Source organism: Candidatus Galacturonatibacter soehngenii, assembly GCF_008830185.1.
In the GTDB taxonomy this organism is placed as follows: domain Bacteria; phylum Bacillota; class Clostridia; order Lachnospirales; family Lachnospiraceae; genus Lachnotalea; species Lachnotalea soehngenii.
Genome location: NZ_WAGX01000008.1, coordinates 230,686 through 346,028, shown reverse-complemented (window position 1 = coordinate 346,028; position 115,343 = coordinate 230,686). Strand labels below are relative to the sequence as shown.

The following is a 115,343-nucleotide window of genomic DNA, read 5'->3' as shown; positions in this document are numbered from 1 at the left end:
TAAAGCTTTCTGGATCTAAAATACCATCTTTATACATTTTATTGAAAAACTTTAACAATTCTTTGAAATTATCACTTGTGTCCACAAATTCATACTGCTTTTTATCCCAGTTAAATTTAGTTCCATCTTGAAGTCCCCAGTCACTACCATTTGCCTGACGTCCTGCTTTTACTCCATATTCTATTCCTGCTAAGTTAAGAGTACAAGCACCTTGGTATTGGTCAGAGAATACATATGGCGCACCTGTGTACTCTTTTACTTGCTTTAATGCATCATAAAATCCTTCCCAAGTCCAATCCTTTTCTAACGCTTGTATGTCTACACCAGCAGCGTCAAATATATCCTTACGTATCATGATAGAGTAGCCAGCTCCTTGTTCTTCCCACATACCTGGAAGCACATAATATTTACCGTCTTCTCTTAACTTTTGTGTTAAGTCACCTTCCATGTTCCAATCTTCTACGCATTTTTGATAATTTGGCATATATTGTACCCAATCACTGATTGGAACAATCTGTCCACTTGATACGTAAGCTCTTTCATCATATGTCTTAGGAATGATGTAAGGTGCTGATCCTGAATTAACAAGTGCTGATTTTTTATCTTCATAATCCGTTCTTGCCACTAGAGTCAAATCAAACGTAACATTACTTTTTTCTTCAATTGCCTTCCATAAAAGCCAATCTTCTTTATAAGGATAATTTTCGTGATCACTAAATAACATCGAATATTTTACAGGCTCTTGTGAGTAAAATGTTTTGTCTACTCCATAGGTGTAATCCTCACCTCCTGTTGTTGATGATGCTTCTTCTTTCTTAGTATCTGTGTTTTGCACTCCTGTAGTCGGTTCTGAGGATGCCCCACATCCAACCAATCCAGTCAACATTGACGCCGTCAATAATGCTGCTGCCATTTTCTTCATCATATTATTTTCTCCCTTTCTTACTATTATTTATCAAAAGCTTATGCTTTTAATCACATTAACCTTTTACTGCTCCCATCGTCATTCCCTTTACAAAATACTTTTGTACAAATGGATACACACATATAATTGGCAATGAAGTCAATACCATAGAAGCGGATTTAATGGTGGTAGTAATCTGACTTTCTTCTGCCCCTGATCCAAGTTCTACATTATTCGCACCTTCCACTAACTGTCTTACCCATAGAGCAACTGGCCATTTACTCTTTGTGTCCAAATAAATAAAGGGTCCAAACCATTCATTCCAAAGTCCTACAAGATAAAACAGACACATGGTTGCTATAATTGGTTTTGATAAAGGAACTACAATCTTAGTAAAAATAGAATATGTTCCCATTCCATCAATTGCTGCCGCCTCTTCCAACTCTTCAGGCAAGCCTGCAAAGAAGGACTTCATTAATAATAAGTTAAACGTACTGATTGCCCCTGGTAATAAAATTGCCCATACTGTATCTCTTAAATGTAACCACTGTGCTACTAATATGTAATTGGGAATCATACCTCCCGAAAAATACATGGTAAAAATACAAAATGGAATAAAAAATTTATTCAATCGCAATCGATTCTTTGATAGCGGATACGCTAAAATCGCAGTCGCAGCTACTGAAATGATGGTTCCAAAAATTCCATATAAAATTGTATTGGCATAAAACTGATAGAATTCAATCTTCTTTAATACATATTTATAGGTTGCAGTAGTAAATTCAATCGGATAAAAACTAACTTTTCCCGCCGCAACTGCTCTATCAGAGCTAAAGGATTGTGCAATTAAATAGATAAATGGATAAAGGGTTACAAATACAACTAACGCCATTACGATAAAATTAATTACTAAAAATACTTTTCTACTTTTTGAAACTTTTACTTTCATCTTCCTAACCCCCTTCTACCACAAGCTGCTTTCTGTGAATTTTTTCGATAACGTGTTTGCAGTTGTAACTAAAATCAAACCAATAATTCCTTCGAATAATCCAACAGCTGTAGCATAAGAGAAATTACCTCCTGCAATACCCATTCGATATACATAAGTACCAATGATATCTGCTTTTTCTTGTGTTAACGGATTATATAAAAGCAAAACTTTTTGCATATTGGTGGAAGTCATGATTCCGCCAATATCAAGAATCAATAAAGTCATAATAGTAGGCATTATTCCTGGTATTGTAATATGCAGTGCTTGTTTCAACTTTCCTGCCCCATCTATTGCAGCAGCTTCGTATAGTTCCATATTTATGCTTGTCATTGCAGTTAAATACAGTATGGTTCCCCATCCTAATGCTTGCCACACACCTGATGTAATGTAAATAGTTGAAAACCAGTTTGGCAATGATATAAATGCAATTTTTTCTCCACCTAATAAAGAAATAAAACTATTAATTGGTCCAGTTAGTCCAACAATTTCTTTAATCATACCGCAAACAACAACAAGCGATATAAAATGTGGTAGGTAACTTACAGTTTGCACAAATTTTTTTGCTTTTAGATTTTTCATCTCATTTAATAGTAAAGCAAAAATTAAAGTTGCAGGAAATCTGATTGCAATATAAGAAATACTTAATCGCAGCGTATTGGCAAATGCTTTCCAAAACGATTCATCCTTTAGAAATTGATTAAAATAACGAAATCCTACCCAAGTTGTACCAAATATGTTGGAACCACCTTTATACTTTCGAAACGCAATTATGTTTCCAGCCATTGGTATGTATTTAAAAATAATGTAATACGCAATTGGTATGATGAGAAACGTATATAACTTCCATTCCTTTTTAATATGTTTTAGTAATGAGTGTGATTTTTTGATACTATGTTGCGTTTGTGTCAGTTCTATTTTGTCTTTTCCCATTTAAACACCTCTTCTACTTTCATATTACTATCGCGATATGACTCAACGCTTTCGTCAAGTTGTATAATTTTGTTTTCTTATAATTTGTATTATAGTGCACTACGTCTTTAGATTCCCCTCAATCCCTAGCATTTTATAATCATATATTATCATTTCTTATAATAATTAATTAATTATTATCATTTTGTATTTACATTTTACATATTTGGATTTATACTTTATCCATAATATTCCTTTAAAATATACTAAAGTTGCATAAAAAATTCTTTTATTATTTTTTTTTGTGCATTTTGTATATCTTGTCCACATTTATTATTTTTTTGTAATTGATTATATTTGATTACATTGATATTATTTGATATTTAACTAAAATGTAAATTAGGAGATGTAACAATGATTGAAGTCTTAAATGGCATTCGAGAAACTATAATATATGATGAAAACATGTCAATTCGTTTTTACTATAATAACTCTTTTGAGGATTATCCTATCCATTGGCAGCCTGCGATTGAAATTATTATGCCAATTGAAAATATTTATACAGTTAAAATCGAGGAGAACACTATTATTCTTAATCCAGGCGATATCTTATTTATATCACCTGGTGTATTGCATCAGTTGTTTGCTCCTGAAACAGGAGAACGATATATCCTTTTGATAGAGCCACCTCTTTTTTCAAATATAAAAGGATTAGAAGCTTTGGCTTCTATGTTCTATCCTTATGCCCTTTACACTGATGATTCCAGAAAAAATAAAGAACGGATGAATCAGCTAATGGACAATATCTATACCGAATACTCTGGTAATTCAGATTTAAAATATGCTTCACTTTATGCATCCATCTTGGAGTTACTTGTAATTGCAGGGCGCAACAAAACAAATCTTCCGATTGATATTGTAAATATTAAAAACACCAGATCCCATAAATACGTAAGTAAATTTCTTGATATCTGTAACTATATCGATGAGCATTGTACAGAAAATATCGGAATTAAGGAATTGGCTGCTCTGAGCGGATTTAGTGAATCGCACTTTATTCGCTTGTTTAAGCAATTTACAAACTATTCCTACTATGATTACTTAAACCGTTCTCGCATTACCCATGCAAAAAAATTACTTACTACTATGCCAAACTCCTCCATTGTCGACATCTCACTCCAGTCAGGCTTTGGTAGCTTGGCAACTTTTAATCGACTATTTAAATCGATTAACAAATGTACTCCAACGCAATATCGTAATTTACAACGTGAACAATGAATCTAGCATCACATAAATGTCAACTATTATGAGATAGTAAAAGAAAGGAGAATTATGAGCACAAAACACCCCTTTAATACCAATTGGAAATTCTCAAAGCAAAATCTTGGACGCACTTTATCCGAGATGGACAAAGATGATATTCAATGGCAATCCGTAGATATTCCTCACGATTGGCTTATTTACCAAGATGACTTATATGAGAATTCAGAAGGTTGGTATCAAAAATTTTTTACCTATCACCCACAAAAAGATAGCAATTTATCTCTTTGCTTTGACGGTGTCTATATGAACAGCACGTTGTTTATCAACCAAAAAGAAGTTGGTACTTGGCAATATGGCTATACTTCTTTTGAGTATGAAATTACAGATTTTTTAATTCCTGGCGAAAATAAAATTATGCTAAGAGTTAAGCATGAAAGTCCAAATAGTCGCTGGTATTCTGGTGCAGGAATCTATCGAAATGTATGGCTTAAGCACTATCCTAATCACCACTTCCTTTCAAACGGAATCTATATCTCAACTAGAAAGACAAAAAATGGGTTTCAATTTATTGTAACCCATGAACTTAGTGAGCCTACCTTTGGTAACGTACTTCACACATTAATAGACCAGTCTGGAACTGTGCTTATGACCCATCTTGTCTCGAATCAATGGATTGACATACCCTCTCCCATTCTTTGGACATTAGAAAACCCATATCTTTATACATTACAATCGGAACTTATAAGTAAAGATTGCTTGATAGATAGCATTCAAAATCGCTTCGGGGTACGAACATTGCTCTTTGATTGTAAGAACGGCTTTTTCCTGAATGGTAAACACATAAAACTAAATGGAGTGTGTCAGCATCACGATCTTGGCGCTCTTGGCAGCGCATTTAATCTTAGTGCAGCTAAACGACAACTTAACTTATTAAAGGAAATGGGCGTAAATGCCATTCGATTTTCTCATAATATGCCTGCCCAAGAATTATTGGACCTTACGGATGAAATGGGTATCTTGGTCATCAATGAAGCTTTTGATATGTGGGAACGTGCAAAGACACCCTATGATTATGCACGCTTTTTTAAATCAGAAAGCGCAAAGGATGTAAAAAGCTGGATTCGAAGGGATCGAAATCACCCCTCTGTTATTATGTGGTCCATTGGAAATGAAATCTATGATACACATGTGGACTTACATGGCGCAGAACTAACCAGATATTTAATAGAAGAGACGCAAAAGCATGACCCACGAAAAAATGCTCATATAACTATGGGTTCGAATTATATGCCTTGGGAAAATGCAAGAAAATGTGCTGATATCATCAAGTTAATCGGATATAATTATGCTGAAAAACTTTATCACAACGATCATAACGAGCATCCGGACTGGATGATATATGGAAGCGAAACCTCCTCCCTTGTTCAAAGCCGTGGTATCTATCACTTTCCATTGAAAGAACCTATTTTATCCGATGATGACAAGCAATGTTCCGCATTGGGAAATAGTGCGACTAGTTGGGGTGCTAAAAGCATGGAGGCATGTATTATAGCAGAACGTGATACGCCTTTTTCTATGGGCCAATTCATATGGACTGGATTTGATTACATTGGGGAACCGACTCCATATCATACTAGAAATTCATACTTTGGGCAAATTGATACGGCTGGTTTTCCAAAGGATTCCTTTTATTTTTATCAATCCGCATGGACTCATTACAAAGAAAATCCAATGATACACATTGCTCCTTATTGGGATTTTAATGAGAATCAACTCATCGATGTAAGAGTTATGTCCAATGCCCCCAAAGTCGAATTATTCCTTAACGGAATCTCAAAAGGAGTGCAATGCTTAGAGCACCAAACGGGAAGCAAACTAATTGCCGATTATCAAATTCCCTATCAAAAGGGACACCTTTATGCCATTGCCTATGATGAAGAAAATGAGATGATAGCTAGAGATGACAAGTACTCCTTTCAAGATGCGACCTCTCTTTTGCTTACACCTGATAAGATTGAAACGACTGCAAACGGTGAGGATTTGATTTTTATAACCATACAAGCAAAAGATTTGGATGATAGATTCGTAGAAAATGCAAATAATCGTGTCTTTGTAAAGGTAGAAGGAGAAGGTAGGCTCGTTGGGCTTGACAATGGAGACAGCACCGACACCGATTCCTATAAAGGAACATCTAGACGCTTGTTTAACGGAAAACTCTTAGCGATTGTTGCACCCACACTTACATCTGGTAAAATTATGGTGAACGTAACCTCACCATGTTTAATGGCTGCCCAGTTAGAATTAACCTCAGTTTTAAGTCCCTCTACTCCTGTTGTATCCTCTCTTCTTTCTTGCAAGGAAAGCAAAGTGACAAGCGAAGTTCCAGTAAGAAAAATAGAGATATTGGCAAAACAAGGGCAACAGTTTACCAAGGAGCAAACCTCTTTACAAGTAGAAGCAAAGCTATATCCTAATTATGCAACCTTCAAAGACATCACCTGGCAAATAACCAATGATGCTGGAGTTCCAATCAAGCTTGCCTCTTTTGAAAAAATAAACAGTTCAGGTACACAGCTTTTATTAACTGCTCATGGAGATGGTGATTTTCGTCTTCGTGCAAGCTGTAAAAACGATAAAAAACATGCAGACATTATTTCTTCTTTGGAGTTTCACATTGATGGAATCGGATCTCTGACGCAAAATCCATATGAATTTATTTCTGGTTCTTTATTTGATTCTTTTGAAGGAGAAGTGAGTAACGGAAATGAACGTGGCGTTGCAACAGCTAGAGAACAAAAAACGATACTTACATATGAAAACCTAGATTTTGGTGATTATGGCTCTGATTGCCTGACCATTCCAATATTTGAACTGGAAAGTGCAAGTACAATCATCAATTTTTATGAAGGGCATACGTTAGAGCAAAAAGGAAGGTTTCTTGGTTCTTTTTGTTATCACAAACAATCGATATGGAATGTTTATCAAGAGGAGACATTCCATCTAAACAAACGTTTAACTGGGGTAACATCACTTTCTATCGAGGTAGAACATAAGATTCATATCAAAGGCTTTTCTTTCACCAAAATAGAAAAAGCATTTGAGAAATTATATGCTACAGAGGCCAATTACATCTATGGTGATACCTTTATTCGAAAAGAAACCTGCGTAGAGGGTATTGGCAATAATGTTTCTTTCGAATTTCAAAACATGGACTTTAAAGAGTGTGGGGTTCATTCCCTTACAATCTGTGGACATAGTCCCATTGATAAAAATACCATTCACATTCGCTTTCATGGCAAAGACGGTGATGCTTATGATATTGCAGAGTTTGCTTATACAAAAGACTATGAAGAACAAAGTTTTAACGTATCACCAATCTACGGCGTGCAAACAGTGACGTTTGTCTTTTTACCTGGAAGTAATTTTGATTTTAAATGGTTTCAATTCCACTAAAGGAAAGCTGACTTTCTTTTAGGGATTTTATTTTTCTTTGTGTAATCTTATCCTCTGGGTTTACTTCTTGGCATAGGATAGGTGAGTTGGGATTGTAGTTTTTATAATTAGTGACAGCCTTTTGAAAGCTATCATTTGCGTAACAATATTTACACCCGTTGATACAAGTGTGATAGCTTCCAATCTCAATGCTTTCCATGCATCCGCATTCTTTTCTTTGATTTTTATCTTTTTGTCCCTTTAACTTACCATTTAGTACCTGCTCAAGCCACTGTTTATCAATGCAACTACCATGCTCTATTCCATATGAAGTTAAATCTATTTCTTCGGCACAGGTTTCTATTCTCATATGATTGGCTCTTGCAACTGCGGCAAAATGACTTGCTAAACATTCTATATCTTGTTGCGTTATTTCATGCACTTGAATCTCTTGCATATTCCTTTTCATCTTCACGTACCAATCTAAAAAGCTTATGATTACCTTATTGGTATATCCTCTTAGACTTTGTGCGATTTGCTCAAATGCTTTCATATGATAGGAAACGCTATATTGATTTGTCACTATAATAGGATCATACCTCCAAATCATTCTTTCTTTTCCTATCTGCGTAGCTAGTTGTTGAAAGAGAGGTATTATGATTTCTTTTTTATTTGGAAGATTTGGCTCTAAATCCTTGCCATATCCTGTTAGGGTAAATTGAAAACAATATGTATAATCCTTTATTTCATCCAGTCGACTTAGCATAGGGGCTGGGTTCTTAGACCAAAAGATAATACAGTCTATCAACTTTGGTGTAAGAAGTATTTCACTTACCTGCTTAGGATTCATTGGATTCTTTACATACACTATCCCTTCTTTCATGCGATTGAAAAACCATTCGGAATAAAAACATGGAATATCTGTTCTTCTACTTACACTTAAAATCATTGTTCTCCCCCTCTACTCAAACTTTTTTTTGTATTACATAACCCAATATAGCAAAAATATTATTATTATATCCAATATAGGCCACCATTTTTTTTTCGTCTATCAACATTTCTTCCACTTCAAGCATATCTTCTGTAAGTAGTGATTCTTTTGTAAAATACACAGATATATCATATCCATCAATTCTTATATTATTTTGTTCCACTAAACTATCGAAAAAAGCTTGTTCAATTTGTTCTAAATTTATAACTTGATCCGGCAAATAGGAGAAAATATCTGTCACTTTATATGTATTCATAAGCACACTCCTTATTAAAATTACGAAAATAAGAGAAGAATGTTCTATCACTCTTAACACTCTTCTCTTATTATATACTATCTTTCTACAATCTGGGAAGAATTAGCAAAATATCCATATTCTCCTGTAATACTAGTCTACTTATTTAGTTTGTTGTATTTTGACAGAATCCGACTGTTGTTATAATTGAATCATTTAGTGCTATTTGCTAGGTGATTACGGTTCCTGCCGTGGTACAGCAGAAAAAAACCTGCACAGATTTGCACAGGTTTTCTACTTGATTAGATTAGATTATTTTATTGTAATAAAGTAATATAAATCGCTGTTATAATTGCAGTTGTAATAACTCCGCATATATTTGCTCCAAGCGCATAATCTAAAATGAAGGAGGCTTGATTTACCTTTTGTACTTCCTTTTGTGCCACCTTTGCTGTAGAAGGAACACAAGATACGCCTGCAATACCAACAACAGGATTAAAGTTTTTACCTCGAATGACATAGATTACATATCCACCTATTATTCCTCCAATTCCTGATAATGCCAATGCGAGCATCCCAAGAACTAAAAGTTTTAATACAACTGGATTTAATAACGTACTGGCATCACATAATACTCCAAGCATAAGTCCAAGAAAAAATGTTGCAAAATACAAGAAACCATCTTCAATGAGTCTGATATACTTACTGATTCCCGATTCTCTAATTGCTATTCCAATAAAAAAGCTTAGAAATAACGGAGCTGCAACAGGAAATAATAAACAAAGAATTGCATTAGCAATTACCGCAAAAATTAACTTTTCACTCGATGTAATGTTATGCTTTGGCTTTTTATCAATGATTACGATTCCTCTTAATTCCTTTGGAATAAATAGTTTAATCAGATAAGGATAACCGCCATATGTTAGGCTTAGATATAAATATGCCACAATAGAAATTGGGACAAAGTATTCTGGTGCAAGCTTTAATGAGGCAAACAATACCATTGGTCCATCCGCACCGCCGATGATAGATACCGCTGCTGCTGCTCCATCGGAAAGTCCCATTAATTTAGCAATTGGATACGTTACTATCGTCCCAAGCTCTGCAAACAAAGCAATTGTCATGCTGATAAATGGATGCGCCAAAACATACCCTATGTCACATAATATACCAATTCCCATAAAAACCAGACATGCAATCAAACCATTGCTAAAGGTTAGCGTATAGATTGGCTGTAAAAAATTAATTTGCATATATTTCATCAAATCATCTGTGCTCGTTAGTAATGGATTAATAATCAAATTGCCAATTTGATTATCTTCCATGAATAAAACTCCCGTGTTTATCGCAGACATTCCAAATCCCATTGGAATCATAATAAGAGGTTCTAATGTACCTTTTCTGCCTAAATAGACTAACAAAAAACCCAGAAAAATCAAAACAAAACGAAATATTACAATTTCTGGTTCTTGCACAAACATTGTACTAATACCTTGAAACAAGTCTAAAACTTTCATACAAATCCCCTAACTTTTTATAAGCGTTTGTAGTATAATAAACCTAGATGTTGCCATGTTGCCTTAATCTAGTGCTACTTATTGATTCTTTCCTTCTTGATTTTTTGTAAAGACACGAATGCATGATAACAATACTCTTATTAAAAATGCAATTCCATAAGACACAACAATACCAATTCCCATTACTTCAAATGGTACACTTAAACTAGCTAACATACAAATCCTCCTTTATTATATCGTGTTGTAGTATTCTTCTTAACTTCATACTAACAATTTACTCCACGATTATCAAATACATAATATGTATGCTTATCATTTACAGAAGTTATGCTTTAAAAATAACAAGAATGGAGTTTTTTATTATGGACTTACATTACTTAGAAATATTTAATACGGTTGCCAAATATGAAAGCTATAAGAAGGCGTCTGAAATATTACACATCAGTCAGCCTGCTCTTTCTGTGCAAATCAAAAGGTTAGAAGCTCAGATTGGTCTTAAGCTTTTTGATAAGATAGGAAATAAAATTTATTTAAGTGAGAATGGGATGTTACTAAGAGAGTATACAAACAAGATATTTAATATCGTGGAGGAATTAGAAGAAGCTATCTTGGATGCTCAAACCTATATAGGTGGAACCCTTAACATCGGTGGAAGTAATACGCCTGGTTCTTATATTCTTCCCGAATTGATTGGTGAATTCCAGAAACTATATCCGAGCACAAAATTTAATCTTCACATTGGTAATACTTCTGAAATCTCACAACTAATTAATAATGGAACTTTAGATATTGCTATCAATGGTGGAAATTGCAGCTATCACGAACAAATCTTTGTCGAGAAGTTATATTCTGACTATTTAGTTATCGTTGCATCACCACAAAACCCGTATTGTGAAATGAATCAGCTTACCAGCAAAGAATTAAAAGATTTAAGATTTGTTGTTCACAATACTGATTCGCAACTATATACTTATTATAATAGCCTTGTAGAGAATTTAAATATACCTGAAAATATTAATATGTATCTAGGAAATGTCGATGCTATCAAAAAAGCAGTAAGCGTTAACCTTGGTGTATCACTACTTCCTTACGTAGCAGTTAAGCATGAATTGCAATTTGGTGTTCTTAAAAAACTTGATTTTACTGTTTCTAATATCGATTATCCTTACAGCCTAATTTATAATAAGAACAAGGCTCTTTCCGCTACGGTTAAAAGTTTCATTGAGTTTGTACGAAAAAATATATCTAACTACACTTGTGAAAGCGAGCATGTAATAAGGGAGGAAACTTAACGTTTTCTCCCTTATTGTTGGCTCTTACTGAAAACTATAATCGTAATGATCGTCTAATAATTTTTGATTATCGTCTAATTGAGAGGAACCATCTTTGTGATATTTCTTTAGTAACTTCATTGCAACAAATAATAGAATTTGAGCAACAATTGCTATTGTTAATAAGATAAACGAATTATCAATAAATGTGCTTCTCCCAAGCCCCGAACTAATTGCCTCTCTAAATCCGTAAATCGAATGTGTCATTGGCAAATATGGATGAATAAAGCGGAAGAATTTGCCTGTAAGTGGCATTGGAAATGTTCCGCCAGAACCTGCAAGTTGTAAAATTAATAATACCATTGCGATAAATCTTCCTGGGTTATCAAATGCCATTGCAAGGAACATAATAAGGAACATATAAGCATACGCAGATACCAATGATACAATAAAATACTCTACCATATGATTCGCTTTCAGTCCAAGAGCAAGCATAATGCTTCCTTCGACGAATGCCATTGCAGTGGCTGCAACAAGTCCAACTGATATTTTACTCATCCACCATTCAAAGGCTGATTTGTTCTTTACTGCAATCTTTCTTATTGGGTAAATAAAGTTAAATACCAAGCATCCTACATACAAAGCCAATGATAATACATAAGGTGCAAGTGCATGACCATAGTTAGGCACTTCACTGTATTTTTCTTGTGAAATATCATTTGGTTGTGCTATCATTTCGGCTGTTTTATCAGAGGTATGCACATCGTTTACTTTTTCTGACCCTTCACTTAGAGCCGAAGATAATTCTCCACTTCCGTCTTTTAATGTATTTAACCCATTTAGTAAAGTACTGCTTCCATCTGCTAATTTTTCTGAACCGTCGTTTAACTGTTTGGATGCATCTTCAAGCTTTAACTGACCACTCATTAATGCTGCATTATTTCCTACTAATTCAGAACTTCCAGCTTTCATTGTTGCGGTACCGCTTACTAATCGCTCTACCCCATCTTTTAAAGTCGGTACATTCTCATTTAACGTACCAAGCCCTTTGCTTAATTGTGAAGCTCCATTATTTAATTGACCCGAATTATCATTTAATTTTTGAACTCCCTCATTTACTTTTTCTACTCCAGCAATATAGGAATTCATACCTTCACTTAATTTTGCTGAACCAGTACTTAAACCACTTTGCAGACTATTTATTCCACCTTCAAGTTGCGACATACCTGGTATCAATTGTCCATCTAATGCAGTCTTGACACTTGTAAGTCCCTCCGAAAGTTGTGTAATAGCTTGCTTTGCACCTGGTAGGGCAGTTGCTGAACCTGTTGCAAGCTGTTGAATTGTAGCTGATAACGTATTTGCAGAGTTTCCTGCCTCTGTTAATGTGCTAGAAAGAGTAGACATTGCGGTATTTAAAGCTCCCACATATCCTTTAATTGTACCAGTCGCTTGCAAAATCTCTGTGTTATTTGAAGCAGATATACTATCAAGAGCATCTAGTATCTCTTGCTGTTCATCAGCTGAAATACTATCCCACTGTGATGTTGCTTTTACTGCATCCTGTATCTGTGTACTAGCTGATACCTTCGCTTCAATTGCTTCTGCTTGTTGTTCAATTTGCGAAATTGCTCCAGCAACCTGCGATAAATCGGCTGCGGAGGAGCCTCCAGCATTTAAAGCGTCGTTTAGGTCTTGTAACCCTTGATTAATGCTAGTTAATCCCTGATTTAGAGCATCTAACTGTGCCTTACTTCCATCTATCTGCGTTCCAAGCTGGTCAGACATTTGTGTCAAACCTGCCAAGATTTGTTCTGCGCCACTTTTTAACTGCTCTGTTCCATCGCTTAGGCTTGTGACAAGAGTATTTACTCCAGTTTTTAATGTCGCTCCATTACTTGCTAATGTATCTGTTCCATCTGCTATTTTAGAAACGCCATTTGTATAATCCTTGATTCCTTGTGATAGTTTGGTAGAACCAGAATCAAGCTGATCAACACCATCTGCTAATTCAGGTACTTTTTCACCTAAAGTATCCACACCTGTTTTTAGTTCACCTAGGCCATTATCTAATTTAACCGCTCCTGCCAAGTACTTATCAAGTGCCAAACTGAATGTGTTTTCCCCATCGCTAAATGTGATTGTACTTTCTGCCAATGTCTTTAAACCATCATTTAAAGTCTTACCACCATCTGCTAATTCATTCGCACCATCATCTAGTTGTGATGCACCATCTGCCGCTTTTGCAAAACCATCACCTATCTCAGACAATTGTTCAAAAATAGCTTTTGCATAAACCTCAGTCACCTTCTTAGAAACTTCGCTTTTTAATTGCTTCATTGCAGTTTCTCCAATTACTTCACCAAGATAATTGAGTGCTCCATTTGTTTCATATTCAATATTCATTTTCTGTGGATTATCATCCATAACGGTAGCCGCATTTTCAGAAAAATTTTCTGGAATTGTTACAATCATGTAGTAGTCCTGATTTTCTAATCCTTTTTGTGCTTCGCTCGACGAGACAAACTGCCAGTTTAAATTCTTATCTTCTTTGAGTTGGTCAACAAGTTCTTGACCTACACTTAGTGTTTTGCCATTGTATTTTACTTCTTTATCTTCATTTACTACTGCTACTGGTAATTCCCCAGTCTTTCCATATGGATCCCAAACAGATTTTAGGAAGAAAGAAGCATACAAAATGGGGATAAAAGAAATAACAATAAAAGAAATTAATAATATCTTGTTCTTAAAAATTGCTTGCCATTCTTTTTTAATCATTTCCATGAATCGAATTCATCACCTTTCTAATTAACAAATCTCTTTTTTCGGCTGAATGATTCCAGTTGTATAGAGAAACCTTTTCGTCTCCTACAGCTTCCTTAATCAGCTGATGAACCGTTTTTTTCTTTAGCGAATCTCTCCATAATTGATCGGCTTGTGCAAATGCATTCTTGAGTATTGCAGTACCATGGTCTGTAATGAAAGGAAATTCTTTGAATACCTCACTGATAAGTTCTGTATCGGAAAACGTTTCTATTGGTCCTTCTAAGGCTTCTACTACTTGGAGTAAATTAATGTTTTCGGCACTGGTTGCCAATGTGAATCCACCGTTATTGCCTGAAACAGAATTAACTAATTTGGATACGACTAGTTTACGTATTATTTTTCGTAAATATGTTGGGGAGCATTTTAATCGTTTGTTAATCTCCAAAGAAGTCAGTGGAATATTTGGGTCTTGTGTCGCCAATAAAACAATAATACATGCCGCCTGTTCAAATCCCTTTGTAAGCTTCAACGTTTTTCACCTCCTACCTATCAATATAAATACGGTTTTGTAGATATCTTGTATCCATTATAGATATCTGATATCCATGATTGAATTATACTACTTTCATTTTTCGTTGCAAGTAAATTTTTTTGCTATTTGCGAACTAATATTCATCACATTGCACAATTATATTATTCATTTCTAATCAAACCTAAATTCAATCTGTTTGTATTGCTTATCTTCATATGCTCTCATATAGGAAAAAATAGTATTAACATCTGAAACGATGTGATTTTCTTTACAGAATTTATAAAATATATTCATTAATTGATTATTATTTTGACTTACGATTTCATAAGAATTGCCGTAGACGTCCATATAGCGTTTTTTTAATCCAGGAAAATACTTATCTAGCATCTGATAAAAATACTCTCGATTTCCTTCTCTTAACGTTACCCCCATATTAAAACAGATAATTCCATATACCTTTGCTTCTTTGCAATATTCCAAAATCCCTAATAAGTTTTCTTTTGTGTCATTAATAAATGGCAAAATAGGAGATAACCATACAACGGTTTGTATTCCACAATCTCGCAAAACGTTTAAAGCTTTGAATCGTTCTTTTGTTGTAGATACTCTTGGCTCAAGCACTTTACAAAGCTCCTCATCAAAGGTAGTTAGCGTCATCTCAACGATACATTTTGACTTCTCATTAATGCTTTTAAGCACATCAATATCTCTTAGGATATTTGCCGATTTGGTATGTATGGCAACACCAAACTCGTATGCATTTATAATTTCAAGGCATCTTCTCGTATGTTGTAGCCTATTCTCCAATGGTATATATGGATCTGTCATAGCACCTGTAGCAATCATGCATTTGTTACGTTTTCTTTTTAACGCTTCTTCCAATAATATAGTTGCATTGCTTTTCACTTCAATGTCTTCAAAGTCATGCTTCATCTGATAACAAAGACTTCTGGAGTCACAATAAATACAGCCATGAGTGCATCCTCTATATATATTCATTCCATTGCTTGTTGACAAAATTCCTTTTGCTAACACTTCATGCATGTTTCTACCCCTTATTTCATTTCATTAATAGATGCAAATCTCGCAGTCCATTGTCTCCTCTTTGTAATAAAATTCATTTAAATCCTCTGAGTCAAATATCTGTAGTAACTCCATAAAATCCTCTGCAAGATGAAGCTGTGATAAGTCCTTCCTATTTACCCATTGCATTTCACCTTCTTCTGAGGACGTTAGCACACCTGAAAATTGATTTGCTTTAAATAAAACAATCACAAAACGTTCTTCTTCTTTGGTTTGAAACTGTTTGATTCCGCAAATTCTAGGATGATATATGGTAAGACCAGTTTCCTCATAAACTTCTCTTATTACTGCCTTTACAAAGGATTCTTTTTTCTCCACATGGCCACCTGGGAATGTGAGCCCTTGCCAATCCCCTTTCACACGATCTTGCAACAATATCTGATCATCTTCATAAACCATACAAAGTACCGTTAAAATTACTTTTTCACTTCTAGACATACCTGTTCTCCTTAATATAACCTCTTTGGTTACAGACCTTTGCTACTCACATCATTTATGCTTTCTTAGTATCACACATCGCTAGCAAAAGATTAGTAAGTTCCTTCATATTCTCAACAATATAATCAGCCCCAGCATGTTCTAGTTCTTCTTGGTCACCAAATCCATATAATACACCTATGCATGGTAAATCGTTTTCCTTTGCACCTATGACATCTTGTGAACGGTCTCCTATCATAATTGCTTGCTCTTTTGGTATGTTAGCTGTATTCATCGCATATCGAATGACATCTCCTTTTCGATGCATTTTTAAATCAAAACTAGCGCCTGCAATGAATTCAAAATAAGCATCTGCTTTAAAATGTTCTAAAAGCTTTCTTGCACTTTCTTCTGGTTTTGATGTTGCTAACACAAGTTTTCCACCTGCTTTTGTTACTTGTTGTAACAAATCAATGATACCTTCATAAAGTTCACTTTCATATAAGCCGTAAGGAGCATAATATTCTCTGTATATTGTCACTGCTTCATCGGCTTGTTCTGCTGAAAATCCAAAGAACTTCTGAAATGATTCATTAAGTGGCGGACCAATAAAATCGGTTAATGTATTAAGGTCTTCTACTTCAATTCCATAATGTTTTAAAGCATAGGCAACACCCTTTGTAATACCAATTCCAGTATTTGCTACCGTACCATCAAAATCTAATAAAAAGTATTTGTAGTTCTTTCCTTCGTAATTCATGTAAACTTACCTCTTTTTCCTTCTGTCTTTCTCCTACAGTATAGCATAAGTGTTGTCCTATTCCAATCTATCAAACTACCTATTATGAACACATCTTTGTCCTTTTAATTAGATATAATCATCTACATCAAATTCCTTGTCTTTAAAGTAATATTTACGGTCATCTTCTGTGATTTCTCGAATGACTTTGCAAGGATTTCCTGCTGCTATCATGTTATCTGGTATATTCTTTGTCACCACACTACCTGAGCCAATTACAACATTGTTTCCTATCGTAATACCTGGATTGATTACAACATTTCCTCCTACCCAAACATTATCTCCAATGGTTACAGGAATCCCATATTCATAGCCAGAATTTCTGGAGTCTGGATGGATTGGATGGCCTGCTGTATAGATGGAAACATTCGGTGCAAACATTACATTATTACCAATTGTAACCTTTCCTACATCTAAAATAATACAGTTATAATTCGAAAAAAACCAGTCTCCTACCTCAATGTTGTATCCATAATCACAATAAAAGGGTGCTTCTAGATAAACATTTGGACCTGCCTTTCCTAATATACTTCGAATTAACTTATCTCGTTTTTCATTGTCACTTGGATGCATGAATTATACTCTAATAGTTTTATTTTATTGCTTGTTCTTTCCTCACTTAGTCCATCTAACCATGCTTTATATGGTAATCCAGCTAACATTCTTTCTTTTTGATTCATTGTAATCTCCATTCCGCCGCCAAGCGGCGGCACAAATAGTAATGAAAGTATTCACAAACCTTTACTTCCGTGAAATAATAACTTCAAGAAGCTACACTACAAAGCACGGGAGGAGGAGTTGTAAATTCTTTCTCGTTTTAGACAGCATTGTAATCAGTGTAAGTTCTGCCTGTTCAAGCACAAATAAGTGGCTCTATAAGACCGTACACTAAGAATTGTTTTAACGCCTAGGTTAAATTGTGTGGCAGAACAGTCAATGGCTTCTTTACTTAATTTCGAAAGGAGCATGACTATGAAAGTTATCTACCAAACCTGTTGTGGTGTCGATGTACATAAATCTTTTCTCGTTGCCACAATCATTAAAACAACTTCTGGTGTTGAACCTACCTATCAGAAGAAACGTTTTTCTACTTTTAACAATTCTATTCTTGAATTCAAACAGTGGCTGATTGAAAATGAATGCCGCGACATTTGTATGGAATCTACCGGCAAGTACTGGGTTCCTGTCTTTAATCTTCTTGAAGAAGATATCAATGTCACGATTGCCAACCCCAAATGGGTAAAAGCGGTAAAAGGTAATAAGGATGATACGAAAGACTCCAAATGGATTGGAAATCTGTTTCGGCTTGGACTTGTTCCCGGCAGTTACATTCCTTGTAAACCGATACGTATTCTAAGAGAATACACACGCTATCGTTACAAAATGGTTTGTTGCCGTTCCGGTGAAAAGAATCGGTATCAGAATGCGCTCACTGTATGCAATGTCGCATTAGACTCTGTTGTATCTGATATCTTTGGGAAGTCATCCACATCCATTATAGATTACCTACTTGAACAGTCTGGCAATTCAATCAACCACGAAGAAATCGCATCTAAACTCCTTAAAAAGCTCAAGGAGAAAGAACCTGCTGTTATTGAATCCATTGAAGGATATCAGATGACTGATACCCAAAAATATCGTATGCGCCTCGTCCGCGCACATATGGATTATATCACAGCTGAAATCCAAGATATAGATTCTCAGATAGAATTTTTGATTTCTTCCCATGCTGATTTTGAAAATGCTATCCAGTTTCTCTGTACCATTCCGGGTGTTAAACGTGATAGTGCAATTACTATCATCTCCGAAATAGGTATTGATATGTCTCAGTTTTCAAGTAACAAGCGTCTTTGCAGTTGGGCTGGATTAACTCCAGGTAATAACGAATCTGCTGGTAAGAAGAAATCTGTTAGGATTACACGTGCTGGAGTATACCTCAAACCTGCATTGGTGCAATGTGCCCATGCAGCCGTAAAATCCGACAAATCCCCTTACTATAAAAAGAAATATGAATCTCTTTTAAAACGCCGTGGCAAAAAAAGAGCCATTATTGCAATTGCTCGAATGATCCTCACCGCCATTTATCAAATGCTGTCTAATGGTGAAGTATGGAATCCAAGCGATATTTATAAAATTGATATGCCGGTTACCTTAGTTGAAAAACAAAAGGAAAAGGCCATCAAGCAAGCCAAGAAACTTTTATTACGTGAAGGGGTTATTACTGAATCACAATTACTTTCTTGAGCTTTTTAAAAATAAATAGTCCCTATTTTTAAGCTAACACCTGATAGCTTGTTTAAGTGCGCCATTTTCTGGCTGCCCTCTACTTTCTTTCACACTATTCTCCTCACTCTTTCATCACTTTAAATAAAACCTTTTTTCTTGGCATATTCCATTAGCTTTGGTTGAATCAATGGATAGGTCCAATTATTAGGTAATGTATCCATAATATATATTTTTTCAATTTCGCTATGCAATTCCTTTTCAAATCCCTCTATGGAAGCAAAATATAACATTCCAAAGGATTCCTCTTTCAATCTATCATCTTCAAAAGAGCTTGTGACAGAATAAATGCCGATTGGAGTTATCTCATATTGAATGGCTCCTGTCTCTTCATATAATTCCCGCTTAGCAGTCGTAAGAATATCTTCTCCTTCTTCTCTTCGCCCACCTGGTACTTCCAATGTTTTTCTATCTTTGTGTTTGCAAAATACCCAACCGTCTCGTGTTTTTGCTATAATAACAGCAAATTTTAATTTACTATCCTCTACATAATCATAAAATTTTACTTGAGTCATAATTACCTCTTTTTTCATATCGTTTTGCCTACAAGTAATACATGCTATATTTCTTATGATAATCTTCTTCGCCTACATTGTCAAACGTAACCTACTATTAGAACTCCACACAAAAATAGCACTAGACTGTGGGAATCCTCATGCTAGTGCTAAATCTATTATTTATTTCTTAACCACGACTCTTTTTGAGATATCTTCTTTTTCCTTTTCATCTGGCTCTGCTGCAATTCCACCAAATGGCATCTGTGCTACCAGTTTCCAACTTGAAGGTAAATCAAACAATTTTGTTACTGCTTCGTCAATCACTGGATTGTAATGTTGCAAGGAAGCTCCGATTTCTACCTCTCTTAGTGCGGTCCAAACATTTGACTGTAGCATTCCATTGGATTGATTTGCCCAAACAGGGAAGTTTGATGCATAAAGTGCATATTGTTCTTGCAATCCTGTTACTACTGCTTCATCGGTAAAATATAAAACCGTTCCATATCCCTTCTTAAAGCTATCAAATTTCTCACGCTCCACTTCACCACCAAATGCATCATAAGCAGCATCCCATAACTGCTCTTGCTTTTCTCCTAAAGCAATCACAACTCTTGCACTCTTCATATTGAAAGCATCTGGTGTAGCTTCGGTTACTTTTTGAATTAGTTCTATCACTTCGCTTTCGGATACAGGTAACTGACGGTTAATATTGTAATACGTTCTTCTCTTTTCTAAATTGTTAATGAATGTCATAATTTCTTCCTCCTTATTTTTGCATTTTACTTTTCATTTCAATTACTAAAATATGAGATTTCTCACAGGCTTTTATTTGAATATCCTCTTCTATTGCTTCTAGCCCATCTTTTGGATTCATAGCTTCCTGATTTATGATTGACTTTCCTTCTATTTGAACCAGATAAGCTTGTCGCCTAGCATCAACTTGAAACGAAATCTCTTTATCTTTCTCTAGCTCAACTACATAAATATTCGCATCCTGGTGTATCTGAATGGGCGCATCGCCTTTTGATCCCTTTACTATCTGGAGCCATTTGTTCTTTCTATCTTCCCAAGCAAACTTATAGTCTCCATAATTAGGTGTATAACCTGTCTTGTCAGGCATAATCCAAATCTGTAAAAATCTTAGTGTCTGATTCCCTTGATTATACTCACTATGGTATACACCTGTGCCTGCACTCATATACTGCACTTCACCGCGTTTTAATGTGTTTTTATTCTTCATGGAATCTTGGTGGGTTAATTCCCCCTCTACCACATAAGATATAATCTCCATATTCTGATGTGGATGGGTTCCAAATCCTTCTCCTACTTCCACTAAGTCATCATTGATTACTCGAAGTACACCAAAACTTAAATTCTTAGGGTTATAATACTCTGCAAAGGAAAAATGAAATATGCTATTTAACCATCCTTTGTTACTTTTCCCCATTCTTTTATGATCGATTCTTTTAATCATGTATTTCACATCCTTTTATTCTATCGACTTTTTGTCCAATGAATCCTTCAACTGAAAAAGTGCTTGAATCAATCCCTCTTTGTCCTCTGCTGCAATATCACTTAATATTTCTTTTAAAAATATTTCGTGTTCTTGATAGATTTTTGCTATGAATTCTTGCCCGATATCAGTCAATCGAACAAACCATATACGAGCATCTTCTTTACATTTGTATCGCTTTACATATCCTTTCTCTTGTAGTTTATCTACGATATAGGTCATGGAACCGCTTGTTACAAGAACCTTCTTACGAAGCTGTTGTACTGGTAATTCGCCTTTGTGTAATAACGCCTCCAGCACGCCAAATTCACTCACTGTTAGTCCAAAACCTCTAATATTCTTTTCAATTAAAGTAAATAAAGCATTATGACTTCTTGATAAAGCAATTACTAATTTTCCTGAATCATCTCCCATCGTAATGCCTCCTTTTGTATTTATCTTGATATCAAGATAATATCACTTAGTTATTCTTTTGTCAATATAATTTTATAAAATTTAATTTTACTTAATACAAAAAGCTTTTGTAACACGAACATCATTCCTGTTACAAAAGCTTTTTACCTAACCAATGTATTCACAAGCCGCAAGTGCTGCAATTGCCCCATCTGACGCTGCAGTAGCAAGCTGACGAATTGCCTTTGTTCTTGTATCACCAGCAACAAATACACCTAACTCGTTTGTCTTACAATCTTCTTCTCCCACAATATATCCTTTTTCATCTAGATTTACAACATCGGCAAAGTCTTTATTTTCAGGCATTTGTCCGATTGCAATAAATAGACCACTGATTTCAATTTCTCTCGTTTCCTTCGTATCTTTGTTTTCTACTATAATGGATTCTAGCTTATCGGTTCCATTTAATTTGGTGATTACAGAGCTTAAAACAAATTCTACATTATCTTTTCTTTTTAATGTCTCTAGTAATTTTTCTTCTCCTCGAAATGAGTCCCTTCTATGAATCACATAGACTTTACTGCAATACGACGTTAAAAAGATAGCATCTTCCAAGGCTGTGTTGCCTCCACCGTTAACCGCAACCACTTTTCCACGGTAAAAACCTCCATCACAAGTTGCGCAATAGGATATGCCTCTTCCGATTAATTCCTGTTCTTTTTCTAGTCCAAGAGGACGGTTCTTTGCACCTGTTGCAAGTATAACTGCCTTTGCAACATACTCATTACTATCAGTCTTTACCAACTTATTCTCTTCTTGTGTCTCAATAGAGAGTGCTTTTTCATACTTTACATCTGCACCAAGGTCTCTTGCTTGCTCATAAAGATTCGTTGCAAATTCATAGCCTGAAATATGCTTAATGCCAGGATAATTTTCAATTTCAGGGGTATTGATAATCTGTCCTCCATATACAGCGGCCTCCAAAACAAGAACCTTTTTACCTGCTCGCACTCCATAAATCGCCGCTGATAACCCTGCTGTACCAGCTCCAATAATAATAATATCGTACATTGACTCACCTCTATAATCTTTCCATTATTTAAATAGTTCTATAATTTCTGCTTTTGATTTTACGCCAACTGATGTAGCACTTACTTTTCCATCTTTAAAGACCAATAATGTTGGGATAGACATAATATTATATTTTTGTCCTAGTTCGCTTTGTTCATCTACGTTTACTTTTCCCACTTTTACATCCTCTAATTCTTCTGCCAGTTCTTCTATAACAGGTGAGAGCATTTTACATGGTCCACACCAAGATGCCCAAAAATCAATTAGTACTGGTTTATCTGCCTTTAATACCTCTTCTTCAAAATTTGCCTTTGTTATTTCTAATGCTTTCATGTTCTTTACCTCCATTATATGTATTAATTTTTTATCTATACGTTTACAGTAACGCTGCAATTTTTTCTTCTATTTTCTCTGGTTCCACCGTTGGTGCAAACCGCTCAATTACATTACCATTTTTGTCTACAAGAAACTTTGTAAAATTCCATTTGATTTGTTTTCCTAATATAGATTTGCTATTTTCTTTTAAATATTGAAACAGTGGATCTGCATTTTTTCCATTTACATCAATTTTAGAAAACAGGGGAAATGTAGTATTGTATTTTAAAGTACAAAATTCATGGATTTCTTCATTGCTTCCAGGTGCTTGCTTTCCAAATTGATTGCAAGGAAAATCAAGGACTTCAAATCCTTTATCTTTGTATTTGTCATAAAGCTTTTGTAATCCTTCATACTGAGGAGTGAAACCACATCCTGTCGCCGTATTTACAATTAAAAGTACCTTTCCTTTATAAGCCTCCATTGAAACAAGTTCTTCCTTGGCATTTTTTACTTTTAGATCATAAAATCCCATTATTAATTCTCCTTCTCGTTTTATTGGTTTTTCTTTATTTAATTGTATGCAATTTAATTATAGTATATTTATATACTATTTTCCTCTAATTGTCAATACTTTTTAAAGAACTATCATATAAAAAATCCTGCAACTTTAATATTTGCAGGATTTCCTCTGTTTTATTCAACATTTTATATTCTTTTCTAGGATTATTTCTTTTAATTATTCTATAATATAAGCACTCACAATTTCACCGTAATAAGCGATGTGATAATCTTTATTTGCACCATGGAAAGAACTATCAACATCTTGTGGGTAAAACTTTTCTCTGTTTTCTTTGGTTAAAGCATTCGCATCTTGCTTTTGTTTGTATACCACCTTACATTCAAGCGTTAATGGTAACTCCTTGATTGCAGGTACGGATATAGCATTGGCAGGCTCTAAGGTTACATTTAATTCTTGTATTTTATCGGTCGTGTGCCCTGATTTTGTTCCGCACACTCCTAGTATTTTTTTATCAAATGAACCATATGGTATATTAATCGTAAATTCGCCGTTTTGATCTAATTGACTGCGTGTAAATCGATTTTCTCTAACAAATACTGTAAAAATAGGCTTCGACCATTCGATTCCAAGCGTTCCCCAAGAAACGGTCATAGAATTCACTTTTTCTTTTGTTTTTGTTGTGAGTAGTACACCTGAACTTACAGCTTGCATGATCTCTTTTGCATACTCAAATACATCTATTTCTCTTTTCATTCTTCAATCCTCCTTTTTATTACTTATCATATACTATTACCATTTATTTCAAAAGTACGTACTTTTTAGTTCAATACTTTCCAAAAAGAAAGCATCAATTATTCTACGGAATATAATAAGATAAAATATCTTTTTTTCCTATCAATACATGTTCTTTGTCTACTGCGATTGGGCGTTTCACAAGCATTCCATCCGTTGCCAAAAGTCGAATTTGTTCCTCTTCACTCATATTGATTAGTTTATCCTTTAATTGCATGGATTTGTATTGTTGCCCAGAGGTATTAAAAAATCTCTTGAGCGGTAATTTACTTTGTTCCCACCATTTTTTTATTTCCTCGTAAGTCGGATTTTCTTCTTTCACGTTCCTTTCCTGATACTCAATTTTATTTTCATCCAATGTCCTTTTGGTCGCTTGACAAGTGGAGCATTTTGGATAACATAACAAAAACATTTTATTCCTCCTATCTTGTTTCTATGCAAAAATCAAATTATTTAGTTCTCTCTTGCAATCGATTCCTATTCATAACAATATAATGTTAATTAAGTTCCTTTAATAAGATTTCCTTCAGTTGTCTTAGTTCCTCTTGTGTTGGTTTATTCTGATCATCATACATCATCTTCGACGGTACCCACCATACTGGTCCTACTCCATTCCTTCCATATTCTCCTATATCCCCCTTCACTCTTGGGAATAAGTGCCAATGAAGATGCGTATCTTTATTTCCCAACAACTCATAATTCATTTTTTCTGCATGAAATGCTTTTGCTACAGCTTTCGCTACCAAGGCCATTTCTTCTAGATATTTCATCATGAAATCTTTTTCTAAATCATATAATTCTATCTCATGCTGCTTACACAAAAATAACGTATATCCTCGAAACATTTGGTAGTCACCAATTACAACATACCCTGTCTCTAGTTCCTTTACAAAATATGGGTTCTGATTGTCCTTAATAAGTTTTATTCTGTCACATACGATACACATTCTTTTCCCCTCGTTCTTTCTTTTTACTATTTTTGTTTTCTCAATTTATGTATCAATACTTGTTTACAGCCATTGAATAAAAGCTGTTTTGTCATTTTGATTGAATCCTGCTGTTTCATAAAAACGTAACGTAGACTCGTCTTTGGCTCCAGTGAGTAACATAATTTTATAGCAATTTTTTGTTATCGCAACTTCTTTTGCATACTCTAAGCATGCTGTGGCAAGCCCTTTCTTTCTATAGTTTATATCTGTAACTACATTTTCAATGAGTGCGTAAGGTCGTTGCTGGTGCGTTAGGTTTGGTATTATGACCAAAACACAGGTTGAGACTATTTTTTCATCTTCGATTGCAACAACAATATGATAATTCTTATCCTCTATCATCTGCTTCCAAAGTTTATTCAAATTCTTTGATGGCTTTGGTTTCTCATTGTCATGCAACTGCATATACAATTCTAACAAACCATCTAAGTCTCGTTCTTGCATTTCTCGAATCATTTTTAATCTCCCCCCAAAAAAAATTTAAGTTTATTTTTTCCTTATTATATCATGTTGAAGCAAATAGTACTGCTAACTAAATAGGACAGCTTTCGATTTTAAGCTGTCCTGACATTCTATTTTCTTTTAATCGGAATCAATAAATCTAGCTGAGTAAACTCACTCATGTCACCATGATACAACGAATACGCATTGATATGTTCCTCCATACATCCTCCCATACCATGAGGCTCACGCCATTCCATTTCATATTCCTTAGAAGCTTTTATTTGCTCTGAAAATGACATCCACTCATGAAAATCTCCCATCTTAATACAATGAGCTGCGTAGAGACCTCCTGGGAATTCTTTCTTAATCAGAGGTGACTCCACAATTAGATCCTGTGGGATGGTTACATAAAATTCATATCCATATTGTTCCATATCCTTTGTTGGTGATGGATTATTAAATCCATATATGCGAAAATCTGGTTTCAAAACTGTTAAATTACTTTCTTTGATAAATGTTGCCAATGCTTTTTCTGCATTTTCCTCTGGATTTTCCCCCATATAATGACTGCATGCTACCGTCGCTGGCGGAAGGTATAGAATTCTAATGTCCCCTTTACTTTCTAACTTTTCGTTTGCGTTATTTAGTACATTCATTTTGTACTCCTCCTTTAAATTTGATTTAGGAAGAAGGAGTGCATTGGTAACTTCTAACAAGTCTTGATTCTTAATTAGCTCTAAATAAATTTCATTCTCCACGCTTTTACGTAGGCTAACCGTTAACACATTAAGAATATCACGAATCATTGTGCATGCCTCAATCTCATCGTTTAATTCTACTATCTTCTCCTGTAGAATTCGCAACGTGTCCTGCTGCTTTTTATCGTCAAGAATGACTCCAATCTGCTTTAAGGGAATATGCAACTTTCGAAATATAATGATATACTGCAATCGTCTAATTGCTGTCTCATCATAGATTCTATATGCATAATCGTCTTTACTGATACTTTTGATTAGACCAATTTTTTCGTAATATCTTAACATACGCGTCGATATCTGAAATGCCTTTGATACTTCTGAAATTGTCATGGATTCCATTCACTCATCTCCTTCCAACACGATTGTAAAGGACGACACTGTGTTCAAGTCAATAGCTTTGTTGTAAAAGATTTACGTCAATGCTTTAAGTTACATTTCCAATAATGATTCATAGGTAACATCAATAAGCTGCTTTACTTTATCACTACAATCTTCTGATAACCGATGTAGTGCCATGACATAAATAGCCTTTTGTAACTCCAAAGGATCAAACATTTTTAATTTCTTCACAAGTGTCAAATATTTTTTAGAAGCTCTATTTGCATGTTGATACAAAATCACATAGGTTCTTGCAAAATCAAAAATGGGATTTCCTAACTTTGCATTAATCCAGTCTATAATAACATATTCGTTTTCTGCATACATAAGGTTTAAGTAATGATAATCTAGATGACAAAGAACTTCTTTCTCCTCTATTTCCATTACACATTGGATGGCTAACTCCTTATTAGCCTGTCCCACATCAATTTGATTGATTTTTTCTAGTAAATAGGGTTTAAGCCTTGGCAATTCCACTCCCACGTTTTCATGAATCATTAATTGAATCGACAATAAATCTTCCAGACCATTTTTATATTTTTCTTTCATAACTCGGTCTGCAATTGTGATACCATTGATGTAATCCATCTTGATGCTTTGGGGTATATCGGATGTATAATATTTGACGGTTGGCAGTTTTAGTTGATTTATGACATTTTGAATTTTTATTTCATATGTAATCCAGTCCTTGGGATAATCATTGTCAAAACACTTATATGCAAAACCATTCCAATAATAAACCTTAGCCATCTTCCCCTGACCAACTAGTACTCTTTCTTGTTCAAAAGCTTGTTTCATAATACCCTCTTTTCATAATTATGTATCTTCCTTTTTATTCCATTATACTATTTCACTGTTGCTTTTAAAATATATATTTATTGCAATCTATCAATCAAAAAAGATGCTACTTTATCACCTTGGTGATTTTGTAACATCCTTCTTGTAAAATGCTTAGCCAATGTATTTATTCTTTTTCTATTCCTTATGATTCTAAGGCATTCAAATGGCTAAAATAGTATTGGTACGCTCTACCTATGAAATTTGAGGCTCCTTTCCCATACAGTCGATCATTTGCTTCGACTAAACTTGGTTCACTTAAAAAACCTTCGATAACCAACCCCCAGTAATTTTCACCTATATTCATTCCTTGCATAATGTCTTCCCCCATTTTCACTAGTTCATGAACGATGTTTTGTATGTTTGGTGATTCCACTGAAACAGTAAGATCTTCTACCAATTTCTCTGTCAATTCTTTGCTTTTTTCTAGGTATGCAACACCTTTTTCTTTGGCATGCTCAATTTGTTCTACCGTTTCAGAGAAATGTGCTAGATTGTCTTTCATGGCCTCTGTATATTTTCCAATACTTCCATATTGCTTAATTGCCATTTTAGCAATAGCGGATTCTTTATCCTTAATAATACTAACAAATTCTTCAAAGGCATCTACGCTTCCCCAATTTTTAATCACTTCTTCTTCATTCATATTTTTAAAGTTTTCTAATGCTTCAATATAATCACTCATATCAAATTCTTTAAAGCTCATACAATTTTCTCCTTTTTCCAACTTTTCTAACAGATGAATCAATCCATTGATATGATCGCATTTTGCCTTTAACAATTCTTTTTGTTTCTTAAACGCATTGATTTTATCAAAATTAGGATCTTCCATTATTTTTTTAATGTCACATAACTTAAAATCCAACTCTTTAAAAAACAAAATTTGTTGTAGTACTTTTAGTGCCTCATCATCATATAATCGATAGCCTGATTCACTGGTTTTTGTAGGTTTAAATACACCAATTTCATCGTAATATTGCAGGGTTCGAACACTTATCCCAGTTAACTGTGCTACCTGCTTTACTGTTTTCATGACAATTTACCCCCTTTGTTGAAAGAAAGTTTGTAATGTTGCCGGCTCATTTATAAACTTATCTTTCTTTCATCATACACTATCACGGGGCGTGATGGTCAATAAAAAGTTTTAAAAATTAATAGAGAATCAAATTGTATTTTATTGCTGCTTTTTAAATATATATTTATCACAGTTAGTTTTTTCACAGAAGAGGAGCCGCGCACTAATTCCTTAGTGCGACAGCCCCTTAAGTATATTTTATTAAATTTAGTACAGTAAGGCTATCTGTATTAAAGGTTATTTCTTATATCCACACTTAGGACATGTGCCACTTTCGCCTATCTCAACACCGCATAATGGGCAACGTTCCTTTGTTCCCTGTGTCTCAAATTCTTGTGTCGCTGCATTTACACCACTAGTAAATGTAAGCTTGGCAATGTTAAGTTTGTCCTTTAGAAGACTATAAACAATCTTAATCATGCCTTCAACTGTCATTGTCTCTTTTGTAACGACTAGTCGACAATCTGGATAGGCAGTTGCAAGTTCTGTCTTAAAAGCTTCACCTTTCATTTTATTTTGAGGCGCTCCATCCTTAATCCCCTGCTTTTCATAAACCTCTAAGATAGCTGGAAGTAAAGGATCATCCTCTCTCAAAACTAGAGCATGGTCAAAGTTCTGCAAAATACTCCAAGCTACTTTCTGGATTTCATTGCAAGGATAAACCATATTTACCCCTGGGTTCACCGTGTCTTCAACCTCAATTGTCAAAATACCTGTATGGCCATGTAAATACTGTGCCTCTCCCTGAAACCCATAGAATCTGTGTGCATACTGAAGATCAAATGTAGCAATACTTCTCATATTGTTTTCCTCCTTAACATTATATATTGCGTTAATCCTCTCCATGTTCCAACTTCACCATCATTTTAACACAAAATTCTACAATTCTCAATCAAATTATACTTATAATGCATAATAATCAGTAATCATGTGCTTGTTTTGACTATTATTATACATTAGTCGCTTTCCTTTCGGTATTAAGCTTTCTTTTTGAATCAATTCTGGCAAGAATATAGTCTAAAGCCAATTGCAAATTTCCAACTTGACAGTGATGAAATGCTTTTTCTTCGAAGAACTTGTAGCCTTCATTTCACTCCTCCATTTCCCTTTTCAATCTAGTGATAAATTCACTCATTTCAATGCTTCCCATATCTCCTATATCTCTTTTTCTGACTGACAATACCCTATTTTCTATTTCTTTTTGTCCAACAACAATCATATATGGAACTTGATCTAATTGTGCTTCACGGATCTTATAGCCTATTTTCTCGGTTCTAGAATCCATTTCACAACGAATTCCCAATTCTTCTAGTACATTTATTACCTCTTTGCCATATGAAATAAAGCGGTCGGAAATCGGTAAAATTTTCACTTGAACTGGAGCTAGCCACAGAGGAAACTTTCCTACGTAATGCTCTATTAAAATTCCAATAAATCTTTCTATCGATCCAAAAACTGTTCTATGAATCATAATAGGTCTATGACTTTCACCATCAGCGCCTATATACTCTGCTTTGAACCTAAATGGTAATTGAAAATCCAATTGAATGGTTCCGCACTGCCATGTTCTTCCCATTGAATCCTCTAAATGAAAATCAATTTTTGGACCATAGAATGCTCCATCACCCTCATTTATTACATACTTTTTCTCTGTTACTTCCAATGCTGTTTTTAGACTCTCCGTTGCTAATTCCCAATCTTCATCACTGCCAATACTATTTTCTGGTCTAGTAGATAATTCCATAGAATATTTAAATCCAAATTTTGTATACACCTCATCAATCAAACTAATTACCCCCACTGTTTCTTCAGTGACTTGCTCCTGTGTCATAAAAATATGTGCGTCATCCTGCGTAAAACATCGTACTCTCATTAATCCATGTAGCGTACCTGATTTTTCATTTCGATGAACTAAACCTAGTTCCCCTACTCTTAATGGTAACTCACGGTATGAATGTGGCTTTTGCTTATATACAAGCATCCCCCCTGGGCAGTTCATGGGCTTAATAGCATAATCCATATCATCAATAACTGTAGTATACATGTTTTCGCGATAGTGGTCCCAATGTCCGGATGTTTGCCACAAATCTCGATTGAGTATAATCGGAGTAGATATTTCATGATATCCTTCACGTTCGTGAATCCCTCGCCAATAATTTATCAATAAGTTCTTTAGTATCATTCCCTTTGGAAGAAAAAACGGGAATCCAGGACCTTCCTCAAATAGTGTAAATAGACCCAAATCCTTCCCCAGTCTTCTATGATCTCTTCTTTTTATTTCTTCCTGCAACTCAAGATATTCTTCTAGTAGATTACTTTTAGGAAATGCGACACCATAGATTCTTGTGAGCATTTTGTTTTGTTCATTCCCCCTCCAATAAGCACCTGCTATTGTCGTTAATTTAAATGACTTTATCAGGTTTGTATTAGTAATATGAGGTCCTGCACACAAATCAACATATTCACCTTGCTCATAGAAACTGATTTTTTCTCCAATTGGTAAATCATTTATTAATATGATTTTATACGGTTCATTTTTCTCTGACATCAGTGATATTGCTTCATCCCTGCACAATTCAAATCTTCGCAATACCAAGTTCTCCTTTACCACTTTCTTCATTTCATCTTCTATTTTTTTCAGATGTTCATTCGAAAAAATAAAGTCAAATTCAAAATCATAATAAAATCCATCTCTAATTGCTGGTCCAATTGCACATTTTGCTGTAGGATAAATACGCTTAACCGCCTGTGCTAGAACATGTGAAGCTGTGTGCCAAAATGCCTCTTTCCCCAACGTATCTTCAAATTTAAACTCTTTTACCGTTCCATCTTTCATACTAACTTTCACTCTTATGTTCTCCTTTCAAAATATGCCTTTACGACATTTAATAAATTTCAACATAAGAAAAGCACCCAAAAATCAATGGCATATTACCATTAATTTAAGGGTGCATAAATTCTAATGCACGGTTCCACCTTAACTTTTCACTTCAGATTCTAACAAATCCTATACTTTAACGCAGTCATACGGTAACACTTACTTAATTCAGCATTACAGCTCTGGAATGGTTTTCATTTATTTTCCCTCATGAAAAACTTTCACCAAATGTTTTTCTCTCTGCATGGTTCCAATAAATTACTTTTTCCGTCTTTGCTTTTCTTATGTTATTACAGTTGATTATATCAAATTGAAATGATTTGTCAAATAAAATGTATAGCAAAATATGGGCTTTTTTGCTCAATAATTTGTTCTTAATACTTACTAATTTTATATATTTTACTATTTCTAAGTTCATAAGAATTTTTTTCTATTTCTCGGCTTGTAGTACCATAAGGCACTAACATTTAAGCGGATATTTCTTATATTAAAAAAGTCAGTTCATAGCACTTTCCAATTCTTTAATACAGTCATCTAGTTTTTTTCTCAGCTCCGACATCCACTCTGGCTCGTCATCAAACGTCTCTGCCACACATCGAATCAATCTTGCATAGCTAAAAAGATTGGTAAATCTGCGTATGAGTGGACGAGAATTTTGGCTTTCCTCTGAATAATCATACTCGCTTTTATAACCGTCAATGAACGCTTCCTCTGCACATTTAAGAATTGTGCCATCAAGTTCGTCCCTAAGTGAGAAAAGAACTTGTTCTACATCAAGTGCAAACCAGTGATACATGCCATCATCAAAATCAATTACCGAACATGACTTTGTTTTCTCATCATAAAATACATTATCCATTTCAAAATCATAATGAACGAGACCATAATTATCTGCTTGTTGCAAAAGATTTGCAAGCTGTCTTTTTACCTCTTTCAATTCATGTAAAACGTAAGAGGGAGCATTGTATTCTATTATTACTTCCTCGATCCATTCCAAAACTTCGTTGTGTGTCCATTTTTTAGTACTTGGTTTATAATTTGTTGACAAGGCATGCAATTTCCCCAAAGCCTTTCCATAGGCATACATAATCTCGTGTGACATATCTGTAGTGTTAATCTGATTTCCTGCTACTCTATAAAAAGCACACGCGTAATATTTTCCCCACTTTGTATCTATTATAATTACATTTTCTCCACAACGAGTTCGTATTGGCCTTAAAACAGGATAACTGTGTTGTCCAAGGTATTCAATAAACTCCATTTCACCTAGAATATTTTTCTTTAACTTTTCATCCGTTGGGGAAAGGCGAAGAAAACAGATTTGCCCATTATAGCGAAATGGATATATTGCATTCGATGAAATACGATAATAGGATAACATTTCGTCTAAGGTATCCGCATCATGGTTCCAATTTTTTAAGGCTTCCTTTGCTAATTCAAAGTTTTCAAACAAATATTTTAATTTTAGCATGATGTTTTTCCTTCCCCTCTTTTACTGTTCTTTGATACTACTGCTTTATTCTTCCCCCATTTATTCTCTTCTTTTAATTGGCAATATAACTTCCAGCGCTCTTCTGAAATATCCATATTTTCAATCGCCTTTTTTACAGCGCAACCAGGTTCTGTTACATGTGTACAATTTCTGAATTTACATTTCTTGATAACTTGTGTTATATCTGAAAATGTATCATCTATTCCTTCGCTTGCATCCCATAAACCCAATTCGCGAATTCCTGGCGTGTCAATGATTGAAGCACCTGAAGGAAGCGTGATTAACTGTCTGTGTGTTGTCGTATGACGGCCCTTTGCATCATTTTCACGTATCTCACTGACTTTCATTTTATCTTCTCCTACAATTGCGTTGACAAGAGTAGATTTCCCCACTCCCGATGAACCTAGAAGTACAATTGTAATACCATATTTCAAATACGGCTCAAGTTGATCCATGCCCATTCCCGTTATTGCACTAATCGCACAGACTTCAAGACTTTCTGTTATGCTTTTGACTTGGTTAATATAACATTGTACATCATCACACAAATCTGCTTTTGTTAAAACAACTACTGGCTTTGCTCCACTTTTTAATGTTATACTTACGTATCTTGTGATTCGGTTTAGATTAAAGTTCTTATTTAGTGAATCGACGATAAAAACATAGTCAAAATTTGCTGCTAGTACTTGCTCCTTGATTGATTTTACGTATTTTGCTTCATGACCTGAAAAATCTGTTCTAGAAAACTCACTTTTTCTGTCCAAAACTCTTTCTATCATAGAAGCGCCACTTTCATTGAGACTTATTAATACCTTATCACCTACAACTGGGAATACTCTATTTTCCTTATAGAACACTCCTCTTAATTTTGCTTGAATCTCTTGCTGTTCACATAATAATACAAATGACTCTCTTTGAACTCCACTTACAATCGCTTTTATAAGTGATTTATTTTCTTTCATTTTCAAAATTTTCCTCCAATTTTGGGTACAAAAAAACTTGCCCATTGGCAAGCCTGTTTATACAGTATTTACAAAGGGTTTCCTAGTATACAAAAGCATTTCCTTTTGCATACTTCATTATTAAATTATTGATTCATCACCATTTTTACTTTTCTCATAATTTAATCAACTCCTTTCGTAAATAAAGCAAATTGAAGTTTTCTCTACTTATTCAGTATAACTATAAGAGTCTATGTTTGTCAAGTGATTATAGTTTTAATTCTATCCAGGCAAGAATATAATCTAAAGCCAATTGCACATTTCCAACTTGACAATGATGCGATGCATTTTCTTCTTTTGTAAAGATTCGTCCACTAACTGATTTCGCGTTTGATAAAGCCTTCTTTTGCTTTTCATAAAAAACAGTATAGATATCCTCCTCACCCGCAAGAATCAACACATCTTGCCAAATCAATGGTGAAAGTGCAATGGTGTTGTATTGCATAATACATTTGTAATAATCATAAAGTGTTGTAATATTGCCAAAAACATGACGGCCTTGTTGAAACAACCAAAGTGAAAACTGATTTGCTTTCATTAACTCCTCTATGCTTTTCCACTTCGGACTATCTGGAACTTCCATCAAATTGTTAATCAGATTCTTAAATTCCTCTGGGACTTTATCTAAAACAGCTCCATAGAAATCATAAATTAAATCATATAACACAACCCTTTTAATGCGTTTCTCATAAGCAGCTGCTCTCGCTGCCAGATAGCCTCCTAAAGAAATACCAATTAAAGTTACTTCTTCTAACTGAAAATAATCCAATATTGTTTTCGTACAGATTTCCCATTCTGGTTTCATTTTCATCTCGCATCTATTTAAAACCTCACCTTGACCAAACCCTTCAAACATGTAAACATTATATCCATTGGAATATATGTATTGCATAAGTGGAATGAATTCCTGAATAAAGGAATCATATCCTCCATGTATAACGATATTATCTTTGCTCTCATTGGCATGGCACATATATAGAACTGGAAAATAACCTGCTTCAAAAGGAACATGGCAATAAGCCAGCCCTGCATTTTGATACGCAGCTTGGTATTCGTTCATACATTGCTCATAAATCTTAGACTTTCGCAATTGCTTATCAACATCACCTTCCTCATCCAACATGAAAAACATGGCTGCGCGCAGGCAGGTAGCCGAGGCGACCAAATCCCCATTATTATGAAATGACTGAGCTCTACTAAGAAATGCCTTGGACCAGCTTTCAAAATCTGTTAACTCCTTGCCTATTTCTTCCACTACGTCATAATCCAAACAACCAAATGAATAAAATCTGTTCAGTTGAAAATTAAAAGCTGTATCCTTATGAAAATTGTGAAACCCTACTTGAAAATTCATTATATTACCTCCCACTTATCATTACCACAAAACGTCTATGTATGCATTTTAGTAATGATGATTGTAATCGACTATTTGCTCTAGGAATTCATACGAAAACACATCTATTTTTTGTTAGCCTCATTTTGCACCTCTCGCATATTTGTATCTAACACTTTTGAAAGAAGTGCGTTAATATGCCTGATTTTTTCTTGCATAGAGTCTACTTCTCTGTCGTGTATAATAGCACTCATGCCAAAAAGTATAAATTGACTTAGTAAATGAATGCTTGGTACTGGTGCAGCTATACTTTTCTTTTCTATCCCATCAAGAATTAATTGCTCAAACAAAGGAACTATTTTTAGCAATGTTCTTGCATGCAGTATTGTCATAATTTCTGGATTTCCTTTATCAGTACACATCTGGCTGTATTCAGAAATGGAATCTGGTAAATAAATAAATATTTGATTCATCTTTTCTTCGAAACTCAAATCGACAGTGTTAACAATTTCAGTGAATCTCACAATGTATTTCTCGTTATAATTTTCTAAAGCCGCTTCGTATATCTCGTTCTTGGATTTGAAGTAGTGATAAAACATACCAATCTCCCCACCTGCTTCTTTTAAAATGGAACGGATGGATGTTTTTTCATATCCGTTTTCTAAAAATTGTTTCAACGCGATTTCTATTAGTTCCTGCTTTCTTACATCGGGTGCCTTTACTATTCGTGCCATAATGTCCTCCTTTTATTATAACAAAACAATGTTCTGTAATTATTATAGTTACAGAACATTGTTTTGTCAACAGGGATATCATATTTGTCTCTTAACATCTACTGTATTGGTGCTATATCATTCTCCTCTTCGTATGCATCCTCTATCTTTACCGAATTCTCCAGCTTCTCCTGAATGAACTTTACACGAATGACTGCCTGTTTCCAATTAATAGACACCTGACTGTGCTTACCTTTTTCCTTGGCCACCTCAGCTATGATATATAATAATTCCTCTGTGACAGCTTTTGTAAGATAACCACCTCTCCAATGAAAGGTTAGAATCTTTCCTTTTTTGACTGCTTGCTGGCAGCGCTTTGCTACATCTTCTTTTTTTGTAAAAGAAAGCTTCTTTTCTTTGTAGTAAAAATGATCACTCTCGTTGCATGCAGGAACTTTGTATATTACAGGCTCATGGTCTTTGAAAATATTTTTATCATCCAAATTAAAATAATCGTATCTTACTTCTTTTTTTCCTAATGTATTATCAAAAGTAGCATCCAAATGATACCATGAGCCGTTGATTTTAATCACATTCCAAGCATGGCGATATTTGATATTCTTATCTGGGTTATTATCAGAAATAGCGACAATACAGGGAATAGACAACTGGTCGCAAAGAACCTTCACAGACTTTGCAATCCCTTCGCATACACCGACTCCCTGCCCTAATGGGCCTATAATTTCATGTGAATATTGTTTCTTTAGCTTATCATAAGTCACATTTTCGCAGATAAAGTCATGAATATATAACTCTTTTTCCCAATCACTTTTATCCTTTATCACGCGAGTAAGCTTCTCTACCCTAGCTTTCATCGCCAACTGATGGTCTTTGATTTTATTCTTTTCAAACAAATATACTGGCTTTATCTTTACCAACGTGGAATTATCATAGAAAGAATAACGAAATGTCGAAGCATAAAATATCTCTGGACAATCCAATCTTAACTTGTAAAAAATGTCACTTAGCTCTGTCCCATCAATTCTTGGAACGTCGAAACTTTGCGTGAGTGATTCAAGACCGCTTTTGATGACATGATAAATTCTTTGCTGTTGTTTGTTCATTTGACTATAATAATATGGTTCCATTTTCCGCTTCTCCAAACTAGTATTATCTATCTGACCGTCTAATAATAGGTCAGATACAATTATGATTTTAGCATAATTCAAATGGAAAATATATAAAAAACCTCCCAAGACATATGTCTTGAGAGGCACTAAATTGCAATACGTTGTCTTGATTATTATCTCTTTGAAAAGAGAATGTGGGGCTGAAAGTGCCTTAAAGACTTGGTTTTTATGTGGTCGTGTTACTTGTGGGTGTATTACTCAGGACTTCTGATGGCTCTCTATATCCTATGTCTGCTTTAATAAATATTTAACAATGCTCGCATACTTTTTCAAAAGAATAAAATAAGAATTTCCATGTTCTCTAAAGTATTGGATAACTAATATAACAAAATATGAAATAAGCTGAATTGGCAAACTAATAATATATAGCAACGCTAACAAAATTATCGATATTAAAATTAGTTTAATAACCATTATGACGACATCTGTATTGTCATTGAATTCCACCATGCCAGAAATTGTATTCTGGATATAATTCGTATCAATGTGTAAATCTTGTATTTTAAATCCCGTAACTGTAAATGCAAAACCAAAAATAGTTATTAAAAATGTCATTGGTAAAAAAGATAGTTTTAAAAAATCCAGATTATTCTTTAATATTTTTTTATAATATTCTGAATCACTTCCACATTTTCTACCCATTCCAATAAAATAACAAGCAAGATAAATAAAAGAGGATATTACATACTGGATACTTATTCCATACTTATATGGTACTAATCCACATAGAATAGAAATGGCTGAATAAGAAAAACAATATGTACATAAAGGAGTTTCATATCTAAGATAAATTTCCTTTGGTTGTAACATGCTAAACACTTTACTAACAATTTTAATATTCTTGGCTCTAGGTATTTTTCTTAAAACCAACGTTCCGAATTTCATCCCGAGGTTCCCAACAATAGAATCGTATAAATACCCAGTAAAATATATAATTGATATCAACAAAATAATCAGTAGTCCTACTGCAAATGCTAATAGAATCCCCGATCCAATTAACAGTAAAATTAATTTACCTAATCCAACAAATGCTTCTGTCATATGTCCCCCATGTATACTTCTATTACATCTAATAAACTTCCTTTGCATCTTTCGGAAGCTGTCTCACATGTTCTAAGAAACTTCGTGCATTTTTACCCTCTAGTTCATTATATTGGTATTCTAATTTATCACCTACATAAAGTGCCACCTGCTCAAACAAATCACACATAGTCATTACAGCTTCCCATGCTTCCGATATTCTGCCTGTAAAATAGGTAGATAAATAGATTTCCCACTCTTGTTTATTAATCCATCGGTGCATATACTTTCCCGATTTTCCAATGCTGACCGAAAAGTTCGTAAGTGTTCCAACTTTCCAAGATAACATTTTTTCCAATTGCTTTCGCACATGATAATTCACCATATCCTGCACATAGAGCATCTCTTCTCTCCACAATCCCTTTGCAACATTATTCAAGCACCACCAAAACTCATTACAAACGCATAAATATTGCTCTTTGGTCGGTTTTTTTACCCAATAATCTTTATCCGTAGACTCATACACATCCGGAAGAATTGCATTTTTATCGAGAAGAATTTTACAAAGTTTATCATCTCCTATATGTTCCCTCACATGCTTTACGGTCTCAACATGCAAGTCAAGTCGATTCCCATCTGCAAACTGAATCAGCCATCCATAAAAATTCTCTTTATCACTTGGATAATCTGGTGACTCATCTGGATATTGCATATATAATATCTCACCAAATTGCTGAATCCACTCTTTATCTTTGATAAACTCAGCTGTTTCACTGACCACAAAAACGATATCATAGTCTTGAAAGATATCTTTAGGAACATTTTCATTTGTTCTGGATCCATTCATATATACTGCCAAAATCCGTTTGTCTTTCTCTGCAGTTTCTAAAATCAATTGATACATTTCCTGTTCTGACCTCAATATTACACCTCCACAACAGCATCCATCGCTAGTTGTAATGCTACTGCAAAAGTATCATTACCCCAATTTCTGATGTCATGCTCATTAATATTTGCCAAAGAATCTGCAGTAAAAAGTAACTGTCCAAAAGTTACACCTCTTTTACGTGCGCATGCTGCTAAAGATGCACATTCCATTTCTACAACTGAATACCCTTCTTCTTTTCGATACAAAACCATTTCTTTGGTTTCTCGGTAAAATCCATCCGTTGTCCATGTTTTACATTTTGCATAATAAAATCCTGCTCTATTCAACACCGTTTCAATTGCCTGAATAGGCTTTTCATCAAGCTCAATCTCTCTAGAAGGTGGCAAATAGTGATAGGATGTTCCTTCATGTCGAAGCGCTACAGTTGGAACAAAAAATTCCCCCTCTGCCCCTTCTACTAATGCGCCGCAACACCCCGTGGCAATAATTTGTTTCACCCCACCTGCTATCAATTGATCCATAATCTGAACTGAACTTGCACCTCCAAGCGGTGCTTGTACAAATACAATTTCCATTCCACTATGTACTGTTTTGTATACATAAAAGATTTTTGTAACTGATTCAAATTTGCCTACAACTTCGCACTCGTGAGTTTTTACAAAGTCTTCTATTTCTGATTCCATGAAAAGCATAACTGCTTTTTCACAAAATTTATAATCCCAATGATGCCCTGGCATGATAACCGCTTGGCTATCTGTATCATATTCGAGTATTGGTATTTCATTCTTTATCAGCGCCATCTAATCTCTCCCTTCATTTTATCCATTGAAAACAAGTCAGATTTCTTATTGATTCATTCTCATTTCAACAATGAGTTTACCCACATTACTCCCAAGGCTACTTTCCAATTCCTCAATATCTTCGCAAAATTTCTTTTCATTTTCAATTGCATTATCAATATTGTTTACAAGAGTTTCCGCATCATAACGAGTCTTTTTATAGTTCGGAATCATTTTTCTTAATTCATCCTCTGCATAATTACGTTTAGCCGTTACTTTTGGATTAATCAACATTTTGCTTTCATCAATTGTAAGCACCTCATCAAAATGTAGCATAAGCCAAAATTCAAAGCATGGATTTGTAACATAAAAACCGAAATTCTTTTCTTCACATTTATTCATGACATATGCATATTGATTATTTCCAGGTGCAGAGATAAAGCTTTTTCTATCTCTATCAACAATCAAGCATATTTTATCAATATCTTCTGCATAAGTAATCCCACCATTTTTTATCACTTCAGATATATCAGAAATTATATTTTCTGTCTTCAGTTCATCATTAAGTAAAGATATGATCTTTATACATTCTTTTTCTACATCTTCAACGGTTTCATTCAATAACTTACATAATTTATTTCTACATATAAATATCAATAAATCCCATATTGTTTTAAATGACTTATCAGTACCAAAGACTTTTTCCTCATTAAAATAATCCATAATTCTATTCAGCATTGTCTCATATGAAATCAATCCTGTTTTGCTTTCTTCAATGTCTTTAATTATTCGATCCAGTATTTTTTTAGGATTACTCCATCCTTCCTCACTATGACTTCGAACTATAGGAATTAGTTCAATTAATGGATTAATTCCTATTTTTATCCTTGCATTATTTACTGCATTGAAATATATCTGCTCCGTATCCGAACCTTCGTAAATCAAGAAATATTTTTTAACGGTTCTATCCGATTCTGATATTTTTGTTCGTTCTGCAAATGTCCTGCTTTCTCTCATGCACTAGTCCTCCTTAATTGGAAATACTGTGCTGAAAACTGGCACTCCACCATAACGACCTTCTAAGTATGCTTTATCAATCTTTTTATCAAATCTCTCATTGTACTCTTCTAAGGAATATATATCTGATTCTCCCGATTTCTTTTTGTTAACAAACCATATTTCGTCACGTCTTAGCAAATCAAAATCCATTAATCTTGATTCGTGAGTAGTAACTATAAGTTGAATATTACTCTTTGCTGCTTTTTGTAGAAATGTTTCAATAAATTTATACGTTAAACTTGGATGTAAACATCGATCTAATTCATCCACAACATATGTTTTATTTTCTCCCGATAGCAAAATTTCTAATAAATCTAATACTCTTACTGTTCCATCAGATTCCTCTGCAAGATTAAATAAAACATTTCTTTCTCCATGAGAAAATTGTATTGTTTTACAAGTTACTTCCTCACTCTTATCAACATTCAGAATAAAGAAATCTTTATCGCTTCTCATAATGATACCTATTCCTTTTAGGTTATCATTACTTTTCATTTCTATTGTTCTTTTTTCCAAATTAGACAATAGATCATTTCGTATTTGTTTTGGTAATTGACTTGCTATTTTTTCAATTGGTACATCTACCATTTCAAAATTAGTTATTCCAGTACCAAAGGCAGAAATAATTCTACATATCTCTTCTACATTTTCTGTATTTGCCATGTAAGAATAATCAGATATAGGCCTATCTGGATAATTAATATCTAACCCGTCTTTTATCCAAGAATAGATTTCTTTTAATATGGATGCTCTTTTATATTCTTGATAAAGATTTCTTTTATTTTGATTCATAATAGACAAAAGCAATACAGAGCTATCATCTTTGATATCCTCTGCATAAACTCTCATTTTATTTACTAACCCTTTTGTATTTAGAGGACCTCCCAGCTCAAAAGTTCCGTTCTTTATGTCACGACTAAATAATAATTTTTCTTTATTATCTGGTGTAAGTTCTAATAACCACTCAGAAAGAAACTTACTTTCATTCAATACCACTTCAAATCCATAAGAATAATAGCTATTCCCTAACTTAATTTCAAACTCGAAATAACTATCTTTAAACTTGTTTTCTGGATCTACTTTGCAATATTTATCTGTATGTCCTTCTGGTAGACCGTTAATAACCGTCTTTTTCATAAAGTCCATTGCTTTAACCAAGTTTGATTTTCCTGCTGCATTAGCTCCATATACTGCTGCAAACTTCAATAATTTTATATTGTCATCATCGTAAATATGTTCTTTTTTACTCCGTACTTTTCCTGCTAACATTGAAAACTCTTCGGATTTTCCATTATCTCTAGTTGAAAATGATAGAAAATTTTTAACATTAAATCTAATAAGCATTTTAAGCACCTCCTAATTCTATATAATTTATTATATGTGATTTCTTCACTTTTATCAATCACTATTTTTATTATTTTTAGTATTTATATGTATTTTTGACGCTATTTTCGTTTTCAATCATTTTTACTTAGAAATGGCCAAAAAAAATTGCCACACATATCTCAAGCGACATATTCAGAAATAACCATACATAAAAAGGCAGATCATGAAAAACCTTTGTACATTTTATTTTGCTTCTCGAAATATGGCTGCACTTTTTACAGCCATTGGCTTCAATTAGTACAGCCAATAAAGTATTTTGGCTATAGAAAGTGTAGCCAACAGCTCTAATCCTCGAATATTTCATTCCATCAACAATTCTTCTGACTACAACTGATACAGCCATTTTACCGATTTGGCTATAAAAAGTACTGCCAACTCGTGGCATTGGCTACAGAAAGTGTAGCCATATGAAATATTTTAGGGGTTTCAGGGGATTTTAACCCCTGACAAGATGCAATAGGACGGCGACGTCTCTATTGCGTATCTTGCCGTGGACTGGCTCAACTTTTTACAACAATTCTTTGATCCACACTAGAAGAATTATAGGGTGATATTCATCACCCTGCTGCTGTGTTCGGCTCGTATCTGAAGTATCCAGTTTCTTCCCAAACCTTTTTGTCTGGACAAAAGTAACTGTATTCAGATGAGTCTTTCATCTTGATTGCATATCCAAATTTTAAGATTCCTCTTTGTAATCCAACTCGGATATACTGAGCTTCTTTTCCAGTGGCTCTTGCAATCTCACTGATTGGAACATTCCTACCAGTAAATGGTGGTAGTTCTACTTCATATTTTACTTCTCCCATTCAATTCCTCCTTCCCTTTCTGAGACCTCTATCAAATTCCATTTTTAGATTTATATTTTCGCTATCTCTAGCTTTTAATTTCTTATTGACGTATCACATTCTATGAATTATTATAAACATATGTTCGATGTAATTTTAGAACCAATATTTCCACTTAGGAGGTGTTATATAATGGATATAGATAATATTGGAACTATTTTAAAGGATAGAATTAAAGAAATGGGAATGACACAGGAGGAATTCGCTTTAAAAACAGGAATTGGACTTTCAAGCTTGAAAAAGTACATGTCTGGTAAGGTCTTTTATTCCATTGATACGTTGGAACTAATGGCAGAAGCCCTCGATTGCTCCTACGACTTTCTTCTTGGTAAAAGTAAAACTCCCAAACCAGAATTGCATGAAGCAAAGGAAATAACACGACTACACGATAATGCAATCGCTATTCTGCAACGCTATGCAAATCAATATGATACCAACGCTAATTCTAAAAAATATTTGGATACCTTAAGTACCCTAATAGAAATGAATTTCTTAATGGAGCGTATTCAAAATTATTTGTTCATTGATTCGAATGAGAAATTGATATATGAGAACGATGAGCCATTGCCACTACCAGGCATTCATATTGGCACTTCCTACTTATCTGTTCCAGATATTGAAGATGCTTATTTACTAGGAATCGTTCGAGCATTAGCAGATGCAAAACAACAGATAAAAAAAAGGGAAATCACTTACTTCCGAGACTACACGTTATCTTGATGAATAGAGTTTCTAACTCTTTCATAATAAATATTTTTCAGAAAGGAATGAATGGTATGAGATTACCAAATGGCTATGGAGGTGTTGTAAAACTCTCTGGAAAGCGACGAAAGCCATATGCAGCAAGGGTAACTGCTGGATGGCATTTAAATGAAAAAACAGGAAAGGTGGTGCAAGAATATCAGATTCTAGGATATGGAACAACAAAGACAGAAGCATTACAAATATTAGCAAAGTATAATGATAACCCAATTGATTTATCCGTAATGAAGTTGACCTTTGCAGATATTTACGAAAGATGGTCGGAAGAAAAATATCCAACTGTTTCTGCATCTAACGTTAATGGATATAAAGCTGCTTTTGCTTTATGTGATGCTATTGCTGAGAAACCATTTAAAGATGTGAAATTAGACGATTTACAAAGAGTCGTTGATACCTGCGGCAAGAATTATCCAACACTTCGCAAATTAAAGGTATTATTTAATCAGATTTATGAATATGCATTAAAGCATGAGTTGACGGTAAAAGACTATTCAGAATTTGTAGATATTTTAAAGTATAAAGACAGAAATCCGAACAAATATGACAGAGATCGCTTTACTCCTGATGAAGTTCAAAGGGTCTGGACGATGAAGGATGACAAGTATTATCAGATTGTGCTTATGTTACTTTATAACGGGGTACGTATTTCAGAATTATTGGATTTAAAGAAAGAAAATGTCCATCTTGAAGAACAGTATTTCGACGTTATTGACAGTAAAACAGAAAATGGAATCCGTAAAGTTCCTATTGCCGACAAGGTATTACCATTTTATAAGAACTGGTACAACGATTATACCGATTCCAAATACTTGCTTCATACGGATGATGGTAAGAAGTTCTCTTATCGCAATTACTATGACAGTTACTTCAAGCCCTTAATGACTAACTTGGGAATTGAAAAGACTCCACATTGTTGCAGGCACACCTGCATCTCTATGTTAGCAGATGCTCGCATTGACCAGACTACCATTAAAAAGATCGTTGGTCATTCAGGAGCCATGACGCTGACAGAAAAAGTATATACCCATATGGATGTGAACGAATTGATCAAAGCAATTAACATGATTTAAGAAGCCTTTGTCACTTATGCGTTACTTATTTTTCCAAAGAGGTAATTATCAAATGTTTATTTATAGCAAAAAGAAAGGATGTCTCTCAGACAGATAAATCCATCTGAAAAACATCCTATAAAATTTCTAATATTTGTGTCTTTTAAGTTGCTTTCTTGTTACTTGTTTGTCGCTTATGTGTTACTTATCCAGCGAAATCAAGCACATTTCAGAGCAACCCACAACTCTTGAAACCCAGTAACTATGCGATTGTACCAATCGCATTGCCATTCTTCCAAGTTTCCAAAAGTCCCACATATTATCTCTTTGAGAACTGTGGTGCACGTCTCGCAGCTTTAAGACCGTATTTCTTTCTTTCTTTCATTCTTGGATCTCTTGTTAAGTATCCTGCTTTCTTAAGCACTGGACGGAATTCTCCATCTACATGTAATAACGCTCTAGCGATACCATGTCTTACAGCACCAGCCTGACCTGTATATCCACCTCCGTGAACATTTACAAGTACATCATATTTGTCTACTGTTTCAGTAGCTACTAATGGCTGACGAACGATAACTTTTAAAGTTTCAAGTCCGAAATATTCGTTGATATCTCTTTTATTTATAGTAATCTTACCAGTTCCTGGTACTAAATATACTCTAGCAATACTTTTCTTTCTTCTTCCTGTTCCATATAACTTAGCCAATTTTGTTTCCTCCTTTCAACCTACAATTAAAATGTTAATACTTCTGGTTTTTGAGCTTCATGTCCATGCTCAGCACCTGCGTAAACGTGAAGTTTCTTGTACATTGTTCTTCCTAAAGGTCCTTTTGGAAGCATTCCCTTAACAGCAAGCTCAACTACTCTTTCAGGTTTCTTTGCTAACATTTCTTTTAAAGTAGTTTCTTTCATTCCACCAACATAATCGGAATGGTGATAGTAGATCTTTTGATCTAATTTCTTTCCACTAACTTTAATCTTCTCTGCATTAATTACGATTACATAATCACCTGTATCAACATGAGGAGTAAAAACTGGTTTGTTCTTTCCTCTTAAAACTTTCGCTATTTCTGATGATAAACGTCCTAACGTACAACCTTCAGCATCAACTACATACCATTTTCTTTCAATCGTCTCTGGACTTGCCATAAAACTTTTCATCGGTAAACCTCCTTAAATATTAAACAATATTGGTTTCAAAAAATGTTTTTGTCCATAAACATTTTTATTATATTTATATATATAAAAAAGTCTTCCGGGGCATTGGTAGACATTTTTACGCTATGTCACATTTAGTTATTTTACTATAGCAAATATAGTATGTCAACGTTTTTTTCACAAATTATTCTTTTTTCCTAAGTCAAATTCCTTTATAAAACCCACATATTTCATCATCATACTTTACTTCTTGAAAATAATCCTTCGCTGTGATGTTAATATCATTTTGTTTTCCTATTTCACTCACAGCCGCACTTGCTATTATAAGTATGCTTAATGAAAAACATAATTCAATAACCTTTCGTTCCCCAAAACCTCTTTTTGCGTTTTCTCCTCTTCTAATCGAAAAAAATAGATTTGAGCTACCAAAAATAAGAATATAAATCAAAAAACTGATATTACGAGACCATCCTTTTGATACAATCAATTGAATGTATGTACTAGTCGATAGGCAAAGTAGGATTACAAAAGCTACTGAAATCAAACTAAAAAATACTCTATTTATCCATTTGGCAACTTGCGACTGTCCAAAGAATAAAGGTGTTTGACTTAATTTCAAAATTACGCGTTCACTTTTCCACTTCCAAACAATCGTATCTATAATATCCGTACCTAGTAACAGGCAAGTGAATAATCCCACTGCCATTAGACCTAGCATAATAGAAGAATCCATCAAAAGAAAGAATCCACCTTCCATCTTTGCCATTCCATATATCGCTCCTATAATCAAAGCTATGATTGCACTATGAAGATAAAGTGCCTTATCTCTTAAGCTCTTTACTTGATGATAACGATAACTATCTAAATCCATTTCCTCTAACTGTAAATCCTCTGTCATATAGATTTGGTAATTTTGTCCTTCACAAACAAAGTTCCATCCCAACTGTTCTCTATACTTTTGTTCTTCCCACCTTTGAAAATGATTTACCCCTAATATAACCCGATATCTTACATTACATTCTTTGCATTTCTTAAAAAACATTTGATGATTATTCGTCTCAAGCAATTGGTATCCTTTGTTTGCCATTTTAGTTAAGTAAGCTTCTATCTCATCTGTGTGATAAACATTAAAAAAATGAAATACCCTCTTATCAAAATCCCTCTTCATGTATTTTCTCCCCTTTTTATATATTTTTTCTTAGACGTATTCAATACTCACCAATGTAAGTCCCTTCGCTGGCGCCGTAGGTCCTGCTAAACTTCGATCACACCCTTTTATCATAGCAGGTAAGATATCTGGATCTAGCCTTTTCATTCCAATTTCCATTAATGTTCCTGCTATGATTCTTACCATATTATAGAGAAATCCATTTCCAATAACCCGAATTACTATCATATCTCCAACTTCCTCTACCGTAAGTGAATAAATCTCTCGAACGGTACTTTCTACTTGTAACTTTGCTGTGGCAAAGCTTCTAAAGTCATGCTCCCCAACTAAATATGATGCAGCTTCTTGCATTCGCTTAATATCCAATGGATAATGTTCAAAGTGCGCGATGTTTCGAAGGGTAGGAATGGGAAAGGTTCTGTTTACGATTTTATATTCATAAGTTTTTCTCGTGTTGCAAAAACGAGGATGGAAATCAGGTGCCACCTCGCAAGATCCTTGAATTCTAATATCTTCTGGAAGGATACGATTTAGTGCAAACGCGATCTTTTCCCCTGGAATTCGTGTATTGGTATCAAATACTGCTACATTGCCCATAGCATGGACTCCCGAATCCGTTCTGCTTGCTCCAATTACCTTTATGGGTTCATTTAAAAGCTCAAAAAGCTTCTTATTTAATACTTCTTCTATTGTTATTGCATTTGGCTGAATCTGAAACCCACAATAGTTAGTTCCTTCATAAGCCACAATCATTTTTACACGTTTCATTTTTACCTCTATAACACATTGAATTTCTAAATGTTATGCGATTTATTTTAAAGCACAATCTCCATTGCTATAATTGCAGCAAAATAAAGGACAAAGATTGCATACGCACGATAATCGTTTACCTGATATAAAAGCGGTTTCATCTTCGTTCTGCCTTCTCCTCCGCTATAGCATCTTGCTTCCATTGCCATTGCTAAGTCATTGGCTCTTCGAAATGCTGATATAAAAAGAGGTACGAGAAGTGGTACAAGGCTTTTCGCTTTTTTAACTAAGTTTCCGCTTTCAAAGTCTGCTCCTCTTGCAATTTGCGCCTTCATTATTTTATCGGTTTCCTCTAATAAAATAGGTATAAATCGAAGTGCAATCGACATCATCATAGCAATCTCATGTACGGGAACCTTAATCTTTTTTAATGGTCCAAGCAGACTTTCTAGTCCATCCGTCAATTGATTTGGTGTTGTTGTTAGCGTCATCATGGAAGAACCAATAATTAAATAAATCAAGCGTATTGCCATGAACAAAGAGATTCTAAGTCCCTCTTTCGTTATGGTAAAAATCCAGAATTCTACCAAAGGTGTGCCCTTTGTTAAAAATAAATTAAACAATACGGTAATCATTAATAACATAATGATTGCTTTTAGCCCTTTTATGATAAAACGAAACGGAACCTGAGAAGCCTTAATCACTCCTACTAAAAATAAGGTCACGACGATATATCCTAAAAAGTTATTAAATAAAAATAAGGATATGATATAAGCCAAGGTCCCCACCAACTTGGTTCTAGGATCAAGCTTGTGTATCACAGAATCCTTTGGATAGTATTGTCCTATTGTTATGTCTCTTATCATTTCTTCACCTGTTATTCATTAAGTATAGAAGCTTTCTTCTCATTCTATCGATTTTTAAATACACGAAGTATTTCCTCTTTTGCTTCTTCAATTGTTGTTACATTTACATTTACTGGAATATTCTTTTCCCTTAGACGATTCATAATATAAGTCACCTGTGGTGCAGCAAGTCCCATTTCTTCTAGTTCTAAATAATGCCCAAAGACTTCCTTTGGTGTATCATCATATTTGACTTCTCCCTGATTCATTACAATCAGTCTATCTACGTACTTTGCTACATCTTCCATGCTATGGGATACTAATATAACGGTCATATTTGTCGTTTCATGAAGGGTTTTAATCTGTTCTAAGATCTCATCTCTTCCCTTTGGGTCAAGCCCTGCAGTTGGTTCATCCAATATTAAGATATCGGGTTTCATAGCAAGCACTCCTGCAATTGCTACTCGTCTTTTTTGTCCACCCGATAGCTCAAATGGGGATTGATAAAACAAATCCTCTTCAAATCCTACCATTTTTAGAGCTTCATAAGCACGAAGTTGCGCTTCCTTTTCTGACAAGCCTAAGTTTCTTGGTCCAAAGCAAACATCTTCAAATACATTTACTTCAAACAGTTGATGTTCTGGATACTGAAAGACTAGTCCTACTTTACTTCTTAGTTTCTTCTTATTAAAGTCAGAATCACTGATATCTTCTCCATTATAATATATACTGCCAGATGTAGGCTTTATCAATCCATTAAAATGCTGAATCAATGTTGATTTGCCAGATCCCGTATGTCCAATGATTCCAATAAACTGTCCATCTTCAATGACCAAGTTAATATCCTTTAAGGCATGAAGCTCATACGCAGTTTCACTTCCATATATATAATTTACTTTATCTAATATAATTGACATATCTCATTCACCAACTCATCTATTGTTAGAATCCCATCTGATAAAGAAACCCCAGATTCTTTTAATTCTTCTGCAAGTAGGGTTACCTGTGGTACATCCAGACGGTATTGTTTTAGTTCATCAACTCTTGAAAATATTTCCTTTGGTGTGCCTTCCATAACAACACTTCCCTGATCCATGACATAGACTTTATCTGCGCCTATTACCTCTTCCATGTAGTGCGTTATCAAGATCACTGTGACTCCTTCTTCCTTATTGAGTCTTGTAATGGTATCAATGACTTCTTTTCTACCATTTGGATCAAGCATTGCAGTCGGTTCATCTAATACAATGCATTTTGGTTGCATGGCTACAATTCCTGCAATCGCCACACGTTGTTTTTGTCCGCCCGATAGCTTGTTGGGAGAATGCTTTCGAAAGGATAGCATATTAACAGCTTTTAACCCTTTTTCTACTCTTTCCCAAATCTGTGGCGTTGGAATTCCAATATTTTCAGGCCCAAATCCAACATCCTCTTCCACTACCGTTCCAATAATCTGGTTGTCTGGATTTTGAAACACCATTCCTGCTGTTTTTCGTATCTCCCATAGCTGATCGATGTCTTTTGTATCCTTACCATCAATCCAGATATCGCCTTCTGTTGGTTGCAAGATTGCATTCATATGCTTTGCAAGAGTGGATTTGCCAGAACCATTATGACCTAGTATTGCCACAAAATCTCCTTGTTTAATCTCTATATTTACTTCATTGACAGCGCGATTGATTGCTTCTACATTGCCTTCTTCATCACGTCTGATATATTCAAATACTAAATTCTTTGATTTAATAATTCCCATTTTACTACCTCAATGCTAAATCAGCTTGTTTGAGCCAATTGTCTAGTTACGATAAGTTTAATTGTAATCTAATTCATTGTCAACTGCAATACTTTTTATGATAACAATCCTTTTGTCCTGCTAAAAAAACTTAATTATCATATACTTTAGATTGTACCCATAATACTAAAATTACTTCGAAGTAGGATTAAATTTCGTTCGTTCCTGCATAATCTGAAAAGGTTGTAAATGGTGCAATAAATCCTAACTTGTTGGATACAAAATCCTTACCTACTGAACTAGAGAATAGCCAATTTAAAAAGTCAATAGATGCTTGTTGTTTCTCAGTAGATACCTGACTGTTGATTGCAAAATAATTTTCAGTTCCAACGCAAAGTCCCTGATTTTCTTCGCCTGTTACGCCTGTATAGATTGGTAAATATTTAATATTTTCAGCCTTTACAACATTACCGTCTACGCCATTGATCTGTGACCAAGCCCAGTTACCATTTTGAACCATAGCACATTTACCTAATGCAAATTCTGCCATAGAATCATCAACTGTCTTTCCTCCTAATAATGTAGGTGCTACAGTTGAATTGTTGGTATATAAGTCAAAAATATTCTTATAGTTATCTGCATACTTAAATTCAATTTCATCTGCCGCAAGACCTGCTAAAATAGTATTATCAAAGCTCTTGTTATCAGCAAATTCATAATATAATGGTAAATTAGCAAGATGCGTCTGCCATCTCCATTGATTTCCTTCTGCTAAAGAAGTGTTTGCAAATACTCCATCAATACCTAAATCAGCTGCATGTTTTTGCATATCTTCAACTACTGATTTAAGGGTATCAAAACTCTTAATCTCAGTCGTCGATGAAATACTTACCGCTTTATCAGCTAAAGCAAAATACTTTTGCATAATCTCATCATTGTATATGATTCCATAGCCTTCTACTGCGTAAGGAACACCATATACTCCTTCACCCTCGGTTACGGCTAAGCTTTTATCAGATAAACTTTTATATAAATCTGTATCACTTATATCAAGACAATAATCCTTCCAAGACTGATAGCCTACAGGGCCATTAATTTGGAAAATAGTTGGTGCATCCGTCTTAGCTATTTCAGACTTTAATGTTGTTTCATAAGTTCCACTCGCTGCCGTTACCACCTTTACTTTAACTCCAGTCTCTGCCTCGTATCTGGTTGCGATTTCATCATATATGTCTGCAATCTCTGGTTTGAAGTTTAGGAAATAAATTTCTCCTGATCCTGATGTATCGGAAGTATCCTTCGCTTCTTCAGTCCCTGATTCTGCGGTGTTCGTATCCCCTTTATTGCTGGATTCTTCTACTTTACCTTCACCACAACCAGTTAATAGAGTTGCAATCATCGCTGCTGACATGGCAAGTGCTGCCAACTTTTTGAACTTTTTCATATTCTTTTACCCTCTCTCTCTGATATTGATTGTTGCGTATTACTATGTAGAATTCTATTACAATCACTGTTTTTACATTTTTCGATAACGGTATCGGTAGCGTTATCGGTAACGTTTTCAGTAATCTTACATTTATACTAACATACCCTAACCTATATTGCAATATACTTTTGAATATTTTGTATGTTATCTCTATATTGAACTTGTCATTTTTGGTAAATAGTTCTAAAAAAGCTTTTGCAAATGACATCGTCTGTCCTGCAAAAGCTTTTTTCTATTCTAGCTTATTCCTTTATAATATCAAATAAGCCTTTTACCGTTGGATAAATCTGTTTGAATTTGTTATATTTTTCTTCATATTTTTGTACCAATTCATTCGTTGGTTCAATTGTATCTACAACTTTTACTATTTTTTCTGCTGCTTCTTCTACGCTAGTATACTCTTTGTTTGCTACAGCTGCAAGCATTGCACTTCCAAGCGCAGGACCTTCTTCACTTTCAATTACATCAACCTTTAGATTTAATACATTGGCAATGATTTTCTTCCACAAAGGACTCTTTGCACCACCACCGCATATCTTCGTTCTCTCTATCTTAATTCCTAAGGATTTGGCCACTTCTAAAGAGTCACGTATTGCAAACGCAACGCCTTCTAATACAGCTTGCGTCATATCTGCTCTTGTTGTGTCCATCGTCATTCCGATAAAAGTACCTCTGGCATCTGGATTATTATGTGGAGAGCGCTCTCCCATTAAGTAAGGAAGAAAATAAACCTGACTTCCTCCAAGCTTTGTAATCTGTGCTTGCTCATTCTGATAATCCTTTGTACCAATGATACCATCCATCCACCACTTATTACAAGAAGCTGCACTTAGCATACAACCCATTAAGTGATAAGAACCATCAGCATGTGCAAACGCATGTAACGCATTGTTTTCATCCACTCCAAATTCTTTGCTAGAGATAAAAATGGTACCAGAAGTTCCAAGGGAGATATTGCATCTTCCATCCCCTACTGTTCCTGTTCCAACTGCTGCTGCTGCATTATCACCTGCACCTGCTACAACCTTACACTGTGTACTTAATCCAAGTTCATTTGCTACCTCTGGCTTTAAGGTTCCAACCACATCATAGCTTTCATACAATTTTGGCATCTGTTCTTGTGTCACACCACAAATAGCAAGCATTTCTTTTGACCAGCATTTATTCTTTACATCCATTAAAAGCATGCCTGACGCATCGGAGTAATCAGTGCAATGGACGCCTGAAAGCTTATATGCAATGTAATCTTTTGGAAGCATAATCTTGTTAATCTTTTCAAAAAGCTCAGGCTCGTTTGCCTTTACCCATAATAACTTTGGTGCAGTAAATCCTGCAAACGCAATATTTGCTGTATATGCAGATAGCTTATCCTTGCCAATTACCTCATTTAGATAATTAGTCTCTTTACCTGTTCTTCCGTCATTCCAAAGAATTGCAGGACGAATGACTTGATCGTCTTGATCTAAAATAACAAGCCCATGCATCTGACCGCCAAAACTAATTCCAGCCACCTTATTTTTATCAAAATCCTTTGTTAACTCTTTGATTCCTTCTGTTACACCTTCCCACCAGTCTTCTGGCTTTTGTTCTGACCAGCCTGGCTTAGGAAAGTAAAGCGGATATTCCTTTGACACAACATTTTTAATCGTTCCATCTGCTTCCATTAAGATCAGCTTTACGGCTGATGTTCCTAAATCGACTCCAATATATAGCATATGTTCCTCCTATTTGAATGGATTTTCTGTTTTATAAAGCATTGATTTTGGTTGATTAAAACCAATTTCCGAAACTTCAACACCTACATATTTAAATACTTCGTACAACGCCTTTCCAAAGTGTCCAAAAGCAACCGCTCCATGATGTGGATAATTTCCTTCTACTAGTACATGACGATAAAATCTTCCCATTTCTGGAATCGCAAACACACCAATTCCTCCAAAAGAACGAGTCGCTACTGGTAACACCTCTCCATGAGCAATGTAGCCACGAAGCTTTGCATCTGCTGTACTTTGTAAACGAAAGAATGTAATATCTCCTGGAACAATATCGCCTTCTAATGTTCCTTGGGTTACTTCTTCTGGTAGATTTCTAGCCATAATTAACTGATATTTCATGGAGCAAAAAGATAGCTTGCCAGCCGCTGTATTACCACAATGAAATCCCATAAAGGTATCATTTAAGGTATAGTCATATTTATCTTTAATCTCTGACTCAAACATATCCTTTGGTACGGTATTGTTAATATCTAGTAATGTAACGGTATCTTTTGATACCACTGTTCCAATGAATTCACTTAATGCACCATAGATATCAACTTCACAAGAAACTGGTATTCCCATAGCGGTAAGACGACTATTCACATAGCAAGGTACAAAACCAAACTGTGTTTGGAAAGCTGGCCAGCATTTTCCTGCTATCGCTACATACTCTCTAGAGCCTTTGTGTGCTTCTACCCAATCCAACAAGGTAAGCTCATATTGTGCAAGCTTTGGTAAAATCTCAGGCTTCATGTTGCCTTTTCCAAGCTCTTCTTCCATGCTCTTTATGACTGCTGGAATTCTTTCATCCCCAGCATGTTTGTTAAATGCTTCAAATAAATCAAGTTCTGAGTTTTCTTCTATCTCAACACCAAGGTTATATAACTGTTTGATTGGTGCGTTACAGGCAAGAAAATCTTGTGGACGAGGACCAAAGCTTATAATCTTTAAATTGTTTAGACCAATGATTGCTCTTGCAATTGGTGCAAATTCTTCAATCATGTTAGCAATATCCTTGGCATCTCCCACTGGATATTCTGGTATGTAGGCTTTGATATTACGAAGCTTTAAGTTATAGCTAGCATTTAGCATACCGCAATAAGCATCGCCACGTCCTTGTATCAAGTTGTCGCCTGTTTCCTCTGCTGCGGCAACATACATTACTGGTCCATCAAAATATTTTGCCAAAAGAGTTTCTGGTGTCTCTGGTCCAAAGTTGCCAAGATAAACAACAAGAGCATTACATCCTGCCTCATTTACATCTGCAAGTGCTTTTTTCATGTCTACTTCGCTTTCTACTACGACTGGACATTCATATATGGTACCTTTTTTACTATATTCTGCTACTACTGCCTTTCGTCTTCCCTCTGACAATGACATTGGAAAACAATCACGACTTACTGCTACAATCCCCAATTTTAATTCTGGCATATTTTTCATTTTTCTTCTCCTTTACCGTTAAAAAGCGTGACTGAATCACACAAAACCTTTTTATCAGTCGCTCTTTTAAAGTGATTCGTGGCACTTTTACTTAATTAGTTTACTCACTAAACTAATTATGATATAATTATAATCGGAAAGAATATTAAGGTCAATATATTCTTTTTTTTATCGTAAAATAAAGTTATAAATTAGGATATTTTTCGTTTATAATAGAAACTAATTTAACAAAAGGAGAAACTAAATTATGTTGACTGGAAGTAAAGAACTGATTCGCGATATCAATACCTCGTTAGTAACAGACTTAATTATAGAAAAAGGGCCTATTTCGCGTGCTGCTATTGCAAAAGAGCTAGGTCTTACAAAAGCTACCATATCAGCTATTGTACAAAATCTCTTAGACCGTAAATTAGTAGAAGAAATCGGAACCGCTCACGCTCCCTCTGGTAGAAAGCCTGTGCTCCTTAACTTTTGCTACGATTGTGCCTATGCTATTTCTGTCGATGTATCGGCGTCCCATATCAGCGTATTGTCAGCTAATCTTGCTGGAGGCAATTGTAATCTGGTACAATACCCTACTTTAAATAGCAAAGAACATATTATAGAAGAACTTATTGCCTGTATTGACAAGCAAATGAAACAAATCAAAGCCTCTTCATATGGAGTCATTGGTATTACATTAGGAATTCATGGCATCACCAATCACAATCAAGTTCTCTTTACCCCTTATTCTCCCTATACAGGAATTGATTTTGCATCTGCATTGCAAACTTATTTTAATATACCTGTGCTTGTAGAAAATGAGGCTAATCTTTCTGTCTTGGGTGAATATACCTTTCACTATCCAATCAAGAACATGATAGGAATCAGCGTTCACACGGGAATTGGTCTTGGAATTATAATTGATGGACAATTATATCATGGCTTAAATGGATATGCTGGAGAATTTGGTCACTCTATTATTGAACTCGATGGCCGAATGTGTCCATGTGGCAATCATGGGTGTTTTGAACAATATGCATCAGAACGTGCTATTTTGTCAGAACTTGCTAAAATAAAGAATTTGAGTCAAGTTTCAATCGACGACTTTGTTAAACTTTACACAATAAAGGATAAGGATACAATTCACATCATGGATCTATTTGTTAAATATATGTCTATAGGAATTCGAAACATTATCAATACCCTAAACCCTGAGTTAATTGTAATCAACAGCTCATTTACAATGAACTTTCCTTATATTATTGATTTGATTCAATCCTCTCTTACAAGCACCATTCATAAATCATGTCCGATTGTACCTTCAAAGCTTCAAGATATGTCCATTTTACTTGGTGGAATCTGTATGAGTCGAAATAACTTTCTGTGCTAGCTATTCTATTAATAATATGTTACTTTCCGACATATTTTTTTCGTATATGGATATTTTTTTGTATAATTTTTTTCAGGCAATATTATTGACACTTTTTTAACAATATTGTATAATGAGATTGTTAAAAAGTTATCAATTATATTTTTTATAAATTAAACTTGTAATGAGTAATGGAGGATATCAGTTATGGCAAAAAAAGACCAGGTAGCTAACGAAACAGTTTCAACATTAGTAGATAGTGTTGACAAATTAATAGCAAAAATGACTCAAATGAAAGAGGCACAAGAAATATTTGCTACTTACACACAAGAACAAGTTGATAAAATCTTCTTCGCTGCTTCAGTAGCTGCAAACATGCAAAGAATTCCTTTGGCAAAAATGGCTGTAGAAGAAACTGGCATGGGTATTGTAGAAGATAAAGTAATCAAAAACCACTATGCTGCTGAATATATTTATAACGCATATAAAGACACAAAGACATGCGGTGTGATTGAAGAAGATCTTGCGTTTGGAATTAAAAAAGTTGCAGAACCAATTGGTTTAATTGCCGCTGTTATTCCGACCACAAACCCAACTTCTACTGCAATTTTCAAAACATTATTAGCTTTAAAGACTAGAAATGCAATTATCATTTCTCCACATCCACGTGCAAAGAACTGTACGATTGAAGCTGCAAGAGTTGTATTAGAAGCTGCTGTAAAAGCAGGTGCTCCAGAAGGTATCATTGGATGGATTGATGTGCCATCACTTGAATTAACAAACGAAGTTATGAAAAATGCAGATATCATCTTAGCAACTGGTGGTCCAGGAATGGTAAAAGCTGCTTATTCATCTGGCAAACCAGCTCTTGGTGTTGGTGCTGGTAATACTCCTGTTATCATTGATGAGACAGCTGATATAAAACTTGCTGTTAGCTCTATCATCCATTCTAAAACCTTTGATAATGGTATGATTTGTGCTTCAGAACAATCTGTAACCGTACTTGAGAGTATTTATAAAGAAGTTAAGAAAGAATTTGAAGTGAGAGGCTGTTATTTCTTAAAGCCTGATGAAATAGAAAAAGTAAGAAAGACCATTATCATTAATGGTGCATTAAATGCAAAAATCGTAGGTCAAAGCGCTCATACAATTGCAAAACTTGCAGGTGTAGACGTACCAGTTACTACAAAAATTATTATCGGTGAAGTAGAATCCGTTGACATTGAAGAAGAATTTGCACACGAAAAATTATCACCAGTTTTAGCTATGTACAAAGCAAAAACTTATGATGAAGCAATTAAAAAAGCAGAACAACTTGTAGCTGATGGTGGCTATGGTCATACCGCATCTTTATACATTCATCCATCACAGAAAGAAAAAATGGCAATCCATGCTGCTGCAATGAAAACTTGTCGTATCTTAGTAAATACTCCTGCTGCTCACGGTGGTATTGGTGATTTATATAACTTTGCATTGGCTCCTTCTTTAACTCTTGGTTGTGGTTCATGGGGCGGAAACTCTGTTTCTGAAAATGTTGGTGTAAAACACTTAATCAATATCAAAACAGTTGCAGAGAGGAGAGAAAATATGCTTTGGTTTAGAGCACCGCAAAAGGTATACTTTAAGAAAGGTTGTATGCCAGTTGCATTAGATGAACTTGGAACAGTAATGGGTAAAAAGAGAGCTTTCATCGTAACAGATGAATTCCTTTTCAAAAACGGTTATACAAAAGCAATTACAGATAAATTAGATTCAATGGGCATTACACATACTTGCTTTTATGAAGTAGCTCCAGATCCAACTCTTGCTTGTGCAAAAGAAGGTGCAAACGCTATGACTTCCTTCCAGCCTGACGTAATCATCGCTTTAGGTGGTGGTTCTGCAATGGATGCTGCCAAAATCATGTGGGTTCTTTATGAACACCCAGAAGCAGACTTCATGAAAATGGCTATGACTTTCATGGATATTCGTAAGAGAGTATATACCTTCCCTAAGATGGGAGAAAAAGCTTATTTTGTAGCAATTCCTACTTCTTCTGGAACTGGTTCTGAAGTAACACCATTTGCTGTTATTACAGATGAAAAAACAGGTGTAAAATATCCACTTGCTGATTACGAATTAATGCCTAATATGGCAATCATTGATACCGATAACGTAATGAGTCAGCCAAAAGGATTAACTAGCGCTTCTGGTATCGACGTTATGACACATGCAATTGAAGCTTACGTATCAATCTTGGCTTCCGATTATACAGATGGCCTAGCATTAAAAGCAATTAAGAATGTATTCCAGTACCTTCCATCTGCTTACGAAAATGGCGCAAATGATCCAATCGCAAGAGAAAAGATGGCGGATGCAGCTTGTATGGCTGGTATGGCTTTTGCAAATGCATTCCTTGGAATTAACCATTCACTTGCACATAAATTAGGTGCTTTCCACCACTTACCACATGGTGTTGCAAACGCATTGGTTCTTACTGAAGTAATTCGTTACAATGCAGTTGATACTCCTACTAAGATGGGTACTTTCTCACAGTATCAGTATCCACATGCTAAGGAAAGATATTGTGAAATCGCTCGCTTCGTTGGTATCGTAGGAAAGAACGATGATGAAACCTTAGAAAAATTTATTCAAGCATTAGAAGATTTAAAGGAAAAAATCGGCATCAAAAAGACAATCAAGGATTACGGAATTGATGAGAAAGACTTCTTAGCTACCTTAGATGAAATGGTAGAACAAGCATTCAATGATCAGTGTACTGGTGCTAATCCTAGATATCCATTAATGGGCGAATTAAAAGACATTTATTTAAAAACTTATTACGGTAAATAATAAGATAAAGGGAAATCTGCAAAATGTAGATTTCCCTTTTTTCTTAATTCATTTTGATTTGTGTTATTATGCGATTATATACCACTTTGTAGCTATCAATTTTATTCCCACTTAAAAAATTTAACTGCAACAACGCTACATACTATCCCAATTAAGCTTATTAAAATAACACTAAAAAAGACACTCTCTATTGGTAAATCTAATACTGCTGCCTTTAACAACTTAATTCCTTGTGTCAAAGGCATCACATTTGCAAATTTTTGAAGCGAAGCAGGCATTACTTCATAAGGAAGAGTTGCACCTGAAAAGATTAACATCGGAAAATACAATAAGCTTGCAACCGCTCCTGCTATCTTCACATTTGGTGCAATTCCTCCTACCAAAAGGCCGATGCTAAACATAGAAAGCATTACCATAAAGTAAGCTCCTAGAAAAACAACCCACGAACCATGAAATTGAAAGTCAAACAAGATTGCTGCTGTCAAATAGACAAGAATCAGTGACACAATCGAATAAAGTGTATAAATTACAACCTGCACCGCTAAAATAAGACTTGGGCGAACTGGTGTCACTTGAAAACGTTTTAGTATCTTTTTACTACGATAATCCGATACAACTAGAGGTAGCCCCATAACTCCTCCCGCACAAATTGCTATAGTCGCTACTGCTCCAAAGGATTGCTCTAAAAAGCTATAATTGGCTCCCTCAAAGGCTGGGTGATTGCCAAAGACGGCTCCTAGAATCACTACCACAATAATAGGCATGCAAATAGCAAAAATAAACATGTCTAAGCCACGAAGGGATAATTTTAATTCTGAAATAAACAATGCTTTAAACGCTTTCATATTCTTCCTCCTCTTTTGTATACCAAAGGTAGGCATCTTCTAATTGATTAAAGGGACTAGATGAAATTGCTTCTTTCACCGATCCATAAAATATTGTTTTGCCTTTTTTTAGAATCATAATTTTGTCACAAAGCGCTTCCACTTCATCCATATAATGAGAAGTTAAAAAGATGGTAAGCCCCTGCTCTTTCAGTTTTAAAAGTATTTTCCATACCTCTCTTCTAGCCCTTGGGTCCAATCCAGTCGTAAGCTCATCTAAGAATACAACTTCTGGATTCGGTATCAATGAAAGTACAATAAAAAGACGCTGTCTTTGACCTCCTGAAAGTTCACTCACCAGACTCTTTTGCTTTTCCATAAGCCCAAACTGTTTTAATAACTCCAGATAGTCTAGTGGGTTTTTATAAAGGGAGTTACTAACTTTGCATAGTTCATCCACACTAATTCGTTCTTGATAATTGCCTTCTTGGAATTGTACACCAACTCTTTCGAAAAGTTTTTTTCGCTCTTTTTGCGGATTCATCCCAAGGACTGCTACAAAGCCGCTATCTTGTTTTTTCGTGCCTAATATACATTCTATTGTAGTACTTTTGCCCGCTCCATTTGCTCCAAGCAAACCAAATACTTCACCTCTAGATATTTGAAAACTGACTTCATCAAGCACCCTTACATTTGCATAAGATTTGCACAATTTATTTACTTCAATTGTTTTTTCCATATCAAATGGCCCTCCTTTTATTAAAAAGAATAACATCTAGATGAAGTCTGGTGTTATAGTGTAGGGTTTAAAGATGGTCGAAGAATATAACTTTGTGTATTTTACATCATATCTTATGATAAACTTGTATTTTTTTGTTTAATATATACAATTCAATTCGGTTGTAGTATAATAAATTCAAAAGTAACAAAACAATATGAAACAGCAAGACTGTAACCAATTTTATTAAAGGAGGACTTAATTATGGCGCTTGAACAAGTAATCGCTACAAGAAAGAACAAAACAGTTTACCAATCTGGTGATACCGTAGTCAAGATATTCGATGAGAATTTTCCAAAATCAGATGTTTTAAATGAAGCACTAAACCAGTCCAGAATTGAAGAAACAGGTTTAAACATACCAAAAGTACTTGAAGTTTCAAAAATTGATGGCAAATGGGCCATTACCATGGAATATATCAAAGGTAAGACTCTAGCAGATGCCATGAAAGAAAATCCAGACAAGGAAGATAAGTATTTGGAGCAATTTGTTGATTTGCAACTTGAAATTCATTCAAAAAAATCTCCTCTTTTAAATAAACAAAAAGATAAATTTTCACGAAAAATTCAGGCACTCAACTTAATTGATGCCTCTACAAAATATGAGTTACTATCAAGACTTGATGGTATGCCAAAGCATACTAAGGTATGTCATGGTGATTTTAATCCAAGCAATATCATATTATCAGATGAAAAAGCCTATGTGATTGACTGGTCGCATGCAACACAAGGAAATGCCAGCGCAGATGCAGCTAGAAGCTATCTTTTATTTTCTCTTCAAAATGAAGAATTAGCGAAAAAGTATCTAACACTATTTTGCAAAAAAAGTAACACTGCCCTTCAATACGTACAGCAGTGGCTACCAATCGTAGCCGCAACACAACTTGGAAAAGGAAATCCTGAGGAGAAAGAACTCTTAGAAAAGTGGTTAAACGTAGTGGAATATCAGGGATAGTAGCAAAAGATTTTTCCTATAAAAAAGCCGTTGATTTATCATAAATCAGCGGCTTTTAACATTCAAGATTACATTTCTATCCCGTAAAAATATATTTTCCATTCTGTTGATTCTTTTTGCAATTCAATTGTTAGATATTGATAAGAATCTGCTTGAGAATCCTGTTTGAACTCAATCCATACCACACAACTATCACCAATATTTTTATTTTGTATGTCAGTAAGTCCTTTTATGGTAATATCGGATACTGCCTCTGTATCTCCTTGATATACTTCCATTTCTTCACCAAACGCTTCCGATAAATAGGTAGGTAATACCTCTGCATTTTTCCCAAAATAGGCACTCGAAAATCCTTTTACAATTTCTTCAATTTCCTGGGCATCGTTTAAAGTATCATCTTTAGAAGTACTGCTATCGTTATTATTTATCTTATTTTCGGCTTGTGTATCTTGTTCGTTAATAATGTTAGACTCAGACTCTTGCTCTGCATTTTGTATGTCATTGTTATTTACAGATGAGGTAGATGACTCCTTAGTAGTACATGAGACCAAAGTTCCAAGTAATAATGTCAATAAAAGAATTCCAAGGCACATTACTCCACCATTCTTTTTCTCTCTACGATTTAATATTTGAATAAAACGTTTTTTCATAATAACTGTCCCTTCATTAAATTGTGTTGAAATGGCACTTCCTCTATTTAGTTGCTTTTGTAAAGTAGACATAAGAACTTCTGTATACAATTTTTTAGACGCCATGTCTGCTTCCTTAACCACTTCTTCGTCGCAAAACAATTCTAAATCAAGAAATGCTTCTTTTTTTAGCAAATAGACAGCAGGATTATACCAGTGCAACGCTTGAACTAGAACCATAATTAGTTTATAGAATATGTCATTTCTTTTCAAATGAATCAACTCGTGCTTTAAGATAAAGTAACTTTCTTTCTCAGAATAAGATCTCTTTGGTAAAACCATTACAGGATGAAATAAACCAATTATCATTGGACTTGAAATGTTACAATTACTCATCACTTTAAAGTTTTTATTTACTTTTAATTGAGCTGCAATTAAATCTACTTGCTCCAAATATTTTTTATTTACTACAAGAGTACATTCTTTTAACAAAGTAATTTTGTAATACCAATATCCAATAACATGAATTAATATAATAATTATAACCCCTGCAAACCAAATATAGGATACCATCTCAAGCAAATTAAATTGCTCTTTTTGAACTGGTAAAGAAAGGGTAAAAGAAATTCCATCCTTAAACAAGGAGTTACTTGTAGTGTTTGGTATACTAATATCAGGTATATTAAAACGATACTGCCATGTAAAAGCGTTTAGATTAAATGGTATCATCAGACGAGTTGCTAATATCAACCATATCAAATATTTCCATTTCATTGTATATTTCTTGTTAATACGCGAAGAAAACAAGAACACACTTAGGATTATAAATCCTGTTGAAATAGAAACCTCTAATAGAGAAAGAAATACATCTGTTATCATTGCTTCTCCTCCAACTCATCTAGAAATCTTCTTAGCTCTTTAACATCTGCTTCTTTGATTACCTTATTACTATAAAGTGTGGTGATTAGATTTTGTATGGAATTATCATAAATTCTTTCTAAAAAATTCTTACTTTCATGGGCTTTATAATCATTTTCAGATATCATAGCAAAATACTTGTTAGCGCCATCACTTCGATCACACATTACAAAACCCTTATCTGATAACCGAGATAAAGAAGTCATAACAGTAGACAACTGCCATTTACGTCTTTCCTTTAATTTTTCTAATACATAGCTTGATGTAACCGATCTCTTTGCATCCCATATCACTTGCATGATTTCAAATTCAGCTTCTCCTAGACTTTTCATCATTTTCTCCCTTCATTATACAGCCGTATAATTAATAAAGTCATTATACGATGGTATAATGACTTTTGTCAAGAATTATTCTACTGTTTTACTTTTATTACAATCAGATGAGCTGCTTTGCTTATTCTTTCTTATGATCTATTAATTCTAACTTTGTCTCCAGCCAACTATTTCCCTTTCTTATTTGATACTTCATTGCAGGTATGATTGTTTTTGCATATAAAAGATTCGTATTTGGATCGGCTATGATGATTTCTCCCATTCCCTCTTTCATCTCTTCATTCATTTTACATCTTCCAATCATCTTACAACCTCCAATAAAAGAGTAAGCCCTTACTACATTTTTATCCTTTTGTTGAACCAAGTCGTTCATAGGCTCTGCTGGAATCGAAAATCCACAATCATATGCAATACAATCGACTTCACTATTTATTACATGTTGTCTGATGTGGCCGTTGGCTGTTGGTATTAGAGTGGTTTCTACTTGAATCCCTTGATATGGTGACCAAGTTGCAATTACCTTATCTTCTTCTACCACAAAGGTCTCACTGATTCTTCTTACGTATACATACCCATTGATTACAAAGGCAAGCATACTATCGGGTGCCGCTTCATGTAATTCAAAAGAGGACTTTGCAATGCTAAAACCAAATCTTGTATCATAGGCAAACTTCCCATACTTTGCTTGCGTTTGTCCATGACCATTTGGACTGTACTTTCCAGGGGTAAAAGCAGTGGTATGTCCTTTGTAATCACGTATCAACATATCTGCATATTTTAGTAAAACCTGCTCATTTCGTTTTGGTAGGGCGGCTTCTTTTGCGCTCCAAAAAGGATGTTCCTCTGGTAACATTAGCATCGCAAAGGTCTTTAAGCTCCAATAAGGAGAACCTGGTCCGTTGTAGCGCTCACCCATTATTAAGTTTGGATAACCATAACCTATCGTCAGGATATGATCTCTGTCAAAGATTGGTTTTGACATCCAATACTTTAGATGTCTTACAATCAGTCCTTTTAATACTTCAATTGGAAATGGATACACATCCGCAATCATACAAGCACACCAAAAGCTTACCTGAGAAAAACGGTATGTGAGAGAACGCCCAAACGGAAGAGCCGCCCCTTCTTCATCAAACCAATAAAGAAAGCTTTTGCCAAAGATTTCTGCTCTTTCTTTATAAAGCTTTGCACGTGTGGCATCTTCCTTTTCCATCACTTTGGCATAGAAAAGGCAATAAAAGTGTATTGCAAATGACACATAATAATCCTTTTGTCCAGAGTCACCATCTTGATACCAACCATCTCCAAGATAAAAATCTTCTACGCCTGTTAAATAATATTCTAATTTTTCCTTATCATAAGGCATTCCTAATTTTTTTAATGCAACATTTACTAAGACAGCAAACAAAATCCAATTGCAAATCGGCAACTGGTTTTCATTGATTCCATAAAGCCACTTCGCCAAATTGTTTTTTTCTTCTTCACTTAGTGGGTCCCATAATTTTTCAGGGGTAAGAATCAATCCATACGATATTGCAGCCATTTCTACAAACTTTTGGTCAAACTTACGAAAGCCACCCCAGTATTCTTTGTGATTTGGGTCGGTTCCATTTGCTAATCCCAATCGATAAATCTCTTCAAATTCCTTATCAATGCCACCCCCTGCCCATAGAGGTACCAAGCCCCACAGTGGCCTTGAAAAAGCTTCCATTTTAATCGCTTTTTGATCATAGCTAGTAGCAGTATTTCCTAAATCAAGTTCCGTTTTTCCTTCACTATAATACGGCTTTAATGGGTTTACAATGCTTAAAAGTAAGTCTTGAAAATCCTTTTTGCTATCTAACCTCATAACTTCCTCCAACCTGGTTCTTTTTACCAATACAAATCCCAATCTTTATGCAAACGAGTCAATGCTTCCATGTAAAAATAATCTCCCCAAGAGTTACACTCATCAACTCCATAATGATTACAGGTATTATAAGGAGAATGATTTGAATACGTACTATGAAGAACCAATCCATTCGATTCCTCCATTGATTTTACCGCATAATTATCTTTTAAAGATTTCATCATTTTTTTTGCCAAATCGATATAATAACTTGCTTCTTCTTGCTCCAAATACTTCGCCATCTCAAGCATGCCACAGATAACGATGGAGGTAGAAGAAGAATCTCTCGGTTCACTCGAACCATCCGTAAACTCCAAGTCCCAATAAGGAACCATATCCTTTGGCAGATGTTCCAAATAATATCTTGTTACATTTTTAAAAATCGTAATGTATTCTTTTCTGCCAGTATATTTATAGGCAAGCGCGCTTCCATACACTCCCCATGCCTGACCTCTCGCCCAAGCAGACCCATCACGATAGCCTTGGCAAGTAGCACCACGTAGCGGCTTTCCTGTCTGCATATCAAAGAAGAACGTATGCCATGTGGAAAAATCCTCACGAATGACATTGGCAATTGCTGTATGAATGTGCTTTTCTGCAATCTCTTTGTATTTTGTCTCTCCTGTTTCTTCCGATGCCCAATATAGCAAGGGAAGGTTTAATAAGCAATCAATAATAAGTCTATAATTATCTGGTTCATTCATTGCTCCCCATGCCTGAATAAATTCACCTACTGGGTGGAATCTCGTAATCAGTTGGTCGGCGGCTTTGATTGCTGCCTCTTTTCCTTTCTCACTTCCAATTAGCTTATAGCCAGCAACACAAGAAGGAGAATACAAGAATCCCATATCATGATGATCCACTTCTATCTTTTCATCAATGCGGTGTAAAAAGCTTTCAATTTGAATCTTTCCTGCTTCCTTTAACCTTTCATCCTCACTAAATTCATAAGCAAGCCATATTTCACCTGTCCAAAATCCTGTTGTCCAGTAGTTATTTTCAATCGGTTTGTAAAAACCATTCTCACTGTAAGCATTTTGAAATTGATAGGTAAAGTCTTTTAGATTATGTAGGATTTGCTTTGTACAAAAAGCAAGTGCTTCTACCACTTCTTGATCTGTAATTTTTAAGTTTTGTTCAAACATATCAACACCCTCCTATCTCATATTATCCCTTGATACCAGTTGATGCAATACCTTCTACAAAGTATTTTTGTAGTGATAAGAATACAATTAACACAGGAATTAAAATAACTACCGATGCTGCCATAATAAGGCCATATTCCGCTGAATACTGCGTAATAAACATACGAAGCCCTATTTGAATGGTTTTTAATTCATCTCTTGTTAAATAAAGCATTGGTCCTAAAAAGTCATTCCATGTTCCTACAAATGTAAATATCGTTAAAGTAGACAAAGCTGGCTTTGACAAAGGAAGCATTAATTTACCATAGATTTGATATTCATTCATTCCATCAATTCTTGCTGCTTCACATAGTTCATCTGGTATACTTTGATAAAACTGTCTCATTAAAAATACTCCAAATGCAGAAAATGCTTGTAAACAAATAATTGCTAAATGTGTATTATTCAAATTGAAGGAACGCATCATCATAAACTGAGGTACCATATATGCTTGCCAAGGAACTGCAATGGTTCCAATGTATCCTAAGAATAATGCATTTTTTCCTTTAAAATCTAACTTTGCAAAAGCATATGCCGCAAAGCTACTTGTTAATAGCTGCAATATCGTTACAATTATGGTTAATTTGGCTGTATTCTTAATAAACGTAAACAGCGGTATTTTAGTCCATATCTTGATATAGTTACTCCACTGTGGCTGATCTGGTATCCATTGAATTGGAAATGTAAATACATCTTTGTTAAATTTAATGGAAGCAGATAGCATCCATGCAAATGGCAATAGCATAATGAGTGCTATGATGATAAGTACGCTATATAATAAAATCTGTTTGATTGTGTTTCTTTTTTGACTTCCCACGGCTTCTTTCCTCCTATCCAATTTAATAATTTACAAATTTCTTTTCGCCCTTAAATTGAACGATGGTAACTATCAATACTAATAAGAAAAGAACCATTGAAATTGCGCTTGCATAACCTAAATCCCAATTTTTAAAGGCTACATTGTAAATATGGTAGACTAAAACTAATGTGGAAGTACCAGGTCCTCCTTGCGTAATCATGTACATCTGATCATACACTTTAAAGCTATTAATAGTTAACATAATAATAACAAAGAAGGTCGTTGGTGAAAGCATAGGCCAAGTAATGTTTTTAAATTTTTGCCACGCATTGGCACCATCTAAACCTGCTGCTTCATATAGCTCTCCTGAAATCCCTTGAAGACCTGCTAGATAAATCACCATATAATAGCCCATATTCTTCCACACACTAAATAAAATTACCGTAATCATTGCCCAGTGTTTATCAGCTGCCCAGCCTGGTAAATGATCGGCTGATACTCCTAACTTGTATAAAAGCATGTTAATTGGTCCATTTGCTGGATTAAAGATCATATTCCATACTGCTGCAACCGCAACCAAAGAGGCTACATAAGGAAAGAAGCTGACGGTTCGGAAGAAATTTCTTCCTTTCACCTTCTGGTTTAATACCACCGCCAAGGCAAGTGCACTTACTAATGTAAGCGGAACGGTACCTATTACATATGTAATTGTATTCCATAAGGCTATTTTAAAACGACTATCTGCAAATAGCTCTTTAAAGTTAGAAAGCCCGACAAAAACCATCGGATTATTTCCATCCCATTCTAAAAACCCCAATATTAAAGCAAAAATAACTGGTCCAAGAGTAAATACTGCAAAACCTAAAAAGTTTGGAAGGATAAAGGAGTAGGCAACTAGATTTTTTTTCATTTGCCGAGACATCATTTTTCCACTGTTTTTCTTTTCATTCATATTCGTGTGAAGCCAATATTGGCTTATCCTCCTTTTTTTGATATATATAAAAGCAATATCGCTTGTTTTCTAATTCATGTGCTACTACAAACAAGATAACTTTTTAGTATATACTTGTTTTTCATTTCTATTTCTTAAAATTTGGACGGACAATTTGTCCGTCCAAACAATGTTTCAGTGACATATCACTTCAGTTATAAATTTTACTCAATTGAGTATAAATACTTATTTACCAAGAACAGCACTTACCTGTTCATTCATTTCTTTAATACCATCTTCAATCGTAATGTTTCCTGTCATAATATTATCGTGTGCATCATTTAATATTGTTTCAATCTCAGAACTCTTTTCATGTACTGGCATTTCTAAGTATGTGTTTGCAGTATGAAGCGCAACCTTTGAAGTATCATCTGCTGGATATCCTTCAATTGAAGATATCGTATTAATTACTTGATCTGTCATGATTGCTGGGAATGTACCTGTATTAGCAATAATTGCAGCACCTTCTTCTCCAGTAACAAATTTAACAAAATCAAGTGCCGCTTCTTTATTTTCAGATGCTTTGCTTACTGCTAAAGAAGTAATGGTTGCTAACGTAGAACCTGGTTCCACACCATCAGCATGAGGATACTTTACAATGCCCCACTCCGTTGCCTGTGATTCCCCTGACTCGATTGCTTTAATTAAAGTTGGAATAAACCATGTTCCCATGTTCATCATAGCCACTTGATTTTGATAAAATGCTGCGGAATAATGTAAGCTTGCTGTTTTTAAAGCTGCATAATCCTGACAGATTCCATCTTTTTGTTCGTTTAATACCATTTCATAGTATGGTTTTAAGAAATCATAAGCTCCATCTACAATTGTATTCTTACCATCTAGGATACCAAATAACTGTACTGCACTTCTCCATGTATGATAATGAGCACCATATACTTTTTCTGTTCCAGCTTTATCATTGGATACTTTTCTTGCTAATTCATCGTATTGTGCAAATGTCATATCATTGGTTGGATAATCAACACCTGCTGCATCAAACAATGCTTTATTGTAATAAACAACCCAGAAATCACTTCTAAATGGCAATGCATAAAGATTATTATCAATTGTTATCTGATCGGTAATACCGCTATAAGCCTTTGTATCAATACCATTTTGCGTAATAAAGTCATTTAATGGCTCAAGTTGATTCTTATTTACCAAAGTAGCGTAACCTGGGATGTCTTTGATTGTAGCCACGTCTATGGTGCTATCACCACCTGTTAGCTGTGTTGCTAATACTGTCATATAATCCGTTGATCCAAGATCAAGGGTTTTAATCTTTACATTTGGATTAGCCGTTTCATATGCATCAATGAGTGGCTGATAATAAGTTGTCTGCTCTAGATCCCATAATGCCCAAGTAAGTGTAACTTCTTCGTCCGTTGAAGTACTTGCTTGATCCGTAGTTTCACTTGATTCATTGGTTGTACTTTCTTTTGTATCTGTTGTTGCTGTACTTTCTTTGGATGACCCACATCCTGCCAAAGATGCAACTACCATAGTAGTAGCAAGTACCAAAGCATAAAACTTCTTATTTCTCATATTCTTCCTCCTTGTTTTAAAACATTTTGTAGTATTTATCTACTGTACTATGAGTATACCGAAGATACTTTCATAAATACATGTAATCTTCTAATAATTTATTCACTATTCCATTGTATTTCAAGTATAAGTTTATCTGTTTTCATGCAAACCTATAAAATATTACTATTTTACGTAATATTTTACGTTCCTACCTTGTTCGTGCAATTTTATAGTATAATCTAGATATAGGCTTAGGCTCAAACTTGTAAGATTATAGATGGAAGGACTTGATTTTAATAATGATAAAAAAATATATAACATCAATAAAAGCAAGAATTATTACGCTAACCCTTCTCTATGCGCTAGTAATTTCCATTGTAATAGTCTCGATCTTTTTTTATATTTTTCAAACCTTTTTACAAAAAAATCTTATTCGTTCAACAGAATTCAATCTTCAGTTGGTTTCTGATACCATATCAAATGACATGAATCAACTAATTTATTTTACAAGATGGTGTTGTTCGAATAATATCATCAATTCCTATCTGACCTTTGAGGAAGAAGATGATAAATTGATATCTCTTAACGCTTTTAAGCGATTAAATGAAGAATATAATAATAATAAATCCAAAAAGTTCATTGAAAGAGTTGTAATTGCAAAAAACAATGGTAAGTTCTTACAGCTTGTCTCTACCGTTGCAAGTAGTAAAATGAATGCTTCTGATCTTGTAGAAGAAAGTAGCTTTTTTGATACTCTTATTGAATATGACGGATTTAAGTGGATTGGCATTGTTGATAACCCTTTTCAACCGTATACAAAAGGAAATGCAAAAATTATTCCTATCATACGACCCATTTTGGATAGTCATGGTACTGAGGTAGTTGGCTTTGTTTACATTGGTATATCAGCTGATATCATAACCAGTTATTTCGCTGAATATAATTTGCCCAGCGATAGTTCCTTGTATTTAACGATTTGGGATAAGGTCTATGAAATCCAAAAGGATACCATTACTTTAGTTGATTCCTTTGTTAAAAAAAATGCACTTGAAAATGTAGCGAACAATCGTGACACTCTAGTGTATTTGGCAGACACTCCTACCTCGCAAAATCGTATTATGGTTTCTTGTCCTGCCTCGTTAAAAGGTTGGTACTTATCTTCGAGTCTATCCAAAAAAGAATTGTTCCAACAAAGACAATACTATCATTTTTTTATTTATTTAATTTTATTGCTACTTGTTGGACTTGGAATTGGATTAATTATGTTTTTTAATAAGACGGTAAATAGTCCTATTACAAAAATAAGAAAAAAACTTGGCGATATCGCAGCTGGTGATTTTTCCTATGATGCCTCCATTGAATGGGAACATGAACTTGGCGAAATCGGTAGGGGCATCAATCATCTTTCCAGAGAGATTACACTTTTAATGGACAAAAGAATTGAGGATGAAAAACAACAAAAAGATTTAGAATATCAAATATTACTAAGTCAAATTAATCCACATTTTCTCTACAATACATTAAACTCCATCAAATGGATGGCAACCATACAACAAGCCGAAGGCATTGCAGAAATGATCACTTCACTTGCACGTTTGATGAAAAATATATCAAAGAGTACAACACAACTTATTACAATAGATGAAGAATTAACTTTACTAAAAGACTATTTTATCATACAACAGTATCGTTATGGTGGAGCTGTATCTATAGAATATAGAATTGATGAATCGGTTTATGATTGTAAAATTCTTCGCTTCACACTACAGCCTTTGGTAGAAAATGCATTGTTTCATGGTATTGAGCCAAAGGGAGGAACTGGTAAAATTATAATTACAATCACGACCAATCACTTGAGTGAAATTTCGGTTGAAATTATGGACAATGGGATTGGTATGACAAAAGAGCAAATAGCAAAAAGCCTTTTTTCAAAAGAAAATCATGACACTTCTGATTTCTTTAAAAAAATTGGCATCAGTAATGTGAATCGCCGTCTAAAATATGAATTTGGAGAACAGTATGGAATTACAATAACAAGTACACTAGGGGAGTATACGAAGATGCATATTACACTTCCTTACGTTGTTTAAAGGAGTATAACGATATGATTAATTTATTAATTGTAGATGATGAACCACTCGTTCAAATTGGAATAAAATCCATGCTTAACTGGCAGGAATTAGGAATTAATATCTGCGCTACGGCTTCTAATGGACAAGAAGCCCTTCTTGCAATAGAAGAATTTGCTCCTGAGATTGTTCTAACGGATATTAAGATGCCTGTTATGAATGGATTGGAGCTAATTGCTAAATGCAAAGAAAAACATAGTGAACTTCCTTTGTTCATTATATTAACCAGTTATGAGGAATTTGCCTTGATTAAAGAGGCTATGAAATACCAAGTACTTGATTACTTAATTAAGCTTGAGCTTGATGCCTCCACCTTGCTTGATGTCATACAAAAGGCACTCGATAAGTTGCGTCACCTACAAAGGTTATCCGATATGGAAGAATCAAATGTAGAATTGCCTAGCTTTAAGGTACTACGTGATAAATTCTTCATGCGATTACTCCATAACCTGTTTGAAAGCCGTCAGGAATTTGATTTGCTTGTAAATGATTTGCATATTGATTTTGATGCACCCTATTATGCCGTTGGATACTGCTGCATTCATGGTTTTGATACTGATACTATGTCTTCCAATCAACAGGCAAGTCTATATGACAGTACCATCCAAATGATGAAAGAGATTGCAGATAAACATATGGAATGTTTTCTTCTTTCGTTAGACTTAAAACACTTTTGCTTTATATTTTTACTCGATCATAATGATAATAAGGCTCTTGATACCATATATGAGACACTTCATAATTCTTCTGAAATGGTTTATAAGTATTTTAATGTTTCCGTCCTATCAAGCGTTGGAAGAATATATGACTCTGCCTTTATGATTGCCGATTCTTATCAAGATGCCAGACAGATTGCTTCTTTTTCAACCCAAAAGCAACCGATTAATTTCTTTGACCAACTACAAAATAATGCCCCTGTTAAGAATGCATTTAATATATCGTTGTTTAAGAAGGATATCATTACTGCCTTCGAAGAAATGGACACAGAGATTTTATATGATATTTTCACACAATTATGTAGCTTGTTTGAATCTTATCCAACTGCATACTTACAAGCAATTGATGCTGCTTGCAATATATTATATCTTGCAATTTCTTTGTTACCGCAAGGAGAAGTTATGATATCAGAAATTTTTGAAGATGCACCTGATGGGTATCGCTCTATTTACCGACAAACCAATATTTCACAAGTCATAGATTGGCTTTTAGTTCTTCGAGATGGACTTTGTCAAAAAATGAAAGAACGAAAATCCTCTTATAAAAATCATATAATTATAAATGTTCAAAAGTATATCAATTCTCATATTGAGGAGAAATTAACCTTAAATGACATTGCTTTTGTATTTGGTATTAGTCCAAATTATTTGAGTGCCTTGTTTAAGAAGAATTCAGAAATTGGTTTTACCGATTACGTTAATACAGCCAAAATTAAGCGTGCAAAGGAATTGTTAAAAGATTCAAATCTTAAGGTTTATGAAGTTGCTGACCAATTAAGCTTTGAAAGCGCATTTTATTTTAGTAAGGTATTTAAAAAGATTGAGGGCGTTTCCCCAAGAGAATATATTCAGCAAATATAAAAAGGAGACATATCATGTTTTATGAACTTGCATTAACCTATCAAGATACTCTACTTACCTATCAACCCTTTTCTTTAAAAAAAGGAGAATTAGACTGTACGAATCTATCTTCTGCTTTACAAAGAGAAATCATTTCTCTTGGGGAAAAACACCTTACCTTTGCCTTTCATGGTTTATCTGCCACTTCATTTATGGCCTTTACACGAACAGGAAATCGTGTTGACTATGAAGAACTTTACTTTAACAAAAGAAGAGCCTTAAATGCGCTTGTAATGGCTGAATGCATTGAAAAAAGCGGACGTTTTATGGATTCTATTATAAATGGAATTTTCTCTCTGTGTGAGGAAAGTGCCTGGCAGCTTCCTGCCCATAACAGTTACATACGAGATACCCCTCAACTTATCTTACCAGATTCTGATTTTCCAGTTCTTGATTTATTTGCTTGTGAAACAGGAGCCTTACTTGCCACCATAAGTTATCTTCTTGGGAAAAAACTAAATCAAATCAGTGCTACCATAACCAAACGAATCGAGAGTGAGTTACAAAAAAGAATACTAACACCATATCTTACTACGCATTTTTGGTGGATGGGTAACGGTGATGAGCCTATGTGTAACTGGACAATTTGGTGTACACAAAATATATTGATTACTGCTTTTTTATCCCCTCTATCCTCTCAGAATAAACAAAAGATTTTCCTAAAGGCTTGTCAAAGCATTGACTTTTTTTTAAAGGACTATGGGGAGGATGGTTGCTGTGACGAAGGCGCTCAATATTATAGGCATGCCGGTTTATGTCTTTTTAATGCAATGGAGGTATTAAACTCGGTAACAAACAATCACTTTTATACGTTATATTCTTGTGACAAAATCAAAAACATGGCTCTCTACATTCTGAATGTTCATGTGGATGATGAATACTATATTAATTTTGCAGATTGTTCCCCAATTGCGGGACGTGCTGGGGCTAGAGAATTTTTGTTTGGAAAGCGAATTTTAGACAGACAACTTATGAAGTTTGCAGCACAGGATTTTAAATCTGATCCAAATCCGCTTTTACCTATGGAAATCAATCTTTTTTACCGCATACAATCTGCATTAACACAGGACGAAATGCGTTCTTATGATACGAGTGGTGAGATTATACACAAAGATATTTATTATGAAAGTGTTGGACTTTTCAAAGCGCACGATAATACTACATGTCTTGCAGTAAAGTCTGGGGATAACAATGACAGTCATAACCATAATGATACGGGAAGTTTTACGATTTACAAGAATAAAAGGCCACTTTTTATTGATGTAGGAGTAGAAAGTTATAGCAAAAAAACATTTTCAGCGAAGCGATATGAGATATGGACGATGCAGTCTTCCTATCACAATCTTCCCGAAATTGACTCTACTATGCAAAAAGATGGGAAGCAGTATAAAGCAATTCACGTCAACACAAAGATTGAAAAGGAAATCGCTTTAATTTCTATGGATATTAGCCCTGCTTATCCGCTTAATAACGTAGAATACTATAACCGAAGCGTATCTCTTATTCGGAATAAATATATCCTTATTGAAGACTCTTGGGCTGGCTGTAAACATGTCGTTAGTAATTTGATGACTTATGAAAAACCAAGCATTACTTCGAATGAATTATTTTTTGTCGGGGATTTGGCGAGTGTTCATGTATCAGGTGCCAAAGAAATTACTGTGGAGGAAATTCCAATTACAGACAAAAGATTGCAAGGTACATGGAAGCATGAAATCTATCGTATTCAAATAACAGCAAAGCATGATTATCTAACCCTACAAATCAATTAAAAAACAGTGACAATCGAAGTCTGTTTCGTTTGTCACTGCTTTATTTATTAATAAACTTCTGTATCAAATAATTTATACTCTTACACTTCAAATGTAGATATTAATTTATCTAATTCGCTTGAAATATTTTGTAGTTGCTTTGTCGATTCAGCAATGCTTGCTAATCCTTCATTTTGACATTCCATAGAAGCTGCTATTTCTTCCGTAGAAGCATTGGATTGCTGTGCTACAGAGGAGATGTCCCTCATTACATGAACAGCCTCTTCTTTTCCATTATGCAATTCTTTGATATCCAAAACCATGGTATCTAGTTGCCCCGAAATGTCTTGAATTGCATTCTCAATGTTACCAAAGGATTCTTCCGCTTCCTTAGAGGCCAACGTCGTTTTATTCACTGTTTCTAAGATCTTCTGACATAGCAAGTATTGGCCGTATTATTTTCGTAGTTGGAATAATGGCTAATAAGATGGCAACTACCATAATGATGATTCCTATTATACCCATTTCTAAAATAGCATATTGTATTTCTTGATTCATGCTAATTAGCGAAATTCCAATATTTAAGGAGCAAGCTTCTTGATTGTATTCATAATTTGTTGAAATGTTATATACCTTGGTACCATCAGGCATGGTAAGGAAATCACCTGAAGTCTCTTTCGTTTGAACAAGATCTATGACTTCACTGCCAAGTGTTGCAGAGGATACTGCATCTACTTGTTCGTCTGTCCCCTTTAGTATTTCTTCATCTGTAAGAAATACTTTGGAGGTTGCATCTGAAAGAGAAATATCACTTATATTTCCATTACTCATTTGCTTAATTTCCTTAAATATTTGCTGTATATCTTTCAACTGTGTAACATTATTTTGAATTAACTCTCTTTTGATTGTTGTTACCAACGTCTGGCCGTCATTTTTCATCTGTACACTTACAGCTTTTTGAATTACAAAGAATGCCAATGCAATATAGGCCAAACTACAAGCTAATACTACCAAAATAATAATTACTCTTTTTTTTTCTTAAGTGTAAATCTCATAGTATTTCCCCCATTTTTTTCTTTATCATACAACATATATCTTCAAAAATAAACAAAAAAGTGAATTTCTATGAAATTTCTACAATCTATGAATGAAATAAGCCGAAAGGAAATACTTTCGGCTTACGTTTCATTGTTGCCAGCTATTCAAGGCTGGCGTTATAAATTTTAGTTACTTATTGGTCAACTTTTAAAATGTTCACTTTTACCCATTTCATTGCCTGAATGGCAAACAAATTCGCGATTGACAGTCCATAAATTGTAAATAGCATTTGTGTTGTCAATGGTGCTACTTCAAATACACCACTTAAACTTGGTATTAATAACACGGCATTTAATAATATAAATCCAATAAAAAACGCTCCAAATAACTCTTTGTTGTTGATGATTTCCTTTTTAAATAAAATTGCCTTTTTGGATTTACTATTAAAACCATGTACCAATCTTGACAGACACAAGGTAGCAAATGCCATTGTTCTAGCTGTTTCGGTCGTACCATTTTTTAATCCAACATAATATGCTGCCATTGTCATGATAGAAATAATAAGTCCTTCAGATAAAATGCCAAGTAAGAAATCTTTTGTTAAAATCGATTCATTTTTTGGTCTAGGTTTTTCTTTCATTACATCCACAGAATGAGGATCTAGTCCTAATGCAATGGCAGGTAAGCTATCTGTTAGCAAGTTAATGAACAGTAAATGAACTGGTGCAAATGGTACTGCTAAGCCTGCTAAGGAAGCGTATATTACAGCTATAATGGCAGCGGTATTACCTGATAGAAGAAATTTGATTGATTTCTTTATATTGGAATATACATTTCTACCATTCTCAACCGCTTTTACGATTGTAGCAAAATTATCATCGGTTAATACCATACTAGCCGCATCTTTTGCAACTTCTGTGCCTGTAATACCCATTGCTACGCCAATATCTGCCTGCTTTAATGCGGGAGCATCATTTACACCATCACCTGTCATAGCAACGATATTTCCTTTCTCTTGCCAAGCCTTTACAATTCTAATTTTATGCTCTGGTGATACTCTGGCATATACCGATACATCATCGACAAAATTAATTAACTCTTGATCTGATAGCTTATCAATTTCTGCACCTTCTACGGCTCTATCACCATCGTTTAATATTCCAATCTGTTTTGCAATTGCTGACGCTGTAATCTTATGATCTCCTGTTATCATAATTGGACGTATTCCTGCCATTTTACATTCTTCCACTGCAGCCTTTGATTCTTCTCTAGGCGGATCCATCATGGATACAAGTCCAAGGAAAATTAAATTTTCTTCCTCCACCTTACAAGCCTTTGATTCCTCAACTTCCTGGTAAGCAAAGGCGAGAACTCTTAGCCCCTCAGAAGAATAGGTATGATTCATTTCTAAGATATTTTCCTTATCCTCACTAGTGATTTCTCGGATTCCATCCTTCATTTCAATGCTTATTGCTTTTTCTAAAATAACATCAACGGCACCTTTTGTTATGCTTATGGTTTTTCCATCAATCTGATGAACCGTCGTCATAAGCTTTCGGTCTGAGTCAAAAGGAATCTCACATATTCTAGGATATTTTTCTCTTACCTGTGTTACTGATCCAAAGTCATTTTCTCCTTGGCTATTTCCTCTTTCCATTAAGTCTACCAAAGCAATTTCCGTAGGATCACCAATTTTTACCCCGTCTACGTTACTTGCATCATTACAAAGAACACTATATACAAGAAGTTTTCTTTCTAGTTCTAAATCAAACAATACATTCTTAACATCCTTGTTTGTTTCGTTAACAAAAATATCAATGACTGTCATTTTGTTTTGTGTCAAAGTACCTGTTTTATCAGAACATACCACTGATACACTTCCAAGTCCTTCAACTGCCTGTAATTGTCTTATAATTGCGTGCTCTTTTGCCATTTTTTGTGTACCAAATGCAAGTACAATGGTAACAATAGAACTTAGCGCTTCTGGTATTGCTGCTACCGCAAGTGCTACTGCAAACATAAATGCATGAATAACAGAATCCCCCTTGATGACACTCATCACAAATAGCAAAGCACATACAATTAAAATTACAATCGATAGCTTTTTACCAAACTGATCTAAGTTAATCTGTAATGGTGTTTTACGATCTGCCGTATTCTTTAGGAGGGTTGCAATCTTTCCAACCTCCGTATCCATTCCAATATCTGTTACAACAAATTTTGCTCTACCATAGGTGACAAAACTCCCAGAATACACCATATTTATTCGGTCTCCAAGTGGAACCTCTTTTGTAATTGTAATGTCTTGTTTATCAACGGCAAGACTTTCTCCTGTTAATGCACTTTCATTTACTTTTAGGCTCGCATTCTCTATGATTCTACCATCTGCACATATATAATCCCCTGCTTCTAATAAAACCACGTCTCCAACTACTACCTCTCTGGATGGTAGAATAACCGTATCGCCGTTTCTTAATACTTTAGCATTTGGTGCGGATAACTGTTTTAAACTGTTTAAAGACTTTTCCGCTTTCTGATGTTGAACCGTTCCAAGTATTGCGTTAATTGTAATTACAATCCCTATTACCAAAGCACTTTCTACGTCCCCCAAAAATGCTGAAATAACAGATGCGGCAATTAGAATAAGGACTAAAAAATCAGCAAACTGCTCTAAAAAAATTTGTATAACAGATTTTTTCTCCTTTTCTACCAACTCATTGTAACCTTTTTGCTTTTGTAAGGTTTCAGCCTCTTTGGAGGTTAATCCTTGTTCTCCCCTTCCCAGTTCCTTTAATACCTCTTCTTTGTCCTTCAAGTAAAACTCACTCATGGGTGACCTCCTTATTTTTCCTTGCAACAAAAAGTAGCAATACTTTTGTTGCACGTTGTTACGTTACAACAAAAGTCTTGCTACTTAGTTACGATACGGATTACTCTAGGTAATCGTACTGACGACATCGCACATACCACGTTAGGATACTAGCTACTCCCTTTTGTGTGAATATGATATCAAAGTAAATTATTTATGTCAAGGGCATTATGCATGTCTTTATGAAAAAGTTCAGCCATGCAAGCTTAAATGGCTATGCATGGCTGAATTGTTATTTATATTATTTATATTATTTAGGTTGTTTTCCGATGTAAGCTAGAATACCACCATCTACGTAAAGAATGTGTCCATTTACAAAGTTAGATGCATCAGAAGCTAAGAATACTGCTGGACCAGCTAAATCTTCTGCTTCTCCCCAACGATTTGCAGGCGTTTTTGCTAAGATAAACTGATCAAATGGATGTTTAGAACCGTCTGCTTGTACTTCTCTTAATGGTGCTGTCTGAGGTGTTGCAATATATCCAGGTCCGATACCATTACATTGGATATTAAATTCACCATATTCGGAACAAATATTCTTTGTAAGCATTTTAAGTCCACCTTTTGCTGCAGCATAAGCAGAAACTGTCTCACGTCCTAATTCACTCATCATAGAGCAAATGTTTATAATTTTACCGTGTCCTTTTTTAATCATAGATGGAATTACTGCTTTTGATACGATAAATGGAGCATTTAAGTCTACATCAATTACTTGTCTAAAATCTGCTGCTGACATTTCAACCATTGGAATACGTTTGATAATTCCAGCATTGTTTACTAAAATGTCTATTACACCAACTTCTTTTTCAATCTGTGCGACCATTGCATTTACTTGTTCTTCGTTTGTTACGTCACATACATATCCATGAGCTGTAATTCCAGCTTCTTTATATGCAGCAATACCTTTGTCTACTAATTCTTGTTTTATATCGTTAAATACAACTGTTGCGCCTGCTTTTGCATACGAACTTGCAATTGAAAAACCAATTCCGTATGAAGCACCTGTTACAAGTGCAATTTTACCTTCTAATGAAAAGTTATTTAATATTGACATTTTTAATCCTCCTATAATCATTTGAATCTGTAGTTACAATTGTCAAAGAAAAAACAATGTGTTTTTCTTACTTTTTTTATTGAAAGCACAATGTGCGTTTTCAATTATTATGGTACATAAAGCGTAAGCTTTTTAACTATCTAATATCCTTCATCGCTACGGCATCCATATCATCAAAGTCTTGGTTTTCTCCAACCATTCCCCAAATGAATGTATATGCTCTTGTTGCTGATGCAGAGTGTATTGACCAACTTGGAGAAATAACCGCTTCTTCATTTCTCATTACAATGTGTCTTGTTTCTGTTGGCTCACCCATGTAATGGAATATGACTGCATCTTCTGGTAATTCAAAATACAAATATACTTCCATTCTTCTATCATGTGTATGGCATGGCATAGTATTCCAAACACTTCCTGGTTTTAAAGATGTCATTCCCATAACTAACTGACAACTTTCAACCTGTCCAGGTAGGATGTATTTTGTGATTACTCTGTGGTTTGCTTCTTCCATACTTCCTAATTCAACCTTAACGCAATCCTCTGGTTTAATAAGTACAGTTGGATAGGTTTTGTGTGCTGGAGCACTGTTAAAGTAGAATTTAGCAGGATTTGCTTCATCCACACTTGCAAAAGTAATGTCTTTTGCTCCCATACCAATATACATTCCATCCTTATATTCAAGCTCATAAGTAGTTCCATCTACCATGATTGTACCTTTACCACCTATGTTAATAACACCAAGCTCTCTTCTTTGTAAGAAGTATTCTGCCCTAATTTCATCCCCTGCTGTTAACACCAATGGTTTTACTGGTACAGCAGCTCCTGTGATAATACGGTCGATATGGCTGTACACTGTCTTTATCTCTCCAGCCACAAATAAATTTTGAATTAAAAACTCTTCTCTTAATCGATCTGTGGTGTAGTGTTTTACATCTTTAGGTGATGATGCTGTTCTAAGTTCCATTTCTCTACTTCCTTTCTTTTAATATATTTTTCATATAAACAGTATAACATACAAAATTAGCAAATTCTTTGCACTTATTGGCCAAAAACTTGAAAATCTTGAACTAATGTAATATAATTAGCTTAGGTTTAACCTTAGCACAAAATAATCGTTATGGAAAGGGGTGTTATTATGATAGAATTTACGTCTTGTAGAAAATCCATTGCAGAGTGCTTGCAAACAAAACGTTTTGCCATTGCACATTTATATAATGAAGAAAAACCTATGGCGATGCATATTCATGATTGTTATGAGATTTATTATTCCGTAACAGGCGGGAAGAGATTTCTTATCGATAACAAATATTATGATATTAAACCTGGTGATATATTTGTTATCAATCAATACGAGAGTCACTATTTAGATCAAATTGATTCTATGGTGCATGAGCGAATTATAATCTCTATCTATCCAGATTATATTAAGCACTTATCCACACCAGAGACGAATTTAGACTACTGTTTTACACACCGTACTTGTGATTTTTCTCATCGAGTTGAATTAACCAAAGAACAACAGCAACGATTCATTTATTATATTCACAAAATGTCTAGTGTATCTGGTTTTGGAAGTGATGTATTAGAACAAACTACCTTTAGCGAGTTGCTTGTTATGATTAACAGCCAGTTTCGGGCGCAATGTGATTTGGAGGGGTTTAACGACAATTATCAATACAATAGTCAAGTTGCGGAGATTCTTGAATATATCAATAAGAACATTAACAACGAGATTACAATAAAATCTCTTGCAGATAATTTTTATTTGAGTGAATCTTATATTTGCAGGATTTTCAAGGCGGAGACAGGAACTACTATTAATAAATATTTGACCGCGAGAAGAATTAGTATTGCAAAGTCTCTTCTAGATGTTGGCTTAAGCGTGACGGAAGTATGTGAAAAAAGTGGCTTTCATGATTATAGTAATTTTCTCAAAGCTTTTACAAAGGCTGTTGGAATTTCACCAAAGAAATACTCACAGTATAGTTCAAGCTAAAAAACCACAGTATGAATCATACTGTGGTTTTTCTAAAAGCTTTCGCTTAATTTATTAGATAATCTCTAACAATACTTCCATAGCAGCATCACCTTTACGTTGTCCAATCTTAACGATTCTGGTGTATCCACCTTGTGAGGTACGAGCTGCACATTTAGGAGCTACTTCATCAAATAACTTAGCTACTAAATCAACTTCTTTTGCGTTCTTTCTCTTTCCGTCTACTACTTCTGTTACGCTATAAAGAACTTTAAGCATTTGTCTTCTTGCATGTAAACGAGAAGGCTTATCTTTTTTAATCATTTTTTCAACTTCATCATAAACAGTTACTTTCTTTCCGTCTACAACTTCTTTTACTCTTTTGCCTTCGGCATCTTTACGAGCAACTTTAGCTTTCACAGTTACTTCTTCAAAGTTATCTTTTTCCTTAATTGCTAATGCGATTAAGCTCTCAGCTACTTTGCGAATTTCTTTTGCTTTTGCTTCAGTTGTAACGATTTTACCATTGTTTAAAAGGTTAGTAACCTGATTTCTGATTAATGCTTTTCTCTGACTTGAAGTTCTTCCAAGCTTTCTATATTTTGCCATTTTAATTTTACCTCCATTTGTGGAACATTTAATTATGCTTCATCGGTCTTACTAACTAAATGCTATAAATCCATAAATTGTATCATCTGTGACCAAAGTCACTTCAACTTATTCGTCGCTTGGATTTAACTGTAATCCAAGTTCTTTCAGTTTTGCAAGAACTTCTTCTAGTGACTTACGTCCTAAATTACGAACTTTCATCATATCTTCTGAAGTTCTGTTGGTTAATTCTTCAACCGTATTTATTCCAGCTCTCTTTAAGCAGTTATAAGAACGAACGGAAAGTTCCAATTCGTCAATATTCATCTCAAGTACTTTTTCTTTTTCATTATCTTCTTTTTCTATCATTACTTCTGCTGTTTTTGCATTTTCTGATAAGTCAATGAAAAGGTTTAAGTGCTCGCTTAATACTTTTGCAGCTAAACTTACCGCTTCATCTGGAACTAACGTTCCATTCGTAAATACATCTAATGTAAGCTTATCGTAATCTGTTATCTGACCTACACGTGTGTTTTGGACAGTCAAATTCACGCGCTCAACAGGAGTATAAATGGAATCAATGGCAATCACGCCAATTGGTAAATCATCATTTTTATTCTTGTCAGCACTAACATAGCCTCTACCCTTATTAATAGTAAGTTCCATAAATAATTTGCTGTCTGCTCCACCGTTTAAGGTTGCAATTACTAAATCTGGATTAAGAATCTCGATGTCTGAATCAGCCTGAATATCTGCAGCTGTCACTACTCCCTCGCCTTCAAACTCAATGTAAGCGACTTTTGATTCGTTAGTGTCACTGTTATTTCTAATAGCCAAGCTCTTAATGTTCATGATAATCTCTGTAACATCTTCCTTAACGCCAGGAATTGAGCTAAATTCGTGTAAAACGCCTTCAATCTTAACCTGAGTTACAGCCGCTCCTGGTAATGAAGAAAGCATAATTCTTCTTAAAGAATTACCAAGAGTAGTACCATAGCCTCTCTCAAGTGGTTCTACAACAAATCTTCCATATTTTTTGTCTTCTGAGATTTCAGCAATCTCAATTTTTGGTTTTTCAAAATCGAACACTACAAAGCCCCTCCTTTTTGGGTTATATAGTATTGAGGGTGAAAAATACTTAAGAAAAAGCCTTCCTGCATGGAGTGCTTATTGAAAATAGGAAAACACATAATTTCCCCTATTATTCAATAAAATCATTAACCTTAAAGCGCTTTGCACTTTAAGGCTAAGATGTATTTTAACCCTTGTAAATATACAAGCTGAATCTGTAAAAGATCCACTTGCCATGAATGTAAAACAAGATATTATTTTGAATATAATTCGACAATAAGCATCTCATTTACAGGTACATCTATTACTTCTCTATTTGGAAGTTCTTTGATAGTACCTTTTAAGTTTTCTTGATCTACATCAATCCACTCAGGAACTAATCTTGATCCAGTCACTTCTAAGATATCTTTATATCTTTGAGAGCCTTTTGACTTTTCTCTAATTTCAATTGTATCTCCTGCTTTTACTAAATAAGAAGGAATGTTCACTCTTTTGCCATTTACTAATACATGCTTATGGCCAACAATCTGTCTAGCTTCTTTTCTAGTTCTAGCTAATCCCATTCTAAATACTACGTTATCTAATCTGCTTTCAAGTAAAACCATAAGGTTTTCACCTGTCATACCACGCATTTTATCAGCTTTTTCGTAGTAGTTACGGAAAGGTTTCTCAAGTACACCATAAATAAATTTAGCTTTTTGTTTTTCTCTAAGTTGAAGACCGTATTCACTCATCTTCTTGTTAGCTCTTCTAAGTTCTCTATTTGATTTTTTATCTATTCCCAAATAAATTGGCTCTAAGCCAAGTGATCTACATCTTTTAAGAACAGGAACTCTATTTACTGCCATTTCATTACACCTCCTATTAGACTCTTCTGCGTTTTGGTGGACGACATCCGTTATGTGGAACTGGAGTTACATCCTTAATACTGGTAACTTCAAGACCGCAAGCTTGAAGTGCACGAATAGCAGCTTCTCTTCCTGATCCTGGTCCTTTAACCATTACATCAACTGTCTTAAGTCCGTGTACTAATGCTGCCTTTGTAGCTGTTTCAGCTGCCATCTGAGCTGCATATGGAGTAGATTTCCTTGAACCTCTAAATCCTAGACCACCAGCACTTGCCCATGATAAAGCATTTCCTTCAGCATCTGTTAAAGTAACAATTGTATTGTTAAAAGATGACTGAATATGTGCCTGTCCGCGTTCAACGTTTTTCTTTACACGCTTTTTTGTCACTTTTTTGGTAACTTTTTTAGCCATTTAAACTAACCTACTTTCTCTTTTCTCTATAATTTATTTTGTTGAAAGGTAGTTATGCAATTTCTATGTTCCATTTGCTTTGCTTCACTTCACTAAGAAATCCATAACAAGTTCGTACTAAACTGATGCTACGCTTGCAGCTTGCATTCGTTAAGTGCTCACTTTTTTATTTTTTCTTGTTTGCAACAGTTCTCTTAGGACCTTTTCTTGTTCTTGCATTGGTCTTAGTCTTTTGACCACGAACTGGAAGTCCTTTTCTATGACGGATTCCTCTGTAACATCCAATTTCTTGTAATCTCTTAATATTTAAAGCAATTTCTCTTCTTAAATCACCTTCTACTGTCTGACTTTCGTCGATAACAGCAGCGATTCTTTTTACTTCTTCATCTGTTAAATCTCTTACGCGAGTGTCTGGATTAACCTTTGCCTCTGCTAAGATTCTGTTAGAACTTACTCTACCAATTCCATAAATGTAAGTTAAACCGATTTCAACACGTTTTTCTCTTGGTAAATCTACACCAGATATACGAGCCATGTGAATATTCCTCCATTTTCTTCTGAGTAATAAGCGTTTCGTAGCCCACTGTTTACAGTGTCTGAAATGTGTACGTTCGTTTTTATTACTGTATTAATATTGTCCCTAATTGAGATACTATATAGTATCCAACTACGATTAGATGGATCGTAGTCTTTCCGATATAAATATATCGGTATTAAAAGCAATAACCGTGAGTAATCTCACATTTTAATTGCACATTTGGAACGCATTGCATTCCAAAAATTACAGGCAGGCATGTATGTCTGTAATCTATGATATCAGCATGAACAACACACCCAGGTGGTTCACACTGCAGCCGCACTAAAAAAATAAGTTACTCGAAGTAAGTATTACTTCTAGTTACGCAAAATCACATTTTGTAATTTAGCATAAACAAAACAAAATAGGTTTTTATTAACCTTGTCTTTGTTTGTGTTTAGGATTTTCGCAAATTACTCTAATGCTACCTTTTCTTTTAATGATTTTGCATTTTTCGCAAATAGGTTTTACTGATGATCTAACCTTCATGGTAAAATCCTCCTTTCCACAGCGCAGCCCATCGTACCCCCTTAAAGGCGCACTTACACACGGGCATTTTAAAAAAAGTTCGCTTTGTATTATAACACTATATTTTATAAATAGCAAGTGTTTTCTATTTATCTCTCCAAATAATTCTACCCTTAGATAAATCATATGGTGAGAGTTCTATGGTAACTTTATCTCCTGGTAAAATACGAATAAAATTCATTCTTAATTTACCGCTTATATGAGCTAAAACCTTATGGCCATTTTCAAGTTCTACTTGAAACATTGCATTCGGTAGCTTTTCTATAACAGTTCCTTCAATTTCGATTACATCTGACTTTGACATTAATCTTATTCTCCTTCCATGGCAATTCTTATTGCGCTTACACGCATATCTACTTGATTATTCCTCATTTTTATTTTTCAAACAATAAAGCTTAATCACTCGTTTTACTTCTTCATTTTGAATCTTGCTATTTTCTTTTAGCTTTTTTTGCAAGCTTTCGTCGATATGTTTTATGATTTGTATGTGTTTTACATTTTTCTTTTTGGGCTTTTCAAATGAATGGTTCTCTCCGTTTACCAAATATACATAATCACGATTGACCCTAGCTATTACATATAAATCACCTTTATCGTGTCCAGCTTTTGAAAGAGCTAACATACCAACTTCAAATCGTTCCATACCTTTACTCCTGTATCTGCACTAGACTTTATAGGCTCACTCTTCATACATGGTTAACAACTCAGGTTCACCCTTTGTAATAAGTACCGTATTTTCATAATGAGCTGATAAGGATCCGTCTTCTGACACAACAGTCCAGTCATCATCTAGCCATTCAACATCGTAACGACCTATATTTATCATAGGTTCTATGGCAAGTGTCATTCCTGCTTGGAGCTTTAAGCCTCTTCTTCTCTGCTTGAAATTTGGTATCTGAGGATCCTCGTGTAAATTAGAACCGATGCCATGACCTACAAGGTCTCTGACTACACCGTAGCCAAAGCTTTCAGCATATCTTCCAATCGCTTCTGAAATTTCAAATAGATGGTTTCCTTCTTTTGCATATTTAATTCCTTCAAAAAAGCTCTGCCTAGTTACTTCAATTAATTTCTTTGCCTGAGTACTTATTTCACCAACACCATGTGTTCTTGCGGCATCGGAATGATACCCTTTATAAATTACTCCTGCATCTAGGCTTACGATATCGCCTTCCATAAGAAAACGTTCCTTAGAAGGTATTCCGTGAACCACCTCATCATTAATTGACACACATATTGACGCTGGATATCCGTTATAATTTAAGAAAGAAGGAATACAGTTATAACTTCTTATAATTTCTTCTCCCAGATTATCAATATCCTTTGTTGATATGCCTGGCTTAATTGCTTTTTCTAATTCCTTATGAACAATAGCAAGAATTTTACCTGCTTCTCTCATAAGCTCAATTTCTCTATCAGACTTTATTGTTACAGCCATAAATTTATGCTCCTAAAATTTTTACTATAGCGTCAAATACATCCGCCATATCTTTCGTACCATCTACATCAACTAGTATTTTTTTAGCAGTATAATAATTAATCAACGGTTGTGTTTGCTCATGATAAACACTAAGCCTCTTATTCACTGTTTCTGGCTTATCGTCATCTCTTAGTATTAGCTCATGGCCACATCGATCACATATTCCTTCCTCTTTCGTCGGTATATGTACAATATGATATGTGGCTCCACATGATAAACATGCTCTACGCCCCGACATTCTATTAATAATATTATCGTCTGGAACATCCACATTTATAGCATAATCAATTTTTTCACCAAGTTCTGCTAATGCAGCATCTAAACTTTCAGCCTGAGGAATTGTTCTTGGAAAACCATCCAATACATATCCATCTGCACAGTCTGGATTCTTAAATCTGTCAATTACTAAATTTACTGTTAATTCATCCGGAACTAAAAGCCCCTGATCCATGTACGTTTTTGCCTTTTTACCTAACTCTGTTTCATTTTTAATGTTTGCTCGAAAAATATCTCCCGTTGAGATGTGTGGTATATGATATTTATCTGCTATCTTTTTGGCTTGTGTACCTTTGCCTGCCCCCGGAGCACCAAGCATAATTATTTTCACTGACATTTCCTCCAATCACTTAAATTATTACCATTAAATGGATAATTTATACTATAGAAAATTGCTTAAATGGATATGTTCTAATATATTGATAATATAATTATATTATTACTTTATATATATTACAATAGTGCACTACAGTATAAACTGCAGAACACTATTTAAGTTATCCAGAAAGATTATTTCTAGAAATTAGTCATTTAAAAACCCTTTATAATTGCGCACAATCATTTTAGATTCTATTTGTTTCAAGGTTTCTAGGATAACACCAACCATAATGATAAGTGATGTCCCACCAAATGAAACTGAAGCTCCGAATACACCTGAAAAGAAAATCGGTATAACGGCAACGATAATAAGTCCTACCGCTCCAATAAATATGACATAATTTAAAATCTTATTTAAGTAATCAGTGGTCGGCTTACCAGGACGAATACCTGGGATAAAACCACCCTGCTTTTTCATATTATTTGCTACTTCCATCGGATTAAATGTAATCGATGTATAAAAATATGCAAAAAATATTACTAAAACGATATATACTAACAGTCCGATACTATAAACTGGTTGCTTTGGATTGCACCAATTTGAAGTAGTCAATCCTTTTAAAATCTCAGCGCCAACTCCAGTACCTTGACTTTTTCCAATTAATGAAGCAATTACTACTGGAAACTGCATCAATGAAGACGCAAAAATAATTGGAATAACACCAGCCGTATTCACCTTTAAAGGAATATGGGTAGATTGTCCACCAACCATTTTTCTTCCTTGCATTTTCTTTGCATATTGAACAGGAATCTTTCTTTGTCCACCCTGTAAGAAAATAACAAAAACTACAGTAGCTAATATAATAGCGACAATGATTAACATTGCCAAAGCACCTTTCGCAACACTCTTAGAAGCCACGAATTGTTCATATAAAGAAATGAAATCAGTAGGAATACGTGAAATGATATTGATTAAAAGTACTATGGAAATACCATTTCCTACACCCTTTTCAGTGATTCTCTCACCTACCCACATAAGGAAAGCAGATCCAGCTGTCAAAGTTACGATAACCATAACAACATTGATAAAATCAAATGTTTCTAACAAACCTTGTCTACCAAATCCAATTGCCATTGCAGCTGATTCCAGTAATGCCAATCCGACAGTTACAAAACGAGTGATTTTTTGTATTTTCTTTCTTCCGTCTTCTCCATCTTTTTGCATTTCCTCTAACTTTGGAATTGCAATTGTCAATAACTGCACAATAATAGAGGACGTAATGTAAGGTGTAATATTTAATGCAAATACTGACATTTGCAAAAATGATCCTCCGGTAACGGCATCAAAGAAATTGAATGCGTCACCGGATTGACTTGCAAACCAGTTTGCAAAATAAGTCCTGTCTACTCCAGGAATAGGAAGCTGTGAACCTATTCTTACTACAACTAACATTAAAAACGTATATATAATTCTATTTCTTATATCTTTAATTTTAAATGCGTTTTGGAGTGTTGCAAGCATTATTAGATCACCTCAGTTTTTCCACCAAGAGCTTCAATTTTTTCTACAGCACTTGCACTAAATGCATTAGCCTGAACAGTAAGCTTCTTAGTTAATTCTCCGTTTCCAAGAATCTTAACACCATCTCTAGGATTCTTAACGATTCCTTGTTCAAGTAAAGTTTCAACTGAAACTACTGTATCATTGTCGAATACTTCAAGAGCACTAATGTTGATACCAATAATTTCTTTGGTATTGCGGTTAGTAAATCCTCTTTTAGGAATTCTTCTGTATAAAGGCATCTGGCCACCTTCAAAACCTGGTCTTGTACCGCCTGAACGAGCCTTTTGTCCTTTATGACCCTTACCAGCGGTCTTTCCATTTCCTGAACCGTGTCCACGACCTCTTCTGAAATTATCATTATGTTTTGAACCATCTGCTGGTTTTAAATTTGATAAATCCATCCTGACACCTCCTTCTCTAATAATTATATCTCTTCAACTTTAACTAAATGTCTAACGCGTTGTATCATACCTCTTGTTGCACCATTGTCTGGTAACTCAACAGTCTTGTTAAGTTTTTTAAGACCCAATGCTTCAACAGTAGCTCTCTGCTTAGGAATTGCACCGATTGTAGACTTTACTAAAGTTATTTTTAATTTATCAGCCATTTTAAATACCCTCCTTAGCCTAGAATCTCTTCAACAGTTTTTCCGCGAAGTTTAGCTACCTCTTCTGGAGTTTTTAATTTGCTTAATCCTTCAATTGTAGCAAGAACAACGTTTTGCTTATTATTGGATCCTAATGATTTTGTACGGATATTTTTGATTCCTGCTAATTCAAGAACGCTACGCGCTGGACCACCAGCGATAACACCTGTACCTTCTGGTGCTCTCTTTAATAGTACCTCAGCACTACCAAATTTTCCGATAAAATCATGTGAAATACTGTTGTTATCATCTAAAGTTACGTTGATCAACTTTTTCGCTGCATCTTCTTTTCCTTTACGAATCGCTTCAGGAATTTCTGTTGCTTTTCCAAGTCCAGCACCAACGTGTCCTTTACCGTCACCAACTACTACTAATGCTGTAAAACGAAAGTTACGTCCACCTTTTACAACTTTAGTAACACGTTTGATTGATACTACTTTTTCTTCTAATTCTAATTGACTAGCATCAATGATTGTACGTTTCATGTGTTCTCCTCCTTCTTAGAATTTTAGTCCAGCTTCTCTAGCTGCTTCTGCTAATGCTTTAACTTTTCCGTGGTATATGAAGCCGCCTCTATCAAAGACAACAGTTGTAATACCTTTATCTAATGCCTTTTTTGCAATAACCGTACCTAAGTATGCTGCTGCATCAACGTTATTAGTCTTCTCTAATTCAGCCTTTACATCTTTTTGAACTGTAGATGCTGAAACAAGAGTATTGCCAACTGTATCGTCAATAATTTGAGCATACATATGATTATTACTTCTAAACACAGCTAAACGTGGTCTTTCGGTGGTTCCACTGAAACGATTACGCAATCTTCTATGCTTTTTCTCACGGATTTCCGTTTTTGATTTTTTGTTAACCATTTTTTCACACTCCTTAATTATTTCTTACCAGTCTTACCAACTTTACGTCTAATAACTTCATCAGCATATTTAATACCTTTTCCTTTGTAAGGCTCAGGTCTTCTCTTATCTCTGATTTCAGCTGCGTATTGGCCAACTTTTTCTTTGTCGATACCTTTAATTGTAATCTTATTTCCTTCAACAACTGACTCTAATCCTTCTGGATCTTCCATCTCTACTGGATGTGAATATCCTAAAGATAAAGTTAATTTTTTACCTGCTTTCGCAACTTTATAACCAACACCATTGATTTCAAGAACTTTTGCGTAACCATCTGTTACACCGATAACCATATTAGAGATAAGTGTTCTTGTTAAACCATGTAAGGATTTCATTTTCTTTAAATCACTTGGTCTGGTAACAATTACTTCACTACCTTCTAATTTGATATCCATTTCTACTGGTAATACTCTTTCAAGTGTTCCCTTTGGACCTTTTACAGTCACTTTATTATTTTCTGCAATATCAACAGTAACGCCTGCTGGTACCGCGATTGGCATTCTTCCTATACGTGACATGCCCGTACCTCCTGTATTCTGAATTGAATTAATGGGTTTTAATTGTTTAATATTATTGTCAATGCTTAATGTATACCGCTCTAGATTGAGAGGAGTACAATTTTGCTTAGATGTGAACTCCATGTTGTGAAAATAATTCACAGTTGGGTTCTCTTGACTGTGGCTGTATTCACAGTTCCGCTCGGCTAATGCTCTGGCTTCGCTTTTAGCTCGCCACAGCCTAAGTCTCGGGAACGGCTTTCGCACTAACCTCGCTCTACGTCTAAAGACTTGAGCTCGCTAAGTGCTCAATGCCTACCAAACAAACGCTAATACTTCTCCACCAACGTTTAACTGTCTTGCTGCTTTATCTGTTACAACACCTTGGTTTGTAGAGATAATTGCAATTCCAAGACCGCCAAGAACTTTTGGAAGTTCTTCCTTATTTGCGTATACACGAAGACCTGGTTTTGAGATTCTTTTAAGTCCTGTGATAATTTTTTCGTTTTTATCTTTACCGTATTTTAATGTAACACGGATTGTTTTAAAGTTTCCATCTTCAACGATTTCAAACTTTTTGATATATCCTTCATTAAAAAGAATTTCAGCAATAGCTAATTTCATTTTTGAAGCAGGAATATCTACTGTATCATGTTTAGCAGTATTTGCATTACGGATTCTCGTAAGCATATCTGCGATTGGATCACTCATAGTCATTTTAAGGTTGCCTCCTTCCGTTTTTTACCAGCTTGCTTTTTTAACGCCTGGTATTTGTCCTTTATATGCTAATTCACGGAAGCAAATTCTGCAGATTCCGTATTTTCTTAAATATGCATGTGGACGACCACATATTCTACAACGGCTATATTCTCTAGTTGAGAATTTTTGCTTACGTTGCTGTTTCACCTTCATTGAAGTCTTAGCCATGAAGTTTCCCTCCTATCTATTTTGTAAACGGCATATTGAATAATGTCAATAATTCACGAGCTTCTTCATCTGTGTTAGCTGTAGTAACGAAAATTACGTCCATACCTCTAACTTTGTCAACTTTGTCATATTCAATTTCAGGGAAAATTAGCTGTTCTTTAATTCCTAGTGAGTAGTTACCTCTGCCATCAAATGCGTTTGGATTAACACCTCTAAAGTCACGTACACGAGGTAGTGCTAAATTCACAAGACGATCAAGGAATTCATACATTTTCTCGCCTCTTAATGTTACCTTACATCCGATAGGCATACCTTCTCTGATTTTGAAGTTAGCCACTGACTTCTTTGCTCTTGTAAGAACTACCTTCTGTCCAGTAATAATTTCTAGATCTTTTACTGCTGCGTCTAAAAGCTTTGCGTTATCTTTTGCTTCGCCAACACCCATGTTAATAACAATTTTTTCAATCTTAGGTACCTGCATTACATTCTTATAACCAAACTTTTTAGTCATAGCTTCTACTATTTCATTTTTATATTCTTCTTTAAGTCTACTCAACGTTTGCAACCTCCTCTCTTACTATTAGTCGATAGCTTCGCCAGTTGATTTTGCTACACGAACTTTTTTATCGCCTTCCACTTTAAAACCGATTCTTGTAGCCTTTCCTTTATGAACGTACATCACATTAGAAAGATCAATAGGAGCTTCTTTTTCAATAATTCCGCCAGCCTGATTTGCAGCGCTTGGTTTTGAATGTTTTGTAACTTTGTTGATTCCTTCAACAATCGCTTTGTTGTTTTTTAAATCAACAGAAAGTACTTTACCTTCTTTATCTTTATCTTTACCAGTGATTACTTTAACCGTATCACCTTTTTTGATTTTCATAGTTGACATCTTGGCACCTCCTTATAATACTTCAGGAGCTAATGAAACAATTTTCATAAATTGTTTTTCTCTTAACTCTCTTGCTACTGGTCCAAAAATACGGGTTCCTCTTGGGTTTTTGTCATCTTTAATAATTACAGCAGCATTTTCATCGAATTTTATATAAGAACCGTCCTTACGACGAGCGCCTTTTACTGAACGTACAACTACAGCTTTCACAACGTCACCTTTTTTTACAACACCTCCTGGTGTTGCATCTTTAACGCTGGCAACGATGACATCGCCGATAGCAGCATATCTTCTAGTAGAACCACCTAACACTCTAATACAAAGCAATTCTTTTGCACCTGTATTATCAGCGACTCTAAGTCTACTCTCTTGTTGTATCATCTAGGTTACCTCCTTCAAAATATATTGCAAAAATTATTTTGCTTTTTCAACGATCTCTACAAGTCTCCATCTCTTATCTTTTGACAATGGTCTTGTCTCCATAACTTTAACTGTATCACCAATGTTGCATGCATTTTCTTCGTCATGAGCTTTTAATTTATATGTTCTTTTAATAATCTTCTTATATAAAGGATGCTTAACATGATCTTCAACAGCTACAACAATTGTTTTATCCATTTTATCGCTAACAACTTTTCCGATGCGCGTTTTTCTTAAATTTCTTTCCACAACAATAATCTCCTTTCGTTAAGATTCATCAATCAGTGATTTATTTAGACATTTCAGTAATAATAGTCTGAATTCTTGCAATATTCTTTCTAACTTCTTTGATTCTGCTTGTATTATCTAACTGATTGGTTGCGTTCTGGAATCTTAAATTGAAAAGTTCCTTTTTAGCAGCTACTAATTCATCATTTAATTCTGCAGCTGATTTTGCTTTTAAATCTTCTACATACTTATTAATTTTCACTGTTATCACCGCCTTCTAAGTCTGCGCGAGAAACTACTTTACATCTACATGGTAACTTGTGAACTGCAAGACGTAATGCTTCTCTAGCAACTTCTTCTGCTACACCTGAGATTTCAAACATTACACGACCTGGCTTAACAACTGCTACCCAGTATTCTAATGAGCCCTTACCAGAACCCATACGTGTTTCAGCTGGTTTTGTAGTTACTGGTTTATCTGGGAAAATCTTAATCCAAACTTTACCACCACGTTTGATATAACGAGTCATAGCAATACGCGCTGCTTCAATCTGATTAGATCTAATCCAACATGGTTCTAAAGCGACAATACCGTATTCACCATTGGTAATCATATTACCTCTTAATGCTTTACCTTTCATGCTTCCACGAAATTGTTTACGACGCTTTACTCTTTTTGGCATTAACATTATTTATCGCTCCCTTCCTTATTTCCTTTAGTTGGAAGTACTTCGCCTTTGTAGATCCATACTTTTACGCCTAATTTACCGTAAGTTGTATCTGCTTCTGCGAAACCATATTCAATATCTGCTCTTAATGTCTGCAAAGGAATTGTTCCTTCACTGTAGAACTCTGTACGAGCCATATCAGCACCGCCAAGACGTCCTGAAACAGCTGTTTTAATACCTTTTACTCCTGCTTTCATGGTTCTTGTCATAGAAGATTTCATTGCTCTTCTAAAAGAAACACGGTTTTCCAACTGTAATGCGATATTTTCAGCTACTAACTGAGCATCTTTGTCTGGTCTTTTTACTTCTTTGATATCTACTACTAATTTCTTAGAAGTGAATTTTTGAACTTCTGCTTTAATCTTATCAATTTCAACTCCGCCTTTACCAATTACAACACCTGGTTTAGCAGTGAAAATGATAACTTTTACTCTGTCTGATGCTCTTTCGATTTCAATCTTAGAAACACCAGAGCTGTATAATTTATTCTTAAGGTATTTTCTGATCTTGTAGTCTTCTACTAAGTAATCTGCAAAATCAGCTTCAGCATACCATTTTGAGTCCCAATCCTTAATAACACCGACTCTTAAGCCATGAGGATTAACTTTCTGTCCCATTCTTTCCCTCCTTATCTTTCATTAAGCACGATTGTGATATGGCTAATTCTCTTCTCGATTCTATAAGCTCTACCCTGTGCTCTTGGTCTAATTCTCTTCATTGTAGGTCCTTTTTCTGCGTAACATTCTTCAATAAAAAGGTTATCTACATTCATTCCGTTGTTATTTTCAGCATTTGCAATTGCTGATTTTAATAATTTTTCTATAATACTTGAAGCATATCTTGGGTTATAAGCTAAAATACCAAGAGCTGTCTTCACATCTTTGCCTCTAATGGCATCTAAAACGAAACATGCTTTTTGAACAGACACTCTAGCATATGATAACTTTGCTTTTGGTCTCGTTTCTTTATTATTCGCATTTCTTTCTCTTTTAATTTGGGATCTATGTCCTTTTGCCATGATGAAACCTCCTTTCAAACTACATTTATTTAACGAACACCTGAACGTTTTTCGTCTTTTCCATGTCCTCTGTAAGTTCTGGTTGCAACAAACTCTCCAAGCTTGTGTCCAACCATATCCTCTGTAACATATACAGGAACATGTTTTCTTCCGTCATGAACTGCAATTGTATGTCCAACCATCTGTGGGAAAATAGTAGAACGACGTGACCAAGTTTTAATAACTGATTTGTCGCCTTTTTCGTTCATAGAGTCTACTTTCTTAAGTAAACTTGCATCTGCAAATGGTCCTTTTTTAAGTGAGCGAGCCATAGGTTCTAACCTCCTTACGATTTCTACTTTTGGTTACTATTTTGTATTTAAAGTTTTACCGTCTCTTCTTCTTACGATTAACTTATTAGATGCTTTCTTTTTCTTTCTTGTCTTTAAGCCAAGAGCTGGTTTACCCCAAGGAGTAACTGGGCCTGGACGACCAATACCAGTTTTACCTTCACCACCACCATGTGGATGGTCATTAGGGTTCATTACAGAACCACGAACAGTAGGTCTAATACCCATGTGACGCTTACGTCCTGCTTTACCGATGTTGATAAGACTATGATCACCGTTTCCAATAACACCGATAGTAGCTTTACAAATGATTGGTACCATTCTCATTTCACCTGATGGTAATCTAAGAGTGGCATATTTTCCTTCTTTTGCCATTAACTGAGCGCTTGTTCCAGCGGAACGAACTAACTGTCCACCTTTACCTGGATACATTTCGATGTTATGAATCTGTGTACCTACAGGAATTTCTGATAACGGTAAACAGTTACCCACTCTAATTTCTGCTCCAGTTCCACTTACAACTTTCATTCCATCTGTTAATCCTTCTGGTGCTAAGATGTAAGCTTTTTCACCATCTGCATAGTGGATTAATGCGATATTAGCTGTTCTGTTTGGATCGTATTCGATACCTGCAACAGTTCCGATAATACCATCTTTTCTTCTTCTAAAATCTATAATTCTATATTTTCTTTTTACACCGCCGCCACGATGTCTTACTGTTATTTTACCCTGACTATTACGACCTGCTGTTTTGCTTTTTGAAGCAAGTAATGATTTCTCTGGAGTTGTTTTTGTGATTTCAGAGAAGTCTGAACCTGTCATATGTCTTCTGGAAGGTGTATATGGGTTGTATTTTCTAATACCCATTTTAGTCACTCCTTTCAATTTCCGATTATTTGTTGTCACGCTTTACTTGCGTATAGTTTCATATTTGATTTTCTTATAATCCTTCAAAAATCTCTATTTCTTTACTTTCTGCTGTTAATTGAACAATTGCTTTTTTCGTTTTAGCAGTCTTTCCAGATGTTCTTCCTCTTCTTTTGGTTTTTCCATCTTGGTTCATTGTGTTTACGCTCTTAACTTTTGTTCCTGCAAACATTTTTTCAACAGCTTCTTTGATCTGAGTCTTATTCGCTTCTGGATGAACTAAAAAAGTATATTTTTTAGCTTCCATTCCTTGCATACTCTTTTCTGTGATTACTGGTTTGAGGATTACATCATAATATTGAATATTTGCCATTATGCATACACCTCCTCGATAGTAGCAACAGCAGCCTTCGTTACGATAACTGTGTTATATTTTAAAATATCATACACATTGATTGTGTTTGTTAAAGCTGTTTGTACTGTAGGAATATTCTTAGCGGAAAGAACAACATTCTTGTCATTTTCATTAAGAACAACCAAAGCTTTAGATACTTTTAAGTTATCTAATACAGCTTGGAATTTCTTTGTTTTGATTTCATCAAATTTGATTTCATCAACAACGATTAATTTATTTTCATTTACCTTTGAAGATAAAGCAGATTGAAGAGCAATTCTCTTTTCTTTCTTATTCATCTTAAATGAGTAATCTCTTGGAGTTGGTGCAAATACAACACCACCGCCAGTCCATTGTGGAGATCTTGTAGAACCCTGTCTTGCATGTCCAGTTCCCTTCTGTCTCCATGGCTTTCTTCCGCCACCAGAAACTTCTGAACGAGTTTTCGCTTTTTGAGTTCCTTGACGTTTATTTGCAAGTTGGTGAACAACTGCCATGTGTAATAAGTGTTCATTTACTTCTACACCAAACACAGCATCATTTAGTTCGATTGTTCCAACTTCTTTGCCTTCCATATTGTATACAGATACATTTGCCATCTGTGTTTTCCTCCTTTCTCACCAAGCACTAGTTTGCTTTTACGGTCTCTTTAATTGTTACTAAAGATTTTTTAGGTCCAGGTACAGCACCTTTCACTAAAAGTAAATTGTTTTCTGCATCAACTCTTACAATTTCAAGGTTCTGGATTGTAATCTTTTTCGCACCCATATGTCCTGGCATTTTCTTACCTTTGAACACTTTACTTGGGTTAGAAGCAGCACCATTGGAACCTGCATGACGATGGAATTTAGAACCATGAGCCATAGGTCCTCTAGACTGTCCATGTCTCTTAATTGCGCCTTGGAATCCTTTTCCTTTTGCAATTGCACTAGCATCAACTTTATCTCCAGCTGCGAAAATGTCTGCTTTGATTTCATCTGCAACTTTAAATTCTGCTGCGTTTTCAAGTTTGAATTCTCTTACGAATCTCTTACCTGTTACGCCAGCTTTGTCAAAGTGACCTTTTTCTGCCTTATTTACACCATGTCTGTTTCTAATTTCTTTTTTACCAGCTTTGTCAACAACTTTAACTTTTTCTTTCTTGTCAGCAAAACCAACCTGCACTGCATTATATCCATCGTTTTCAACAGTCTTAATCTGTGTTACAACACATGGTCCAGCTTGTAATACAGTTACAGGAATTAACACACCATCTTCATTAAAGATTTGAGTCATTCCTACTTTAGTAGCTAAAATAGCTTTCTTCATTTTCTTACCTCCTGTTTTCTCTACAGCGGATTGCCTTTTTGGCAATCATCCTAGAACAGTTATATAAGTGGAACTTTCGTTACTTCTATATTAACCCTTCAGGATACTTCGTGTTATTTTTGTTTCATTTTGATATCGATATAAACACCAGCTGGCATTTCTAATCTTGATAATGCATCAACTGTTTTCTGAGTTGGTGTTACAATATCGATAAGTCTCTTATGAGTTCTTTGTTCGAACTGTTCTCTAGAATCTTTGTATTTGTGAACCGCTCTAAGAATAGTTACTACTTCCTTCTTAGTAGGTAATGGTACAGGTCCACTCACCTGAGATCCGTTCTTCTTTACAGTTTCGATGATCTTTTTAGCTGACTGATCGATTAACTGATGATCGTAAGCTTTCAATGTGATTCTCATTACTTGACTTGCCATAAAAAAAGTCGCCTCCTTTTCGCACTTTATTAATTCGAAGTACGACAAGCGGTGACTGTACACTCTCCCGTGTGTATCACATGATACCAGCACGTTGTTTCCACTATTTCATGGACATTTTAGATTATACAGTGACTTGTCGCCAGTTTCTTAACTTGACATTCGCTCCACGGAAAACCTACCATATGGTAGCAACCTCACGCTTCTACGCTATCAATGTCACAACATTAGATAGTATACATGAATCTTTTACTATTTGCAAGGATTTTTTTAATTTTTTTATATTTTATATTATGTTTAGCCATTCCCTTAAAATTTATCTAGAAATGGCTAAACTCTAACTGTTATTCTGGCTCAATAAATCGTGTGTCAACTTTATAGGTGTTCCCTACCACTTTAAACAAATCAACTAGTAGCTTACCTCGTTTGGTCAACTGATAGCCATTTTCATCCTCTTTAATGTTTCCCGATTCCAACTGTTCCCAAAACCTTCGATCAAGCATCTCATATTTTTCAATAAACACCTCTTGAAACACTTCATTTAACTCTGTTTCACTGTAACTACGATCTTCTTGTTCCAAATACGAAAGTACAAACACCGATAAGGAACGATCCAAAGAAACCACAACAGTAGAAAGCCATACCATATTAATACTCATAAATAACACAAATGAAATTATAACATCTTTGTAATCAAACGGCGCACATCTCCAAAAATGTTTGCATAACAATTCGGCTATGAGAAGTATTGTTCCAGTAATAATTAATATTAATATAGTTTTATAAAAATATACTCCAATAAAATCAAATATTCCTATCTGAATCATTGCAATGTATAGCAGCCATCCCAATATAAATGCAATTAACTGAAATAGAATAAAATTTATTATTTTTTTCATTTGCAACCTACTTTCTATTTATATGCAACTATAAAATTATCAAATTCTTTTACCTGGTACTCCAGCCTTTTAAAGTAATCGACCTGGCTGCTTTCCCAAATATATACTTTATCTTCTGATAACTTAGGAAGGATTTCTTTTTCTTGGAATTCAAATCTACCAAACGATGCCACCTCCAACCAAATCGAAGGATAGTTTGTATAAACAACGGTATCTAAATATTCTGGTGTAGGAATTTGGGATGCAAGCATTACCTGTGAATGATACGCCTTGTCCGTAACGCATATTGTACCTCGTGTAATATCCATAGCAAATTCAACCGCTTCCATGAGACCTGCATTAAATTCTTTTGAAATTAATTCATTGTAACTTGTAAAGTAAGAATATTCAAAAAAGCCAAAGCCAACTAAGTATATGACAAGAACCAAATAAATGGTGTATTTTCCAATTACTTTACACAGTTTATAAATACCAATACCCGCAAAGGCAATTGTAGGGATATGAAGTAGGTTAAGCTTATTAATATCGCATTTATCAACAACCAAGGCCGCAAAACTTCCTATTAAAAATTGAAATATCACATAGATAAATGGGTTATAACTTTTATTCTTTAAGTTTATCAAACAATTCCAAAGTGAATAGAACAACCCTACAAATACAAAAACAAGTCCAAATTTATAATGAATACCATATTCTGGGACGCTGTTCCAAATGTTTCCGTCATCTTGCAAAAATAATACTCTATAATAGGAATAAAGTTTTCCCATAAACCCACCAGAACCAACTTCACCACTGCGAAAATACGCAATCTTAGGAATGGAAATAAAAGATGTCTTTATCTCTCCTACTATATCATAATTGACAAGTAAAAAAAGCATTAGGGGTAGTGCAAATAATAATATGATAATAGCCGCCCCTATACTTATATAGGAAAACTTTATTTTTTTATGAACATACGCATACCCTATCTGAAAAAGTAAGATAAAAGGCAACAACGTCCATAAGAAAGCATAACAATAAAGTGACAATCCATAAAAGACAGCGGATAAAAGTAAATAGTTTTCTCGTTCAAGTCCAAGTACAAAAAAATACATAGCAAGCAATAAGAATGCGGGTGTGGTTGCAGAATCTAGCCCCCACCTTACCATAACAATGTGCCATGGACTGATTGCAAATAAAAAAAGTGTGATGAAGGCAATCTTATCATTTGTTACTTTCTTCATTAGAAGATATAAAACTACGAGCGATATGATACCTAAAAGTGACTGTGCCAATCGCACCGACCACATATTTAATCCAAAAAGCTTAATAAAAGGAATACTTAACCAGCTATATAGTGCACTCATTCCACTTCCCCAGCTCGTATTGTAAACTGGAAAACGATACCCAAAACAATCGACTCCATAATTAGCTAAAGAAAATGCATCGTAAGCACTAAATGCTTCATCCTGAGACACACCCCCTGGATAGGATGATAAAAAGAGTAATCTAGCCAGACTTCCTATTAAAATAAGTACAAATACTACTATATATTGTTGTTTCTTTACTATTTTTTTTATTTTTTCCATAAGTGTTCTCCTTTTACCGCACTTATAATTTACACAAGAACATTACCTATGTCAAGCAAAAAGAGAAGGGGTGATTCCTTCTCTTTTTCGAATGAGATGTAAAAATTGCACAAATTATTTATCTGGCTTCCCAACGCCCAGATGCACCGCAAGGAAGAACCAGACCCGTCTGCGTAACTGGTAATCCCACTTCTGAAGCTTCTACGCTACCATGAAATCTTTTTAATTCAACCGAAAGCATATAGCTGAGTACAGCTGGAGCAAGCCCAGTTGTATAAGAATTAATCAAAAAGAACAGTGGTTTATCAGAGAGAAGCTGTGAACATAACTTAATAAGAGGATGTATCGCCTCTTCAATCTTCCATATTTCGCCTTTAGGTCCTCTTCCATAGGATGGTGGATCCATAATTATAGCATCGTAACGATTCCCTCTTCTTATTTCACGTTCAACAAATTTCACACAATCATCTACAATCCAGCGAATCGGTGCATCCTCCAATCCTGAAGACGCTGCATTTTCTTTCGCCCATCCTACCATACCCTTTGAAGCATCTACATGAGTCACTTGTGCGCCTGCTTTTGCCGCGGCAAGCGTTGCCCCTCCTGTATAAGCAAATAAATTCAACACTTTAATTGGTCTTTTTGCTTCTTTTATTTTATTACCAAACCAGTCCCAATTGGTTGCTTGTTCAGGAAATAGACCTGTATGTTTAAAGCTAAACGGCTTTAGATTGAAAGTTAATCCTTTGTATCCAATCGTCCATTGTTGTGGTAAATCAAAAAATTCCCACTCACCGCCACCTTTCACACTTCTGTGATAGTGCCCGTTCATTTTCTTCCATCCTTTATTGTTCTTTGGAGTATCCCAAATCACTTGTGGATCTGGACGCACTAAAATATACTTTCCCCATCGTTCTAATTTTTCACCGCTAGCGGTATCTATCACTTCATAATCTTTCCATCCATCTGCTATCCACATAGTAGTTACCTTTCTATCTAACTGTTTTTCTTTTTCCCTCATCCATGCATACTAAACTTACTTTACTTCCTGTTAAGTCAAAGCGTCATATACAGCAAATACAAATACAAAGCACCTAAACAAGCAAAAACTTGCATAGACTGCTTTGTATTCTACTGCACGGTGATACGATAACCATACTTTAATGTAATTTTTCTTCAATAATCTCAATCGCTTTTTGAAGTTGATTATCTTCGTCATGAGTAATGATTGCTTGCATTTTTAATGCTTCATCTAATTCAATCAAGACATCTGGTTCAATACCTATCTTATGAATATTATACCCATTTGGCGTATAATATTTCGAAATGGTCAATTTCATCGCAGTACCATCACCAAGTTCAATTAAGCGTTGTACAATTCCTTTTCCAAAAGTCTTTGTTCCAACTAATGTACCAATGCCATAATCTTTGACCGCGCCAGCAAATATCTCCGAAGCACTTGCGCTATTTCCGTTAATCAATACCGCTAACGGTTTCGTAAACTGGTGCTCTTCATCGGATTTATACTCTTCTTTGTTTCCATACTTATCTTCTGTATACACAATCATACCTTCTGGTAGAATCTGATCGAGTATATTATTAACAACATCCAAATTGCCACCTGGGTTATTTCTTAAATCAACAATAAGTCCCGCAATTCCTTGATTTTTCAAATCTTCTAACGCATTGATGAACTGTGGCTGCGTCACCGTATCAAATTCACTGATATTAATATAGCCTATATTATTTTTCAGCACCTCATAGCTAATTGTGGGAATTTCAATCTGCTGCCTTTCCACTGTTAGTTCAATGTTATCACGTTCTCCTTCACGAATGATGGTTAAATTGACAGTGGTTCCTTCTTCTCCTTTAATCATGGCAACTACACTGGAAAGCTCCATACCTGTTACTTCTGTGTCATCTACCATATAAAGAATATCTCCCGGTAATATGCCTGCCTTTAATCCAGGGCTATTTTCAAATGGCTTTACCAAGGTAATAATACCTGTATTTGCATCTTGTGAAACCGTTACACCAATACCACAATATACACCGTTTGTACTTTCCATCAAGCTTTGAAACTCATCCTTGGTGTAGTATACAGAATAAGGGTCTCCTAATCCATCAACCAATCCTTTATACATTCCTTCTACCAAATCTGTTTCATGTACTTCTTCTAGATAATACTTGTCAATGATTTGTTTTATAACGCTAATCTTACTATCAACAGCCTTACTTCCCACTTCTTTCGTGTCAGCATCATTTGATGTATTGCTTACCAGACTAGCCCTACTTAGGTTAACATCTAAATCAGTATATTTATATATGAATACTACGATTGCTAACACGCATGTAGCGGTAAATAATCCGCCTAAAAAACCTTTTATAAATTTTTTATTATCTTCCACGATGACCTTCCTTTGCCTGATTATTATTAGCCCACATAGTTACGCGGATTTACATAACTTCCGTTTAAACGGACTCCAAAATGCAAATGCGGTCCTGTTGATCTTCCTGTCGTTCCTACTGCTGCTATAGAATCTCCCTTGTTCACATTCTGTCCAGTAGAAACATATAGTGCTGAAGCATGCATGTATATTGTGTATAATTCATCGCCATGGTCAATCATTACATAATTACCCATGGAAGAATTATACCCTGCTCCAACAACAGTTCCTGTGTATGCTGCTACAATTGAACTTCCCGTTGGTGCCGCAATATCAATTCCATTATGAAATTTGTTTACATTAAGAATTGGATGTAGACGATTTCCATAATCACTACTTATCCTCTTACTTGAAGGACATGGCCATGTAAATGTACCACCGTCATAAGTTGTAGTTATATTTACTTTTGTCTGTTGATTGGCATTTGCCTGATTTTCTGCCTCTGCAAGCCTTTTAATCTCTGCTTTTTTAGCTGCTACAGAAGCTTCAAGTGCTGCAATCACTGCATTTTGAGCTTTGATATCAGCCTCATAATCATCTTCTAATTCTTTTGCCGACAAAATGTCGCTTTCGTATTTTGCAATTTGGGTTGACTTCGCATCAATTAAATCAGATACTTCCGCTTTTTTTGTTTCGGTCTCTGCTTTTAAATCAGCCAATTCCACTTTTTCAATTTCTAGCTTTTCTTTGGCTGTGGCTATAAACTCTATCGTTTTCTTATATTCGTCGAGCAGTTCTCTATCGTATTCCGATATCTTTTGGATATACTCAGCTGCATTAAGTAATTGAGACAAAGATTTGGATTGAAGAATCAATTCAATATATGCGACATTTCCGTTTTCATACATGAATTTAATTCTTTTTTTCATAGAATCATACTGTTGTTCTTCCTCTTTTTGTGCTTGCAAAAGCTCTTTTGTGGTTTGGTCGATTTCCTCTTCTTTTTCTTCTATCTGCTGTTCTATTTTTTTCATGTTATCTAATATTTCATTTAACTGGCTATCTAGTTCTTTAACATAGCTCTCCATATTACTCTTTTTTTTCGAAAGAGCGTCGATTGCTTTTTGCGTATTCTCTAATCCGGATTTTAAATCTTCAGATTCAGAATTTGCATTTTCAAGTTCTTGTTCAAGCTGTTCCTTCTCCATTTGCACTTGTGAGGAAGATTTGGCACTTGTTACAAAGGTAAAAAAGTTCGCTTGAAGTCCGATAGTAAAAGTAAGTATAATTACCATATATTTCATATACTTCTTCATGGCACCACCTAAACTTTCAAATGTTTACGTATTGTAATGAAACTACCAAGGAATCCAATTCCAATTCCAATTAATAAGGAAACTGGGGTCAATATTTCAAACACTGAATTAACAGGTAGAAAAGTTAAGACACCCTGTAATATTTTAAATCTTTCAGTCACTAACTGAATAATATTTCGGTACATATAATAAAGAGCGATTAATGGTATACATGAACCAATCAAGCCAATTAAGATACCTTCCACAATAAATGGAGCCCTTACAAAGAAATCAGTTGCTCCAATTAATTTCATAATGGATATCTCTTCTCTTCGTACCGCAATACCAATCGTTACTGTGTTACTGATAAGAAAAACTGCTACTGCAAGCAAAATAATAATAATTGCTAAAGATATGTATCCAACCAATACATTGAAGTTAGTCAGCATATCGGCTACTATTTCAGAACGATTTACTTGACGTACTCCGTCTAACGATTCCAGATAGGTAACCAACGCCTTTTGCATTGATACATCATTTAAATAAATTTCATAACTTGAAGACCCAACAAGAGGATTGTCCCCTTCAAAGCTCGATGCTACACTTTCATCTCCACCAAAGTAGTCATTAATCGCCGCTTGCCAAGCATCATCCTCTGAAATATAATTATATTTTGAAACTTCTACTCGTTTTCCTATTTCGTTTCCTATTGCATCTATTTGCTCCTGTGTGATTCCTTCGTCAAAGAAAACGGTAATAGAAACACCTTCCTCAGCTGATTTTACAATATGCTGAAAATTGGCTACAACTGCATAAAATAAACCTAACAAAAATATACAGGCTGCCATAGTTGCAATCGATGCAAGAGAAAACATCTTATTTCTTACAATATTTTTTATTCCTTGTTTTAAACTATATGCAATTGAACTAATTCTCATAAGCGTACCCACCTTTTTGCTCGTCACTTACAATTACGCCTTTTTGCATCGTAATCACGCGTTTTTGCATTGCATCAACGATTTCTCTATTGTGTGTAACCACAAGAACTGTAGTTCCTCTTTGGTTTGCTTCTTCTAGAAGTTTCATAATTTCCCATGAGTTTTTAGGATCTAAATTACCAGTAGGCTCATCTGCCAATAGGATAGAAGGTTTGTTCACTAAGGCTCTTGCCAAAGCAACTCTTTGTTGCTCACCACCTGATAATTCTTTCGGATTTGCTTTATATTTTTCAGCAAGTCCTACCATAGAAAGCATAGCAGGCACCTGTCTTTTAATGTTTTTTGTAGGTATTTGAATCACACGTTGTGCAAACGCTACATTTTCATATACATTTCGATCCTTCAACAATCTAAAATCTTGAAACACTACTCCAAGTTCTCTTCTAAATTTAGGAATTTGTCTTCTCTTTAAACGTCCAAGATTTTTATTATTAACTGTTATCTTTCCTGTTGTTGGCTCTAATTCTTTTAATAGTAGTTTGATTAGGGTAGATTTTCCAGAGCCACTACTGCCAACAATAAAGACAAATTCACCTTTTTCAATACTAAGACTTATTCCGTTAATTGCAGGTGTTCCAGAAGAATAAGTCTTACTTACATTTTCCAGTTCTATCATTTTTACTCCTTAATTAATAATCCAAAGTCTCCATGTACTTCATATACTTCACGACCATAAGTGCAATCTTAAAGGTTATTGCATCTTCAAAAACTCTTAAGTCAAGGCCTGTACTTTTTTGTAATTTATCCAATCGATATACTAATGTATTTCTATGAATATAGAGCTGTCTTGATGTTTCTGAAACATTTAAGCTATTTTCAAAAAATTTATATATGGTAGTTAATGTCTCTTCATCAAAATCATCTGGTGATTTTCCATCAAAGATTTCTTTTATAAACATTTTGCAAAGTGGAATTGGTAGTTGATATATTAATCTTCCTATTCCAAGTGTACTATAGGCTATAATATCTCTCTCACTAAAGAATATCCTTCCTACATCAAGTGCCATCTTTGCTTCCTTATAGGATCTAGATACTTCTTTAATCTCATTTACAATGGTTCCATAAGCAATATGAACTTTGCTGCCATTGGCATGGAATAAATCCAATATGCTTTTGGCCGTTTTATCCATATCGTCATATCCTTCGTTTTGCCCTACCTCTTTTACAACAATGACACTCTTTTCATCAACTGCTGTAATAAAATCTTTTGTCTTTCCACCAAAGAGTCCGCGAACAATCTCTAGTCCATTGATCTCTTTTTCGCTGTTTAACTCAATGATAAATACAACTCGTTTTACATCCGTATCAATATGCAGTTTCTTTGACCTGTTATATATATCTACAAGTAACAGGTTGTCTAATAATAAATTCTTAATAAAATTGTCTTTGTCAAAACGCTCTTTGTAGGCAATTAGCAAATTCTGTATCTGGAACGCTGCAATTTTCCCAACCATATAGACATCTTCACTTCCACCATTTGCAAGCAAAATATACTCTAGCTGATGCTCATCAAATACTTTAAAAAACTGATATCCTTGCATCACTTGACTGTCAGCAGGTGAATCCGCAAAAGACATTACAACATCCTCGTATGCCTCCGCCTCATGAAAGGTTGTAGCTAGTACATTCCCATCCGTGTCCATTATACATAAATCTACTCTTGTAATTCCTTTTAGCCCTTCAATTGTGTTTTGAAGTATTTGATTTGATATCATTACACTCTACTCCTTTAACATTGGTATAATTTTAATATACAACATTCACAACAAAAAATTTTGATGTTTTTCGTTACAAAATATCCTATCCTATATTTTAATGCAAAAGTGCAAAAAAATAAAGAGGAAATACGTGGCTTTTATGCATTTTCTCTTTATTTTTGTCAGAAACTTGATTTTTTCAGCTATACATAGTTCACAACCGTGCATTATGTCGCACTTATCAGTTCAATTTAAATTCTATAAACCCTTCGCCCAGCACTTCTCTGGCATCACTAACAATGACAAATGCTCGTGAATCAATCCGAGTGACGATTTCTTTTACCTGTACAATTTCTTTTTTTGAGACAACACATAGTAAAACTTTCTTTTCTGTAGAAGAATACATTCCAGTTGCATTCAACCCTGTTGCCCCTCTACCAAGTGAGGTCATGATTTCCTTTGCAACTTCATCGTGATAGTCTGTTATGATATAAGCTAGTTTTGAGAATTTTAGCCCCTCCAAAATCCCATCCGTAACCTGCGATACCACTACTATTGAAATAATGGCGTATAAGGCTTTGTTTAATCCAAAGATATAAGCACCTGCGAGTACAATAGCTGCATCAATTACTTGCAGTATTTGAGCTATGGTATAGTGTTTTAAATAATGTTGGATAAATGCTGCTACCATATCGGTTCCACCTGTAGTCGCTCTGGCTAAAAATACTAAGCCAATTCCAACACCACTAATAACACCACCAAAAATTGCAGCTAAGATATAATCATCTGTCAGAATATTAATTCGTGGCAATACATAAAGCCAGAACGATAATAGCACAGTAGAATAAAGAGTTCTGGCAATAAATCGAAACCCTTTTACCTTAATTCCAATTAAAAAGACAGGAACATTTAAGATAATATTAGTAAGCCATAACGGTATATCAACTAAAGCTTTTAAAATGATTGCAATTCCTGTAAAGCCTCCAGTAACCATTGTAATCGGGTCATAAATTGAATTTATTGCAAGTGCCATCAAGCATGTGCCTAACGTCATGAATAAATAATCCATATAAACCGGTCTGTTACCTGGTATTTCCATGTTTAATCACCATTTTCATATTTTTTAATTTTGCTAATCAGAAGTTTTTTCTCAATTAATTTAGTTAGCCAGTTGTTTTTTAAGTTAAGATCACCCAATTGAAAATCATCTCCTAAACCTAGCCACACACTAGCACTAATCTTATTCTTATTTGCGATTATAAAATTTTCTTGAAAAGGCGAAGATAATATGGACAAAATCACATCAGGAGCAACACTGTTAATTTCATTTACAATCGAATCCCAGTCCTCATCATAGCTATTAATCGCATACTTACCAGCAATATTTAATCCAATATGCCTTTTGGTAATCATCTTCATGTACTTATCCACGTCTTGTTCTTTTTCTCCAAGAACGTAAATTGTCTTCTCTTTTTCTATAACCTTTTTAAAAAACTGAATAAGAAATTCTCCGTCAGAGGCTTCTTTAAGTTTTCGTTCATCTTGTAACCCCGCCGCCTCAAGAATTGCTTCATCACCTGCTACTGTCAGATCTATCTGCCTAATCGCTTCTTGAAATTCCTCATCATCTACAGCATGTAACAGTGTTGGAATTTGTATCATACTTATAGTATTCATACAATCATTATCCAAATATTCATCAATTAAGCTTTTACTTTCTGCAGTCAAATAATTGTCAATTATGACGCCAAGTATATTTATTTTATTCTCCATACCTTCACCTTATCAGTTCTAATGATTAACATTTGTTTTACGACATTAGTACTAATTATGTTTATTTTATAAGAATTCACTAATTCAATTCAATCTAGTATATCAAACTTGGTAATATTTTTCAATTCATAATTACACCGAACCTAAAATTGCTAATTAAGCTAAAAACTAATTTTGTTGATTTTCCTTTTTTATTGTTGTATAGTTAACAAAAGGAGGTGTTTCAAATGGATATTCCTTCATTATCAATTGCACTAAATCAAAACAAGCTTATGAATCAAGTCTCTGTTGCAATGCTTGGCAAGTCGCTTGATTTGACAGAAACTATGGCTGATAATATAACTGATATGATTGACTCCACTTCTGGCGCTTCATTAGCTGAATATGGAATTGGTGCTAATATTGATATTTCACTTTAACCAAAATGTTACAGAGCCACATGCGGTCTCTGTAACATTTTTTGAATTCCAGCTATTTATAACTCAATATCTATTGTATTGTCTATCGTAGGATCATCAATATCGTACTGTGTATTGTTTTGTTTTTTTGTGTTTGATGTAATTACCTCTGTAAAAACCATATAAGACAAACATACAACAATACTTATAATTAATGGTATACTAATCGCTCGTTTGAGCGAAAATTTATCTGCTCCTTTACGAATCTTAAAAACTGCTCTTAGGTGATTCTCTCGTTTACAATGTTTTGCAATCCAGATATATACACCAATGGCCAAAGCTGTTGTTCCGATTGCAATAATACCATATAGACCCGCTATCATCATTAAGTACTCAGGAGTGATCTGAGTTTGCATATCTTGAGTGCTTTGCCCTAATACATTTAACATCTTATTAGAAATAGCCATTCCAACAACACTATTGCCATTTATGATAAAATGAGCAATTATCGTAGCATAAATGCTTCCTGTCGCTTCAATAATCAAGGCAAAAATAATCCCAAGAACAAATGCATAGGAAAACTGATTAAAATTAAGATGCATAAGACCAAATACAACACCACTAATCATCACTCCGTATAATACACTATCTTTACGATACGTATGAAACAACACTCCACGAAATACGAGTTCTTCACTAATAGCTGGAATAACAGCCATTAGCAACAAATTTAGTGCCAAAGGGTTCGACATCATTTTTTCCCCTAAAGCCATAACATTGTTTTGTGAAAATAGCATGGACATGGCATTGATAAATGTAACAAGTGGCATGGTCAAAAAGGTCATTAGTATCACCATAAAAATAGTCGGTAAATCAATTTTTTTCCAACGAATTAATTTTATTGGATTGGTTTTGGTAAGAATTAAATAAATAATTGCTGGTATTATAATCAGCAACTGACTAAGTAATAATCTTTGATTCATCGATAAATCAACTTTGATTCCTATTATGTCTAATATAGAAAAGCACAATACGATACCTATATGGGCAAAGACCATAATAAGAAATAATATATCTGCTTTTAATGTTTGTCTCATTTACAAATCCTCTTTTTTTCTATTTAATAAACGACAAGTCCGTTTTCTTTTTTCTTAGAAGGGTTTTGTATAACAGGGAACTTCTATAGATCTTCCTATTATATAAAAAGGGAAGTTCAAATTGAACTTCCCAACATTAATTGAATCTAACCATTAATCATGAAGGATACAAGCTTATCAATATCTTCTTTTTCATATGCAATAATTTCAAGTTCCGCAATTTCACCATCCGAAAAAATATTTGCCATAGAAACATATTGAGAAAGCTTTGATTTTAAGTTCAATCTGTCACCTTCACCCGTTACAAGTTCAACTCGACCTGCACAACTGTCAATAACTTTAAAAAATTTGTCTACATCTTTAATATTTTGAACCTTCATAAATTCTCTCCTTTCTGCTAATGATAAGCAGATGTATTAGGACTTCTTCCTAGTGTTATTATACCTCAAATAACGATTTATGAAAAGATTAATTTATGAATATTTGCTGAAATTAATTACTATTTCGTTGCAATTGACTCTACTTCTAACAAAACATCTTTTGGTAGTCTCGCAACTTCAACGCAAGATCTTGCTGGATATACTCCTGTAAAGTACTTAGCATATACTTCATTGATTTTTGCAAAGTCATTCATATCTTTAATAAAAACAGTGGTTTTTACTACATTCTCCATGCTAGTTCCACTCGCTTGTAATAAATTTACTAAGTTAACAAATACTTGTGTTGCTTGAGCTTCTACCCCTTCTGGAATCTCTCCCGTTTCTGGATTAACAGGAATTACCCCTGATGTATATACCAGTCCGTTTACTTCAATCGCCTGTGAATATGGGCCAATTGCTGCTGGTGCCTTGTCTGTACTGATTGCTTTTTTCATTTTGAATCATTCCTTTCATCTTTTTTTCTATTATAACAGCAAAATCGCCATTACTGTAATAAATAAGTCATTCTCTTTTATTCTTTATCTATTTGGTACATAAATTACATACCATTGATCTTCATATAACTTTTGATAAAGCTCACTTTCTCCAAGAGAAACTGCTATCTGATATTTTTCTTTATTCCAAAATCCACTTTTATCACCCTTCATATCTCCTAAAACAATAACTGGTAAATCCCCCTCTTTTATTCCTTGTTCTAGCTGAGTATGAAAGCGATCCATTGTTAAATATTCTAAGTCCGGCCAAGAACTATCAAAAAAAGGCTTCATGTCCGTAATGACACATCCTATATTAAAGCTTCCAAGTTGTAACAACTCATATTCTTCATAAGGTAATAAAAGTTCTTGCAATCGATCGATTAATTCTGCCCTTTCAACTGAAGTCTTAATACCTGCAAATTCTTTTGCTTTTATTCCTTGCACCAAAAACTCATTATCACTATCATGGTAAACAAAAGTTGTCGCATAGTGGTAACCTGCCGAAAGAGGATACACCACACTAAAAGAAGCGCTCAAGATGAGAAGCAAAATAGCACAAGGTACCAGCCACTTCTTTTTCTTCTGAAATTTTTTAAGCTCTGATAATGTTTTATATTCCTTATTATCACGACTTACTAGCTCTTTTGCAAAACGAATCAAAATACATACCGTAAATGCTAGTGGCAATCCCATGTAAACTCTATAATACGCAACACCAGTATCCGTTCCTATGGTAAGTATTCCCTCAACAATGACTGTTGAAAGACACATATCACTAAAAATGATGTCTTTTTTTACATAGTAAAGTGCTCCAATACTTCCAATTGCAATTGCCCCAAATGCAACAAATACATGTGCATCCAGGTAGTCTGCATTGATTCCCATAAAAAAGGCAAGAATACAGGTGATTATAGCACCCAAAACACATATAATTCGAAATTTTAGTATTGCTTTCATTTTTACGAATACGCTATTATCTATTATGATAGCAACGACAGCCAAAAGCAATAAAACACTTCCAATCTTTAACCAGTTTCCTGCACCTCGTAACATACCTCTATAAAATAGTGAAATAATTCGGACTAATCCATGGGAAGAATCATCACCACCACCTACTGCAGTAAGCATTAAAATATCATCAATAAATTTGTCAAATCCTAAAATCCCAATCGAAAGTAAAATACTAAAAACTCCACCAATTGCTCCACCAAGAACCATCCATAAACATTTTGATATTGCTTTTTTTACGCAAAGCAAGAGCGTTTGCTTTTTATGAAGTTCCGTAAAAGAATAGTGCCAAAAAACAACCACAACTAGCCCTAATTGCAATATGTTTGGAAGCCTTACAAAAGTGTTAACTGCAAAAAGGATTCCCGTTACTACAATCAACTTATTACTATCTATCCTTAGTGCTTTTATTAAAACCATAATTCCAATTGTTTGCAATAACATACTAATCGCATTCCAGTTTAAACAATGAACCCAAGTGATTCCAAAAAAACTACCAACTAATACACACGCCAATAGGGGGATACGAGGCATATAATCTTTTAAGAAAAGATAAATTAATATTGCGGTAGCAGTATAACATAGCCAACTTGCAATGTTTAATGCAAGTACTTGATAACCAGGCATAATATGAAATATAATTCCACCTACTACTTCTCCAAATAAGTAAAATAACTCATTCACTTTCACACTCTTATCAAACAAATAACGATATTTTGTAAGATAAGAGCAAGTATCCTGCACATCAATTCCTTTGTTTATATATGGAAGAAACCAAATTATCAGTATGACAAACAACGCATACGTAACTATCTTTTCTCCTTTAGTTAACATATCTTTTTTCATTTACTTCTCCTCTTTTCCCATATACAAAAGGTAAATATTTCTCTATTGCCCAATCTA

General features: G+C 34.7%; 124 protein-coding genes, 1 pseudogene and 1 other annotated feature (2 of these 126 only partly in view). Of the genes and pseudogenes, 14 read left to right on the top strand and 111 right to left on the bottom strand.

All coding sequences use genetic code 11. The annotated features are described in order from the left end of the window. The 3 genes in view from F7O84_RS18740 to F7O84_RS18730 are tightly spaced (at most 55 nt apart) and all read right to left on the bottom strand, a layout consistent with a single transcriptional unit that may run on beyond the window. On the bottom strand, positions 1 to 925 hold the 5' portion of the coding sequence (locus F7O84_RS18740) for a type 2 periplasmic-binding domain-containing protein (RefSeq protein ID WP_151148608.1). 767 nt of this gene lie to the left of the window's left edge; only the first 925 of its 1,692 coding nucleotides appear in the window; the start codon lies at positions 923 to 925; its stop codon lies off the left edge, out of view. Positions 926 to 980: 55 nt separating this feature from the next. Then, on the bottom strand, positions 981 to 1,853 hold the full coding sequence (locus tag F7O84_RS18735) for a carbohydrate ABC transporter permease (protein ID WP_151148607.1): 873 nt from the start codon (positions 1,851 to 1,853) through the stop codon (positions 981 to 983). 15 nt (positions 1,854 to 1,868) lie between these two features. Beyond that, complete coding sequence (locus tag F7O84_RS18730; protein ID WP_151148606.1) at positions 1,869 to 2,825, bottom strand: ABC transporter permease; 957 nt, start codon at positions 2,823 to 2,825, stop codon at positions 1,869 to 1,871. Positions 2,826 to 3,218: 393 nt separating this feature from the next. Between F7O84_RS18730 and F7O84_RS18725 the strand changes: the two genes are divergently transcribed. Together F7O84_RS18725 and F7O84_RS18720 are read left to right on the top strand one after the other, a co-directional pair. Next, positions 3,219 to 4,082: an AraC family transcriptional regulator gene (locus F7O84_RS18725; protein ID WP_151148605.1), complete on the top strand. Its 864-nt coding sequence runs from the start codon at positions 3,219 to 3,221 to the stop codon at positions 4,080 to 4,082. A 54-nt stretch (positions 4,083 to 4,136) separates the two neighbouring features. Continuing rightward, the gene (locus tag F7O84_RS18720; protein WP_151148604.1) at positions 4,137 to 7,520 is read left to right on the top strand and encodes a glycoside hydrolase family 2 TIM barrel-domain containing protein; all 3,384 of its coding nucleotides are present in this window, start codon (positions 4,137 to 4,139) and stop codon (positions 7,518 to 7,520) included. On the opposite strand, the gene F7O84_RS18715 is transcribed toward F7O84_RS18720, so the two are convergent. The 4 genes from F7O84_RS18715 to F7O84_RS19080 all read right to left on the bottom strand — a co-directional run bounded on the left by F7O84_RS18715 (position 7,498) and on the right by F7O84_RS19080 (position 10,458). Beyond that, positions 7,498 to 8,448 (bottom strand): DUF1848 domain-containing protein, encoded by a 951-nt coding sequence (locus tag F7O84_RS18715; protein ID WP_151148603.1) that lies wholly within the window; start codon positions 8,446 to 8,448, stop codon positions 7,498 to 7,500. The two genes, F7O84_RS18720 and F7O84_RS18715, sit on opposite strands and share 23 nt — an antisense overlap. 16 nt (positions 8,449 to 8,464) lie before the next feature. Next, positions 8,465 to 8,746, bottom strand: a complete 282-nt coding sequence (locus tag F7O84_RS18710) for a hypothetical protein (RefSeq protein WP_151148602.1) — start codon at positions 8,744 to 8,746, stop codon at positions 8,465 to 8,467. A gap of 296 nt (positions 8,747 to 9,042) precedes the next feature. After that, positions 9,043 to 10,242, bottom strand: coding sequence for a sodium ion-translocating decarboxylase subunit beta (locus F7O84_RS18705; protein WP_151148601.1), 1,200 nt, complete (start codon positions 10,240 to 10,242; stop codon positions 9,043 to 9,045). 78 nt (positions 10,243 to 10,320) lie between these two features. Beyond that, on the bottom strand, positions 10,321 to 10,458 hold the full coding sequence (locus F7O84_RS19080) for a hypothetical protein (RefSeq protein ID WP_192451833.1): 138 nt from the start codon (positions 10,456 to 10,458) through the stop codon (positions 10,321 to 10,323). A gap of 146 nt (positions 10,459 to 10,604) precedes the next feature. Between F7O84_RS19080 and F7O84_RS18700 the strand changes: the two genes are divergently transcribed. Continuing rightward, positions 10,605 to 11,534 (top strand): LysR family transcriptional regulator, encoded by a 930-nt coding sequence (locus F7O84_RS18700; RefSeq protein ID WP_192451832.1) that lies wholly within the window; start codon positions 10,605 to 10,607, stop codon positions 11,532 to 11,534. A 24-nt stretch (positions 11,535 to 11,558) separates the two neighbouring features. Here F7O84_RS18700 and F7O84_RS18695 read toward each other — a convergent pair whose 3' ends face one another. From F7O84_RS18695 to F7O84_RS18670, 6 genes and pseudogenes are all read right to left on the bottom strand, one after another. Continuing rightward, the gene (locus tag F7O84_RS18695) at positions 11,559 to 14,297 is read right to left on the bottom strand and encodes a YhgE/Pip domain-containing protein (protein WP_151148599.1); all 2,739 of its coding nucleotides are present in this window, start codon (positions 14,295 to 14,297) and stop codon (positions 11,559 to 11,561) included. Beyond that, the gene (locus tag F7O84_RS18690; RefSeq protein WP_151148598.1) at positions 14,284 to 14,808 is read right to left on the bottom strand and encodes an Rrf2 family transcriptional regulator; all 525 of its coding nucleotides are present in this window, start codon (positions 14,806 to 14,808) and stop codon (positions 14,284 to 14,286) included. The genes F7O84_RS18695 and F7O84_RS18690 overlap by 14 nt, the downstream gene beginning before the upstream one ends. Positions 14,809 to 14,982: 174 nt before the next feature. Further along, positions 14,983 to 15,855, bottom strand: coding sequence for an SPL family radical SAM protein (locus tag F7O84_RS18685; RefSeq protein ID WP_151148597.1), 873 nt, complete (start codon positions 15,853 to 15,855; stop codon positions 14,983 to 14,985). A gap of 24 nt (positions 15,856 to 15,879) precedes the next feature. Beyond that, on the bottom strand, positions 15,880 to 16,332 hold the full coding sequence (locus F7O84_RS18680) for an 8-oxo-dGTP diphosphatase (RefSeq protein WP_151148596.1): 453 nt from the start codon (positions 16,330 to 16,332) through the stop codon (positions 15,880 to 15,882). Positions 16,333 to 16,387: 55 nt separating this feature from the next. Beyond that, the gene (locus tag F7O84_RS18675; RefSeq protein ID WP_151148595.1) at positions 16,388 to 17,071 is read right to left on the bottom strand and encodes an HAD-IA family hydrolase; all 684 of its coding nucleotides are present in this window, start codon (positions 17,069 to 17,071) and stop codon (positions 16,388 to 16,390) included. Positions 17,072 to 17,179: 108 nt separating this feature from the next. Beyond that, positions 17,180 to 17,790 (bottom strand): annotated as a pseudogene (locus F7O84_RS18670) (sugar O-acetyltransferase). Between the two features lie 292 nt (positions 17,791 to 18,082). Between F7O84_RS18670 and F7O84_RS18665 the strand changes: the two are divergent. Then, complete coding sequence (locus F7O84_RS18665; RefSeq protein ID WP_151145200.1) at positions 18,083 to 19,354, top strand: IS110 family RNA-guided transposase; 1,272 nt, start codon at positions 18,083 to 18,085, stop codon at positions 19,352 to 19,354. A gap of 119 nt (positions 19,355 to 19,473) precedes the next feature. Here the strand turns inward: F7O84_RS18665 and F7O84_RS18660 are convergent, their stop codons facing one another. The 27 genes from F7O84_RS18660 to F7O84_RS18530 form a co-directional block, all read right to left on the bottom strand. Continuing rightward, positions 19,474 to 19,908 carry an NUDIX hydrolase gene (locus F7O84_RS18660; RefSeq protein ID WP_151148594.1) on the bottom strand — a complete coding sequence of 145 codons (435 nt, stop codon included), beginning with the start codon at positions 19,906 to 19,908 and terminating at the stop codon, positions 19,474 to 19,476. A 162-nt stretch (positions 19,909 to 20,070) separates the two neighbouring features. Next, positions 20,071 to 20,643, bottom strand: a complete 573-nt coding sequence (locus F7O84_RS18655) for a nitroreductase family protein (protein WP_151148593.1) — start codon at positions 20,641 to 20,643, stop codon at positions 20,071 to 20,073. A 13-nt stretch (positions 20,644 to 20,656) separates the two neighbouring features. Beyond that, entirely contained in the window at positions 20,657 to 21,364 is a 708-nt protein-coding gene (locus F7O84_RS18650) for a pirin family protein (protein WP_151148592.1), read from the bottom strand. Positions 21,365 to 21,379: 15 nt separating this feature from the next. Then, entirely contained in the window at positions 21,380 to 21,817 is a 438-nt protein-coding gene (locus F7O84_RS18645; RefSeq protein WP_151148591.1) for a MarR family winged helix-turn-helix transcriptional regulator, read from the bottom strand. A 147-nt stretch (positions 21,818 to 21,964) separates the two neighbouring features. After that, the gene (gene trxB, locus F7O84_RS18640) at positions 21,965 to 22,867 is read right to left on the bottom strand and encodes a thioredoxin-disulfide reductase (protein ID WP_151148590.1); all 903 of its coding nucleotides are present in this window, start codon (positions 22,865 to 22,867) and stop codon (positions 21,965 to 21,967) included. Between the two features lie 24 nt (positions 22,868 to 22,891). Next, positions 22,892 to 23,200: a thioredoxin gene (trxA, locus tag F7O84_RS18635; protein WP_151148589.1), complete on the bottom strand. Its 309-nt coding sequence runs from the start codon at positions 23,198 to 23,200 to the stop codon at positions 22,892 to 22,894. A gap of 43 nt (positions 23,201 to 23,243) precedes the next feature. After that, positions 23,244 to 23,717: a glutathione peroxidase gene (locus F7O84_RS18630; protein ID WP_151148588.1), complete on the bottom strand. Its 474-nt coding sequence runs from the start codon at positions 23,715 to 23,717 to the stop codon at positions 23,244 to 23,246. 204 nt (positions 23,718 to 23,921) lie between these two features. Beyond that, a complete protein-coding gene (locus F7O84_RS18625) occupies positions 23,922 to 24,458 on the bottom strand; it encodes a flavin reductase family protein (protein ID WP_151148587.1) in 537 nt (178 codons plus the stop codon). A 103-nt stretch (positions 24,459 to 24,561) separates the two neighbouring features. Then, positions 24,562 to 24,909 (bottom strand): Spx/MgsR family RNA polymerase-binding regulatory protein, encoded by a 348-nt coding sequence (locus F7O84_RS18620; protein ID WP_151148586.1) that lies wholly within the window; start codon positions 24,907 to 24,909, stop codon positions 24,562 to 24,564. Between the two features lie 85 nt (positions 24,910 to 24,994). Next, positions 24,995 to 25,444, bottom strand: coding sequence for an HIT family protein (locus F7O84_RS18615; RefSeq protein WP_151148585.1), 450 nt, complete (start codon positions 25,442 to 25,444; stop codon positions 24,995 to 24,997). A gap of 63 nt (positions 25,445 to 25,507) precedes the next feature. Continuing rightward, on the bottom strand, positions 25,508 to 25,942 hold the full coding sequence (locus tag F7O84_RS18610; RefSeq protein WP_151148584.1) for a GNAT family N-acetyltransferase: 435 nt from the start codon (positions 25,940 to 25,942) through the stop codon (positions 25,508 to 25,510). A gap of 116 nt (positions 25,943 to 26,058) precedes the next feature. Beyond that, complete coding sequence (locus F7O84_RS18605; protein ID WP_151148583.1) at positions 26,059 to 27,027, bottom strand: effector binding domain-containing protein; 969 nt, start codon at positions 27,025 to 27,027, stop codon at positions 26,059 to 26,061. A gap of 90 nt (positions 27,028 to 27,117) precedes the next feature. Beyond that, positions 27,118 to 27,864 carry a phosphotransferase gene (locus F7O84_RS18600; RefSeq protein ID WP_151148582.1) on the bottom strand — a complete coding sequence of 249 codons (747 nt, stop codon included), beginning with the start codon at positions 27,862 to 27,864 and terminating at the stop codon, positions 27,118 to 27,120. A 184-nt stretch (positions 27,865 to 28,048) separates the two neighbouring features. Then, on the bottom strand, positions 28,049 to 28,936 hold the full coding sequence (locus F7O84_RS18595; RefSeq protein WP_151148581.1) for a MerR family transcriptional regulator: 888 nt from the start codon (positions 28,934 to 28,936) through the stop codon (positions 28,049 to 28,051). A 279-nt stretch (positions 28,937 to 29,215) separates the two neighbouring features. Further along, positions 29,216 to 29,779: a 6-pyruvoyl trahydropterin synthase family protein gene (locus F7O84_RS18590; protein WP_151148580.1), complete on the bottom strand. Its 564-nt coding sequence runs from the start codon at positions 29,777 to 29,779 to the stop codon at positions 29,216 to 29,218. 289 nt (positions 29,780 to 30,068) lie between these two features. Beyond that, a complete protein-coding gene (gene thrS / locus F7O84_RS18585; protein WP_151148579.1) occupies positions 30,069 to 31,826 on the bottom strand; it encodes a threonine--tRNA ligase in 1,758 nt (585 codons plus the stop codon). A gap of 93 nt (positions 31,827 to 31,919) precedes the next feature. Beyond that, positions 31,920 to 32,139, bottom strand: a binding site (T-box leader). Positions 32,140 to 32,352: 213 nt separating this feature from the next. Then, entirely contained in the window at positions 32,353 to 33,327 is a 975-nt protein-coding gene (locus F7O84_RS18580; RefSeq protein ID WP_151148578.1) for a phosphotransferase enzyme family protein, read from the bottom strand. Next, a complete protein-coding gene (gene rsgA, locus F7O84_RS18575; RefSeq protein WP_243140952.1) occupies positions 33,321 to 34,310 on the bottom strand; it encodes a ribosome small subunit-dependent GTPase A in 990 nt (329 codons plus the stop codon). The genes F7O84_RS18580 and rsgA overlap by 7 nt, the downstream gene beginning before the upstream one ends. A gap of 247 nt (positions 34,311 to 34,557) precedes the next feature. Beyond that, complete coding sequence (locus tag F7O84_RS18570; RefSeq protein ID WP_151148576.1) at positions 34,558 to 35,703, bottom strand: alpha/beta fold hydrolase; 1,146 nt, start codon at positions 35,701 to 35,703, stop codon at positions 34,558 to 34,560. A gap of 104 nt (positions 35,704 to 35,807) precedes the next feature. Next, positions 35,808 to 36,416 carry a TetR/AcrR family transcriptional regulator gene (locus F7O84_RS18565; protein WP_151148575.1) on the bottom strand — a complete coding sequence of 203 codons (609 nt, stop codon included), beginning with the start codon at positions 36,414 to 36,416 and terminating at the stop codon, positions 35,808 to 35,810. A gap of 98 nt (positions 36,417 to 36,514) precedes the next feature. Next, positions 36,515 to 37,543, bottom strand: a complete 1,029-nt coding sequence (locus F7O84_RS18560) for a transglutaminase domain-containing protein (protein WP_151148652.1) — start codon at positions 37,541 to 37,543, stop codon at positions 36,515 to 36,517. A gap of 267 nt (positions 37,544 to 37,810) precedes the next feature. Further along, positions 37,811 to 38,626 (bottom strand): hypothetical protein, encoded by an 816-nt coding sequence (locus F7O84_RS18555; protein ID WP_151148574.1) that lies wholly within the window; start codon positions 38,624 to 38,626, stop codon positions 37,811 to 37,813. A 28-nt stretch (positions 38,627 to 38,654) separates the two neighbouring features. Continuing rightward, positions 38,655 to 39,527, bottom strand: coding sequence for an aminoglycoside 6-adenylyltransferase (locus tag F7O84_RS18550; RefSeq protein ID WP_151148573.1), 873 nt, complete (start codon positions 39,525 to 39,527; stop codon positions 38,655 to 38,657). A gap of 2 nt (positions 39,528 to 39,529) precedes the next feature. Continuing rightward, positions 39,530 to 40,294 (bottom strand): nucleoside phosphorylase, encoded by a 765-nt coding sequence (locus F7O84_RS18545; protein ID WP_151148572.1) that lies wholly within the window; start codon positions 40,292 to 40,294, stop codon positions 39,530 to 39,532. 45 nt (positions 40,295 to 40,339) lie between these two features. After that, positions 40,340 to 41,290, bottom strand: coding sequence for an RloB family protein (locus F7O84_RS18540; protein ID WP_151148571.1), 951 nt, complete (start codon positions 41,288 to 41,290; stop codon positions 40,340 to 40,342). A gap of 3 nt (positions 41,291 to 41,293) precedes the next feature. Further along, positions 41,294 to 42,676, bottom strand: a complete 1,383-nt coding sequence (locus F7O84_RS18535; RefSeq protein ID WP_151148570.1) for an AAA family ATPase — start codon at positions 42,674 to 42,676, stop codon at positions 41,294 to 41,296. 599 nt (positions 42,677 to 43,275) lie between these two features. Further along, a complete protein-coding gene (locus tag F7O84_RS18530) occupies positions 43,276 to 43,524 on the bottom strand; it encodes a hypothetical protein (RefSeq protein WP_151148569.1) in 249 nt (82 codons plus the stop codon). A 171-nt stretch (positions 43,525 to 43,695) separates the two neighbouring features. Between F7O84_RS18530 and F7O84_RS18525 the strand changes: the two genes are divergently transcribed. Together F7O84_RS18525 and F7O84_RS18520 are read left to right on the top strand one after the other, a co-directional pair. After that, positions 43,696 to 44,283 carry a helix-turn-helix domain-containing protein gene (locus F7O84_RS18525; protein WP_192451830.1) on the top strand — a complete coding sequence of 196 codons (588 nt, stop codon included), beginning with the start codon at positions 43,696 to 43,698 and terminating at the stop codon, positions 44,281 to 44,283. A gap of 56 nt (positions 44,284 to 44,339) precedes the next feature. After that, positions 44,340 to 45,395: a tyrosine-type recombinase/integrase gene (locus F7O84_RS18520; RefSeq protein ID WP_151148567.1), complete on the top strand. Its 1,056-nt coding sequence runs from the start codon at positions 44,340 to 44,342 to the stop codon at positions 45,393 to 45,395. A 298-nt stretch (positions 45,396 to 45,693) separates the two neighbouring features. On the opposite strand, the gene rpsI is transcribed toward F7O84_RS18520, so the two are convergent. From rpsI to F7O84_RS18470, 10 genes are all read right to left on the bottom strand, one after another. After that, positions 45,694 to 46,080, bottom strand: a complete 387-nt coding sequence (rpsI, locus tag F7O84_RS18515) for a 30S ribosomal protein S9 (RefSeq protein ID WP_151148566.1) — start codon at positions 46,078 to 46,080, stop codon at positions 45,694 to 45,696. Between the two features lie 26 nt (positions 46,081 to 46,106). Next, positions 46,107 to 46,535, bottom strand: coding sequence for a 50S ribosomal protein L13 (gene rplM, locus F7O84_RS18510; RefSeq protein WP_151148565.1), 429 nt, complete (start codon positions 46,533 to 46,535; stop codon positions 46,107 to 46,109). A gap of 199 nt (positions 46,536 to 46,734) precedes the next feature. Further along, positions 46,735 to 47,700 carry a DUF2812 domain-containing protein gene (locus tag F7O84_RS18505; protein WP_151148564.1) on the bottom strand — a complete coding sequence of 322 codons (966 nt, stop codon included), beginning with the start codon at positions 47,698 to 47,700 and terminating at the stop codon, positions 46,735 to 46,737. Between the two features lie 30 nt (positions 47,701 to 47,730). Continuing rightward, positions 47,731 to 48,468, bottom strand: a complete 738-nt coding sequence (gene truA / locus F7O84_RS18500) for a tRNA pseudouridine(38-40) synthase TruA (RefSeq protein WP_151148563.1) — start codon at positions 48,466 to 48,468, stop codon at positions 47,731 to 47,733. A 47-nt stretch (positions 48,469 to 48,515) separates the two neighbouring features. Continuing rightward, complete coding sequence (locus F7O84_RS18495; protein ID WP_151148562.1) at positions 48,516 to 49,316, bottom strand: energy-coupling factor transporter transmembrane component T family protein; 801 nt, start codon at positions 49,314 to 49,316, stop codon at positions 48,516 to 48,518. 44 nt (positions 49,317 to 49,360) lie between these two features. Further along, complete coding sequence (locus tag F7O84_RS18490) at positions 49,361 to 50,212, bottom strand: energy-coupling factor transporter ATPase (protein ID WP_151148561.1); 852 nt, start codon at positions 50,210 to 50,212, stop codon at positions 49,361 to 49,363. Next, positions 50,197 to 51,048, bottom strand: a complete 852-nt coding sequence (locus F7O84_RS18485) for an energy-coupling factor transporter ATPase (protein WP_151148560.1) — start codon at positions 51,046 to 51,048, stop codon at positions 50,197 to 50,199. The genes F7O84_RS18490 and F7O84_RS18485 overlap by 16 nt, the downstream gene beginning before the upstream one ends. A 187-nt stretch (positions 51,049 to 51,235) precedes the next feature. Then, entirely contained in the window at positions 51,236 to 52,471 is a 1,236-nt protein-coding gene (locus F7O84_RS18480; RefSeq protein ID WP_151148559.1) for an ABC transporter substrate-binding protein, read from the bottom strand. 284 nt (positions 52,472 to 52,755) lie between these two features. Next, positions 52,756 to 54,228, bottom strand: a complete 1,473-nt coding sequence (xylB, locus tag F7O84_RS18475; protein WP_151148558.1) for a xylulokinase — start codon at positions 54,226 to 54,228, stop codon at positions 52,756 to 52,758. A gap of 9 nt (positions 54,229 to 54,237) precedes the next feature. Next, the gene (locus F7O84_RS18470) at positions 54,238 to 55,710 is read right to left on the bottom strand and encodes an L-fucose/L-arabinose isomerase family protein (protein WP_151148557.1); all 1,473 of its coding nucleotides are present in this window, start codon (positions 55,708 to 55,710) and stop codon (positions 54,238 to 54,240) included. A 247-nt stretch (positions 55,711 to 55,957) separates the two neighbouring features. On the opposite strand from F7O84_RS18470, the gene F7O84_RS18465 reads away from it, so the two are divergent. Next, entirely contained in the window at positions 55,958 to 57,082 is a 1,125-nt protein-coding gene (locus F7O84_RS18465; protein WP_151148556.1) for an ROK family transcriptional regulator, read from the top strand. Positions 57,083 to 57,268: 186 nt separating this feature from the next. Beyond that, the gene (gene adhE / locus F7O84_RS18460; RefSeq protein ID WP_151148555.1) at positions 57,269 to 59,893 is read left to right on the top strand and encodes a bifunctional acetaldehyde-CoA/alcohol dehydrogenase; all 2,625 of its coding nucleotides are present in this window, start codon (positions 57,269 to 57,271) and stop codon (positions 59,891 to 59,893) included. Between the two features lie 101 nt (positions 59,894 to 59,994). Here adhE and F7O84_RS18455 read toward each other — a convergent pair whose 3' ends face one another. Then, on the bottom strand, positions 59,995 to 60,738 hold the full coding sequence (locus F7O84_RS18455) for an ABC transporter permease (RefSeq protein ID WP_151148554.1): 744 nt from the start codon (positions 60,736 to 60,738) through the stop codon (positions 59,995 to 59,997). Then, on the bottom strand, positions 60,725 to 61,456 hold the full coding sequence (locus F7O84_RS18450) for an ABC transporter ATP-binding protein (RefSeq protein WP_151148553.1): 732 nt from the start codon (positions 61,454 to 61,456) through the stop codon (positions 60,725 to 60,727). The genes F7O84_RS18455 and F7O84_RS18450 overlap by 14 nt, the downstream gene beginning before the upstream one ends. Before the next feature lie 243 nt (positions 61,457 to 61,699). Between F7O84_RS18450 and F7O84_RS18445 the strand changes: the two genes are divergently transcribed. Beyond that, positions 61,700 to 62,449: a phosphotransferase gene (locus tag F7O84_RS18445; RefSeq protein ID WP_151148552.1), complete on the top strand. Its 750-nt coding sequence runs from the start codon at positions 61,700 to 61,702 to the stop codon at positions 62,447 to 62,449. 68 nt (positions 62,450 to 62,517) lie between these two features. Here F7O84_RS18445 and F7O84_RS18440 read toward each other — a convergent pair whose 3' ends face one another. From F7O84_RS18440 to F7O84_RS18410, 7 genes are all read right to left on the bottom strand, one after another. Further along, positions 62,518 to 63,957, bottom strand: a complete 1,440-nt coding sequence (locus F7O84_RS18440; protein ID WP_151148551.1) for a M56 family metallopeptidase — start codon at positions 63,955 to 63,957, stop codon at positions 62,518 to 62,520. Beyond that, positions 63,954 to 64,328, bottom strand: a complete 375-nt coding sequence (locus F7O84_RS18435) for a BlaI/MecI/CopY family transcriptional regulator (RefSeq protein WP_243140947.1) — start codon at positions 64,326 to 64,328, stop codon at positions 63,954 to 63,956. Before F7O84_RS18435 ends, F7O84_RS18440 begins: the two co-directional genes overlap by 4 nt. A gap of 121 nt (positions 64,329 to 64,449) precedes the next feature. Next, positions 64,450 to 66,177, bottom strand: a complete 1,728-nt coding sequence (locus F7O84_RS18430) for a DUF2264 domain-containing protein (RefSeq protein ID WP_151148549.1) — start codon at positions 66,175 to 66,177, stop codon at positions 64,450 to 64,452. 23 nt (positions 66,178 to 66,200) lie between these two features. Next, complete coding sequence (locus tag F7O84_RS18425; protein WP_151148548.1) at positions 66,201 to 67,361, bottom strand: glycoside hydrolase family protein; 1,161 nt, start codon at positions 67,359 to 67,361, stop codon at positions 66,201 to 66,203. A gap of 22 nt (positions 67,362 to 67,383) precedes the next feature. Then, a complete protein-coding gene (locus F7O84_RS18420; RefSeq protein WP_151148651.1) occupies positions 67,384 to 68,145 on the bottom strand; it encodes a carbohydrate ABC transporter permease in 762 nt (253 codons plus the stop codon). A 94-nt stretch (positions 68,146 to 68,239) separates the two neighbouring features. Then, the gene (locus F7O84_RS18415) at positions 68,240 to 69,151 is read right to left on the bottom strand and encodes a carbohydrate ABC transporter permease (protein ID WP_151148547.1); all 912 of its coding nucleotides are present in this window, start codon (positions 69,149 to 69,151) and stop codon (positions 68,240 to 68,242) included. Positions 69,152 to 69,376: 225 nt separating this feature from the next. Further along, positions 69,377 to 70,735, bottom strand: coding sequence for an ABC transporter substrate-binding protein (locus tag F7O84_RS18410; protein ID WP_151148546.1), 1,359 nt, complete (start codon positions 70,733 to 70,735; stop codon positions 69,377 to 69,379). 281 nt (positions 70,736 to 71,016) lie between these two features. Here F7O84_RS18410 and F7O84_RS18405 point away from each other — a divergent pair, with 281 nt between their 5' ends. The 3 genes from F7O84_RS18405 to F7O84_RS18395 are packed head-to-tail and all read left to right on the top strand — an operon-like array spanning position 71,017 to position 76,234. Further along, entirely contained in the window at positions 71,017 to 72,807 is a 1,791-nt protein-coding gene (locus F7O84_RS18405; RefSeq protein WP_151148545.1) for a sensor histidine kinase, read from the top strand. Positions 72,808 to 72,821: 14 nt separating this feature from the next. Continuing rightward, positions 72,822 to 74,423, top strand: a complete 1,602-nt coding sequence (locus tag F7O84_RS18400) for a response regulator (protein WP_151148544.1) — start codon at positions 72,822 to 72,824, stop codon at positions 74,421 to 74,423. A gap of 14 nt (positions 74,424 to 74,437) precedes the next feature. Further along, positions 74,438 to 76,234 (top strand): heparinase II/III domain-containing protein, encoded by a 1,797-nt coding sequence (locus F7O84_RS18395; RefSeq protein ID WP_151148543.1) that lies wholly within the window; start codon positions 74,438 to 74,440, stop codon positions 76,232 to 76,234. 80 nt (positions 76,235 to 76,314) lie between these two features. Here F7O84_RS18395 and F7O84_RS18390 read toward each other — a convergent pair whose 3' ends face one another. The 5 genes from F7O84_RS18390 to kduI all read right to left on the bottom strand — a co-directional run bounded on the left by F7O84_RS18390 (position 76,315) and on the right by kduI (position 82,138). Then, a complete protein-coding gene (locus tag F7O84_RS18390; RefSeq protein ID WP_151148542.1) occupies positions 76,315 to 76,629 on the bottom strand; it encodes a hypothetical protein in 315 nt (104 codons plus the stop codon). Further along, positions 76,622 to 77,227, bottom strand: a complete 606-nt coding sequence (locus F7O84_RS18385; protein WP_151148541.1) for a hypothetical protein — start codon at positions 77,225 to 77,227, stop codon at positions 76,622 to 76,624. Before F7O84_RS18385 ends, F7O84_RS18390 begins: the two co-directional genes overlap by 8 nt. 217 nt (positions 77,228 to 77,444) lie before the next feature. Continuing rightward, entirely contained in the window at positions 77,445 to 80,081 is a 2,637-nt protein-coding gene (locus F7O84_RS18380) for a cation-translocating P-type ATPase (protein WP_151148540.1), read from the bottom strand. A gap of 289 nt (positions 80,082 to 80,370) precedes the next feature. Beyond that, entirely contained in the window at positions 80,371 to 81,174 is an 804-nt protein-coding gene (locus F7O84_RS18375) for a gluconate 5-dehydrogenase (RefSeq protein WP_151148539.1), read from the bottom strand. A 136-nt stretch (positions 81,175 to 81,310) separates the two neighbouring features. Next, positions 81,311 to 82,138, bottom strand: coding sequence for a 5-dehydro-4-deoxy-D-glucuronate isomerase (gene kduI, locus F7O84_RS18370; RefSeq protein ID WP_151148538.1), 828 nt, complete (start codon positions 82,136 to 82,138; stop codon positions 81,311 to 81,313). A 171-nt stretch (positions 82,139 to 82,309) separates the two neighbouring features. On the opposite strand from kduI, the gene F7O84_RS18365 reads away from it, so the two are divergent. Then, complete coding sequence (locus tag F7O84_RS18365; RefSeq protein WP_151148537.1) at positions 82,310 to 83,170, top strand: AraC family transcriptional regulator; 861 nt, start codon at positions 82,310 to 82,312, stop codon at positions 83,168 to 83,170. A gap of 54 nt (positions 83,171 to 83,224) precedes the next feature. Here F7O84_RS18365 and F7O84_RS19545 read toward each other — a convergent pair whose 3' ends face one another. From F7O84_RS19545 to F7O84_RS18155, 42 genes are all read right to left on the bottom strand, one after another. Next, positions 83,225 to 83,758: a bL17 family ribosomal protein gene (locus F7O84_RS19545; protein ID WP_151148536.1), complete on the bottom strand. Its 534-nt coding sequence runs from the start codon at positions 83,756 to 83,758 to the stop codon at positions 83,225 to 83,227. Between the two features lie 108 nt (positions 83,759 to 83,866). Further along, positions 83,867 to 84,826 (bottom strand): DNA-directed RNA polymerase subunit alpha, encoded by a 960-nt coding sequence (locus F7O84_RS18355; protein WP_151148535.1) that lies wholly within the window; start codon positions 84,824 to 84,826, stop codon positions 83,867 to 83,869. Between the two features lie 236 nt (positions 84,827 to 85,062). Then, positions 85,063 to 85,656, bottom strand: coding sequence for a 30S ribosomal protein S4 (gene rpsD, locus F7O84_RS18350; protein WP_151148534.1), 594 nt, complete (start codon positions 85,654 to 85,656; stop codon positions 85,063 to 85,065). A 16-nt stretch (positions 85,657 to 85,672) separates the two neighbouring features. Beyond that, a complete protein-coding gene (gene rpsK, locus F7O84_RS18345; RefSeq protein WP_151148533.1) occupies positions 85,673 to 86,068 on the bottom strand; it encodes a 30S ribosomal protein S11 in 396 nt (131 codons plus the stop codon). A 166-nt stretch (positions 86,069 to 86,234) separates the two neighbouring features. Next, positions 86,235 to 86,603: a 30S ribosomal protein S13 gene (rpsM, locus tag F7O84_RS18340; protein ID WP_151148532.1), complete on the bottom strand. Its 369-nt coding sequence runs from the start codon at positions 86,601 to 86,603 to the stop codon at positions 86,235 to 86,237. Between the two features lie 417 nt (positions 86,604 to 87,020). Further along, positions 87,021 to 87,134, bottom strand: coding sequence for a 50S ribosomal protein L36 (rpmJ, locus tag F7O84_RS18335; protein ID WP_003497809.1), 114 nt, complete (start codon positions 87,132 to 87,134; stop codon positions 87,021 to 87,023). Between the two features lie 124 nt (positions 87,135 to 87,258). Beyond that, positions 87,259 to 87,477 carry a translation initiation factor IF-1 gene (gene infA / locus F7O84_RS18330; protein ID WP_099470173.1) on the bottom strand — a complete coding sequence of 73 codons (219 nt, stop codon included), beginning with the start codon at positions 87,475 to 87,477 and terminating at the stop codon, positions 87,259 to 87,261. 57 nt (positions 87,478 to 87,534) lie between these two features. After that, a complete protein-coding gene (locus F7O84_RS18325; protein ID WP_151148531.1) occupies positions 87,535 to 87,816 on the bottom strand; it encodes a KOW domain-containing RNA-binding protein in 282 nt (93 codons plus the stop codon). A gap of 36 nt (positions 87,817 to 87,852) precedes the next feature. Then, positions 87,853 to 88,611 carry a type I methionyl aminopeptidase gene (map, locus tag F7O84_RS18320; RefSeq protein ID WP_151148530.1) on the bottom strand — a complete coding sequence of 253 codons (759 nt, stop codon included), beginning with the start codon at positions 88,609 to 88,611 and terminating at the stop codon, positions 87,853 to 87,855. Positions 88,612 to 88,615: 4 nt separating this feature from the next. After that, the gene (locus tag F7O84_RS18315; RefSeq protein WP_151148529.1) at positions 88,616 to 89,260 is read right to left on the bottom strand and encodes an adenylate kinase; all 645 of its coding nucleotides are present in this window, start codon (positions 89,258 to 89,260) and stop codon (positions 88,616 to 88,618) included. A 192-nt stretch (positions 89,261 to 89,452) separates the two neighbouring features. After that, on the bottom strand, positions 89,453 to 90,769 hold the full coding sequence (gene secY / locus F7O84_RS18310) for a preprotein translocase subunit SecY (RefSeq protein WP_151148528.1): 1,317 nt from the start codon (positions 90,767 to 90,769) through the stop codon (positions 89,453 to 89,455). A gap of 2 nt (positions 90,770 to 90,771) precedes the next feature. Then, entirely contained in the window at positions 90,772 to 91,212 is a 441-nt protein-coding gene (gene rplO, locus F7O84_RS18305) for a 50S ribosomal protein L15 (RefSeq protein WP_151148527.1), read from the bottom strand. 23 nt (positions 91,213 to 91,235) lie between these two features. Continuing rightward, positions 91,236 to 91,418, bottom strand: coding sequence for a 50S ribosomal protein L30 (gene rpmD / locus F7O84_RS18300; RefSeq protein WP_151148526.1), 183 nt, complete (start codon positions 91,416 to 91,418; stop codon positions 91,236 to 91,238). Positions 91,419 to 91,432: 14 nt separating this feature from the next. Further along, positions 91,433 to 91,942 (bottom strand): 30S ribosomal protein S5, encoded by a 510-nt coding sequence (gene rpsE, locus F7O84_RS18295; protein WP_151148525.1) that lies wholly within the window; start codon positions 91,940 to 91,942, stop codon positions 91,433 to 91,435. A 15-nt stretch (positions 91,943 to 91,957) separates the two neighbouring features. Further along, complete coding sequence (gene rplR / locus F7O84_RS18290; RefSeq protein ID WP_151148524.1) at positions 91,958 to 92,326, bottom strand: 50S ribosomal protein L18; 369 nt, start codon at positions 92,324 to 92,326, stop codon at positions 91,958 to 91,960. Positions 92,327 to 92,343: 17 nt separating this feature from the next. Continuing rightward, positions 92,344 to 92,883 carry a 50S ribosomal protein L6 gene (gene rplF / locus F7O84_RS18285; protein WP_151148523.1) on the bottom strand — a complete coding sequence of 180 codons (540 nt, stop codon included), beginning with the start codon at positions 92,881 to 92,883 and terminating at the stop codon, positions 92,344 to 92,346. A 294-nt stretch (positions 92,884 to 93,177) separates the two neighbouring features. Next, positions 93,178 to 93,579: a 30S ribosomal protein S8 gene (gene rpsH, locus F7O84_RS18280; RefSeq protein WP_151148522.1), complete on the bottom strand. Its 402-nt coding sequence runs from the start codon at positions 93,577 to 93,579 to the stop codon at positions 93,178 to 93,180. 24 nt (positions 93,580 to 93,603) lie between these two features. Next, positions 93,604 to 93,789, bottom strand: a complete 186-nt coding sequence (locus tag F7O84_RS18275; protein WP_094377154.1) for a type Z 30S ribosomal protein S14 — start codon at positions 93,787 to 93,789, stop codon at positions 93,604 to 93,606. A gap of 16 nt (positions 93,790 to 93,805) precedes the next feature. Continuing rightward, entirely contained in the window at positions 93,806 to 94,345 is a 540-nt protein-coding gene (gene rplE, locus F7O84_RS18270; RefSeq protein WP_151148521.1) for a 50S ribosomal protein L5, read from the bottom strand. Between the two features lie 24 nt (positions 94,346 to 94,369). Further along, positions 94,370 to 94,681 (bottom strand): 50S ribosomal protein L24, encoded by a 312-nt coding sequence (gene rplX, locus F7O84_RS18265; RefSeq protein WP_151148520.1) that lies wholly within the window; start codon positions 94,679 to 94,681, stop codon positions 94,370 to 94,372. Positions 94,682 to 94,693: 12 nt separating this feature from the next. Further along, entirely contained in the window at positions 94,694 to 95,062 is a 369-nt protein-coding gene (gene rplN, locus F7O84_RS18260; protein WP_151148519.1) for a 50S ribosomal protein L14, read from the bottom strand. 33 nt (positions 95,063 to 95,095) lie between these two features. Beyond that, positions 95,096 to 95,350, bottom strand: coding sequence for a 30S ribosomal protein S17 (gene rpsQ / locus F7O84_RS18255; protein WP_151148518.1), 255 nt, complete (start codon positions 95,348 to 95,350; stop codon positions 95,096 to 95,098). 40 nt (positions 95,351 to 95,390) lie between these two features. Next, positions 95,391 to 95,591, bottom strand: coding sequence for a 50S ribosomal protein L29 (rpmC, locus tag F7O84_RS18250; protein ID WP_094377159.1), 201 nt, complete (start codon positions 95,589 to 95,591; stop codon positions 95,391 to 95,393). Continuing rightward, positions 95,581 to 96,018, bottom strand: coding sequence for a 50S ribosomal protein L16 (gene rplP / locus F7O84_RS18245; protein WP_151148517.1), 438 nt, complete (start codon positions 96,016 to 96,018; stop codon positions 95,581 to 95,583). The genes rpmC and rplP overlap by 11 nt, the downstream gene beginning before the upstream one ends. After that, positions 96,018 to 96,674 (bottom strand): 30S ribosomal protein S3, encoded by a 657-nt coding sequence (gene rpsC / locus F7O84_RS18240; RefSeq protein WP_151148516.1) that lies wholly within the window; start codon positions 96,672 to 96,674, stop codon positions 96,018 to 96,020. The genes rplP and rpsC overlap by 1 nt, the downstream gene beginning before the upstream one ends. A gap of 11 nt (positions 96,675 to 96,685) precedes the next feature. Beyond that, positions 96,686 to 97,075, bottom strand: coding sequence for a 50S ribosomal protein L22 (gene rplV / locus F7O84_RS18235; RefSeq protein ID WP_151148515.1), 390 nt, complete (start codon positions 97,073 to 97,075; stop codon positions 96,686 to 96,688). Positions 97,076 to 97,104: 29 nt separating this feature from the next. Further along, the gene (gene rpsS / locus F7O84_RS18230) at positions 97,105 to 97,386 is read right to left on the bottom strand and encodes a 30S ribosomal protein S19 (protein ID WP_151148514.1); all 282 of its coding nucleotides are present in this window, start codon (positions 97,384 to 97,386) and stop codon (positions 97,105 to 97,107) included. 36 nt (positions 97,387 to 97,422) lie between these two features. After that, complete coding sequence (gene rplB / locus F7O84_RS18225) at positions 97,423 to 98,271, bottom strand: 50S ribosomal protein L2 (RefSeq protein WP_151148513.1); 849 nt, start codon at positions 98,269 to 98,271, stop codon at positions 97,423 to 97,425. Positions 98,272 to 98,344: 73 nt separating this feature from the next. Beyond that, entirely contained in the window at positions 98,345 to 98,644 is a 300-nt protein-coding gene (gene rplW / locus F7O84_RS18220; protein WP_151148512.1) for a 50S ribosomal protein L23, read from the bottom strand. Then, positions 98,644 to 99,264 carry a 50S ribosomal protein L4 gene (rplD, locus tag F7O84_RS18215; protein WP_151148511.1) on the bottom strand — a complete coding sequence of 207 codons (621 nt, stop codon included), beginning with the start codon at positions 99,262 to 99,264 and terminating at the stop codon, positions 98,644 to 98,646. Before rplD ends, rplW begins: the two co-directional genes overlap by 1 nt. 28 nt (positions 99,265 to 99,292) lie before the next feature. Further along, the gene (rplC, locus tag F7O84_RS18210) at positions 99,293 to 99,973 is read right to left on the bottom strand and encodes a 50S ribosomal protein L3 (RefSeq protein ID WP_151148510.1); all 681 of its coding nucleotides are present in this window, start codon (positions 99,971 to 99,973) and stop codon (positions 99,293 to 99,295) included. Positions 99,974 to 100,086: 113 nt separating this feature from the next. Beyond that, entirely contained in the window at positions 100,087 to 100,404 is a 318-nt protein-coding gene (rpsJ, locus tag F7O84_RS18205; RefSeq protein ID WP_094377168.1) for a 30S ribosomal protein S10, read from the bottom strand. Positions 100,405 to 100,748: 344 nt separating this feature from the next. After that, positions 100,749 to 101,303, bottom strand: coding sequence for a hypothetical protein (locus F7O84_RS18200; RefSeq protein ID WP_151148509.1), 555 nt, complete (start codon positions 101,301 to 101,303; stop codon positions 100,749 to 100,751). A gap of 14 nt (positions 101,304 to 101,317) precedes the next feature. Next, on the bottom strand, positions 101,318 to 102,871 hold the full coding sequence (locus tag F7O84_RS18195; RefSeq protein WP_151148508.1) for an ArnT family glycosyltransferase: 1,554 nt from the start codon (positions 102,869 to 102,871) through the stop codon (positions 101,318 to 101,320). A gap of 118 nt (positions 102,872 to 102,989) precedes the next feature. After that, positions 102,990 to 103,850, bottom strand: coding sequence for a class I SAM-dependent methyltransferase (locus F7O84_RS18190; protein ID WP_151148650.1), 861 nt, complete (start codon positions 103,848 to 103,850; stop codon positions 102,990 to 102,992). Positions 103,851 to 104,031: 181 nt separating this feature from the next. Further along, entirely contained in the window at positions 104,032 to 105,279 is a 1,248-nt protein-coding gene (locus tag F7O84_RS18185) for a S41 family peptidase (RefSeq protein ID WP_151148507.1), read from the bottom strand. A gap of 26 nt (positions 105,280 to 105,305) precedes the next feature. Continuing rightward, positions 105,306 to 106,574, bottom strand: a complete 1,269-nt coding sequence (locus tag F7O84_RS18180) for a murein hydrolase activator EnvC family protein (RefSeq protein ID WP_151148506.1) — start codon at positions 106,572 to 106,574, stop codon at positions 105,306 to 105,308. An 8-nt stretch (positions 106,575 to 106,582) separates the two neighbouring features. Beyond that, on the bottom strand, positions 106,583 to 107,491 hold the full coding sequence (ftsX, locus tag F7O84_RS18175; RefSeq protein ID WP_151148505.1) for a permease-like cell division protein FtsX: 909 nt from the start codon (positions 107,489 to 107,491) through the stop codon (positions 106,583 to 106,585). Further along, positions 107,481 to 108,167, bottom strand: a complete 687-nt coding sequence (ftsE, locus tag F7O84_RS18170) for a cell division ATP-binding protein FtsE (RefSeq protein ID WP_151148504.1) — start codon at positions 108,165 to 108,167, stop codon at positions 107,481 to 107,483. Before ftsE ends, ftsX begins: the two co-directional genes overlap by 11 nt. A gap of 13 nt (positions 108,168 to 108,180) precedes the next feature. Continuing rightward, entirely contained in the window at positions 108,181 to 109,266 is a 1,086-nt protein-coding gene (locus F7O84_RS18165) for a PucR family transcriptional regulator (protein ID WP_151148503.1), read from the bottom strand. Positions 109,267 to 109,489: 223 nt separating this feature from the next. Then, entirely contained in the window at positions 109,490 to 110,347 is an 858-nt protein-coding gene (locus F7O84_RS18160; RefSeq protein ID WP_151148502.1) for a YitT family protein, read from the bottom strand. A gap of 2 nt (positions 110,348 to 110,349) precedes the next feature. After that, positions 110,350 to 111,021 (bottom strand): WecB/TagA/CpsF family glycosyltransferase, encoded by a 672-nt coding sequence (locus F7O84_RS18155; protein ID WP_151148501.1) that lies wholly within the window; start codon positions 111,019 to 111,021, stop codon positions 110,350 to 110,352. Between the two features lie 227 nt (positions 111,022 to 111,248). Here F7O84_RS18155 and F7O84_RS18150 point away from each other — a divergent pair, with 227 nt between their 5' ends. After that, a complete protein-coding gene (locus tag F7O84_RS18150; protein WP_151148500.1) occupies positions 111,249 to 111,440 on the top strand; it encodes a YjfB family protein in 192 nt (63 codons plus the stop codon). Positions 111,441 to 111,496: 56 nt separating this feature from the next. Here F7O84_RS18150 and F7O84_RS18145 read toward each other — a convergent pair whose 3' ends face one another. The 5 genes from F7O84_RS18145 to F7O84_RS18125 all read right to left on the bottom strand — a co-directional run. Then, positions 111,497 to 112,516, bottom strand: a complete 1,020-nt coding sequence (locus tag F7O84_RS18145) for a CPBP family intramembrane glutamic endopeptidase (protein ID WP_151148499.1) — start codon at positions 112,514 to 112,516, stop codon at positions 111,497 to 111,499. A 146-nt stretch (positions 112,517 to 112,662) separates the two neighbouring features. Further along, positions 112,663 to 112,896 carry a polya polymerase gene (locus F7O84_RS18140; protein WP_151148497.1) on the bottom strand — a complete coding sequence of 78 codons (234 nt, stop codon included), beginning with the start codon at positions 112,894 to 112,896 and terminating at the stop codon, positions 112,663 to 112,665. A gap of 119 nt (positions 112,897 to 113,015) precedes the next feature. After that, complete coding sequence (locus F7O84_RS18135; RefSeq protein ID WP_151148495.1) at positions 113,016 to 113,390, bottom strand: RidA family protein; 375 nt, start codon at positions 113,388 to 113,390, stop codon at positions 113,016 to 113,018. Positions 113,391 to 113,474: 84 nt separating this feature from the next. Next, complete coding sequence (locus F7O84_RS18130; RefSeq protein WP_151148493.1) at positions 113,475 to 115,286, bottom strand: hypothetical protein; 1,812 nt, start codon at positions 115,284 to 115,286, stop codon at positions 113,475 to 113,477. Further along, positions 115,264 to 115,343, bottom strand: partial view of an acyltransferase family protein gene (locus F7O84_RS18125; RefSeq protein ID WP_151148492.1) — the 3' end only. The gene runs 1,018 nt beyond the window's last position; only the last 80 of its 1,098 coding nucleotides appear in the window; its start codon lies off the right edge, out of view — the gene reads right to left on this strand; it ends in the stop codon at positions 115,264 to 115,266. Before F7O84_RS18125 ends, F7O84_RS18130 begins: the two co-directional genes overlap by 23 nt.

Bases quoted from the DNA above. Each gene is read 5' to 3' on its own strand.
- F7O84_RS18735 (WP_151148607.1), bottom strand. From the start codon at position 1,853: ATGAAAGTAAAAGTTTCAAAAAGTAGAAAAGTATTTTTAGTAATTAAT.
- F7O84_RS18730 (WP_151148606.1), bottom strand. From the start codon at position 2,825: ATGGGAAAAGACAAAATAGAACTGACACAAACGCAACATAGTATCAAA.
- F7O84_RS18725 (WP_151148605.1), top strand. From the start codon at position 3,219: ATGATTGAAGTCTTAAATGGCATTCGAGAAACTATAATATATGATGAA.
- F7O84_RS18720 (WP_151148604.1), top strand. From the start codon at position 4,137: ATGAGCACAAAACACCCCTTTAATACCAATTGGAAATTCTCAAAGCAA.
- F7O84_RS18715 (WP_151148603.1), bottom strand. From the start codon at position 8,448: ATGATTTTAAGTGTAAGTAGAAGAACAGATATTCCATGTTTTTATTCC.
- F7O84_RS18710 (WP_151148602.1), bottom strand. From the start codon at position 8,746: ATGAATACATATAAAGTGACAGATATTTTCTCCTATTTGCCGGATCAA.
- F7O84_RS18705 (WP_151148601.1), bottom strand. From the start codon at position 10,242: ATGAAAGTTTTAGACTTGTTTCAAGGTATTAGTACAATGTTTGTGCAA.
- F7O84_RS19080 (WP_192451833.1), bottom strand. From the start codon at position 10,458: ATGTTAGCTAGTTTAAGTGTACCATTTGAAGTAATGGGAATTGGTATT.
- F7O84_RS18700 (WP_192451832.1), top strand. From the start codon at position 10,605: ATGGACTTACATTACTTAGAAATATTTAATACGGTTGCCAAATATGAA.
- F7O84_RS18695 (WP_151148599.1), bottom strand. From the start codon at position 14,297: ATGGAAATGATTAAAAAAGAATGGCAAGCAATTTTTAAGAACAAGATA.
- F7O84_RS18685 (WP_151148597.1), bottom strand. From the start codon at position 15,855: ATGCATGAAGTGTTAGCAAAAGGAATTTTGTCAACAAGCAATGGAATG.
- F7O84_RS18680 (WP_151148596.1), bottom strand. From the start codon at position 16,332: ATGTCTAGAAGTGAAAAAGTAATTTTAACGGTACTTTGTATGGTTTAT.
- F7O84_RS18675 (WP_151148595.1), bottom strand. From the start codon at position 17,071: ATGAATTACGAAGGAAAGAACTACAAATACTTTTTATTAGATTTTGAT.
- F7O84_RS18665 (WP_151145200.1), top strand. From the start codon at position 18,083: ATGAAAGTTATCTACCAAACCTGTTGTGGTGTCGATGTACATAAATCT.
- F7O84_RS18660 (WP_151148594.1), bottom strand. From the start codon at position 19,908: ATGACTCAAGTAAAATTTTATGATTATGTAGAGGATAGTAAATTAAAA.
- F7O84_RS18655 (WP_151148593.1), bottom strand. From the start codon at position 20,643: ATGACATTCATTAACAATTTAGAAAAGAGAAGAACGTATTACAATATT.
- F7O84_RS18650 (WP_151148592.1), bottom strand. From the start codon at position 21,364: ATGATTAAAAGAATCGATCATAAAAGAATGGGGAAAAGTAACAAAGGA.
- F7O84_RS18645 (WP_151148591.1), bottom strand. From the start codon at position 21,817: ATGGGAGATGATTCAGGAAAATTAGTAATTGCTTTATCAAGAAGTCAT.
- trxB (WP_151148590.1), bottom strand. From the start codon at position 22,867: ATGTACGATATTATTATTATTGGAGCTGGTACAGCAGGGTTATCAGCG.
- trxA (WP_151148589.1), bottom strand. From the start codon at position 23,200: ATGAAAGCATTAGAAATAACAAAGGCAAATTTTGAAGAAGAGGTATTA.
- F7O84_RS18630 (WP_151148588.1), bottom strand. From the start codon at position 23,717: ATGGGATTTTATGATCTAAAAGTAAAAAATGCCAAGGAAGAACTTGTT.
- F7O84_RS18625 (WP_151148587.1), bottom strand. From the start codon at position 24,458: ATGAAAAGAGAAATAGATGTATTTGAGTATGCAAAAGAGATCATGCAA.
- F7O84_RS18620 (WP_151148586.1), bottom strand. From the start codon at position 24,909: ATGTTTTTGTTATGTTATCCAAAATGCTCCACTTGTCAAGCGACCAAA.
- F7O84_RS18615 (WP_151148585.1), bottom strand. From the start codon at position 25,444: ATGTGTATCGTATGTGACAGAATAAAACTTATTAAGGACAATCAGAAC.
- F7O84_RS18610 (WP_151148584.1), bottom strand. From the start codon at position 25,942: ATGATTCGAGAAATGCAAGAACGAGACTTAGATGGTTTGTTAGAATTG.
- F7O84_RS18605 (WP_151148583.1), bottom strand. From the start codon at position 27,027: ATGGAATCCATGACAATTTCAGAAGTATCAAAGGCATTTCAGATATCG.
- F7O84_RS18600 (WP_151148582.1), bottom strand. From the start codon at position 27,864: ATGAAACAAGCTTTTGAACAAGAAAGAGTACTAGTTGGTCAGGGGAAG.
- F7O84_RS18595 (WP_151148581.1), bottom strand. From the start codon at position 28,936: ATGAAAACAGTAAAGCAGGTAGCACAGTTAACTGGGATAAGTGTTCGA.
- F7O84_RS18590 (WP_151148580.1), bottom strand. From the start codon at position 29,779: ATGAGAAGTATTGCTACATTTGATCTTCAGTATGCACACAGATTCTAT.
- F7O84_RS18580 (WP_151148578.1), bottom strand. From the start codon at position 33,327: ATGCTAAAATTAAAATATTTGTTTGAAAACTTTGAATTAGCAAAGGAA.
- rsgA (WP_243140952.1), bottom strand. From the start codon at position 34,310: ATGAAAGAAAATAAATCACTTATAAAAGCGATTGTAAGTGGAGTTCAA.
- F7O84_RS18570 (WP_151148576.1), bottom strand. From the start codon at position 35,703: ATGAATTTTCAAGTAGGGTTTCACAATTTTCATAAGGATACAGCTTTT.
- F7O84_RS18565 (WP_151148575.1), bottom strand. From the start codon at position 36,416: ATGGCACGAATAGTAAAGGCACCCGATGTAAGAAAGCAGGAACTAATA.
- F7O84_RS18560 (WP_151148652.1), bottom strand. From the start codon at position 37,543: ATGGAACCATATTATTATAGTCAAATGAACAAACAACAGCAAAGAATT.
- F7O84_RS18555 (WP_151148574.1), bottom strand. From the start codon at position 38,626: ATGACAGAAGCATTTGTTGGATTAGGTAAATTAATTTTACTGTTAATT.
- F7O84_RS18545 (WP_151148572.1), bottom strand. From the start codon at position 40,294: ATGGCGCTGATAAAGAATGAAATACCAATACTCGAATATGATACAGAT.
- F7O84_RS18540 (WP_151148571.1), bottom strand. From the start codon at position 41,290: ATGAGAGAAAGCAGGACATTTGCAGAACGAACAAAAATATCAGAATCG.
- F7O84_RS18535 (WP_151148570.1), bottom strand. From the start codon at position 42,676: ATGCTTATTAGATTTAATGTTAAAAATTTTCTATCATTTTCAACTAGA.
- F7O84_RS18530 (WP_151148569.1), bottom strand. From the start codon at position 43,524: ATGGGAGAAGTAAAATATGAAGTAGAACTACCACCATTTACTGGTAGG.
- F7O84_RS18525 (WP_192451830.1), top strand. From the start codon at position 43,696: ATGGATATAGATAATATTGGAACTATTTTAAAGGATAGAATTAAAGAA.
- F7O84_RS18520 (WP_151148567.1), top strand. From the start codon at position 44,340: ATGAGATTACCAAATGGCTATGGAGGTGTTGTAAAACTCTCTGGAAAG.
- rplM (WP_151148565.1), bottom strand. From the start codon at position 46,535: ATGAAAAGTTTTATGGCAAGTCCAGAGACGATTGAAAGAAAATGGTAT.
- F7O84_RS18505 (WP_151148564.1), bottom strand. From the start codon at position 47,700: ATGAAGAGGGATTTTGATAAGAGGGTATTTCATTTTTTTAATGTTTAT.
- truA (WP_151148563.1), bottom strand. From the start codon at position 48,468: ATGAAACGTGTAAAAATGATTGTGGCTTATGAAGGAACTAACTATTGT.
- F7O84_RS18495 (WP_151148562.1), bottom strand. From the start codon at position 49,316: ATGATAAGAGACATAACAATAGGACAATACTATCCAAAGGATTCTGTG.
- F7O84_RS18490 (WP_151148561.1), bottom strand. From the start codon at position 50,212: ATGTCAATTATATTAGATAAAGTAAATTATATATATGGAAGTGAAACT.
- F7O84_RS18485 (WP_151148560.1), bottom strand. From the start codon at position 51,048: ATGGGAATTATTAAATCAAAGAATTTAGTATTTGAATATATCAGACGT.
- F7O84_RS18480 (WP_151148559.1), bottom strand. From the start codon at position 52,471: ATGAAAAAGTTCAAAAAGTTGGCAGCACTTGCCATGTCAGCAGCGATG.
- xylB (WP_151148558.1), bottom strand. From the start codon at position 54,228: ATGCTATATATTGGAGTCGATTTAGGAACATCAGCCGTAAAGCTGATC.
- F7O84_RS18470 (WP_151148557.1), bottom strand. From the start codon at position 55,710: ATGAAAAATATGCCAGAATTAAAATTGGGGATTGTAGCAGTAAGTCGT.
- F7O84_RS18465 (WP_151148556.1), top strand. From the start codon at position 55,958: ATGTTGACTGGAAGTAAAGAACTGATTCGCGATATCAATACCTCGTTA.
- adhE (WP_151148555.1), top strand. From the start codon at position 57,269: ATGGCAAAAAAAGACCAGGTAGCTAACGAAACAGTTTCAACATTAGTA.
- F7O84_RS18455 (WP_151148554.1), bottom strand. From the start codon at position 60,738: ATGAAAGCGTTTAAAGCATTGTTTATTTCAGAATTAAAATTATCCCTT.
- F7O84_RS18450 (WP_151148553.1), bottom strand. From the start codon at position 61,456: ATGGAAAAAACAATTGAAGTAAATAAATTGTGCAAATCTTATGCAAAT.
- F7O84_RS18445 (WP_151148552.1), top strand. From the start codon at position 61,700: ATGGCGCTTGAACAAGTAATCGCTACAAGAAAGAACAAAACAGTTTAC.
- F7O84_RS18440 (WP_151148551.1), bottom strand. From the start codon at position 63,957: ATGATAACAGATGTATTTCTTTCTCTATTAGAGGTTTCTATTTCAACA.
- F7O84_RS18435 (WP_243140947.1), bottom strand. From the start codon at position 64,328: ATGAAAAGTCTAGGAGAAGCTGAATTTGAAATCATGCAAGTGATATGG.
- F7O84_RS18430 (WP_151148549.1), bottom strand. From the start codon at position 66,177: ATGAGGTTAGATAGCAAAAAGGATTTTCAAGACTTACTTTTAAGCATT.
- F7O84_RS18425 (WP_151148548.1), bottom strand. From the start codon at position 67,361: ATGTTTGAACAAAACTTAAAAATTACAGATCAAGAAGTGGTAGAAGCA.
- F7O84_RS18420 (WP_151148651.1), bottom strand. From the start codon at position 68,145: ATGCTATTGCCATTTGCATGGATGCTATCTGCTTCCATTAAATTTAAC.
- F7O84_RS18415 (WP_151148547.1), bottom strand. From the start codon at position 69,151: ATGAATGAAAAGAAAAACAGTGGAAAAATGATGTCTCGGCAAATGAAA.
- F7O84_RS18410 (WP_151148546.1), bottom strand. From the start codon at position 70,735: ATGAGAAATAAGAAGTTTTATGCTTTGGTACTTGCTACTACTATGGTA.
- F7O84_RS18405 (WP_151148545.1), top strand. From the start codon at position 71,017: ATGATAAAAAAATATATAACATCAATAAAAGCAAGAATTATTACGCTA.
- F7O84_RS18400 (WP_151148544.1), top strand. From the start codon at position 72,822: ATGATTAATTTATTAATTGTAGATGATGAACCACTCGTTCAAATTGGA.
- F7O84_RS18395 (WP_151148543.1), top strand. From the start codon at position 74,438: ATGTTTTATGAACTTGCATTAACCTATCAAGATACTCTACTTACCTAT.
- F7O84_RS18380 (WP_151148540.1), bottom strand. From the start codon at position 80,081: ATGAGTGAGTTTTACTTGAAGGACAAAGAAGAGGTATTAAAGGAACTG.
- F7O84_RS18375 (WP_151148539.1), bottom strand. From the start codon at position 81,174: ATGTCAATATTAAATAACTTTTCATTAGAAGGTAAAATTGCACTTGTA.
- kduI (WP_151148538.1), bottom strand. From the start codon at position 82,138: ATGGAACTTAGAACAGCATCATCACCTAAAGATGTAAAACACTACACC.
- F7O84_RS18365 (WP_151148537.1), top strand. From the start codon at position 82,310: ATGATAGAATTTACGTCTTGTAGAAAATCCATTGCAGAGTGCTTGCAA.
- F7O84_RS19545 (WP_151148536.1), bottom strand. From the start codon at position 83,758: ATGGCAAAATATAGAAAGCTTGGAAGAACTTCAAGTCAGAGAAAAGCA.
- rpsD (WP_151148534.1), bottom strand. From the start codon at position 85,656: ATGGCAGTAAATAGAGTTCCTGTTCTTAAAAGATGTAGATCACTTGGC.
- rpsK (WP_151148533.1), bottom strand. From the start codon at position 86,068: ATGGCTAAAAAAGTTACCAAAAAAGTGACAAAAAAGCGTGTAAAGAAA.
- rpsM (WP_151148532.1), bottom strand. From the start codon at position 86,603: ATGGCTCGTATATCTGGTGTAGATTTACCAAGAGAAAAACGTGTTGAA.
- rpmJ (WP_003497809.1), bottom strand. From the start codon at position 87,134: ATGAAGGTTAGATCATCAGTAAAACCTATTTGCGAAAAATGCAAAATC.
- infA (WP_099470173.1), bottom strand. From the start codon at position 87,477: ATGTCAAAGTCAGATGTAATCGAAATTGAAGGAACTGTTATAGAAAAG.
- F7O84_RS18325 (WP_151148531.1), bottom strand. From the start codon at position 87,816: ATGGAACGATTTGAAGTTGGTATGTTAGCTCTTTCAAAAGCTGGACAC.
- map (WP_151148530.1), bottom strand. From the start codon at position 88,611: ATGGCTGTAACAATAAAGTCTGATAGAGAAATTGAGCTTATGAGAGAA.
- secY (WP_151148528.1), bottom strand. From the start codon at position 90,769: ATGCTTGCAACACTCCAAAACGCATTTAAAATTAAAGATATAAGAAAT.
- rplO (WP_151148527.1), bottom strand. From the start codon at position 91,212: ATGGATTTATCAAATTTAAAACCAGCAGATGGTTCAAAACATAATGAT.
- rpmD (WP_151148526.1), bottom strand. From the start codon at position 91,418: ATGGCTGATAAATTAAAAATAACTTTAGTAAAGTCTACAATCGGTGCA.
- rpsE (WP_151148525.1), bottom strand. From the start codon at position 91,942: ATGAAACGTACAATCATTGATGCTAGTCAATTAGAATTAGAAGAAAAA.
- rplR (WP_151148524.1), bottom strand. From the start codon at position 92,326: ATGGTTAACAAAAAATCAAAAACGGAAATCCGTGAGAAAAAGCATAGA.
- rplF (WP_151148523.1), bottom strand. From the start codon at position 92,883: ATGTCACGTATAGGAAGAATGCCAATCGCGGTACCAGCAGGCGTTACT.
- rpsH (WP_151148522.1), bottom strand. From the start codon at position 93,579: ATGACTATGAGTGATCCAATCGCAGATATGCTTACGAGAATCCGTAAT.
- F7O84_RS18275 (WP_094377154.1), bottom strand. From the start codon at position 93,789: ATGGCTAAGACTTCAATGAAGGTGAAACAGCAACGTAAGCAAAAATTC.
- rplX (WP_151148520.1), bottom strand. From the start codon at position 94,681: ATGTCAACTATGAAAATCAAAAAAGGTGATACGGTTAAAGTAATCACT.
- rplN (WP_151148519.1), bottom strand. From the start codon at position 95,062: ATGATACAACAAGAGAGTAGACTTAGAGTCGCTGATAATACAGGTGCA.
- rplP (WP_151148517.1), bottom strand. From the start codon at position 96,018: ATGTTAATGCCAAAAAGAGTAAAGCGTCGTAAACAATTTCGTGGAAGC.
- rpsC (WP_151148516.1), bottom strand. From the start codon at position 96,674: ATGGGACAGAAAGTTAATCCTCATGGCTTAAGAGTCGGTGTTATTAAG.
- rplV (WP_151148515.1), bottom strand. From the start codon at position 97,075: ATGGCAAAAGGACATAGATCCCAAATTAAAAGAGAAAGAAATGCGAAT.
- rpsS (WP_151148514.1), bottom strand. From the start codon at position 97,386: ATGGCTCGCTCACTTAAAAAAGGACCATTTGCAGATGCAAGTTTACTT.
- rplB (WP_151148513.1), bottom strand. From the start codon at position 98,271: ATGGGTATTAGAAAATACAACCCATATACACCTTCCAGAAGACATATG.
- rplW (WP_151148512.1), bottom strand. From the start codon at position 98,644: ATGGCAAATATTCAATATTATGATGTAATCCTCAAACCAGTAATCACA.
- rplD (WP_151148511.1), bottom strand. From the start codon at position 99,264: ATGGCAAATGTATCTGTATACAATATGGAAGGCAAAGAAGTTGGAACA.
- rplC (WP_151148510.1), bottom strand. From the start codon at position 99,973: ATGAAGAAAGCTATTTTAGCTACTAAAGTAGGAATGACTCAAATCTTT.
- rpsJ (WP_094377168.1), bottom strand. From the start codon at position 100,404: ATGGCAAGTCAAGTAATGAGAATCACATTGAAAGCTTACGATCATCAG.
- F7O84_RS18200 (WP_151148509.1), bottom strand. From the start codon at position 101,303: ATGAAAAAAATAATAAATTTTATTCTATTTCAGTTAATTGCATTTATA.
- F7O84_RS18195 (WP_151148508.1), bottom strand. From the start codon at position 102,871: ATGGAAAAAATAAAAAAAATAGTAAAGAAACAACAATATATAGTAGTA.
- F7O84_RS18190 (WP_151148650.1), bottom strand. From the start codon at position 103,850: ATGTGGATAGCAGATGGATGGAAAGATTATGAAGTGATAGATACCGCT.
- F7O84_RS18180 (WP_151148506.1), bottom strand. From the start codon at position 106,574: ATGAAGAAGTATATGAAATATATGGTAATTATACTTACTTTTACTATC.
- ftsX (WP_151148505.1), bottom strand. From the start codon at position 107,491: ATGAGAATTAGTTCAATTGCATATAGTTTAAAACAAGGAATAAAAAAT.
- ftsE (WP_151148504.1), bottom strand. From the start codon at position 108,167: ATGATAGAACTGGAAAATGTAAGTAAGACTTATTCTTCTGGAACACCT.
- F7O84_RS18165 (WP_151148503.1), bottom strand. From the start codon at position 109,266: ATGATATCAAATCAAATACTTCAAAACACAATTGAAGGGCTAAAAGGA.
- F7O84_RS18160 (WP_151148502.1), bottom strand. From the start codon at position 110,347: ATGGAAATACCAGGTAACAGACCGGTTTATATGGATTATTTATTCATG.
- F7O84_RS18155 (WP_151148501.1), bottom strand. From the start codon at position 111,021: ATGGAGAATAAAATAAATATACTTGGCGTCATAATTGACAATTATTTG.
- F7O84_RS18150 (WP_151148500.1), top strand. From the start codon at position 111,249: ATGGATATTCCTTCATTATCAATTGCACTAAATCAAAACAAGCTTATG.
- F7O84_RS18145 (WP_151148499.1), bottom strand. From the start codon at position 112,516: ATGAGACAAACATTAAAAGCAGATATATTATTTCTTATTATGGTCTTT.
- F7O84_RS18140 (WP_151148497.1), bottom strand. From the start codon at position 112,896: ATGAAGGTTCAAAATATTAAAGATGTAGACAAATTTTTTAAAGTTATT.
- F7O84_RS18135 (WP_151148495.1), bottom strand. From the start codon at position 113,390: ATGAAAAAAGCAATCAGTACAGACAAGGCACCAGCAGCAATTGGCCCA.
- F7O84_RS18130 (WP_151148493.1), bottom strand. From the start codon at position 115,286: ATGAAAAAAGATATGTTAACTAAAGGAGAAAAGATAGTTACGTATGCG.